Raw genomic sequence first — 115,343 nt, forward strand, 5'->3', positions numbered from 1 at the left:
GGAATTCTTGCACATTATGATGATGCAGGAAAATTATCTGAATTAGGATTGGGTGCTGAATATAGCATGTTTATGTATAAAAAAATAAATTTATTTTCAAATTATTTAAAAATAAAGAGTAAATTAACTGAACAGAAAGTTGAATTTATTTCAAATTCTGAAGGAATGGAATTTGAAAATAAAAAATTAAACTTATATGCCCCTGATTTAGTGCTTGATTCAAAAGATCTTGCCAATGAAAAAGTTAATGTGAAAGCAATATCAGTTGATTTAAGCAAAGGCTGTAGCGTTTCCTTTGAGCGTCTTATATCGAATCATATTCCTTCTAAAGAAGCTTACATTGGAAGTAAAATATCATCCGATAATGGCCCCGCCATTCGCATAAGTTATGACGATCAAAAATATTTTGCAAGCCATGGTAAAAGTAAGATTGCAAAACAATATCGTGAAATGCAAAAAAAATTAGTGGGCGATGGCGAAGTAATGCAAGCCATAAAAAAAGATGAAGAAGATATAAAGTCTAAAACAAGTTCTAAATATACAATTGCTCTGAAAAAAATGAAGGACTATGCAAGAACATTAAATCCAAAAGATTTTATTAACAATTAAATTATAGGAAAATAAATATGATTTTTGAATATATAGATGACAAAAATAGAGGCAAATTAAAAGCGGGCATGAACAGAGAAGAAGTTCAAAAAATTTTTAATTCCCCAATATTTGAGTTTAAAAAGTCTCCATTTTGTGAAGTCACATCAGATGCTTTTCATGAATTAGATATCCATGCCCATTACAATCAAAAAACAAACAAACTTGAGGGTATAGAGATTTTCCAACCTAATCATCTTATTTATAAAAATGATGTTGTTTTACTGGAACGAGATTTAAAATTCCTTTTAATTGATTTAAAAAACAAAAAGATACCTTTTACTACAGATTGTCTAGGAATAGATCTTGAAAAAGGCAAGCTTGGTGTTTACGTCCCACATATAGATGAAAGTTGTCCTGAATGTGCTTGTGTGTATGTAGATTTAGAGGGAGGCTGTAGTTTAAATATACTAGATAAATAGAGATATTTATCTTTCGTAGATAATCTGTTTGGGGAGGGGGATTCTATCCCCCTTATTCACTCCGCAAGTTTTTTAGCAATACCAACAACAAGTTGTACGCCATACCCCGCGCCATTTTTCTTTGGATAGCCAATGGATAAATTATCGTTAGCAACGCCTGCAATATCTATGTGGGCAAAGGGGATGTCATTTACAAATTCGTTAAGAAATGCGGCGCCCACCATACTTCCTGCCGAACCTCTTGTGTTTCCAATATTTGTAAGATCGGCAATATTCCCCTTGGTATCTTCAACAACTTCTTCCCAAACGGGCAAAGGATAAGCTCTTTCCCCTGTCGCCTCAGCTGCAGAAATAATGATATTTTCCAATTCTTTATCAAATGCGAAAACACCGGCACCAATATGCCCAAAAGTTGTTACCATAGCACCTGTAAGGGTAGAAAATTCGACAATGTAATCGGGTTTTAAGTCTTTGGCGGCGTAATGAAGAGCATCGCTTAAAACAACGCGCCCTTCGGCATCGGTATTTAAAACTTCAATGGTTTTACCAGAGTAGGTTGTGATGACATCGCCAACGCGATAGGCATGGGCATCGATCATATTTTCGCACAGAGCGCCAATAGCAAAAACGCGGACGGGGAGTTTGAGTTTTGCAATAGCAAGAAAAGAACTTAAGGTAACTGCTGAGCCTGACATGTCATACTTCATTCCTTCTTGATGCGTGGAAGGAGATTTAATGGAGTAACCACCTGTATCCATTGTAAGACCTTTGCCTACAAAGGCTATGGTTTTTTTATAGTTTTTTGGTGTGTATTCTAGCACAACAAATTGAGGCTCTTGAGCACTGCCGCTGGCGACGGCGAGCATGGCATTAAAACCTTTTTCGCGTAATTTTTGGGCGCCCCACACTTCTGATTTTATGTTCAATTTTGCAGCTTGCTCTATAATATGTTCAGCTACATATTTGGGTGTTCCTACATTAGGGGGGGCGTCTTGAAGGAGCCGACATAAATTTATGGAATCTTCAATATGCTTTGTTTCGTTAAGAGCATCGCTGCAGCCAGCAAGGGAGGAGACAAAAGTTAAGTTGATGGGGGTTTCCAATTCGGCCAACGATTCTGGATTTGTATTTGAATTTGGGTACTTATACACACCCATTGCGAAACCGAGGCGTGCTTGTACAATTTGTTCTTTCGTTGCTAAAAGAGTTGAGCAAGAGTAAAAAGCCACAGAAGTCGATTTTGTTGCGAGAGAGACTTCTGCTGATTTTATGCCAACTTGTCTTGCTCTTGCAGGGAAATAAGTCTGTTTTTTTCCTGCACCTATGAGTATGATCCTTTTTGCAATTTTTTGGTTAGCTGCAATAGAGCTTGTTGTTTGTAGCCATTTTGCTTCGAAATCGGCAAAGGAAACAAGATTAGAAATGGTTCCGCCAAATTCGGAATCTAATTTTTGTAATTCAGAGGACTTAATTTTGCCCTTTTCGAGATCGAGTTCATCTACTACAATAACGGCTATATCAGCATTAAGGTTTGTGCTTGAATTTTGATGTGAGAAGTTGATGGGCTTCAGTTTAGGGAGAGACATATTAATTTCCTTTTAAATAAAGTTAAAAAATATACATATCAAAAAAATATAATGCGTTAATTACGTATTTTACGCAAGGAATTTGCATGAGACTTTTCTCTTTTTATTTTTGGCTATTTCAATTTCCATTATGGACTTTTCTTATTTTTTTAGTCTGGTTTACTCCTTGGGTTTTTTTGTTATATTCGGGAATACTGATTTATTTTCCATATAAAGAAGATGGCACTTCGCGATATCTTCGCGTTACAGGACCCGTAACTGGTACTTTATTAAACAATTGGGCGAGTTCTAAGGACATTCCTCGCAGTTGCCAAGTGGCCTTGGTAGCATCAGAGGATGCTCGTTTTTATGATCACAATGGTGTTGATTTTCAAAGTTTACGAAAAAATCTTTCCGAAAATAAAAAAAGTCGTAAAATTAAACGTGGTGGTAGTACTATAACTCAACAGCTTGTAAAAAATGCTTTTTTATCCAGAAACAAAAATTACATAAGGAAAACAAGAGAAGTTTTAGGGGCTTTAGCTCTTGATGCCATTATGACAAAAGAAAAACAAATTGAATGGTATTTTAATGTTGTTGAATTTGGTCCTAATTTATATGGTATTGAAGAGGCTTCTCAGAGATATTTTAAGGTAAATACTAAAAAATTAACCCCTGCACAATGTGTGGCACTTGTCGCCATTTTGCCTTCACCTAAAAAATGGAATCAAAGTTTAGAAAAAAAAATATTAACCCAGTTTTTTGTGCAGAGATATAAAAAAATATCTATAAATATAGTAAATATGGGTTTATTATCTAAAAAAGATTTATTATTAGTTCAAAATATGAATTTAGGTTTTTCCTCACAAACAACTTCAACAACTCAATTGCCTACAAAACAAAAGAAAATAGTGCCTCAGGAAGCTCCTTTGGCGCCTTCAAATGAGAGTCTTGATGATGAAGAAAATGATGATGATTTTTCAGGAGAGGAAACTTTATAAATTCTAAACAATCCTTGTGCCTTCAAGCCCTTGGTATGTTTTACTTGACCAGCTTTCTAAGCTTATGTATGTAGGAACACGTTGGTGTTAGAATATTTACGCTAAAAAATGTCCTTGCCTCATGTATTCTGGCTATGGCTTTAAGAAGAGGAATCAAAATGAAAACAGGTTATATAAAGTTCTTCCTTCGTGCTTTTTCTCTGCTCTCAGTTGTTCCAGCTGTTAACTTATATGCCATAGCTTCTGGACTTGAGGATATTAAAAAAGAAGACTTGAGTCTTCAAAAAGTCCAAATGGATAAAACTTTAAAAGTCTGTTCTGATGCTGGTTTTCTTCCTTTTGAAATGAAAACCCAAAAAGGGGAGTGGATTGGTTTTGATATTGAAATGATGAAGGCATTTTCAAAATCAATTTCCGTCGATTTAAAAATGATTCAAATTAGTTTTGACGGTATTATCCCTGCTCTTATTTCTGCAAAATGTGATTTAATTGCAGCAGGAATGACGGTTACGCCTGAAAGAAAAGTTATGGTTTTATTTAGTGAACCTACTTTTACAAATGGTTTAAGTATTGCCATAAAAAATTCGGAACAAAATAAAAAAGAATTTACAGATCTTGAATCACTCGATAAGAAAAATATTAAAATTGCTGTTAAAACAGGTTACACCAGCGATATTTATCTTACTAAAAACTTAAAAAATGCTCAAATATTAAAATTTGATCAAGATGCCGATCTTGTTCTTGCTGTTATGCAAGGTAGGGCAAATGCTTTTGTTTCAGACACCACATATGTCGATCTTATGGAAAAAAGTAACAAAAATAAATTTATTATTTTACCTACAAAAGTTGTTGCTGAAAACTTTTCTGTCGCAGGAAGAAAAGACGATCACCTCCTTATGAAAAGTTTTAATAGCTTTCTAAAAGGTTGGAAAGACTCGGGTGAATATGACAAGGTTAAAAAATCCTTCTTTGTTGATCAAATTTGGCGATCGCAAGTTGTTTCAAATTAAATTAAAATGGACGAAAATTGTAATTATCAATTTAGGCCTGCTTGGTGGCTAAAAAATAAACATTTACAAACGTTATACCCTGTTTTTTTTTCAAATAAAAATAAAATAAACTTAATTAGTGAAACATTGATTTTACCTGATGGTGATACTCTTTTATTAGATTGGAGCGAGAATAAAAATCAAACGGATAAACCACTTTTAGTTTTGCTCCATGGCCTTGAAGGCTCCTCTTCTTCTCCCTATATTCAAAGATTGATGAAGCAGGCTTTGAATTTAGATTTTAGATCAGTTTGTATGCATTTTAGAGGATGTGGCGGCGTAATAAATCAACAGGTTAAATCTTATCATGCAGGAGAGACGGAAGATTTTAAATTTTTTTTAAAATATTTAGCGCAAAAAAGTAATTTTAATTTTGTATATGCTGTTGGATTTTCTTTAGGTGGAAATGTTCTTTTAAAATACTTAGGTGAAAATCCAAGCTCTACTTTTATTAAATCGGCGGTTGCCGTTTCTGTTCCTTTTGAACTAGCAGATTCCGCAGAAAGTATGAATAAAGGCGTATCAAAGCTATACCAATGGTGGTTATTGCGTTGTTTAAAAGAAAGTCTCATTGAAAAAGGAAATTTAGAAAAAATAGGAATCAGTAAAGCTGAATTATTAGGCATGAAAAATTTTTGGGAATTTGATGATAAAGTAACAGCTAAAATCAATGGATTTATTAATGTGCATGATTATTATAAAAAATCCAGTTCAAGACAATTTCTTAACAATATAACAACTCCAACACTTATAATTCATTCTTGTGATGATCCTTTTATGTCTCCGTCCTGCATTCCAAAGCCAGAGGAAATTTCAAGACAAGTGCAATTAGAACTCAATTCAAATGGGGGGCATATTGGATTTATTTCAGGCAAAATACCTTTTTTCCCTGAATATTGGCTCGAAAACAGAATTATGAAATATTTTTTAAAGTAAAATTAAAATTTTGTTTTATAAAAATTTTTTAGATATTTATGTATGAAATATCTAAAAAATAATGGCCTCTGATTTCTACTTTTAGAAGTTGACAAGCTATGTTATTGAAGTTATTTTTTTTTAAAATTTGATTAATATTTTACTTTAATCAAATTGCTATAAAAATATTTTAAATAATAAGCGGTGGGGTTACTTGCTTTGTTAATATTCATTGTAGGATTTTTTTGTGCATTCCTTCTTTTGGGTGTTATAGGAATTTTTTATCAAAACAATGATCAAGAAAAAAAAGAAAGTAAAGAGGGTGAGGTTCATAAAAAAAATGAAGCCAACCCGGATCTGCCTATTCAAAATAAAAAATCTGTTTGCGAATATGATCAGATTCAGAGTAAATTCGCTATTATCAGAGCTGATTGGACAAAAGATTTAACTGAAATTAAAAATGCTCTCAATGAATTAAGTCAATTATGTGACGAGAAAAATAAAATTGTTAAGAATTTAAAAGATAATTTGAATCAAGTGTATTTAAATATGGAAGAATCTATTCATGAATACAAAAAAACAAAAGCGGAAATTTATCAAGAAAAATATACAAATTTAGCAATTGAAAAAGACAAGATTATTGCAAAAATTCATGATATAGAGAGCGATTTATCCGAACAAAATAATTTAATTTGCAGCTACTATGAAAAAAAAGATCAACTACAAAAAAATCTTGAACATTTAAAATATCAAGAACAAGAAACAATTTTAAATATCAAATCATTAAAAAAGATTGAATATTTAGAAGCAAAAATTGCTGCCGCAAATGAACAAAAAATTGAATGTCTTGATTTTGCTAATGATAGCAGTCATAAAATAAAAGCTTCTTTAAATTCTATTCAAACTCAAGAGCAATCATTAGAAGACGAATTATTGCAGTATGGTCTAAATAAAAAATATAAAGAAAATTTTAATATGAATGTAAAAATGGAAGAGCTATGGGAAGAAAATAAAAGTTCTGATGTAGAAAACTCTCAAAATAAAATTCAAAATGAAAATTTAAAAATAAAGAAACAGGATTCGAGTACAATTAATAACCTTTTTTCATGAGGTGATAATTTATGATAACTCAGGAGGAGTTAAATATGAGAAATTATGTTGTTGTGATTGATAGATCCGGTTCTATGTCAGATTCTGTAAGTAGTTCAAACTTTATGTCACGTTGGAATTATGCTAAGGAATCTGTTCTTGCTCTTGCTAGAAAATGTACTGAATTAGATCCTGATGGGATTGATGTTTATACATTTAATAGAACATTTCAAAAGTTTTCTAATACAACTCATGAAAAAGTGGCAGAAATATTTAAAAATGTTTCTCCTAATGGTGGTACAGACTTTGTTCCTGTATTAACGGACGTGATTCAAAATCATTTTGAACATTCTGATAGACCCACATCTGTCATTGTGATTACCGATGGTGAGCCTACTGATGGGGTTCAAGGTCAGCGCAATTTAGCAAATCTTCTTGTGAATACGACAAAAAAAATGGAAAGTGACAATGAATTTGGGATCTCTTTTATTCAAATAGGAGATGACAAATCCGCCCGTGATTTTTTGAAAAAACTTGATGATGAGCTCGTTTCTGTGGGAGCGAAGTTTGATATCTGTGATACAAAAACCTGCGATGAAATGGAAAATATGTCATTAGATCAGGTTTTACTTGATATTATAAATGATTAACTTATTTTTCACCCCTTAAAGGAACAAGAAATCGAAAAATTTTTGTCCAAAATCCGACTTAAAATTTGAAACTTATTTCCGAAGAGTAAATATTGCTTTAAATCATCATATTTGAGCATAGATTTCAGTTTAGGGGTGATAAAGTTTATGATGTACAAATCTGAGACTTTTATTTCAATGCCTACAAGTGGTTGGGAAGTAAATGTAAAGCCTGTATCTCCTGGCGAAATTCTGCAAGAAGAGTTTTTAAAACCCTTTAGAATGAGTCAATCTCAATTGGCAAAAATACTAAGTTGTGACGTTAAAACAATAAATAAAATATGTAATGGACGTTCTTCTATTACTGCTCGTACGGCACTTGGGTTTGCAAAGGTTTTTGGAACTTCCCCCGAATTTTGGTTGCAGTTACAAATTGCAACAGATTTATGGGCGGAAAGAAATCGGGAAGAAAAAATCGCTTAAGTGTGAATTCATTTAAATGTCTAAGTTCAATTTGTCTTTCATCCAAATTAAATATTTTAAATAGTTATCATTTTTTAATAACTTAATATAACGAAAAATCACGTCCTGTATGAACTTGCAATTTCGTTTTAGGTGAACTACTTATATAGAGATGTATATCACCATCGTGGAGCGTGCCCAAAAATGAGGCTTCAAGTCAATCCCCATTCCTCAACCCCAATTTATGCGCAAATTGTGGAACAAATGAGAAATCAAATCCTTTCTGGCGGGATAGGAGCTGGTACGGCATTGCCCTCTGTTCGAGAAATTTCAGAAATGATCGAAGTAAATTCCCTGACAATTCAAAAAGCTCTCAAAATTCTTGAAGTTGAAAAATTTATCATCATCCGCAGGGGAGTTGGCGCCTTTGTTTCAGAAAATATTGTTTCGTTAACACAAATTCAAAAAGAAGAGCTTATTAAACCGGGTTTAACTAATGTGATAACTCATGCTCATGAACTTGGTATTAATAAACAAAGATTTCATGATTTAGTTGAGGAATGTTGGGGTGAAAAAGAACAATGATTGAAGTCAAAAATTTGGTACTTTTTGGCAAAAATGAAAGCTTAAGATTAAAAATTCCGGAGTTAAAATTTCATTCTCCAGGGATTACCGCATTAATTGGCCATAATGGCGCAGGAAAATCATCATTACTTCGTATTGCGGCAGGAATTGAAAAACCAAGTATAGGAGAGGTTTTTTTTAGCGATAAAGAAATTTATAATCACTATGAAGAGATGAAAGAAAAAATTCATCTTCTTTCCTGGGGGCTAGAACTTTATCGCAATTTAAGTGCAAATGATCATCTCAAATTATTTCGTAATGTCTGTAAAAATTGGAATTATTCTATTGAAAATGAATTATTAAAAGATTTAGCAATTCCGACTCATAAAAAAGTAGAAAGAATGTCTCGTGGAGAACAGGTTCGTTTAAGGCTTTTATTGAGTTTACCTCGTTCGCCTCGTGTCATTTTACTTGATGAAGTTACAAATGATTTAGATACGGATTCCAGGCGCGCTATTTTTAAAAAGCTTGACTCTTATTCATTTGAAACCGATGCTCAAGTTGTTGTTGCGACAAATATGATTGAAGATATTGAGCGTTATGCGACGGACATTATTTTGTTACAAAAAGGTGAAGTGATTTTACAAAGTTCTTTAGATAGTATTAAAGAGAAATATAATTCGAGTTTCGAAGAAATTGTAAGAATTTATGAGAGGAAGGAAGCTGTTGTGTGATCTCCATATTCATTTTTCTACTAAAACAATATTGGTCATTTATTTTAATTTGTATCTTAGGAACTGTTGCAGGCGTTTATTTTGGAGGTCTTTGGACATTCCTTCCTTTTATATTTCTTATTCTCTTTTTTTATGAATGGAATATCGCTCCTAGAAAAGAAAAAACTTGGTATTTTTTTGATTCGCTACCACTTTCTTTTTTCAAACGCTATTTTTTAAGAGTACTTACGCCCTTTATTTTTAGTTTTATAATTATATTTGTGCTAACTTATTTTCAAAAAGAAAATGAACACGATATAATAAAAAGTTTATCAGATGGTTTAAGGATTTCTTCACTGTTTATTTTAAGTTCTATTTTAGCTCAAAGTATGTCAGGATTTCTAGCCTGGACAATTATTTCGTATTTTGTGTGTTATCTTTTTTCAGCGGCCTCATTTTATGAAGTAGCCACTGTTATTTATTGCTTAGCTTTGAGTTATTATTATCTTTCAGGTAAAAGAGTTTCTAAGTTTAAATCAGTATATTTACCTATATTAATTTGTATATTAGTATTATCTTTGGGAAGTAGCTATAAATTAAAAGTATATGAGTATTCTTTATTTATTCCAATTCATCAGTTGCAAATTAAAGCATCGCAAAGTCTTATAGAAAATAGGGCTTTTTTAGGAAAAAATTTAGTTGTCGATTGGAATGAGGGAGCAGATCCCAATTCTGCTCCTGTAAAGGTTCTTGTTCCTTCCATTTATAATGACAAATTGTTGACTAAAATAGAATCTATTGTTTTATCTGAATCCACTTGTTCTGTAACGTGCAATCAATTGGCTGATTTGGTTTCAAACTTTCCAAAAAACTGGAATCAAGAGCGTCTTGAGAAATATTTAAATTCTAATAATGAAGTGGAGCAAACATATGCTCTTGAAATATTAGATGGCGCTTTGCAGCCCCTATTTTATAAACGTGTTATCCAGCTTGTCAAAAGTCAAAATTCAGAAGTTAGTGCGCTTGCCATTTCACTTCTCCGCAAATGGGGTGATGACAATACTTCTGCCACAACTTTTAATAACGTTTTTTGACGATTCAATTTTTTTTAATTAAAAATATAATATTATTTGATGAGGTAAAAATTTTGGGAATTCGATAAATATGTTAAAGTATTTTTCTTTTATTCTTTTAATAATAGATTTATCGATTTGTGCAAAAGAGCTTGGTATTAATATTTGTGTCAATGATATTCAGAAAATATCTCAGATATTAGTAGTGAATAATAAAATTACAGGCTCCGAAATTGATGTTCTTAATTTAGCAGTAAAAAAATTAAAAGGTAAATTAAACATTAAATTAAATATCGAATTAACTCCTTGGACACGTTGTATATATATGGCTGAAAAAGGGGAAGTGGATGTTGTTTTAAATGTTTCCTATAATGAAGAAAGAGCTCAGTATTTAGATTATCGGCCCGATGCAGATCCTTATGAAAAATATTCTTGTACATCTAAATATTTATTGACTTGCACGGGTTATGCAGTTGTTGCACTAAATTCAAATCTTTATGAATACGATGGAAATCCCAAACTTCTTCCAAATCCTGTTCGTGTTTCAAGAGGTTATTCCATAGTCTCCGAGTTACAAAAATTATCCCAAATGATTTAGAAATAAGCAAAGATGATATGCTAAATGTAAAAAAATTAGTCCGAGATGAGTTAAAAAATCCTGTTGTTTTTTCATCATCATACCTTAATATATTAAAGTACGACAAAGAATTACTCAAAAAATTAAAATTAAATAAAAAATGTTTGTTATGAAATCATATTATTTAGCTTTTTCAAAAAAGAAATCATTTCAAAATGAAGATAAGCTCATGTTATGGCGTGAAATTGGCGTAATTGCTAACAATAGACAACTCAATAGCAAAATTGAGTCAAAATATTTCATATTTAACTAAACATATAATCATATTTTTTGACGATTCAATTTTTCTTTACTCAAAAATATAATACTATGTTATGAGATATAAACCATGGGAATTTAATAAATATGTTAAAGTATCTTTTTGTTATTTTTTCAATAATTAATTTATCAATTTATGCAAAAGATCTTAATATAAGTGTTTGCGTAAATGATATTCAGCAAATTCCGCAAATATTATTAGCAAATAATAAAATAGTGGGTTCTGAAATTGACATTTTGAATTTAGCTGTAAAAAAATTAAAAGGGAAATTGAATATAAAATTTAATATTGAAATGATTCCATGGATTCGTTGCATATATATGGCTGAAAAAGGGGAAGTAGATGCTGTTTTAAATGCATCTTATAATAATGAAAGAGCTCAGTTTTTAGATTATCCACCTGATGCGAGCTCCATAGAAACTAGTCCGTGCTCATCTAAATATTTATTGACTTGTGCAGGTTATGCTGTTGTTACCTTAAATTCAGATCCTTATGAATATGATGGAAATCCAAAAAATATTCCAAAGCCTGTTCGTGCGTCAAGAGGATATTCCATAGTCGAAGAATTGCAAAAAATAATACCAAATGATTTGGAAATTGATAAAGATGATATGACAAATGTAAAAAAATTAGCTTTGAATCAGAAAGGAAGTGCTGTTGTATTTTCATCTTACTTTAATAAATTAAAACATGATAAAGAGTTGCTAAAAAAAGTAAAATTAAATAAAAAAATGTATGTTATGAAATCATATTATTTGGCTTTTTCAAAAAAGAAATCATTTCAAAATGAAGATAAGCTCATGTTATGGCGTGAAATTGGTGCTATTGCAAACGATAAAAAATTAAATAGTAAAATTGAGTCAAAATATTTAATGTTTAAGTAATTTAATGATTTTCAAGAAAAATAAAAAATAAGTCATGTCAAATTTTCATACATTTAATTTTCTATAAATATTGATAAAATATACTTATTAATATCAATATTTGGAGGATATTGTATGGAAATAATAGAAGATCCCACCGAGAGAATAAAAGAAAATATAACTCATGAAGCAGTTCATAAATCTAATGAAAAAAATATAATGCTCTATGCCATCACATCTGCTTTTTATGCGATTCTTACGGCAACTACAGGGTTATTGGCAGGATATTATTCAAATGAAGCTATGATTGAACAAATAAAAGCATCAGATCAATGGGCATATTATCAATCAAAGAGTATTAAAATGAATATTGCAGAATCAAAATTAGAAATATTGAAGTCTTTAAAATTGAAAACTGATGAAAGTACTTTACATAAAGTAGAAAATTATAAATTAGAATTAGCATCTATTTCTAGTGATGCTAAAGAAAAAGAAAGCAATTCAAAATTATTTTTAAAAAAGCATGTGCAATTTGCTAAGAGTGTTACTTTATTTCAGGTTGCAATAGGAATGACCGCATTTGCCATACTTACTAGAAAAAGAATTTTTTGGTACATTAGTATGGCATTTGCTTTTGGTGGATTGTATTTTTTTGGATTAGGTTTATTCTAAATTTTATAATTTATAATTTGATATTATTTAGGAGTTTTTCATGGAGAAAAAAAATTCCATCTCAATTGCGACAGCACAATTTGCCGCATTTGCCGGTAATTTTGGTCATAATATGAAAGAGATGGAAAGCTTACTGGAAAAAGCAAAAGCGAAAAATGCACGGCTTGTTGTTTTTCCTGAGCTGAGTCTTTCTGGATATGATGAATTTTTAGTCTCAGAAGGACGCTGCACTATTGATATTACGAGTAAGGCTCTTAATTATTTTAAAAACTCTTGTAAAAAGTATGAAATATACGCTGTTATTGGAGTTTGTTTACAAAAAAATTATGGATTTTCAAATAGCGCATTGGTTATTAATAATGAAGGTGAAATTATTGGAATTTATAATAAACACTATTTAGATAGCTATGAGAAAGAGTTATTTATTTCGGGTGATAGTGGATTTTTATTTGAAATTGAAGGTTGGAAATTTTCTCTCGCAATTTCTTCTGATGCCTTTTATCCTGAACACGCAAAAACTATGGCGAAGGGAGGTGCGGAGGTCTATCTCATCTTAGGTTCATTTATCAATGGAGGCCTGAACCACAGGCGTTCCCTTGAGTTTCCTGCGCGTGCTTTAGAAAATGAAATTTATGTAGTCGTTTCAAATTATATTGGCTCCCACGGAGACATGGACTTCTGCGGGAGGAGCTCTATTTATGCGCCAAATGGAGATCTTTTATTTGAAGCTACTGCCGATCAAAAAGAAATCATTGTTTCATTATTGGAGGAAAGAGAATTCATAAAACAAAAAGGATCTGTCCAAAACGTGGAAGAGCAAATGGAAGTGATTAAGTTCTAAAAAATATATCATAAAAATAAAAATACTATTTGTGTATTTACAATTAAATTCAAATATGTTAACTCCTAAGAAAGCTTGCAGTCTGCAAGAATTTATATAAATAAAACCATAAAATAAAATACTACAGTTTCATTTTTAATGTTTAAATTACGAGTAAAAACTAAATGAAAAATGAATTTCTTATTAAATTATTTTACTTTTTTATACTTGTGCATACCAATTCATTTGCCTTTAATATAGTAAATATCGAAAAACTAAGTGAAATATATTCTGGAAATATTGATGAACAAGCTAAAAAAATTGAAGAAATTGAAAAAAAACTAAAAAAAGCTAAAGGAATATTAATTTCAAATTTCGATCATGATGGGAGAATTCAAAGATATAAGGACAGCCAATCAGGGGTGATTTATATTGAGAGAAAATTTTCTAATTCGTCCAATCTTACCGTACTTGGAGTCGATGATAATCCTTGGAAAGAATATTTTGCATACAAATTCAGTAAAGAAATAGGACTCAACATAGTTCCTCCCACATTTATATTTCGGGATGCTGAAAATAAAGATGTTTTTTATATGCGGCAATTATATATTCAAAATGCTAGAAATTTAAAAAAATTAAGGGTAAAAATTCAAGATATAAAAGTTCAATCACCCCTGAATATATTTGATAAATTAGTAGGTTCTAAAACAAGAATGGGAAATCATTTGCTTCTTTTTCCTGATGGCTCTGTATGTACAGTAGGTCATGAATATTTATTTTCGGAATCGATTAATATTTTTGATGATAATAATGAAATAAAATCTTTTTTTTATGATATAAATATTTATAAAAAAATGAAAGCAACAAATTGGGATCGATGGTTAGAAATAAACTTCCCAAAAATTTCAAATTATGAAAAAATGAAAAAAATATTTTTAGAAAATTTAAAAAAATTAATTTTTAAAGTAGATATTATTATTGGAGAAAATGGGGAGAGTGTATTTTTTGATTCTGCACAAAAAATACACTCTAGTAATTTATCGGAAAATAAAAAAATTTTTGATGCTGATAAAATTGTAATTAAAGATCCTAATCAATGCTGTGATAGTATTGAAAAACTATATGATAGACTAAAAAAAGAGAATAGTGTAACAAGATCTTCAATTGAAAAATTCTTATCCCAGATGACGGGCTCTTTCTTAACTGAAATGGGAAATGCAAACCTTATTTATCATCATAAAGATGATAATTCTCAAATTGAATATCTAGAAAAAAAGTTTTTTTCAAATGATCGTTATGAAAATTTAGAAAAAGCAAGACGAGAATATTTTGCTTATCAGCTTGATCGTGAATTAGGATTAAATATTGTACCGCCTACGGTATATATTCAAGAAAGCACAAATAAAGATAATTATATTGTGAAGCAATTTTTTATTACAAATACCATTTCTCCTGAGGGTAAAAATGCAGACAAAAGATATCATTTGAATGGAACGCCTATTCCACTTTTTGATAAGTTACTAGGCGCGCGTGATAGACATTTTAATAACTACTTGATTTCAAGTGATGGGAATGTTGTTGCTATTGATCACGAGCACTTATTTTCTGAGGATCATCCCCGTTTTCAAAATGAAATGGAAATAAAAGCATTTTTTTATGATAAAAAAATTTATGATAGATTTCTTGAAATAAATTGGGAAGAGTGGGCTAATAAAAATTTTCCTTATGAATTTGATTATGTCGAGAAAGTAAGAAGTTTTTTGGAAAATATGCAAAAATTAAAATTGAGAATGAAGAATTTGATAGAAAAATATGGTGAGGAAGAATTTTTTAAATCTGCAGATAAAATAAGACAAAGTTCAATGACTATGAAAAAATCATTATTTATCTCCGAAAGAAATATAGCTTCTCAGGCGAGTAGTCCTAAAAAGGAAAAAAATTATCCTAAAATCAGACTCCCCCTTGCTGATTATTGTTTAAGCAAATGACGGCAATAATTTTACAAATATTGGTAGATGTGTTTTAAGGAATTCAAATTGAATTTAAAATTTCTAAAAATATTTTTTATATTACTTTATTTATCGCATCTTATTTTAGCATGTAATAAATATTCAAATATTAAAGATGATGAAAATTTTATTAATTTAAGTGCTACTGCCTCCTCTACTTGTAATCTGAGTGAAATTGATTTTAATGAAATGAATAAATTTGTAAAAGATAATATTACAGAAGAAAATTATCAAAAATACATTTTGAGACTCGATAAGTTAATTGAGTCTTTAGAGTTACAAAATTTATTAAATCGAAATTTTGATGAAATAAAATTTAATATACAAAATTATGAAGATATAGGAAATTTTTTGTCTATTATTTCAATTGTTCTTAATGAAATTAGAAGAAAATCCAAAAATATTAGTGAAATTTATGAAAATATTTATAAATTAGAGCATTTTGAAACTGAGCTTAATAAGACTCATGAATTCATATTTAATTACTTGCGTCATAGTGAAAAAATTGTCCCCTCTCTTGAAAATATTAAAGAACAAGATAAAAATATTACTCATTTTTTTATGGCGCAAGAGTATGCCAAAAAATCTATCGCAATGTTTCGGAAATATGAGTTATTTATAAATAAAATAAAGTCAAAAAATAACTCGTTAACAAGTGATCATATTCCCTTGCTATATGGAGTAGATGAAAACTCAAAAACAATTTCTTTTGTCAAAATAACTCATAATGAATCAGTAAATGAAGACATCATAAAAGTGACATTGAGTGAAAAAGAATTTCATAATTTTTATGAGTTTAAAAATTTTTTTCATGGTTTATCTCAAAAAAAATTAGCGACAGCAAATCAGATGCATACTATGGAAGAATATGAAGCGAATATTTCAAAGGCATTTGCAATTCAGGCTTTATTTCATTATCTAAATTCGGGAGAAATAGGGGAAATATCATCGACTTTGGGTAGAATATTATATGCTCATACGTATTTAAATTTAAGTCAAATAGGACTTGATCTTTTGTCTGATAGCCTTAAAATTTCAAAAATAATTAAGTTATTAAACAGCTCGGAATTTAGTTTTTCAAATATGAGTTCTCAATTTCAGTGGGGTGGCGCTTTAGGGAAAGCCATTTCAGGAATGGCATCATTATTTGGTATAGTAAATATGGGCTTTGATATTGCTGAACTTGCAAATTCTCAGAATCAATTAGAACGAGCTACATTTAGCACTCAATTATTTTTTGATACCTCAGGAGTTGCTCTTGGATTAAGTGGCTTATTTGGTGGAGCTGCTGTGTCGGCAATAACAGGGCCCCTCTCTGTTCCTTTGGCGGGATTAGGAATCGGTATCACCGCTATTGTGCAGCAGTCTGAATTAGATAATATGCAGGCATTGGAATCGGCTAAGATATTTAATAAATATGAAAATGATCATAATATAAGTCGTTTATTTTATGTTAAATTAGAAAAAAATAGTGAGAATTTTATTTCGTTTGCGAGTTTGCTTGATGAAGAATTGTCGTCGCGCGAAGTTATGAGTTCTGCTGTTATTAAAGAATTGAATTTCACTGACATAAAAAAAATTAAAATTAAATATGGATCTTCTTTTATTGCCAAAACAAATTATGCTGAATTGGCATCTGGTAAATACAATACCTGGTTCCCTGCTTTTCATCCGAATCCGAGTGCTATGGGAATAGCTGATTTTATAAATAATAAATCTTTAAATAAAAATGATTATGTTTCTCTTCGAGTAGATTTAGATATTCCTGAAAATGTGGAATTCTTAAATGAAAATGAATTTAGAACTTTTATACTCCCCATAATGCCTGAAACTTTTTATTCTTACGGCTATGATACGACTCCCCGATTTAAAGAAAATAATATGGATACGCCCGAGACCCGCGCCATCACAAAGTTACAAATGAAAAAAAAATTTCTTTTTATGTACCAGTATGATTGCATTTTAAGAGAATATGCCATTCGTTCAATCAAAAGAAGGTTTGAAAAGTTAGAAATGACTGTAAAGTTGGGTCAGGAAAGTCTTCATTTGGTAACACCTGAAATTCCAGAGTTATTTTATAATAAATTGGATTATATAATTCAAGGAAATTCTGGTGGTAAATATGTATTATCAGTTCAGAAGGGGGTGCATTATCATTTAAATGGTGTTGGAGATGAGCTTTTTTTGATTAATTTATCTGATTTAAAAATAGATATTGATAAAATAAAAATAGATAATTATCAATTTTCAATTGAGGGAGTTCATTTTACATTTGATTCTAAACAATTGCCTGGAGCTGTCTTGTTAAAAGATATTCTTGGAAATTTAATTGCCCTTGATATAAAAAATAATTTAATGCAATATATTTTTTACTATAATGAATCTAATGATATTGAATCTTTAAAAAATAGTTTAAAAAAAGTTTGTTTATCGAATAATATAAAAAAAGAGGGATATATAGAAGTTTTAAATTTTCCAAAAAAGATTTTTAATCATAAAGATAAATTTAAAGTATTGTATGATGTATTAGAAAATAAATTTGTATACCCTAATTTTTTTTCTAATAATAATTCCTATTTATTTGTTCAAAATGATGTTTATTATGAAACTGTTTCAAATGATTTAATTCAATTTATTGGTAAAATAAATAAAATTTATTATTTTATAGATAAATCATTGGGTATTGTCTTTAGTCAAAGTAATGTGGGAGAGCCAATTACAGTCATTGCTAAGTATGTTAAAAATGTATATATTTTTAAAAATAATTTAATTGTTATAGATAAAAATGGATTTATTATTTCTTTTTACTTTGGGAATGATCCTACTCTAGTTGGAATTAAAAATATATCAGAAGATATAAGTGTAATTCAAAATAAAATAAAAAGTCTAATGCGGACTTATAGTCAGCTAAATATCTATAATTTTATCTTGATTGATAACGATCAAAAAATTTCTTATTATATGCCAGAAATGAATGCAGGATTAGGTGTGATTTTGCATAAAAAAGATTTGCTTTAGTTATTTCAATATTATTTTGTTCTCATTATAATTAAAACTTCTTCTATGACTCCCCGGCTATTTCCTTTTGAGTTAATAGAGCGTTTCGCTAAAATGCGTTTTATATCCCATTTTTGATATAATTCGATAATTTTTGGTGATGAAGAATTTGAAATAATGACAGTAGCTCCTTTTTTCACCGCTTTGTCGCATGCGGAAAAAAGACGTTTTTGTTCCGTAAAAGAAAAACCTCCGCTGTTATAGGAATTAAAAGAAGATGTTGCTGAGAGTGGTTCATAAGGAGGGTCACAATAAATAAAATCTCCCGGCGCCGCCTCAGTACAAATGGATTCAAAATCTTTATTATGTAACTGTGTATTTTTTAATCTATGCGACACATTTAACAAATTTTCTTCTTCATAAAGTGCAGGGCATTTTAGTCTTTTACCAAACGGGACATTAAATTCACCTTTGGAATTTATTCTATATAGCCCGTTAAATCCTGTTTTATTTAAGAATAAGGTTCGGGCTGCTTTTTCAATGTCATCTTTAGGTATTGTTGATCTGATTTTATAATAAAACTCTTCTGAATAATTATTGGTCAGTTCTTTTAATTTTTTTATGAATTCAATGGGATGATCTCGGATGATTTTGTAGAGTAAATAGATATCTGGATTAAACTCATTGATAATACTTTGGATATTATTCTCTTCACATAAAGAAAAAAATACAGCGCCGCCTCCTAAAAAGGGTTCAATATATCGGTTAAAATGTAACGGAAAATGGGGTAATAATTGGGGTATGAGACTTGATTTCCCTCCTGCCCATTTTAATATTGGCCTTGTCCTATTTATGTAATCAAAATAAATCACTTTTTGTTGTTGCCTCCTCTTTCTTCATAAAAAAATCCTCACTAAATAGATTAGTGAGGATTTGATTTTATTAATGACTAAAACCGTAGGTCTTCAGTTTAGTTATTGGATTCAAATTCGGCATCAACAACACCATCTTTATTTTTGGAGCCATTTTGTTTGTTACTTTGGTCGCCTTCTGGATTTGGCGCTCCTTGAGCTCCTGCATTTTTGTACATTTCTTCTGCAAGTTTATGGGCTTTTGCTTCAAGGGATGCGATAGCAGCTTCAAGAGCGGCTTTATCTTCAGATTTTGTTTCCAATACGGAGCGGGCACTTGCAAGTTCCGTCTCAAGAGAAGACTTCATATCAGCGGGGATTTTTTCTCCATTTTCACGTAAGTTTTTCTCTGTTTGGAACACAATGCTGTCCAATTTATTGCGCACATCGATTGTTTCGCGACGTGTTTTGTCTTCTGCGGCATGGCGTTCTGCGTCTTCCATCATGCGTTTGATTTCAGTTTCAGAGAGACCGCCTGTATTTGAAACAGTGATCTTTTGCTCTTTACTTGTACCAAGGTCTTTCGCAGAAACATTCAAGATACCATTGGCGTCAATGTCGAAGGTCACTTCGATTTGTGGGACGCCACGAGGAGCCGAAGGAATATCTGTTAAGTTAAAACGACCCAAGCTGCGGTTGTCTCGTGCCATTTCGCGTTCACCTTGGAAAACACCAATTTCAACGCTTGTTTGGTTGTCTGCAGCAGTTGAGAAAACTTGGCTTGCGCGTTTTGGAATCGTGCTATTGCGTTCAATAAGTTTTGTGAATACGCCACCTAAAGTTTCAATGCCGAGGCTTAATGGAGTCACGTCGAGCAAGAGAACGTCTTTAACTTCACCGCCAAGAACGCCCGCTTGAACAGCAGCACCAATAGCCACGACTTCGTCAGGATTTACAGTACGGTTTGGTTCTTTTTTGAAGAATGCTTTTACTTTGTCGCCCACTAAAGGAATACGAGTTGAGCCACCAACCATAACAACTTCGTCAATTTGATCGATGGAGAGGTTTGCGTCGCTGAGAGCGGCACGGCAAGGCTCAATTGTTCTGTCGATAATATCCATGATCATTTGTTCAAACTGGGAACGCATTAAACTGACAGCAAGGTGTTTTGGACCTGTTTGATCTGCTGTTAAGTAAGGAAGATTGATGTCAACCTTGGTTTGTCCAGAAAGCTCGATTTTTGCTTTTTCAGCAGCTTCTTTAAGACGTTGCATTGCCATAGGGTCTTTTGAAACGTCCATGGAAGTTTGTTTTTTGAATTCCGCAACAAGGAAGTCGATTAAGCGTTCGTCAACGTTGTCGCCACCAAGGTGTGTGTCACCGTTTGTAGAAAGAACTTCAACAACGTTATCGCCTACTTCAAGAACGGAAACGTCAAAAGTACCCCCACCAAAATCGTATACCGCAATTTTTTGATTTGTTTTTTTGTCAAGACCATACGCAAGGGCTGCAGCTGTAGGTTCGTTGATGATGCGAAGAACTTCAAGACCTGCAATTTTACCTGCATCTTTAGTTGCTTGGCGTTGGGAGTCATTAAAATAAGCAGGAACTGTAATAACAGCCTTTGAGACAGCTTGTCCTAAATAGCTTTCAGCCGCTTCTTTCAGTTTTTGCAATACTTTTGCTGAAATTTCTTGTGGAGCCATGTCCTTGCTGCCAATTTCAAATAAGACTTTATCACCAGAGCCTTTTTTTACGATGTATGGCATTTTAGTGGATTCTTCAACGCGTTCTGAAAAATGGCTACCAATAAAGCGTTTTGCTGAGTAAATTGTATTACGAGGGTTTGTAACAGCTTGGTTGCGTGCGGAACGGCCTACAATGAACTCACCATCACGCGTATAAGCGATCACGGAAGGAGTTGTGCGCTCGCCTTCTTGGTTTGTGATTACTTTAGCTTGTCCGTTTTCCATGACCGCTACAACCGAGTTGGTTGTCCCTAAGTCGATACCAATTATTTTACTCATACGAAAACCTCCGAAATAAGGGATGAAAATCAATCGCTTTCTATTTTAAATAGTTAGAAAAAAAGAATAGTGTTTTTAGGTGCTTAAATCTATACCTAAGACACGGGATCCTTCTCTTTCCCTGCTTGCGAGGAACATAAGCACCTATTTTCTAGTGTCAACTCAGAAAAGAATAATTCTATGTTATCTGTGTCAACAATATTTAGCAAAATGGGTGGCTAGTTCAAATTAGAATGAGTTTGATTCATAATTCCTATATTAAAATAAATCGAATACTTGAATATAATATCTATAAAAATCGGATTGTTATTATAACATCTTGGACGCATTATGAACTGTAAAACAAACAGTTTTTGAAACCGCTTTTCGTTCTCAGAAAATGAAAGGGCAAAATAAAAATCATTTACAATGACATTAAATCATTGATATTATTATATTAAAAAAAAATATAAGAATTTTAGAAAAAAATAATTCAATCATGTTGCGTATCCAAAATTTGCAGGGTTTGTTAGTATCGGTTAAATGAACATACATTGGTTTTTTTTCTTGAGTGTGTATGGAGTTGCTGTGGTGTTAGATAGTCTCATCGATTTTTTTACAAATTATGGTTCTATTGCCGTGTTCGGAGTTCTTTTACTGTGCGGCTTCGGCTTGCCCATACCTGAGGATATTACGCTCGTCGCCGGTGGTGTTATTTCCTCAATGGCGTGCTCCGTCGGGGGAACTTTTATAGAAGGATTTCAGGGGTGCCAGGAAGTTCACTATATGCTTGCGGTCGCTATGGCGGGCGTCTTGTTGGGTGATAGCACTATGTTTTTTTTAGGAAGAATCTTTGGGGAAAAATTATTAAAAATAAAATTTTTTGCAAAGATCGTCACTCCTGAAAGATATCAATGGGTGCAAGATAAGTTTGCTAAATATGGTATTTGGTTAATTTTTGCGGCAAGGTTTATGCCTGGTTTACGTTCTCCCATTTTTGTAATTACAGGTATTACAAGAAAAGTATCTTATATAAAATTTCTTATGACAGATGGCATTGCGGCATTGATAAGTGTTCCTGTTTGGATATATCTGGGTTTTTGGGGCGAAAGACAACTCAGTGACCTTAATTTACTCGATCATTATGTTAAAAAAGGACAATATGGCGTATTAACTATTATTGGAATTACTATTGTTACTTTGCTAGTGATATGGTTCGCTAAAAAGAAAATTAAAGAAAAAACTGGTTTTTAATTTAAAAATGGATGATTTTATAAAATGAATTTTATGTATTTAGACTCTCAATTTTCCTTACCTAAAGCTCTTTTATTGTATTTAGGATTTTTAATTGCAATTACAATGTCTCAAGCTATTATTGCGATTGTTGCAAAAAAAAGAGGTGATGTCTCTGTGCAAACAAGACAAATGGCAACCCTCAATCCTTTGCCGCATATTGAATTAATTGGAACAGTCATATTTCCTTTTATAGCAATTTTCTTAAATTCACCCGTCATTTTTGGATGGCCAAAGCAATTTAATATTGAATCTCGCTATTTTAAGAAACCAAAACGAGATGTGAATTTGGTTTATGCTTCAGGAATTATCATTAATTTTATTATTGCTCTTATATGTATGCTTGTTCTTAAATTTATGGGACCATTTTATATTGCACCAACAGCGGATCATTCAAGCCCTGAAATTTTATCAAGAATTATTTTATCGTCTATTTGTTACTTAAATGTTGTAATTGGCGCACTTAATTTACTGCCTATACCTGGAACTCCAGGGTGGTATATTTTAATTAATAGTCTTTCTTATGATTTATCGAGAAAGTTACAAGAAAAAGCAATGCTTATTTCAATTGGATTTATGGTTCTTATTATTTCTGGACTCTTCAATTCTTATTTTTCCTTATTTATTTCTTTGTTTAATGTTCTTTAATAACGTAGGCACACTAACATAATGGCAAAAGATCTTGTTTATACAATTTATAGCCACTCCGATGCAGATGGTGGGATTGCCGCGGCCTTATTTTCAAAATTTATATATGATAAATATGCAAAATATGGGTGGAACACAGACATTCAACCTGTCAATCACGTCTCGGTACAAGGCGAGTGGAGTTTAAGAGAAATCAAATGGCCATGCGCTATTCTCGATTTTACATTACATCCTTCCTTACTCAGCAATCGCTTCTTTACCAGCAAACCTTTTCTTGAAAAGCAATTAGGCCAGGCTAAAAAAGTTCCTGATTGTTATTGGATCGATCATCATCCTACAGGTTCTAGTTTTCCTTTTTTAACAGAAAATAATTCAGCAGAATTTATTCCCAATGTGATTACAAAATGGGATACGAATGCGATTAGTACCCCTGGATTATTGCGTACGCATCATCATGAGCTTGGTTTTCCAGCAAAGTTTATAAAGGAATATGAAGAATTTATTGATTTAGCTGAAATTATTGACGGTGCTCTCTATGTGAGTTGTGAAGCCGCTCATGATTTTTCTTCTCATGCCGTAAAGTTACAAACATTATTTAGTCCAGGGCATTCTGCCATTGATAAATCCGCTTTATATAAAAAATTAGTCAGGCAAATTGCTAAAAGTGCTTCTGTTGAAAATCTTTTTGATTCTGACTTTTTATACCGCGCGATTATTAATCATGAAGAACAAAATTTTAATAAACAATTGCGTGCTTATAAAAAAGTAACGAAACTTGAGGGAAAAGTAGCCTACGCTAATTTTGTGGGTAGCCATTATTTTTCTGGTATGGGTCGCTTTTTACCTTATATGTTATTTGAAAATGCCAATTATGCATTACATATTTTTCCAGGGATGAATAAAACGAGTTATTCTTTATCATGTGGAATAAATCCTTGGTATAAACCTAAAGATTCCTCTAAACATCTGGGTAATTATTTTGCGAAAAATTTTTCTGGTGGTGGACATGCTTTTGTGGCAGGTGGGAAAGTAAATGAAGAGGAACTCGTTAAAATTGAAAAATTGCTTGAGTTTTTAAATGAGTGATCTTTTTTTAGATTTTTTTTCTAAAAAAGAAATTCCCTTTAATAAGGTTTTAAACTCAGTTATTGAGGGTGATAATCTTCTTTCTCTGCAAATTTTATCTCATTATTATTTGAATAAAATTAAACTCATTTATATTGATCCTCCCTATAATACTAAAAAGAAATTCATATATAAAGATAATTTTGGATCCCATCAAAACTGGCTTGAAATGATGCGCCCTCGATTAATATTGGCGCGCTCTTTGCTAAAAGAAGATGGTTTTATTTTCATCAGTATTGATGACAATGAATTATCTTATTTAAAATTATTAATGGATGAAATTTTTGGAGAAAGTAATTTTCGAAATTGTATTATTGTACCCCGTGGTATCAAAAATGTTCAAGCACAATTTGATTATTCAAATAGAATTGCAGTCGGCCATGAATATGTTCTTTTTTACAGCAAGAAAAAAGAATCTAAAATAAAAAAATTTGAAGTCAGTAAGCCCGAGCAAATAGAAGGAAAGTGGAATAATCACTGGCGCGGCACCGATAGACCCAATTTAAGATATGAATTGCTTGGATTGACTCCTAAAATAGGTCAATGGCGTTGGTCAAAACAAAGAAGTCTCCAAGCAATAAATAACTATAATTCTTTAATACAAGAAATGCTTAATAAAAAAATAAATATTGAAAATAAGATTATTTTGCAAACAGAAATTGATCAGTGGTATAGTGATAAATTATCTTTTGGAAAAAAAATTGATTTATTAAGAATGGGTAAATCAGGTAAACCTGAGCATTATGTTCCCAAAAAAAATACTCGTTTGGGCAGTGATGTTTGGTTAGACATTGGCGCATCGGGATCGCATGATCTTAAAAAGCAAATTGATAATTGCCATTTTGATATGCCAAAACCTGTCGCTTTAATTAAAAGAATGATTGAACTTGTTACGAAATACAATTCTAATGACATTGTGCTCGATTTTTTTGCTGGATCGGGGACGACCGCCCAGGCGGTATGTGAATTAAACTCATATGATTCAGGTAATAGAAGTTTTATTTTAATGCAAACTCCAGATAAAATTAAATTTAAAAATAACGAATATTCGACAATTTCAAATTTGGCATACCAACGCATTAAAAATTTTTTAAAAAATCAAAAGATGGATATAGAAGTAAAGTATTTAATTCAATCCATTCCAAATGAAATAAATTCCTCTTCTACAGGTGGTGGTGGCGCTTTTTTAGTTTCTCCAAAACCTTCCATTATAAAATCCATCTGAGTTCCTGTGAGCAAAAATTTAGAAGCTTTTGCTGCTTCAGGAGTGGGCTGTGGTGGTGGCGTCGGAGGAGTTTGTTTTGTTTTTGCCTCTTGTGCTTCTTTTTCAATTTTATCTAATAGAGCTTTTGATTTTATATAATTTTTGGGGGATTTTTCTACAGATTTTTTTGCATAGGAGATCGCATTTACTCTATCTCCTAATTTTGAATAAGCTAAAGCAATATTATAAAGTAACAGATATTCTTTTTCAGGAAGATCTAAAACTTTTATAGCATTCTTGTATAAACTGACCCCTTCAGTGTATTTTCCTGCTTTAACAAGCAAAACCCCTTTATTATTAAAGAAACTAGCCAGTTCAGTTCCTTTCTGCAAAGTTGCAAATAATTTTTTACTTTCTTCCGTTTTTCCTTGTGTCGCCAAGGCTCTTCCAAGACCATATGTCGCACGATCATCTGTAGGATTTAATTTTAAAACACTTTTAAAATTCTCTTCCGCTTTATCTGCTTCTCCGCTACCTAAATTCATTTCGCCCATGACAAGGAGGCGTTCCACATTATGAGGACTCAATAACTTTGCTTTTTCTAATGCCTTCATAGCTTCTTCAAAGCGATTTGTTTTTATATAAACTTTTGAAATAAGATTTAGAGCGGGAATATGATTGACGTCTATTTTTAATATTTTATTTAAAAAATCTTCAGCCTTGGTTGTGTCATTGGCTCTAAGTAACAATTCGGCATATAAAGTTAAAAAGCGAAGTGAATTGGGTTCTTTTTTTAATCTTGGGAGTAAAATTTCTTCGGCATGTTTAAAGTTTTTTTCAATTAATGAGTTTTTAAAGTCAACTTGAAAATTTCTATCACTTTCTGGATTTTTTTGTTGTTCTTCAAGTTCTTCTAAGCGCTTTATAAAATCTTTTTCGGCAACGGGTTTCGTTATCGTTTCAAAAAAATGAAACTCAGAAATAATAGCTTTATCTTCTTTTCCAATACTTCCAACTAAAGGAACACAAAAACAATCTCGAATCCTTTTTTCTTTATGCATTTTAATATATTGAACTAAGGCAATTCCTGAAAAAACAGGCATTCTGACATCAACAAAGACCACATCATAGGGTTCAGGGTTACTTTCCATTTCTTTTAATGCTTCATCAGCTCCAGGGAAGCATTTATATTTTTTTTTGCCTATTTTTTGTAGTATTTTATCCATTTGTTTAAGGACGTCGGGATCATCGTCAACAACAATTATGTTATTGAATATAGATTGTGTCATTTTCCCCCCTACATACTGTTACAGATTTTATCATAGCTTTTCGATACACCAATATGTCAGTTAATTGCTACCACTCTCTGATTGGATGAGAGGTATGAAAGCAGAATGTCTTCTCAAAACTCATTAGAAAAGAAGTTAGATAGATATTATGATGATATTATTGATAAAATCATGGAGCTTATCGAAACTCAAAAAAATGTATTGGGTGAACAAAAAGAACTGAGAAAAGATGTTGCTAAATTAAAGGAACATTTGCTTGAAGCCAAAACCGCCATTGAACAAGTTGAAGCTAAGATATCAAATTTGAATCGAGGTTCCCCCAGCGGAGTCTATCCCGGCAGCTCGGTGCGGACTTCCTATTCCTCAAGCCATACGCCTGCAATTCCTCATATTCAACCCAACACAACCACTGTAACTTCTGTGCCTGCTGCAGGTCAGGTTCCAGCAGCAGCAACGACAACGTCTGCAGCAGCACCCAAGAGTTTAAAGGATTACCTCGCTCAAGAAGTTGCTATTTTTGATGTTAAAGTTTTAAATGCATTTATAAAATCTACAAAAGAAATAGTGAAAACAAATACTAAAAATGACCCCACATTTTTAAAACCAATGATAGAAGCGGGAATAAATTTGCCCATTGTGATTGCTGGAAGAATGAATCTTTCTCGTGATAAAGGTAAAGGATCAATGGCTTTTTGTATGGAAAAGGAATCGGGAGCCGCCATAACTCGTGCTGTCTTTATGTTACCAGAGGATGCTAAGGTAACGGAGAGCGATATCAAAGATGTCACCAGCGAGATTTGCAATCAAATTTGTGGGAAGTCGAAATTAGCTCTTAAAAATGATGGATACAGTTTCGAAATTGGTTTGCCTGAAATTCATCAAGGTAAACCTAAAGAATTATTTGCTGTTTTAGGTAGGCCTAAAGTCGCTCTTTTTTTTGAATATATGAAAAAACCATTTTATGTTTTATTTTGGGGTTGAGTGTTTTTTTTTATTTATTGAAAAATTATATGACATAAAAAATATAGGTTTTAAATAATGAAATTTAAAACCTATATTTAACAAGAATAAATAATAAAATAATATTAGCCAAGTAAACGAAGAGCAAGAGCAGGAATTTGGTTTGATTGAGACAGTACGGAAACACCAGATTGTTTTAATATATTTGATTGTGCCAGTTTTGCTGTTTCTTCTGCAAAGTCGGTATCACGAATACGGCTATTTGTTGCCGCATTATTTTCTGCTTGAATGCTTAATTGGGTAATCGTGGAATTGAGACGACTTTGAATTGCACCCATTGTAGAACGGAAGGAGGATACTTTTGTAATAGCGTCATCAATCACGCTAATTGATTTTTGTGAATTTTCTTTAGTTATAACGCTTGATTTATCGTCTTCTTCGGATGTGCCTAAATTGAGTCCGTCTTCATCTACAGAGGCATCGACGCTACTAAAGTCAATACGAATGACGTTTGTTGGATTGATATTATCTTGACTATCTGCCGATTCAAAATAGTTTTTACCAACTTGAATTTCAAGCGGGAAAGGGTTGGAACGTTTCTTAATTTCATCATCGATATTATCTTGATTTCCAACAAGAAGAAGTGTTCCGTTAAATTCAGTGGTTTTTGATATACGATTAATTTCATCTTTAAGTTGGCTAAATTCCTTATTTAAGAAGCCTCTTTCTGTGTTACCAATGGTATCACTTGCACCTTGAATGGAAAGTTCGCGTAGCCTAGTTAATATGTTTCCTATTTCGCTTAAGCCACCTTCTGCCGTTTGAATTAAGGAAACACCATCGTTTGCGTTACGACGTGCCATGACAATTCCACGATAATCCGCTCTTAATTTTTCGCTAATAGCAAGACCTGCAGCATCATCAGAGGCTTTATTAATACGAAAACCTGAGCTCAATTTCTCCATTGAGAGATTGTTCATGTCATTACTTGTTGTTAAGTTACGTTGTGCATTTAATGATTGAACGTTGGTTGCTATGCGAAAACCCATGAGTTAGTGCCTCCCTTAATTCGTGTACTGTTGCCCTGCCTTGGCTTGAAAAAATTTAAATTTTTTCAATTTGCAGATTGCAATTTTTTTGACAGTGTCAAATTTGCAATAACATAATCGTGACACTGCAAATTCTCTTTAGAATTTTTTTTGATGATCATGAGGGAGAAGGTTAATTTCGAATATTTATAAAATGATTTTTATTGGAATTTTAATTTTAATTTTGTAAATTATTAAATTTTTAATGAAGTCTTTTTTTTGCTTCTAAAAATTCAATCTTGAATTTCTCTACTAATTTGGCACAAGTTAAAATGTCTTTAATTTCTGAAACAATTTGACCCACTTCAAGCTCTCCTTCTTGTAAATTTCCATGCAGCATTCCTTCCTTGGCTCTGCCTTTGCCAAGAAGTTCTTCCAGTTCTTCTTTATTCGCGCAACGTTCTTCGGCAAGGGCAACTGTTTTGGCAAATTCATTTTCAAGCAAACGAACGGGAACAAGTTTTTTCATTCTAAGAAATGTAGAATTAAAACGAGCCTGGCACATGGCATGTTTAAAATTGATATGCGCCGAACTCTCTATAGTTGAGGCAAAGGCAGTTCCAATTTGAACACCTTCAGCTCCTAGGGCAAGAGCCGCTAAAATAGCTTGTCCTGATCCAATCCCTCCTGCCGCAATAACAGGAATCGAAAGAAGATTTTGCATTTGCTGGAGCAGTACAAGAGTTGTAATTTCATCGCGGCCATTGTGACCGCCAGCTTCAAATCCTTCTACGACGACAGCATCTACACCGGCATCTTGGCATTTTAAGGCAAACTCGGGCGTGCTGACGACATGAACGACGATGCATCCTTCTTTTTTTAATAAAGGAGTCCATTTTTTAGGAGAACCGGCACTGGTAAAAAATATACGAATCCCTTCATTCAGAGCCACATGAATTTGTTCTTCCGTTTTTTCGTAAAGTAACGGGATATTTACTCCAATTGATTTTTGAGTCAAGTTCTTCGCTTTTTTTATTTGTTCCTTTAATATCTCGGGATACATGCTACCTGCGCCTAATAAACCGAGACATCCTGAATTAGCAGCAGCAGCAGCTAATTTTCCACCACTGACCCAAACCATTCCTGCTTGGACAATGGGGTTTTCAATTTCAAATAATTTTAAAATTCTACTTTCTGGCCATTTTAAACTTTGTGGGTTCATATTATCTCCAGATTAATTATTATTTTCTTTTTTATTTTCAGATTTTATTGATGTGTTATCGAATTCAGGCGATTTTAATTTTTCGTTTTTGCGACGAGTGACTTCATTATCAATATTTGTTGGTGAAGTTGCGAAGAGAGGTTCGGGGGGAAGTTTTACACCACAGCCTGTTATAAATGTCATTATTAATATTAAAATGGAAATAAATTGCATATCTATTTTTTCTTTTTATTTTTCATAAAATCAGCAATCTTTTTTTTATGCTCATCTTTTAAGAAATATTTATTAAATGTTTGAATGTCATATTCCTCAAGTTCTTGAAAATTATGAAAGGATTGTCGATCGAGTAAATCATCTCGCACTGATTTAGGGCAATCGGAAATTTGATTCACCCAATCCTCTATAGCATTCATACAAGCTTTTTTATTTTGAAATTCTTTATCCACTAATCCCATATAAAGCATTTGTGATAAATCGAGTTTCATTTTACCAAGAATTAATGCAGAAACTTTTTTAGGATTTAACTGCGGACAAAGCTCTGATAAACGTAGTGATCCTCCCCATCCGGGGGGAATTCCAAATTTTGTTTGGGTAAAATGAAAATCACAATTTTTGCCAATACTCCAACGAAAATCAGTAGCAAGAGCAATTTCAACGCCCCCTCCATAAGAAGGCCCTGCTAAAACCGAGAGCGAAGGAATTTTAAAATTATGTAGAAGTTGGCAAAAGGCGCGGATAGACGGCCCGTAGTGATGGCAAACCTCAGCAGGATTTTTTTGTAGCTCAATAAGATTACCACCACTTGAAAATATACCTTCGACATCGGATTGGAGCACAATCAAATGGCAGTTTTGATCAATCAAAAACTTTTCAAATAAGCTTTCATTGCTTTCTTTCGCAACGCAAATGCTTTGCATAATGGACGCCATTCTCAGGCTAATCGCATTGCGCGTTGAGGGACTACTTAACGTAACATAGCAAATTTTATTTTTAGCAATAATAGAAAAGTCTTCACCATCAACAAGTTTTGTCATTAATTTAATCCTGAATTAAATTTTTTATTAATTTCTGCTTCAATGGGATCTGATTTTGGAAGCGCAGCAAAAGGGTCATTTTTAACCCCTAGTTTTCCGTCCGAAATAGCACTTTCAAATGCAGAAAGATGCTTAGAGCGTGAGCCGGCCAGTTTTAGCTCTTTATCCATGTCTGTTTTCTCAACACCAGTTAATTCTGTGGAAAGTTTAGCAACGGCTTTTGATTTTTGACGGGCATTGCGAATGGCTTCCAGATTTTTTGATGAGGAATCCACAGACAATCCTGATAAACGGTCGTTTAATTCTTTAATTTTTTGAGAACTCACGATGTCGGCAACTGTTTCTGCTTCTTCTTTATTTAGAGAATCAATTTGGGTTTGAAGCTCTAAAAGGCGTACTTTATAGCGTTCTATGCCTTGATGTTGTTCATCAATTTCCGCTTCCAGTTCCTTAACGCGTTGTTCATTTTTTTCTGCTTTATCTGCTAATTGCGTGTATGCTGCTTTGTAGCGTTCATCAGGTGTTTTCTTATAGAGTTCAATGGCTCCCGCCATTTTTTGCTGTAACTCTTCTGATTCTCTTGAAATTTTTTTAACTTCTTCTGATTTCATTTCACGAATGCGAATAAGTTCAGCAACGGCTTCACGCATTTCCTGATAGTCTTTGCTCCAATCTTCTTTGGTTTTTCGAAATTGAGAACGGATGGCGTCAGGACTCGATGTGACCATTTTATCTGTGGCTCGCTGTGTTTTGCCTTCAGCAAGTCCAAAAACACTTGAAAAAAAACGACCTAAGCTATCAAAAAAACTCATAATTTACCTCCAGAGAACAATCTTACCATGCTCAACAAATGGGCGAGTGGTTTGTGCGCCTGAAATAATACCAGCACTTCCGGATTCTGTTAAGGCAGTTAAGACTTTCTCGTGCGAAAGTCTGAGAATATTTTTAAAATTTTCATATCTTAAATATTATATTGCAGAATATTTTAATTTTCTTCTTGTGTCGCAAAGCCAATTTCAGAAGCCGTCGTAATTTCTTCCGTCTGTTCATTTAGGGAATTCAAGGCGACAGCCGCTTTTTTCTGATCATCTAAATTCATTTGTAAGGAACGTAAACTCGGGAGCTGACTGAGGCTAGAAAGCCCAAACACCTCTAAAAATTTTTGGGTTGTTTTATATTCAATGGGATTACCAACTTCTTTCCTTGTGCCCGATGCGTAAATAAGCTCTTTATCTTTTAAGGTTTGGACAATAGAGGCGCTATCAACTTGTCTTAGAGCGTTTATCTGTGCTCGTGTAACGGGTTGTCTGTAGGCAATAATAGCCAGAGTTTCTAAAGCATTTTTACTTAAAGAACGTGCTTTTCCTGCATATTGTTTTTTTATTAAAGGCAAATATTCATTTTTTGTTTTAATCTGATATTTGTTGCCATTTTCAAATATTTCAAAGGCTCTGTCTTCATATTCAAAGGCAAGAGCCCGCAGCGCCATGCGCACATCGGAAAGGGAGACTTCTCCCCCGATCCAATTTCTGATTTCTCCAGCTTCTAAAGGAGAATCTGCAACAAATAATATAGCTTCAACTTTCGATTTTAATAAATCAAATACGGATTTATTTGTTGAAGCGAGTGACTCATTATGATTTTGATCAGCGTGGGATCTGTCTTCTTCCATATCATCCTAACAATCAATTAAACAGCTTCTTTGGCTTTGTTGCGTTCTCTTTTATGTATTTTTTTTTCGGGTTGTTCACTTATAACTTGTGCTTCAATAATATTGCGATCTGAAATTCTTTTTTGTGCGTCACAAATCAGAGTTTGAGCAATATTTTTTCTGAAATTTTTGAAAGATTCAATGCTTGTTGGTGCATTGTGAACAACGACAGAATTGACATATTTTACAATGGGAACAATATTTTTCCCATTATTATGCTCAACCAGCATACTTATGATTTCTTTTTGAACATCAGGAGTGGCTACGTCTTCGGGTTGTCCCTCCATAATTTTATTAACAAGTTTAGAAATATTTTTCTCAATTTCAGTCCCTGTTTTATGACCTACATCATTCATTTTACCTAATAAAAATTGCATTTCTTCTTTAGAAAAAGAACGTGCTGTATCTACGGCTTTGCGTGCAAGTCCGAACATCGCTTTGGGATTTAAATTTTCTTGGTTCTTTTTTAAAGTATCCACAATTTTAACGGAGTTGATGTTTTTAATGTTATTAATAAAGGAACTTAATTTGCTTTCCATTGTGCTCTTCCTTGTATATTGAAATAGTCAATTTAACGTACACTTTCTCGCTAAAGAGTTGCTATTATTCTGAGAAACTAAAACCTCTATGCTTTCTCATACACCCAAAAAAAAGATTCTTCAAATGGTAACTTCTATGATTTCATTTATTTAACTTAAAACATTTGCCTTTGACTCCATTCTGGAAATCTTTTGCAGAAACTGCTTTTTTCCCAGGAAGCTGCATTTCAAGGATTTCTAAAATTTCATTGTCACCACAACATACACATAGGGCATTTTGTGTAAATAATATTTCTCCCTTTTCTAAATGAAATGAATTGGGGCTGACTTGAGTGGCGATGATTTTGAGATCGACAATATCACCATTTAAGCTAAAGCTTGATTTCGTTCCAGGCCATCCTGCGAAAGCGCGGACTTTATTATGAAGAGCGAGAGCGGGAAGAGAAAAATTTAATATTCCTTCTTCGGGCTTTATTTTGTCTGCTTTTGTGGCTTTTGAGTGATCTTGTTCCACAATTTGCTGTGGGTTTAAAAAGTATTTGGGAAGACTTTTAACAAGTAAATGAGCTCCTTTTTCAAACAAGACATTTAACAAATCGGGAGCTTTTATTTCATGATTTAGGTCAAATTTTTCTTGAGCCACAAGGGGGCCTGCATCCATGGCAGCCACGGATAAAAGAAGTGAAACTCCTGTAATGCTGTCTCCGTTTTCAAGGCATCTTTGCACAGGGGCTGCTCCGCGGTACAAAGGTAACAGACTGGGGTGAATATTGAGAGTTCCATATTTTGGAATACTTAAAAAATCTTTTGGTAAATAGTTTCCATAGGCCGCAGTGATGCAAAGATCGGGTTGTAAGATTTTTAAATCATTGATAAACTCCTGATCTTTTGCTGTTTGTGGCGTAAGTACGGGAATCCCATGTGAAAGTGCTAATTCATGAACGGGGGAAGGGGTCTCGCTTCCGTTTCGGGTGGAGCGTGCCGGAGGTTGACTGACAACGAGTACAATTTTTAATTGACTTTCATGCTCTAATAAGATTTTTAATGCAAGTGCAGCAACATGAGGTGTGCCTAAAAATACTACTTTTTTCCGGTTATCAGATTGCAGAAAGACCATTATTTTAAACCCTTTGTCAAAGCGAAGTTCTGTGCCTTCACGAAAACTTTATAAAACCTGAACATATCCGAATTGGATATTTTGCAAAAGGTTTGCTGCCAAAATTAAACTTTAATCATGTTCAAAGTGCTTTGCAAGAAATTCCTCAGGAATATTAAGCTCTTTTTCGACCATATGGCGCCAAAAAAGGCGGTTGTAATATTCTTTATGCGGTACATTTAAATCAGGAGCGCCTTTAAAAGGGAAGGGTTTTCCTTTTAAAAAGGGAGTGTTGGTATCTCCTTGAACGCAGAACAGAATATCTACATCAAGGGATCGTGGCATCCACCGTCTTTCTCGTGGATGGCCTATGATGTTCTCAATTTTTTTAATATTTTCATATAGTTCTGCAGGATTTAAACGGCTTTCTGCTTCACAGACAAAATTGACATAATTTTCATGATCATTTGTATTGAACTCAGGGTGCTTAAGTGGAGTCGTTTCACTCCAGACACTTTGCTTTGTAATACAAATGTATTCTTCTAGTAATATTAATGATTTATTCAGATTTTGATGCCGATTCCCCACGTTTGAGCCAAAGGCAAGGAGATATTTGTATAATTTTTGATTTGTTAGCATTTAAAGTGATTTTCAGGCATTAAAAAAGGCGCATAAAAATGCGCCTTTTTGTATAAAAATACGAAATTACTTTACGTAAACCGTAGCAGCTAACTGAGTACGGCCTTTAGTACGGCGACGTTTGATAACGTTGCGACCATTTTTAGTAGCCATACGAGCACGAAAACCGTGCTTGCGTTTACGAACTTTATTACTAGGTTGAAATGTTCTTTTACTCATGGTGAAAATCCTCTCAAATCACAGGAACCCTGTAGCTAGCATAAGCCTAAAGATAGCGCAAGCAGAAATTATAAAAATTATGACTTGATAAAATAACTCCTGTTTTTAGTTGGTTGCAAGATTTTAAGGCTTAAATCTCCCTCATCATCTGGGTGGTGTTGCTAAAGCTGGGGCTTGATGAGCGAACTTCATCAAAAATAAACAATGTTTTTAGGTTCATTTTTGATGATTTTGAGTTGATTAAAATGTTGGGTCTCATTTTAATAAAAAAAAATTATTATGATTAAATTAAATTTTTAAATTTTAACTTTATTATTTTAATTTATTAAATTAATAAAAAATAGATTACCAATATTTATAATTATTTTTTTGTATAAAATAATTGACAATTTAATTTTATTTATATATTTATAATTAAATAAATACATTTATTTCAAGTAAAAATATGGATAAAGGAGTTATAATGTCATTTAAAAAAAATTTATTCCGGTTTTTTTTAATTTATTTTTTAATTTCATCGCGCTTTTTATTTGCTAATGAAGTTTATGTTTATTGTGCTGATAAAAAGGAAAATTGGCAATGGCTTAAAAATAATAATGAATATGTAAAAGTAGAAGGAGATTGGGGAGAAAAATTAATGAATTATTCATCATATTTTTATTATTTTATTCCGAAAGGAGGTTTAAATGAAATAAATATATTGAAACAAATGTGCCTGAAAAATTTTGGTAACGATTTTATATATCCTCAGCCTGGATATTTTAATTCCAGTTATTGGTCGGTTTTTGCTTATAATTCTAATGAAATTTATGTGGGACATATTACGCATTTTATAATTTGGCCAACATCTCGTAATGTACTTCTTATGAATATGGGTGATTAAAATGAACAATATTTTTTTAAAATTAATTTTATTATCAATGATAATTTTCAATAAAGAAATACAAGCTGAATATGCCTATGTTTTTTGTTCTGATGAACAAAAAAATTGGCATTGGTTAAATAATAAGAATTATACAGTAAATGGTTTATGGAGTATTCGTAGTGGCAGTTTATTTTCACATTATTATTTTAAAATTGAGGGAGGTTTTAATAAAATTTACGAATTAAAAATGGATTGTATGAAACAATTTGGAGATAAATTTAAAAATGCCCAGCCTTCAGATTATTATTCAAGGTATTGGTCTGTATTTATGGATGAAGCAGGTATAATGGCATCGGGTCATAAGTCTATATTTTTTAAAAATAAATGAAATGAGGTGTGATTATGAGAATTATTTATAGTTTAATTTCATTTATTATTATTATTTTTGTTAATCCCGTCTTTTGTTTAAGTGAAACATATGTTTTCTGTGCGGATAAGAAAAGAAATTGGAAATGGTTAAATACAAAAAATAATAAAATTAGTGGTGAGTGGGGGATTTTTAGTACAAATTCGAAATATGGTCATTATTATTTTATTCCAGAAGATGGTATTCATAAAATCAGAGAACTTAAAATGGCTTGTATAAATGAATTTGGACAGGAATTTATCTATCCGCAACCTTCGGATTCCTACGCAAGATATTGGGCTGTGTTTGCAATAGATAAAAGTCATTTGATACCAGGTCATTATACTCTTTTTAGTTATAATTCTAATTAAAAATTTTGATTATATTTTATTAAATATCTTCTTTAAAAAGGATCTTTTCTTTTGTTAGCAAATTCATGTTTGCTTTGACATCGTTGCCTTAAATGGCATAGCTTTTCCTATGGTGGATTCATATCACGCTTTGTTTAGGAAGAGAGAACGATTACTATGGTTTTTAAGAAAAGAGAGAGCTCAAGCTCCAAGTCGAAACATTCTCCAAAGGCAGAAAAGCCTGATAAAAGAAGTTCTTCAAAGTCTGATAGATATGCGGGTACTGCTAGACCTCAAAGAGATGAGAGAGCTGAGCGTCCAGAAAGATCAACAAGGCCAGAAAGATCAACAAGGCCAGAAAGATCAACAAGGCCAGAAAGATCATCAAGGCCAGAAAGATCATCAAGGCCAGAAAGATCAACAAGGCCAGAAAGATCATCAAGGCCAGAAAGATCATCAAGGCCAGAAAGATCAACAAGGCCAGAAAGATCATCAAGGCCAGAAAGATCAACAAGGCCAGAAAGATCAGAGTTTAGAGATTCTTCTCAGGAAAGAGCACAAAGGCCAGAAAAAAAAGATTTTGCGCCTGCAAAATTTAGAAAAGCACCTCCTAAAGAACTTTTCATTTGGGGAAGAAGAACGGTTGAAGCTTTTCTTGCGAATTTACACCAAGCAGGAAATGCTGATGGCTCTAAATATGCACTGCATATTATTGTAGACAAAGCTCATAAAGCACCTTCTCAATTAAAGCCCTCAGTCGAGTCTGCGCAATTATTAGGAATTAAAATTGTTCCTCACGATTCTGCTGAAGAGACATGGCCTTTGGCAGATGCATCTGAAGACTTAAATCATCAACGCGTTTGCCTTAAAATTCCTGAATATCCTGTGCAAAATATTGTGGAAGCCATCAATGTTGTGAAAGCAGCTAATGAAAACGCGGCGCATGGTTGCGTGGGAGTTGTTCTTGATCAAGTTCAAGACCCTCGTAATTTTGGTGCTATCATCCGCAGTGCCGCCTTTTTTGGATTAAAATTTGTTATTTACGCTACAGATAGACAAGCAGACATCTCCTCTTTGGTATTAAAAACCTCGGCGGGTGGGGCTTTTTCGCTCTCATTAATTCCTACTGTGAACATCAATCGCGCTTTACAGCAATTGAAAGAGGCGGGTTGCTGGGTTGTGGGTACAGCTCTGACGGAAACTGCGGTATCATTGAAGGAATTGCCTAAAGATAGAACATGGGTTGCCGTATTGGGTAATGAAGGTAAAGGCTTGCGTCCTGAAATTATGAAAAACTGTGACTATGTTGCCAAGGTACCTGGTGGTCAGGGAACGGTTGATTCCCTTAATGTCAGTGTTGCGGCTGGTGTATTATTTCACTCTCTTACGTAATATAAGGTTTTTGTATGAGACTGGTCTCTCATTTAAATGTACAACAAAACCCGTTTTATATTCCTGACAGCTTTATGAGTACGTTTCCTATCGAAACGATTTCTTTAGATTTTGATCCTTTTTCGACATATTTACCAAATAAAAGTATGTCTATTTTTGGATTAAAAACAGGAATTGCTTATTCCTTGAACGAGCCTTTGCCTAAGACGTTTACTGTGAAATCCTATCACAGTAACGTTATTGTCAAGGCGTCTGACAGCTGTCCTCAGGCCGATGCCCAATACGTTGCTGCTTCTAATCCAAAATTATCTCAAATTCTTCAAGGTAAAAAACATTTAGGACTGCAAACGGCGGATTGTCTTGCGGTGTCGTTTGTTTTTGAAGAGAAAGAACACTATTTGGGAGCACTAAGTCATGCGGGTTGGCGCGGCTTTACTTCAGGTATTTTGCAAAATACGCTTGAAGTGTTAAAGCAAGAAGCTCTTGCTGTAGGAATATCTTCAGAGCATCTTTTATCAGGTTTAAAAGTTCATATTTCTCCTGCTATTTTTGGTGTGAGTTATGAAGCAGGTGAGGATACTCAGAAAGCTTTGCAAAAGCATGGTGAAATTTTATTTTTGAAGTACCCCAAAATGAATTATTATTCCGAGTGCTATCAGAGCCTTATTGATATTTATCAAGATGCAAAACTGTCTTCTGTGGTCGAAAATCATCTTTTGCAAAATCAGCAGTCCTGCTACTTGCCGCATAAAATTTTTCCAGACTTACAGCTTTTGGCCGCTGTCGAGTTTGTTGCTTCTGGGGTTTTGCATGAAAATATTGAGATTTTAAGGGAAAATACATATAATCATCCCACTCTTTTTAGTTTTCGTGAGGCAACTCATAAAAAAACGAACAGAAGTTTGCGGCAGTGGACACACCTTTGTTTTCCTTCCACAGAGGATTGAATGAAGTGTCTTCCCTTCGTTTTTTAAGTGGGGATTGGTGTTATTTTGCCTTGCTCCGCTTCATAGAACCGTGTTAGCCCTGTAGCATTTATAGGGCGCTTGATATCAGTATGGGTGAGCCCCAGTAGGAGATGAAAAGCAAATGAATGAAGTTTCTCAGGTAGCATATCGTTATGCGGCTCTTTTCTATGGAATTATTGCAGCATATTTTTGGTATATTTTTTATTCTTTATGGGGTTTTCTTGGAAAAAACTATTTTCCACAAGACGTTTCCAGTGTATTAAGTATCCAGAACAGTCACTTTCACACAGTTAACATTATTGTGGCAACAGTTTTAACTCTTGCTGTGACGGTCGTACTGGTTCTCAATCGTAAGCTCAAAGATTTTATTGTCGACGTTGGCGATGAGCTTTCCCGTGTTGCTTGGCCAACACTCAAAGAAGCTCAAAAAACCACTGCAATTGTGATAGCTCTTGTAATCGTTTCTTCCATTGTCTTGTTTTTTGCAGATACTGTATTTTTAAGAGTTATTAATCTTATTATGAACACAGCGGCGTAATAAAAATATTAATTATCATTCAAGGAACATGAAAAAATGGCAGATCCCAAAGTAAATGAAATTGATTCTTCTGTAAAACCCACTTCTTTCACTCATGAAAGATTCAAGTGGTATGCTGTGTTGACGCAATCAGGCATGGAAAAAAAAGCCAAAGCAACACTAGAAGAACGTATTAAAAAATTAAAAATGACTGATTATTTTGGACAAATTCTAATTCCAACAATGACAGTAGAACGCATTGATGAAGGCGGAAAAAAGAAAAAAGTTGAGCAAAAAATGATGCCTGGCTATCTGTTTGTTCAGATGGATCCAGAACATAAACCGACTTTTGGTTGTGTTAAGGATACACCTAAAATTTCTTCCTTTATTGGTTCAGCGGCAAATCAGGATCCCAAGCCTGTGCCTGACGAAGAAATCAGTCGTATTTTCAACCGTGCTGCGGAAGCAACGAAGGCTGCTCCCGCTAAGCCTTTGACAGCATTTGAAAAAGGTGAAAAAGTTAAGGTTATTGACGGTCCTTTTACAAACTTTGTGGGTGATATCGATGAAGTGAAAGCGGATAAAATGAAGCTTCGCTTGCTCATTTCCGTATTTGGTCGCGCTACGCCCGTTGAGCTTGAATTCAGTAAGGTGGAAAAGCTCAGAGATGGTGAGTAAAGTTTAAAAATCATCTTACGATATAAGTAACAGTCTCGTCACGTAATTAAAGAGAGCTACAATTGCTCTCTTTTTTTATATAAGTCTAATAAACGATCTTAAAATTTCGATATAGACTTATTATTAGAGGATGCTTTTATGGGATTAGATGAAAATAATGCTTCTGAGCAAAGAAATGCGGAACGTTTTAAAAGTAGTATTCCGGTCTTAATTCAAAAAAAAGGGTTAAGTGGAACATGTGAATGTACATTATTAAATATTTCTACAAACGGATTTTCAGTAAGAATAGAAAATGGTAAATTAAATATAAATGTAGGTGATGATTTTTTTTTAATAATAGATCCTAAATTATTTGATATAGAAGAATTAAATAAAATAAAAATAAACTCAATTTGTAAAAGAATAGAGTCAAATATGATTGTTGTAGGCGCAGAATTTACACATAATGTTAGAATTGTTAATGAAATGATAAAGCTTATATCGAACTATTTTGAAAAAATCAATGAAAATGATTATTGATTTTTTCATGAAATTAGTTGGAGATTTTTTTAATTATGTCTAACATACTTGAATTATCTACTGATCTTTCCTTTCTAATCATAGATGAGAGTGAGTCATTTCGTGATATTATGTCAAGTGGAATCAGAAGTCTTGGGTTTAAAAATGTAAATCAAGCTTCTTCAGCAATAGTTGCGCTTCAATTATTAAAATCAAAACCTATTCAATTTGTTATTTGTGAACTAGAAATGCCAGATTTTAATGGAATTGAATTGTTAAAAGAAATTCGAGATTCCTCTGATATCAATAGAACTGCTTTTTTAATGATTAGTAAAGATGCTAAAAGAGAAGACATTTCATTGCTTGGGGAATATGAAATTGATGGGTATTTAAAAAAACCATTTTCATTTCAGGCATTGGCGCAAAAAATACCAAACTGCATGCAAAATTATAATAATCCCAATACAGCAGAAAAATTATTTCAGGAAGCAAAATTATTTTTAAATAAGGGTGAATTAGTTGGGGCACTTGCAAAATTTGAAACGCTTTTAAGAAAATCTCCCAATTCCTGTCGCGCCCGAGTGGGGATGGCCATTTGTTATCGAAAAATGAAAAACAATCCCAAAGCAGAGTCATTATGCAAGCAAGCCATAGAAAAAAATGAATTTTTTGTGCAGTCATTTGATGAAATTGGTCGTATATATATGTCAATGAACAGAGTTCAAGATGCTGTTCATTTTTTTAAAAAAGCTGTTTCTTTAAGTCCCAATAATCCATTAAGGTTTGAAAGAATAGCAAATTTGCTTATTGAGCATGAAAGATTTAAAGAAGCAGAATCTTTTTTAGAAGAAGCCATTGGTGGTGGTGTGGTTTACATAAATATATATGAGCAATATGGAAAAACGTTATTCTACCAAAAAAAATTAGAAAAAGCAGCATTATATTTTGAAAAATCACTTAGACATGATCCAAATAATAGAAGTATTATAAATTTAATGGGAATATGCTTGAAAGATTTAAATAGGTATGAAGACGCATTAAAATATTATAATATGGCAATAAAAGCTTTTCCAACCGATGCAAAAGTGCTATTCAATAAAGGACTTTGTTACTTTGAAATGAAAAACTACGAAAAAGCAAAAAAAATGTTTGAATATATTTTAAAGTTAGATCCAGATAATCAAAAATCAATTAAAAAACTAGAAGAAATTGCAAATTTAATTCGTAAGTAAATACGATAATCATATATTGGGTTGACAATAATTCTTGAATTTGAGAATTTTCTAGGGTCTACTTATTTATTTAATTGTTCTGAACTTAAAAATGGAGATTGCTGATATGATGAAATGGTGGGGTTGGGGAGATCCGCAAAAAACATTTCCCATGGACGATAAACCTAATTTATGGAACTGGATTGGTAATAAACTTCATATTAAAGAAAATAAAAAAATATCAGAACCTGTGTTAAGGTCACAGGTCATCATTTCTCAGGCAAATATTAATGAAGATTTTTTACAAGAAATTTCAAATCAATTAGAAAAAAATCAAATTTTTATTACCGATGAGGAAAGACTTCTTCATTCCTATGGAAAATCTTATGCCGATTTATTTTATGTGAGAAAAGGAATTGTAAAAAAATCACCTGATATTGTGATATATCCAAAATCCCATGAAGAAGTCGAAGTGATTATGAAATTGGCTCATGCTCATAATGTGTGCGTGATTCCTTTTGGTGGTGGTACCAATATTGTAGGAGGCGTCGATCCCCGTGATCAAACTGTCACTTCAAAAGGGGCTCGCAGCATTGTTTCTTTAGATATGAAATTCATGAATAAAGTGATGTCATTTGATCCCCAATCTCAGACTGCCGTGATACAGGGCGGGGCTTTGGGACCCGATTTGGAAATGCAATTGGGTGAAAAAGGTTGGTCGTTAGGGCATTATCCCGATTCTTTCGAATATTCGACTTTAGGAGGTTGGCTTGCCACGCGCTCTGCGGGAATGCAATCCGATGCCTATGGAAAAATTGAAGACATGCTTGTTTCGTTAAAAATGGTGACTCCGACAGGAACTGTTGTGACGAGAACAACTCCGGCATCAAGTGCAGGCCCCGATTTAAACCGATTTATCGTTGGCTCTGAAGGAATACTTGGTGTTATTACAGAAGCGACCATGCGCATTCATAGGGCTCCTGAGGTGAAAGATTATAAAGGATTCTTATTTCCTTCCTTTGAAAAGGGTGTGGAAGCCATACGCGAATGCATCGATAAAAATTGGATTCCGAGCATGATTCGTCTGCAAGATGCTGGAGAGACACAACTGGCTTTAAATATGAAATCTCCTAAAAAAGGACTGGAAGCCATCATTCAAAAGCAAATCAAAAGATTTCTTATGGCGACAGGATATCAGAAGCCTTGCATTATGATCGTCGGATTTGAAGGGGATTTTAAAAATACCCAAACGATAGGTCAAGAAGCTGTTAAAATACTAAAGAAACACAGAGGATTTTCATTAGGAAAAAGTGTTGGAAAAACATGGTCAAAAGATAAATTTAATGTTCCTTATTTGCGCGACTATATGATGGATTATGCCGTTATGGTGGATGTTGCCGAAACAGCGGCTGTGTGGTCTAAATTATTAACTGTTTATAATAAAACAATTGAAGAAGTCACAAGTCGTTTTCAAGACGAAGGTGATGGGGCTGGGTATATTGGTTGTCATATTTCGCATACCTATAAAACAGGTGCTTGCCTTTATTTTACATATGGCGCAAAACAAACCGTTGGTAAGGAAATGGAACAATATTATAGTTACAAAAAATTAATCACAGATACCTTTTTGAAAAATGGTGCTACTTTAACTCATCATCATGCCGTTGGTTATGAGCATTCTCCTTGGATGGAAACGGAGGTTTCCGCAACAGGATTGAGAGCTTTAAAGGCTGTCAAAGATGCCTTAGATCCTAAAAATATTTGTAATCCAGGAAAAGTTCTGCCTGTTGAAGATGAAATGCGTTTAGGTGTGTTTGGAATTGACGCCCCTGAAGTTGTTCACCAAAGCAAGGCTCGAGCTAAGAAGAGAAGTGGGCAAGTGAGTCGCAATTTGAACGAAAATACGATTGGTTAATCCTGGAATAGCAATAATATCACCTTTCATAAGTGCGTTGTAACCTTGTTCCGCTACTTGTTCCGCGCTCATTCCTGTTGGTTTCGAATTCTTAATACTCTTTTTATTTGAAATTTTATGTCTTCCTACATTTGAGCGCATTCTAAATTCAGTTTGTGTGATTCCAGGACATAGTGCTGTTACTTTTATTCCATATTTTTTATTTTCAAATGCTAGCGAATTGGAAAATGACAGTAAAAAAGATTTGCACGCTCCGTAGACAGATTGAAAAGGAACAGGCGCAAAGGAATAAACTGATCCCACGTTTAAAATATATCCCGATTTTTTAGTTTGCATCATGGGAAGAACAAGTTTCGTTAAAGCTAATGTAGTGTTAATTTGGACTTGGATCATGTCTATTTCGCTGTTTAAATCTGTTTCTTCAAAGGAACCATGAATTCCAAAACCAGCATTGTTAACTAAAGCATTAATTTCTAAGTTTTCATGAATTAAAAAATCTTTAATAATTTGAATGGAATTTGATTTTGTAAGATCAACGGCACAAACATAAACTTGTGAGTTATATTTTGCTAAAAGAATTGATTTTATTTCTTGTAGTCGTTGGTTGTCCCGAGCTACAGTTACAATATCATATCCCTTGCTCGCAAAGTGATAAGATAGGGCTTGTCCGATACCACTTGAAGCTCCTGTAATGAGCGCTATCGGTTTTCTGGTTGTGTTAAAAGTCTTTGGTGCCTTGTTGATGAGTTTGGATAATATCATTGCGATTTATCACTCCTGCGCGTCTTGAATGAAAGTATTTATCTTCCTGGCTCTTAATTTCTTTAGCAATCTGCGTGACAATTTGTGAGCAACCCTCACGGCCAGAAAGTGCCGTCTTAGGAGTAACAATATTCATGGAAATATAAAAGTTTGAATTTTTTAAGGGATAGTTTGAGTAGGTTTCTTGCTTATCTCCTCTAACGTATATGCAAAGAACGCGGCACTCAGGAACGCTTTGAATAATTTTACCCACGCCATAGGTCATTTTCGAGGGGTCAAACCGTCCGCTGCGACTTCTCTTTCCTTCTGGAAAAATGGTGATAATTTCTCCTTTTAAGAGCAGTCTTTTGCAAATATTAAGAATTTCATTGTGGTGCGTTGGTGAGGCATCCCTGTGGATAAAAATACATTTGGTTAGAAAAGCAATCATTCGGTAGCGTCTTTTTTTGCCAAAAAAGTCGCCAGCAGGTAGATTCCATGAGAAGTATTTATAGTTAAATTGGTACCAATAATTAGGAGCGAGTGCCCATATAATAAGGCAAGAATCTATGAATGTGAGGTGATTGGCGCAAATAATGAGAGGGGATGGCTCTCGAATGATTTCTTGGAATTTCTTTCTAATTAATTTAGCATTTTCAATACGATATCTCAGTATGTATTTGAAAATAAATATAATAGAATAGCAAAATGGTATGAGCAGCAGAAAACTGATGACTTTTTGCAAAAGCAGTCTTTCCTCGGTGTATTTTACAAAAACCGAGGTTTTTTTGGACGAGGTGTCTTCTAAATTGATAAGGTCGGTCGAAACTTGCGAATGATCTTGATCCTGCATATTTGTATTCCCTCCCGTTAGCCTCAATTATGATATTTGAATCCCAAATCTGAGTAAATGATCCTATTCAAAAAAGAAGATTTAAATAATTAAGAGAAAAGATAAAAAATTAAAATATTAATGTTTTAATAGATTACCAAATAATATCATTGATTTGATGCTATTTAAATTTGTTCGAAAAGTGCTTGCTCTCATAATAACTATATGTTTTTTGTTATTTATGCTTCAATTGTTAAGGATTGAAAATTTGAAGTATTTTTCTTATTGAAGAGGTTGTAAGTGGCTAATAATAAAAATATAATAGTAAATATTTCGTCTTATTTTGTTTTTTCATCAATTTTTGTAAGTTGTGTATCCATAAATGAGAATAGCAAAGAGACGCATCAAAATAAACAGACTTTTTGTCTTGATATGAGTCTCAATAATCCTCAAAAATATCCTGTTTGCTCTGATAAATCTTTGGAAAATCAAATATGTGCCCTAACTTTGTCACAATTAAAACCAACTCAATTTAATTTTGGCAAAGAATATGTTGAACAAATGTATGAAAGATTTAAGCCTAGTATTGAAAATACGCAGCAGTTTTTATGCTCCAAGCCCGTGAGTATCGTGATTGGGCCTAAAGTATTACCCGGATTTTTTCTTACTGATGGTCATCATCGCATGAAAATGATTGAGCAGTTTGAAAATGAAAGCGGCAATCAGTTCACGATTCTAGTACAAGTAGCTCAAAACTTCAAAAAAAGCTCTCCAGATATGAATAAAACAGAGTTTTGGAATGTCATGCTAAGTAACAATGATGTTTATTTAAAAGATAATGGGGTTGTAAAAACAACGGAAGAACTTCCTGTTAGTTTGCAACACTTAACTAATGATCCTTACCGCTCCTTAACAGCTTTTATTGCAGATGATAGGAGTAAATTTTGCTTTGATAAATCCTTACCATCTTACGGAAATTTTGCAGAATTTTATTGGGGAGATTATTTTCGCAGTTTTGCTAATTTAGAAGAGTACAATGACTATTCTGATTATAAATTATATAAAAATAAAATCCTTTATTTTAATAATCAAAAAACAGGTAAAAGAGAAAATATTTGTAAATTGCAACAAGCAGAAAATTTACCAGGCTATACTGATAAAGATAATGAGCCTTCGTTGGTTCTCGATTATTTATATCAAGAACCTATGCCAAAAAACTTTAGGACAACAAATGATTACTTTAAAATAAATGGAATAAATAAAAAAGGATTAAAAAATTTAAATGCTTCCGGAAGTGCTCAATTTTCACAAGAGGGTTTAGAATGGATTATAAATAATACTTCTAAAAATCTCATTGTTATCGATTTAAGACAAGAATCACATGGTTTTATAAATGGCAATCCGGTGAGTTGGCTTGCTCCCTTGAATTGGGCAAATATTGATAAATCTAAAAATAATATTATTATTGATGAATCTGTTCGTTTAAAAGAATTAAATTTTCAAAAAGTAATAGAATTACCTTTGTCTCAAAACTATAAAGATGGTACTTTAGAGCAAGAAAACTTTATCAGATTTGATATCAATACAGTCTTACGAGAAGATGAAGTTGCTCAAAAATTGAGTGTGGGTTATAGGCGCTTTACGGTACGCGATCGTTTAAAACCTTCTGATGAAGAAGTGGAATCCTTTCTTAAATTTTATAAAACTTTAAATTCGGATACATGGCTTCATTTTCATTGCAAAGCAGGAAAAGGAAGAACAACAACTTTTTTAGCAATGTACGATATGTTAAAAAATGCAGATACTGTTTCTTTAGAAGATATTATTCATAGGCATGCTTCGGTGGAACCTCATACCGATCTTTTTTCAATTCAAAAAGAATATAAAAAAGATCTCTTAATTGAAAGAAAAGAGTTTTTAATCAATTTTCACAAATACGCGAAAGCTTTAAAAAAAGGATATAAGGGGTCTTGGAAAAGTTGGATAACATTAAATAGTTAAAATGAAATCATGAATTAAATGATTTCATTTTTTTTGATGCTAAGTGCTTTCATTTGAGGAAGGCACCATTGTTTTAAACCTGGAATATGAACTTCATTCCAATATTTATCCCATTGAATTTCGTTGGGGCGATAAGAGAACTCTTCTTCAAGAATATTGTACTTTAATAAATTTTCCGATTTAAATGTGTAATTATAATCATAAATAAAAGGTTTGTAAACTTTCATTATCGTGTCAATTGTTTTTGCCTTTCTTTTAATTGAGATTATAATGCTTTCAATTCCAGATTTAGCAAGAAATTTTGCTGAACTTTTATCGAGTCGTATTTTGTCAAATACAAATGTGACAGTTTTTTCTGCTTTTGTAATGCTCGATCCTGATAAAATATGTGTAGGAGTTATAAATTTTGGTTTGGGGTTAGGTAATAATAAATTCGATAATTTTTTATTTTGTGATTTTTTAAAATAATTAAATATATATTCAGTTGCAGAAGCAACAGAAAGCGGATTTATTGAAGAAGTAGAGCTTTGATAAACTTTCGAATGTTTATTAATTAACAATGCGGAGGCTGCGATAGTCAAAGCCTTTGCAACGTAATCAACAGGTATAATATCTAAATTATGGTTTGGTTTTGCCACAATGAGACGGTATCTTGTGCTTAGCATTTGAATAAAAGGGGCTGTTCCATTAAAGTCTTCATTCCAGCCAGGAAAAGGATATTTTTCAGCAGATTCCACAATACTGGGACGAAATAGGCACAATCTTTGACTTGGTATTTTGTTACTTAAAATACCTTCGCCAAGCGCTTTCGTATAAGTATAAGTATTGGGCCAGCCCAACCGTTCTGCTCTTATGGAACCAAGCTGAGTTAATTCTTTATCAGAAGCGTTGCGGGAACGTGCTGCTAAAGATTCTTGTAAAGCCCAACTGTATTCTTCTTCGGGAGAAAAATGAGTTCCATTCGGTGAAGAGGAGGAAACAATGGTTTCAGGAACGATACCATCTGCTACTCCAGCAACGTAACAGGTCGAAATATGCAATAGCTTTGCTTGTTTTGTATTCAAAATAAAATCAGCAATTTTTAAAGTGCTTCCCGTATTTGTTTTTAAAATTTGATCGAGTGGCGCGTTAAATCTTAAATCGGCAGCAAAGTTAACAACCAAATCGAGTTCTTCGGCTAATTGGGATTCTATTTTGTTACTTAGTCCTAATTTTTCACTACAAATATTTCCAGAAATAATTTCCAACTTTTTAATTTGTGAATAGTCATTTCCATATTTGTTATGAAGTTTTTTAAATACAGGGCACTGGGCATACAATTCTTCAAATCGTGTGTTTGCATTTTTTCCTTTGCTAGGTCGAATAAGCACATATGCTTTTTTAATATTTGGCAAATATTCTAAAAGCATGGAGAGCCAGACCTTGCTAATAAATCCGCTCCCTCCAATAATTAAAATTGTTTTACCTTCAAAGATACGATGAATGGAGAGATCAGATATTGTCATATGGTACCCTTTCCTGTACTCTTTTTCCTGTCAAAACAACTTAATTTAATCAAATAATTTTATTTAAAGCTTTTCTCCTTAAAATTTTACAATGTTGTAATGTTCAAGGTTGTCATATCGGAATTAGACTTTCAAGCAAATCTTCATCCTAATTAAAATTGCCAGCTTCCTCCCACGTTGACATAAGGTACCAGCCAGCGGCGCTGAGGAACACTCGCGTCTGCGTTACCTGATTGAGTAGTAGAGACTGAACTTGTTGAGAAATCAAGTCCTAAGCTCCCTAACAAAGCAAAACGTCCTGAAGACGTGCCCGATGAAGACTCATAAGATCCGTTGGCTGCAATGCGGATTCCAAAATTTTGTTCCGTTTTTTGTAAAGAAACATTGTTATAGTTAAAGGAAATATTATTTTGAACATAAAAGGGTTCTAAATGTGCGTAAGCGCGAATGGGGGCGGCTAATCCTGTTTGTTGGCTGCTCCAGTTTGCAAGTTCAAGATCGGCGGGCAAAGAAAATTGGTAAGTCGGGTATTTTTGAGAAATTCTATAAAAATAACTTGTATTGTCTGAAAAGGTACCATGATTAGGTGTTCCATTTGCAATATCAATTTGATCGTTGGTGTTTGAGTTTCCAGCAAAGTAACCAGAAAACGAAATTCCTTGTGAATAAATAGGAGTAATTGATTGGGAGTAATTCACACTTGTCGTAAAACCTTGGTTGCTAATTGTGATGCCATTATTGTTGAAGTTTATTCTACGGTAGCCAATTTGAGCATTCATGAATATTTTCTGTTCGAGATCTCTTAATATTTGGAATCCTCCAAAGACATCGAGTACATATAAAGTTCCGCTATTCCAATTGGGATCCATATATTGTCTTAGTGGAGCATAGGCCATCCCAAAAACGTCGCCACCAATGACCAAACCTTTAGTTAATCCTAAAATACAATTATCGTAGTTGCAAAAGATCTCAGCTTCTTCAGGAAATGCAGAAGGAGAGAGTCTTTGCGCGGACAAAGATTTTCCTGCTGTGTTCATAAAGGGACTAATTCCTTCGGAATAATCTTGTGCCGGAGTGTAAACAGGGCGTTGGTCATTTTGGGCATAGGATGACAGAGGGAATGAGGAGATTAGGAGTGCAAAGTTAAAGTAATTTGAAAATTGAAAACGTTTCATTTTTTCCTCTTAGAGCAAGTTAACATTAAATAAATAATATAATTTGTGATGTATGAGTTATCTCACGACACACCTGAACAAAATTGTTATACATATAATTTTTGTTTCTAACAATTATTCAATCAGATTTTATGCATTATTTTTTAAATTAAAACTAATTTTAATATCAATCTTCTTATTTGATAATATGATAAGAGTGTGGCAGAATTAACTTAAAGTCTTACTGCGCTTAATATGGAGGTTATTATTGAGTATGCTTTTTACAATTGACAATTTTATTTTACTTAATCTCCCGTCAGATATACTTGTCTATGTCATTGTTTCCTATTGGATTGTGGCAGGAGTTCTTATTCAAACATTATTTTTTACAATTGATAAATTTATGCCTGTTGGCTATTTTAGTCATACCATAGAAACTTCAATGACCAGAAGATTATTTTATTTTATAGCAGGTGGTGCCATTTTACCCATGTTTATTGCAATTATACCTGCCGTATTTATTCTATCAATCATTGGAAATTTTCTGCAGGATAAAGTAAACAGGAAAAACTTATGAAAATTGAAAATGAAATAAAAGAAAATAAGTGGTATTTTAATATAAATGAATTTTTAGCAAGTTGTAAAAAATCAACTTCACAAACATTTGAAAATTTAAAAGAGTTATTAAAATATCTTGATATACCTGAAACGCGCATCCAAGCGAGGTGCGCCTTAACTGAATTATATCATTATTTTTCAGATTTAGATCCTGAGCATGATGCCATTTCGAATTACCATTTCTCTATAGATAAATTAATTACTGATGGGAATGAGGCGAGCCCAAATACGTTACTTTTGTTGCAATTGCCGAGCATATTCACTCCCGAAGATTGGTCGTTCACTTTTTTTGAAGGATTAGCGCGTTATCCGGAATCTGAATTTCATCATAGAACTTTAGCAGAATTAGGGTGTGGCAATGGCTGGATAAGTATTGCTCTTGCTAAAAAAACCTCTCCTCAACAAATATATGGACTTGATATCAATCCTAAAGCTATTATCTGTGCAAGAATTAATTTATATTTAAATGCATTGGATAATAAAGGACAACCTTATATTGATTATGAGGGTAAATCTATACTTGATCGAGTCCAATTTTATCAATCTGATTTGCTCGAGTATTGCTTGATAAATAAAATAAAATTAGACAAAGTCATTGGATGTATACCGCAAGTATTAGCTCCCGATTCCGATCTTGTATTTGATATTATTCCTGAAAATGTTACGGATGAAGCGCTTTATGCGTTAAGTAACTATTGCTCAAAACAAGGTTACATTGAAGATCAATTTGGTTTGGGCTTAATTGCAAGAGCTGTTGAAGAGTCATTAGAAACAATGAAATCTTCGGGAAAAATCATATTGAATTTAGGTGGTCGTCCCGGTAAAGCGGTATTAGATCGTTTATTTACACGCCGTGGATTTAAAGTGACAGGCGTTTGGCAAACAAAAATTGAGCAAGCAGGAGATACAGAAATTGCGCCCCTCGTAGAAATTGAAAAAAATTCACCTTTTCGCTTTGAATTTTATATGGGCGCCAATTCATCTGAATCCATTTCGGCCAGAACGGCATATGCTTTTGTAAAAAATGGGGGGCGAATTTTTCATTCTTTGCAAGTTGTTGAAGCAGAAATGCGTGATAATCATAAAATGAAAAAACTTTTAAGGCTTCTCAAAAAGTCAGAGTATGCCGATGCCCGAAGTGGTCTCGATTTAACATATCAAGATCGCCCTTTAGTTGAAGAAAAAATATCATTTTTATCTAGATTATCAGATAAATTAAGTTCGAATCATCCTGTGGATTATGAAGATATCAGAGGAGAAAACTCCTTTAGAAGAAATATTGCAGAATACTTTCGGGCATATTGGCGCGTTCCCATTACGGCTAAAAGTGTTTTAATTGTGCCTTCTCGTGTGGCTGCAATAAAAAATATATTTTCAATTTATAATACAAAAAAAGCTATTGTAGATAAAGAATTATGTAAAGATTTGCCCCATATTTGGTTGCAAAATGATATGGATTTAAAATCTGAAAAAATATCCGTATTAGAGGCACCAAAGCAAACTGAGTTGGTTTGTAAATTAATTGCAACATTAGAGCCTGATCTGGTTGTTTGTTCATTAAATGAATTTGAAATAAGAGGACAAGACTCTATTCTCAGACTCATTGAAATTACCGAAAAATATGGGACAAGACTTATCATTGATTTTAGTAATGTTTTTGATTTGTCGAGCTCTCCAAAATTAAATGGAATATTTGAATATATTTCAGAGCAACCATTACCATCTCATGTTGCTCTTATGTGTGGATTGATTAATAATAGAATATATTCTGATCTTGAAGTTACGTTTTTACTGAGTGAGAATGAATCTTTTATCAATGCCTTTTGTTATGCGGCTGAGCTGACTTACAGTCGCACATCAGTAATTTTACAAGAATATTACAATACTATTTTATTCGATTTATTAAGTTTCCATGTTAAAAATAACAAGCGAGGTTTGTCACAAAATTTACGACTTCCTACTTTGGAAAGTTTGCCTTTTCAAGATAAGTTTCCTGAATTTTCATCTCATTGTAAAAAATCCTTTACCCACCCCGCCATTCAAAATTCTCATCATGATATCGATAGTAAAACAGTGCGCTTAGATTATGGTGAAAATTGTTTTCCTACCCCTAACTTTTTAAAAGCATCTATTGTAGAGAGTTTTGTGAGGCAAAATATTTCATCATCAGAAATTAATTTAGAAGAAGAAATATCAATTTGTCTAAAAAATAGGTTTGGGTTTCAAGTCGAAAATAAAAGTCATATTTTAGTAGCAAATGGCGTTTCATCACTTTTTGCAAATATTTGTGAATATTGTGCAATAAATAATTATACTATTTTATTTCCAACCGGAAATTATGGTTTTTTTGAAGCAACGGCCTTATTTTATGGGACGCCTCTTCTTTCTCTAAAAACAAATTCAGAAAATAGTTTTAAAATATCTGCCGAACAATTAAGTGATATTTTAACAAGAGAATCAAAAAATGTATGGGTATTTTTTAACTCTCCTATTGTAAATCCTACGGGAGCGAAATACACATTAAAAGAAGTAACAGAAATTTTTAAAGTAGTTGAAAAAAACAATGCGACAATTATTTTGGATACAATATTTTCTGAATTAGATTTTAATAAAAATTTTAATTTAATAAATATTTATGACATTATTAAAAATAAAACTCCAAAGTTAAAATTTTTAGTGCTTGGAGGATTGTCTAAAGAATTATCGGCTGGTGGATTAAGAATTGGATTTGGATATTCAGATCATATTCAAATCCAGTCTGCCATGAAATGGGGAGTTCAATATCATTTACCCTCTACAATGCGTTATGCTACTCGTAAGATATTTGCGATGATTAATAGTCAAGAAAAAGAAATTTTAAATCATTACACGGAACAAAGTCATTTTTTAAAAATGCGAGCCGAAAAATTATGCCATGTATTATCAACTCACGGTTGGGAGCCTCTAGAATCGCAAGGAGGGCTCTTTGTTGTTGCAGCGCCAACAAAAATAGTAGGCAAAAAAATTCAATTTTTAAAATCGAACGAAGAAATTACAATGTTAATAACAAATAATAATGTGCATGAAGCATTGTTTAATAAAACGAAATTACTGATCAATGGATGCGAATGGACAGGAATTCCTGGATACTGTCGATTTGTACTTTCAGTAACAAATGAAGATTTTGAACGTGCCATCGATAAATTAAAGACATTTTGGAGCGCTTTAATGAGGGAGGATTAATGTCAAATAAAGGCTCATTAGAAGTTTCCATAGATTCTGTTTTACATGAAAATCGAAAATTCCATCCCAATAAAGAATTTGCTAAAAATTATATCCTTAAAGATTTAAATGTTTATAAAAAATTATATCAAAGCTCTATTAAAAATCCCAAAGCATTTTGGGAAAAAATGGCAATACAGAATATCGTTTTTTTTAAAAAATGGCGTACTGTTTTTAAATGGAAAGATTATAAGGCAGAATGGTTTACCGGTGGCACTTTAAATGTTTCTTTCAATTGTATAGATAGACATTTAATTACAGAGCGAAAAAACAAAGCAGCTCTCATTTGGGAAGGCGAGCCTGGAGAGACGAGAACAATAACATATCAACAACTTTATTCTGAAGTTTCTCGTTGTGCGAACATGTTAAAAAGTTTGGGATTAAAGGCAGGAGACAAAGCCGCTATTTATATGCCCCTTATTCCCGAAGCTGTCATAGCGATGCTTGCTTGTGCGCGTATTGGTGTCGTGCACACAGTTGTCTTTGGCGGATTTAGCAGCAACTCTTTGCGTGATCGTATTCAAGATTCAAATTGCAAGCTACTTATTACCGCAGATGGTGGTTTTCGCAAAGGAACATCAGTAAAAATGAAAGATATGGCCGATGAGGCTTGTAAAGAAACTCCTACGATAAAAAATGTTGTTGTCGTAAAAAGGACGGGTGAAAAAGTAAATATGAAGCTAGGCAGAGATGTCTGGTGGCACGAATTAATTGTGAATGAATCAAATCAATGTGAAGCTATTCCTCTTCCTTCGGAGCATCCTTTATTTATATTATATACAAGTGGGACAACAGGAAAGCCTAAGGGATTATTGCATACAACGGCGGGCTATCTTCTGGGCACGACAGTAACAACAAAATATTTATTTGATATTAAAGATACAGATATATATTGGTGCACTGCTGATGTGGGATGGATTACGGGACATAGTTACGTTGTTTATGGACTTTTAAGCAATGGTGCTACTGTATTTATGTATGAAGGAGCTCCGACATATCCCGAAGCCGACAGATTTTGGAAAATGATTGCTGCTCATCGCATCACAATTCTTTACACAGCACCAACTGCGATCCGTTCCTTTATTCGATTAGGTAACGAAGGGCCTTTAAAACATGATTTGTCGAGCTTAAGGTTACTGGGCACAGTAGGAGAACCTATAAATCCAGAGGCTTGGATTTGGTATCATGAAGTTATAGGCAAGAAAAAATGTCCTATTATCGACACGTGGTGGCAAACGGAAACAGGTGCCATTATGATTTCTCCTTTTCCTGGAATCACTTCTACTAAGCCAGGGAGTGCTACGCTACCTTTTTTCGGAGTGGAGCCTGCTATTTTAAATAAAGATGGGACTCCTGCTAAAGGAACAAAGGGAGGGTATTTATGTATCAAAAAACCTTGGCCTCATATGGCAAGAACAATTTATGGTGATCATGAGCGTTTTAAAAAAACATATTGGAAAGAAATTGATGGTGTTTACTTTACTGGTGATGGCGCTCATCAGGATCGAGATGGATATTATTGGATAATGGGTCGTGTTGATGATGTGATTAATGTTAGTGGTCACAGATTAGGTACCATGGAAATAGAAAGTGCTGCTGTGCAACATCCCAGTATTGCAGAGTGTGCCGTTGTGGGAAGACCCGATCCGATTCGGGGTCAAGGAATTGTTGCATTTGTTACTTTAAAAAAATCGGTTGCTGTAAATGAAGGATTAAAAGATGATATATCAAAATTTATAACACATGAAATTGGAAACTTAGCGCGTCCTGACGAAATTCGTTTTACAGAAGCTCTTCCAAAAACTAGAAGTGGAAAAATTATGCGACGCTTGCTGCGTGAACTTGCAACGACAGGAACTATCAAAGGAGATACAACCACTCTCGAGGATTTTTCTGTTCTTGAAAAATTGAGAGAAAAAGATGAGGAATAAATTTAAATCTTAAAATTGAGAACAAATCTCGTATTTTCAGAATTATCATCATATTCAATGGTGCCCTCATGAAGCTCCATTAATTTTTTGCATATGCTCAGGCCTACGCCTATTCCTTTATCTCGATTTTTAGTTGTTTGGAATGGTTTCATTAAAAAAGGAATAATTTCTTTTTTAATTCCATTTCCACTGTCAGTAAAAGAGATTTGAATATTATTTTCTTCTTTTATGACATCAATTTTAATCCATTTGTCTTCAGATTCTTTTTCATCTAGAGCTTCAAATGAATTTTTAATAATATTTATAAAAACTTGAATAAGATATTCTGGAAAACATGGAATTTCAATATCTTTATCGCAAGTTATAAAGCATTTAATATTGTTTAATTTAATATAATCTTCAAGTAAATACATAGAGTTTTCTAATATAAAAAATAAATTAGCATTCTCTTTCTTTAAGTTTCTATTGTTGGGGTATGCTAATGTTTTTATACTCTTAATTATTTTAGAAATAATTCCGGAGTATTTATATATTTTATCTGAAATATTTAAAGCTTTTATTTTAAGTTCATTATTTGGATTTGTAGTCAAATCCTCTTCGAGGTATTTTTTTAATATAAAAGATGATGTTGATATAAAAGCAATGTGATTATTAATATTATGAATGATTCCGGCTGATAATTCAGATAGCATAGCCATTTGTTCACTATGAAAAATTTCATTATCTTTTATCGAATTAATATCAGAATAAAGTTCTTTATTTTTGAGAAATTTTTTTGTAGCACCTAAAATATCACCAACATTAAATGGTTTATTAAAAAGAGCATCCACTCCCATGGCATAGGCTTCTTCCAATGACATTTCAGAATAACCACTCATAAAAACAATAATAGGATAATAGTTATCCATATTTTTAAGGTCATTAATGAATTCAATTCCATCTAAAATAGGCATTTTCATGTCGGTAATAACAACATCGGGAGTGCTATTTTGACAAATATTTAGAGCTTCTTTACCATTTGCCGCTGTTAATGTCTCAAAGCCTTCTTTCTTATAGCGGTATGATAAAAATTCGCATACTAAGGGCTCGTCGTCCACTATGAGAACTGATGGCATAACTGAACTCCAGGTTAATAAATTTATAAAGAAATTATATTTCTAATACTTCTTCGGTTTATATTTCTAATCGTGTAGCAAAAATTAATTTCTTAAAGGTTTTTTATTATTGGCACGAAAATATTAATCTAAAATATCTTGGAAAAAGGTATGAAAATGGAAGATTTTATTTTTATTAATAATATGTTAAAATTTTGTCAAGAGTATAAATATATTTTATTGATTTTTTCCTTAGCAATTTTAGCGCTGTTCATTGTTATTAAAAACAAAAAAAGAAAAAAAACTATTCAAAATCAAGAGCTTAGTTTTGATGATGAAATTAAAAGTCGAGATTTGCTATATGAAACATTTGATTGTATTTGGGAAACAGATAAATTTATGAATTTAAAATATATAAGTCCTAGTATTTATCAAAAATTGGGATTATCTAAATCTAATTTTAAAATAACAAAATTGGATGATATTTTTGCGCGAGGAACTCCTGAAGAACTAAAAATACAATTACGAGCTATGATGAGTCGTCAAAAATCATTTAAAAACCTCGAGATTGTTTCTCAAACTTCAAATGGAGAATATAAATGGTTCAAGGCAAATGCCATAGCAAAATATAATGAAAATGAAATATTTGAAGGTTTTGTGGGCGCCTTATTAGATGAAACAAATGTAAAAAGAAAACAAAATGAAGAGTATATTAGTAATAATTTAAAAAGTTTATCACGTATCTCTGGTTCTATAGCGCATGAAATTAATAATCCACTTGCATATATATTATTAAGTATTGATTCTCTTACAAGCCATGCTGAAAAAATGGATGATCGAAATCGATCGATAATTATTGAACATCTGACTGAGATGAAAAAGAAAAGCTTAAAGATATCAAAAATAGTAACAAAACTTCAAGGTGTTTCTTTGCATGGCTCTGAGGCTAAAAGAGTTAAATGTAAGCTTTCAGAAATTATTGATATGGCAATTCGCTATTGTGAATATGAATTGAGTACTCTTAAAATTAAATATAATGTTGAAATCGAAAATAGTGAAAAATATGTTCTAGTTAAAAAAGAAGAAATATATAAAGCTCTTGTAAATCTTATTCATAATTCTATTGAAGCAACTGAAAAAATTGATGCCCCTTGGATTCATATTGATCTAAAAAATGATATTGACGGAAATGTCATATTATCTATCATGGACAATGGTGAAGGTATTCCCTTTGAAAAACGAGCTAGTATTTTTGAACCATTTTATACGAGTCATGATTTTAAAAATATTGGCTTGGGTTTAACTCAATCATTTCATTTTGTTGAAAGAAGTGGAGGGGCTCTCAGCCTCGATTTGAATGCCAAACACACTAAGTTTTCCATGAGTTTTAAAGCACTAGAAAATTAAAATGATTATATTTATAAAATTTTGTTTGACAGCTCTTAAGGGCTCAATTATAGTCACTTTGTTACTTTTAGTTTGTCCCCTAAACAAAGGTGTATTGCAATGAGAGCAGCATGTGTCCGTTTAAAGAAGATGTGTGATTTTATATCATTTCCGTTATCTTTTTCTTCTCTTCACTCTGTTCTTTCAAATCGCAATTCTAATAATAATTACAATAATAATTAATCCCAATTAAATTTAAAATTGAATAATTTATAAAATTTCATGTTACTTAATGGTATTTATTTTAAACAATTTCCATTGAGTCCTGCTTTTTCACTGTCACAATCATCTATTTGAGGTGTTTTTATGTCTTTGTGTGTTTTATCGTGCGAAAAAAGTCCTATTTCTGCAGTGGAATTAAAAACTGCTGAAAAACAAATTCACTTCGTAAAATCTTTTTTTCCAGAAGTTTTATCGCAAGAGTTAAATCTTTCTAAAGTATCTTCGCCTTTATTTGTGGAATCGGGAATTGGGCTCAATGATGATCTCAATGGTGTGGAAAAACCGGTTACTTTTATTATTCCTCAGTATCATGCAGATAAAAAAATTGAAATTGTCCAATCTCTTGCAAAATGGAAAAGAATGATGCTCGGTATTTATGATTTTAGGTTGGGCGAAGGCTTGTATACAGATATGCGTGCTATTCGTCCCTTCGATAAAATTGATGCCACACATTCAGCCTATGTCGATCAATGGGATTGGGAATTGAGCATTTCAAAAGAACAAAGAACACTAGATTTCTTAAAGGAAACTGTTGAGAAAATTTATTCTGCATTAAAAGTAACAGAAAAAAAACTCTCAGAAATGTATGCTCAATTTGAAACTGTTCTTCCTGAAAAAATCACATTTATTCATTCTGAAGAACTTTTGGAACTTTATCCTCATCTTACACCTCAGGAAAGAGAAATTGAAATATGTAGAAAACAGGGTGCCGTATTTTTAATTGGTATTGGAGGTGACTTACAAGATGGAAAACCGCATGATGGAAGGGCTCCTGATTATGATGATTGGACAACGCCTACACATGATAAATTTAAAGGATTAAATGGGGATATTCTTGTTTGGAATGCTAAACTCGCATCGGCATTTGAGCTGTCATCCATGGGAATTCGTGTTGATGAAGATGCTTTAAGAAGACAATTGGAACTTAAGGGGCAATGTCATCGCAGTGAATTGCTTTTTCATTCAAAACTTCTTAAAGGGGAACTCCCTTATTCTATTGGAGGAGGAATTGGTCAATCGCGCCTTGCTATGTTTTTGCTAAGAAAAAGGCATATTTCTCAGGTACAAGCGTCTGTTTTTTAAGCAGATGAAAAATAATATTTAATGTAAAAATAAAATTATTTCTTTAAAATTGTTCATTGATTAGATTTATATTTGAATATATCAATTATAAATAAACAATTTCAAAAATAATTGAAGTTGTGCTAATTTGATTATATTAAAGAGAAGATCATGAACAATATCCAGCTGAAAAGACAGCTTTTAAAATATCGGGATTCCTTAGAAGGTTTTACGCCAAAAAACTCCTCCCTATTTTATAAGCATAATGTTTCAACGACAATTAACTTAACAATTGATGATAATGAAAATGTCGATATTTCTAAAAATGACTCACCAATCAATCGTCATTTGCGTTGGATCTCGAAAGAGTTTGAACAAATATTTATTGCTAAAAAATTTGATTTAAATAGCTATCTATTAATTGAAAAAAAATTAAATTCAAATCTATTTCAAAAGCTTGAAAAATTGACTTATATTTCTGAAAGCTATGAAAGAAAATTTGGAAACTCGTGTCTTTACTTATTGGGACCTTTTTTGTCCTGGCAAAGCAACTGTAATAAAACCAATGCCCCTATTTTTAAAATACCTGTTTATTTAAATAAAAATAGTAAAGATCAATATCATCTTTATTTTCATAAAGAGACTATTACTTTTAATGAAGTATTACTGCATTATCTCGAGTATTTTTTTAATATTAAATTTGATAGTGATAAAGAGTTTCACTCTGTAAATTATGCTTTTCATTATTTTACTGAAATATTAAGAAATCATGGTATATTTTTTCAATATCTAAACTATAAATATGAGTTTAAAGATGATTATGTTGATAATCAGTTTTTGATTTATGATTTTATGAATATTGATATTTTGGAAAATGAAAACCTATCTCTTTATAAAGATTATAATGAAATAGTTAAATTAAATGATGCTAGTAATATATTGCATGATTTGCTTAAAAAGGAGGATTTAAATCATGTTGAAAAAAATGAAAATAGAGCAGTATACCCAGATACGAAAGATGAATTAAAATATTTTATTTATAAAAATGAATTAAGGAATATTCTTGACATTGCAAAAAATGAAAGATCTGTAGTTCTATCGTTGCCCATTGGAGTTCAAAAAAATGATATTTTATGTGATATTATTTTAAATGCAGTTATTCAAAATAAAAAGGTTCTTTTTGTTTCAGAAAATAAAAATTACTTGGATTCACTATATCAGAAAATGTTAATGCATTCATTAAATAAAAATATTATTATAGTTAATGATAATCAATTAAATAAAGATGAAATATTTTCTGATATTTTAAAATTTAATGATGAAAAAAGTAATTATAATTTGGATGATGATTTTTTAAAAGTTATTTATGATAATGAAAAAATAAAAATTAATATAAATAATTTTTATAGCATGACGCAAGAAAAGCATTTGAAAAGTGGCTTAAAAAATGTTGAAATTATTCACAAAGCACTCAATGTAAAAAAAGAGCTATCTGATGAAAATATTTTCAAAAAATTTGGCCATATTGAGTGGGAAAAATTGTCTCAGATTTTAGCTGAAATTGATGGTATACAATATTTTTATAGTAGGTTGGATAACAGTCTTGATAGTCCTTGGATTTATAAGCACACAGAAACGACTAAAACAAAAGAATTATTTAATGTTTTATTAGAAATTAAAAATAATATTACTCAATTAAATTGTGAAAAAAAATATCTTAATTATAAAATATCTCAATTTCAACCTTTCAATGATTCTCTCGATTATCTCAATGAATATGCTGTTTTTATCAATAGAAATAATTTAGATCTTGAGATTTCATATGACTATAAAGAAATTTGGGAAAAAAATATTTCATGGCCCTCTGATTTAATAAATTATTCTAATCAAATAAAATTGCTTATTTTAGAAATGGATTTAAATAAAAAAGGTTATTTAGCGATAAAGCTGAATACAGATCCTACACTTGTATTAGAACTTGAAAAATATTTTTCACTGCCCCATAATTTTACTAAGTTTTTTTCAAAAAAATATTGGTCAATGTGTATGATGGTAAAAAATATCTGCCCTACCTGGGATGGTTCCCTGCAGCCGTTTATTCAATTTCAAAACTACTTAAATGCATTTGAAAAGCTATCATCTTTGGTTGCAGACATATCAGCAAAAAGTATTAATGATCCTTCAAATCCTAATCATGTAATCGAAATAGCTAATAAAATTCAAATCGATTTAGAAAAAATATTTCAAATTTTTTATGACGCTTCAATGATCCTAATACCAAATCACTTTAACGAAGCGACAAATTCCTATTATAGCTATAAAAATGTAATGCAAATTATTAGAAATATAGCCGACACGGTAAAAAATAGGGAAGAATGTGATTTCAAAATAGATGAATATTGGAATAGACTGAATAACTTCATTGATATAAACCGACTTAAAATATCTCATGTAGAGAAAAAAATAGCATTAATAGGTGTTTTAATAGATAGAATTGATGATATCGATTTTATCCATCAATATAATAATATTATAAATAAAATAAAAGACAAATTTGATATTATAAATTTGGATCTGAATATAATAGAGTCTTTGTCTCATCATCAAGGAAAGTGGAAAGATATTGTTTTTTCTTCCGTCATTGTAGGATGGTTTGGTGAAATTATTGCTGATTATCCCTCGATTAGAAATTTTGGAAAAATGCTATTTTCATATTATGATAATGAAATTATAAAAAATTATGCATATTATAATAGAAATAAATATATTTATTGTCAAAATGAAATATCAAAAAATTATCCTGATTTAACTGACAATAAAATTTTTAAAGAATTGTCAAATCAATTTTTAAATTATTTTTCTATAGGTAATCCAAATCATTTTAATGATGATGAATTTACATTGTTTCAAAAAATTATGCCTCTGTGGATGATGACTCCCCATTCTGCAAGTCGCTTTCTACCTTTGAAACAGGAATTATTCGATCTTGTTATATTCGATAATTTTCCCATTCATAGTATGAATAAGGCCATCCCTTTAATTTATAGGGCACAACAGATTTTTATTATTAAGGAAGCTCATCACTCTTCAATTTCTTCAAGTAAGGATGATAATTCGAGAAGTTCAGATAATATTGATAAAATAATTTTTAAAAATTCACTCCAATATGAATTTAAAAATACATCATGTCATCTCAATGAAGCTCTTTTAGCATTTTATAATGTGGCTCTATGTAAGGGTGATCTTTATTTTGCTCAGAGACCTATGGTTTTTTTATCGGAAAGTCAAATTCAATATATACAAATAAATACAGATTGGAAAAATAAAACTGAAGTTATTGGAAATCATTTTTTAAATCTGATGGAATCAAATCCTCATCAATCATTTGCTATTGTTACTATATCAATTGAACAATCTCTTAAGTATAATGATTATTTGACTCGTGTTATTCAAATTAATGAATTTATCCCATGGTCAATTCAGGGGTTTACTTATGTGAATCAACAAAATCCTCATGTAAAAATTTGTATCCAAGATATTGAAAATATGACTTTTGAACAGTTTGATAATGTTATTTTTATCATAGATTCTCATGATTCATTGTTGATAAAGTCAAAATTATTTGAAAATGATAATATCAATTTTTTTATTGCGAAAATAATATCTATTGTGAAAGATAAGTTTTATATTTTCTCATCCTTTCCATTAAATGATTTTGATACCAGTGAAAAGGCCTATGTCGATAATTATTATATGTGCCTATTGGGGCGTTTATTAAAATATTCTAAAGTGTTGAGTGAAGATAATATTGATGCCGCTTTTTCCATACTGAAATCTTTTAAAGGTAATAATAAATTATTTTCTAATAAAAAAGTGAATGAATTTTCGAATTATGTCAAATTAGAACTTGAAAACCTTGGCTATAAGGTTTCCGAATCTATTGGTTTTCATCATGTCTGCATCGATCTGGCAATACATCATCCTTTTAAGAAAAATCAGTATATTTTAGGAATTATCTGTGATGAAGGATTCCTATCATCAAACGAAAAGTTATCCGATACCACATTAGACATTCAGGTATTGACGAAATTAGGCTGGAATATTGAGAAGCTTTATTCCATCGATTGGCTAAAAGACCCTTTAGCAGAGTTGAATAATATTCATCTTATTCTTCAAAAAATCATGCAAATAGAAAGAGGAAATATTGTTGAGTATAATGAATTAAATGCTATAATTTAAATGGAAATTTTATGATATTTATAATGTATTTAAAGTAAGTACATGCTAAAATAAATTCGGTTCTGTAGCTCATTTTGAAATCTGATTTAAAAGGTGACTCAAAAATGCTCAAACACAATATTCCTAGCGGAAAAATAGAAGACAAATGGCAAAATCATGTATTTGATAGCAAATTGGTCAATCCTGCAAATCGCAAAAAGTTTTCCGTTATTGTCGTTGGAACAGGATTAGCAGGTGCATCTGCAGCATCATCGCTGGCGGAAGCAGAATATAAAGTAACTGCATTTTGTTTGCAGGACACTCCCCGACGAGCGCACTCCATTGCTGCTCAGGGCGGAATAAATGCAGCTAAAAATTATAAAAATGATGGCGATTCCACTTATCGTTTTTTTTACGATACCGTGAAAGGAGGCGATTATCGTGCCCGTGAAGCCGGTGTCTACCGTTTGGCAGAATTATCCTCAAAAGTTATTGATCACTGTGTGGCGACAGGTGTTCCGTTTGCGAGAGAATACGGAGGCCTTTTAGATAATAGATCCTTTGGTGGAACCCAGGTCGAAAGAACTTTTTATGCAAAAGGCCAAACAGGTCAGCAACTTCTTCTGGGTGCTTATCAAAGTATGATGCGTCAAGTTGCTGAAAAAAATATTAATATGCTGACACGTCGTGAAATGCTCGATCTCGTTGTCATTGATGGAAAAGCACGAGGAATTATTGTTCGTAATTTGGTCAGCGGAGAAATTGAAGCTCATCATGCCGATGCGGTTATTATCGCTACAGGTGGTTATGCCAATTTATTTTATCTTTCTACAAATGCTAAACCATCTAATGCTACTGCCATTTGGCGTGCCTATAAACGGGGTGCTTATTTTGCAAACCCCTGTTTTACACAAATTCATCCCACTTGTATTCCTGTATCTGGCGATCATCAATCTAAATTAACATTAATGTCAGAATCATTGAGAAATGATGGAAGAATTTGGATTCCTAAAAAAGCGAGCGAGGAGAGAAATATAAATGAAATTCAGGAATCGGAGCGCGATTATTTTTTAGAGCGCATTTATCCGAGTTTCGGTAATTTAGTGCCACGTGATGTTGCCTCACGAGCGGTAAAAAAAATATGTGATGATGGTTTTGGTGTGGGTGGGGCGGGATTATCTGTTTACTTAGATTTTAAAGATAAAATAAAGGAACGTGGTAAAAATTATTTAGAAGAAAAATATGGCAATTTATTTCAAATGTATGAAAAAATTGTTGGTGATGATCCTTATCAGAAACCCATGCGTATATATCCTGCTATTCACTACACCATGGGTGGTCTTTGGGTTGACTATAATTTAATGTCCTCAGTTCCCGGATTATTTGTATTAGGAGAAGCAAATTTCAGTGAGCACGGCGCTAACCGCTTAGGCGCGAATGCTCTTCTTCAAGGACTGGTCGATGGTTACTTTATTTTACCCGTTACATTAGGAAATTATTTTGCCAATTCCAATTTAAAAAAGATTCATAAAGAGCAGGAAGAGTTTCAAGAGGGTATTCAGAATACTCAGTTAAATATAAATAATCTTGTGAATATAAAAGGAAATCAACTTGCCGACGAAATACATGAAAAAATTGGTAAAGTAATGTGGAATTGTTGCTCTATGTCGCGCAATAAACAAAAACTAGAAGATGCTTTAAAGTTGATTCCAAGAATAAAAGATGAATTTTGGAATGATCTTAAAATTCCATCCGATGCGAACACCATAAATCAGGAATTGGAAAAAGCAGGTCGTCTAGGCGATTACATTGAGCTTGCTGAATTAATGTGCCACGATGCCCTTGCACGAGAAGAATCTTGTGGCAGTCATTTTCGGGAAGAATTTCAAACAAAAAATGGCGATCCCATGCGCGACGACAATAATTTTTGTCATATTGCTGCTTGGAAATATAATGGGATTAAAGAAAATCCTGAGCGCATAGTTGAAAAATTAGAATTTGAATATTGTAAACCTAGTTCGAGAGATTATAGATAAGCATGTTTCACAAAAAATAAAAATTATCATAATGATAAAAAATTATAAATAGATTAATTGTAAATTTTTCATCCAATTAATAAAAAAATTAAAAATATTTTTATTTTAAGAATAAATTTTATTGTTATGAATTAAAAATGTATATCAATGAGAGAATAAATATAGAATTAATAGTACTCTCCAATTTGAGTCAAAGGGTTCTATAGGTGGTTCAAGAGGACGTTCATGGGACTGAACTACCATTGGATTTTTAATTTTTTTTATATTATAGATTTTATTATTTACTTTTTTCTGCTTATATTTTAAGTATTATATTGTTTTTATTTAAATGTATTATAGAAAAATTAAAAGCGGAATTTAAATTCAAAGCAGTTATAATACCCTAATTCAATAAATCCCATTTTTTTATATAAATAAACCGCTTCTGGAGAAGATGCTGTTAAGCACATATGATCCGTTTGACGTTTTTTAGCATAGCTCAATAAATATTTCATTAGTTTATTTGCATGACCTTGTTTGCGATGTGCTTCATGAGTGATCACATCAAAAATCCCGCAATAATTATCTGCGAAAAATAGAGAGGCGATGCAAACAGCTTTTCCATCTTTGCTTAAATAAAAAAAGCGAAAGGGCTGATGCTCTCCAAGTCCAATTTCATGAAAAACTTTTAAATAATAATCGCGGACAAAAGGATCGTAGGCTTCAAGAACATCAATAAATTTTAAAATACCTTCTTTATCAATTACTTCAAAAATTGACTGTAGATTTGATTCATAAATATTTTCATTAAATTGATTTAATTCTATACACATTCCCGTTTCATTGGCTTCTTTAATAAATCCCATTTCAATTAATTGTGATTCCTTGACACAAGAAATTGTGTTTGGTCCCAGCCATAGGGCAAAAGGGTTGGGTGACAAAGTATCTATTATATTTTGTATCTTTTCTTGATAAGTTTCTTTATTGAGTTCTTTTATCCATGCGATATTGAACATGGAGGTTTTATATGGTGATTGAATTAATGTAAAATTATTTAATTTAATCACTTTACAATTGTTCAGTCGATTTGGAATATATGCAAATTTTTTTTGAATCGTATTTTCACATCCCGCTATAAATTTTCTCATGAAGAACGTCCTATATTTATCCCGCCTTGTTACTTTCATTCAAGTAAATATCAAAATATCTGGAGAGATGTCAATTAAAAGTAGGACTAGCGTTATTGTTACAGGAATTACAGGCTGTCTAGGATCGCAACTCGCGAAGCAATTTATTTTTAAAGGATATAGATTTGCTGGATTTGGTTCTTCCAAAAATAAAATACTACAATTGCAAGATGAATTTCGTAATAAAGGAGTATTATTGGTTATTGAAGTTTGTGATAATCAGGCTGTGTCACTATGGTTTTTTGATGTCATTAGACAAAATAAAAATAATTTTCCATATATTGTGATTCATGCAGTAAGTAAAATAGACGAACGAACATGCATAGCAGATTATCCCATAGAAATATTCAAAGATATTATTAGTGAACAGCTTCTACTTTAATTGAATTTTGAAATTTGCAGATCGAATTTTTTTAATACTATTATTCAATTATGACTCTATTTAAATTACTTTTAATTACGCCTCTTGGAGCATATTTTAATATGTAATAAGGATTGAAATTATAGGAGTCAAAGCTAGGAATGTTTATTTGATAGTCTAATGCAATATCTTCGATGATATCAATATGAGTGAGTTTTTGATTATTTTCATTATATAAAGATATTATTGTTTCTTTTTGAACTCCTTTTAAAATAGCACCTTGAATTCTTTGCGCGGGGCAATTTATTTCTTGAAAAGTGATGTTTCTTTTAAAAGAGGTCCCAACCCCGCATAAAATTTTTAATTCTTTATTTTCATTTAATTCATAGAATAGAATGCCACCATTATTTAATATATCTATATATTCAAATCCATTTCCTTTAGAAATATTATCGAGAGCAATATAGTTTGGTTTTTTTTGAGTTATGGGTCTACAGTATTTTTCATCTCTTTCAAATATATTTTCGAAACTGTTGTCTATTTCAGAGTGATTCGCAAAAGGAATTCCATGAAAATGATTCATAAGAAATAATCTATTCCACCAGAAATAAAAGGGGGAGGAGGTTTTTTCGTCTAATTGAATATTTTGCCATCTCGAGATGCAGGAATAATCGTGTGACAATATACTCTTTCCCAGGCTCCAGTAGTTTTCAATAAAAATGTCCTGACCAAAAATAATATGTACTTCTCCTGAGTTTGTTTGAAAAAATCCGGAATTTTCTTCATTTTCTGTAACTAGAATAAGTCTTTGGTTTTTTACAATCATTTCACTTATCGTCGGCCATTTGGTATATTCAATCCATTTTTGAGGGTTGAAGGTGTATTTACTTAAATTTTTTATCTTATTTAATGCGCTATTTAATTTGTCGCGTTTTGTGTGATCTTCTAAAAAAATTGTTATTATTTCGTGAGGGTTTCTATCTAAAAAGGGTATAATTATTTTATTCATAAGGTCTATAATGGTTCCGCCATTACTTAATTTACACACCTTATGGCACAAATTAATGGTGTCATTATATTCATAGAGATCAAGCATGAGACCTCGGACGCCCATATTTAATTGCCTTTGAATAGTGGTACCAAATTGGTTTGAAAATACCGTATCATATGAGTAGGAGTTATGTGATACAAGCCATGTGTGCTCATTAAAACTTTTGTTATAATTAGAAATGTAATCGTATTTTCCTGTAAACTTTTTTTTTATTTGCGCATGAGCGCAGTTATTATTTTGAAAAATCCAAATGAATAAAATAATATTTGATATAAATTTAAATTTTTTCATTTTTAAATTTCCTGACTGATTATTAGATTTTGAGAGTTATAAAAGATTTTTAGTAAAAATGACAATAGCTTTTTTTTCTTGAAAAATCAAGAATTAGAGTTAGAGAATTATAAGATTACTTTTTATGAAATTTATTTATTTTTATAACTAAGTTTATTGAATTGAAAAAAAAATGGTCTTCCATTGATATTTCAAAGAAGACCATTTTTTATGATTATTCTTTATTATTATCTTCAGGAAGTTTTGAAGGCTTTTTAAGTATTTTAAAGCGATCAAGTACTGTCGATAGTTTAGGAAGATTCTCTTGAATATTGTTTGCTACTGATTCCTTAGCGGCATGAGCTGCTGATTGAACGGCATCTTGTACTAAGGAAACCATAATATCGAAGAGTCCAGGACGTTTGGGTGATGTTGCTGTTTTTTGTGTTGTGCGATCTCTGCGTTTCTCGTTTGCGGCTTTTGCAGCAAGGCGTGCGGCATCGATAGCATCTTTGGCGCGTTCATCCCTACGTACAAATTTGTCGGAACCGGCGCGATTCATGCTGCTGTCAAACTGAGGCCTGTTACCTTGTTGATAGGCATTTTTACGCGGCTCGAATGGTTTTTGAGAAAAAGAAGCTGTCGAATGAGTTTTGCTTGTCGCATCTTTCGCAAAAGCAGCGTTTTCTTCTTTGTTTTCGCTTTCGGGACGAGGATAAAGCTTTGCCGAAAAAGCAGATGCTCCGGCTGCTTGAGGTGGTGCCACGCGCGTTGTGTTGCTGCTTTCCAGTTCATACTTCTTCGTTGTTTTTGGTTCCACTTTTACTTCAATTTTCGACTCAACTTTAGGTTGAACGATTTCTTCTTTTGTTTCTTCGACAACTTCGTCGTATACGACGCCAATTCGTTTGACTTTTCCACTTGGTTCTAGGGGATATTCGGAAATATCTTTTAAATTAAAATAATTTTTATCGGGAGTGGCAATATGGATTTTAAATCCTAAAGTATTTTCAATTGCTTTGATATTGAAGCCATAATCTTCACAAATAAAAGAAACAGCAATAGGATTTTTCGCGCCTTCAATTCTTGCAATACGCTTCATAAATGTTTCTGCAACATCAGGTAAATCGAAGTTATATATGCAATTGAGTTCTCGAATTCCTAAGGAATTGGCAATGGCATCGTTTGTAACAATGACATTGACTTCTCCGGAACGTATCGATTTTGCTAGTGAAACTTTTTTTTGCGGACTGAGCTGTGATGTTATGAGCTCGACTTTAATACCGTTGCCATGAAGTTTGAAAGCAATCCATTCGGCAACTGCTTTTGTATTAGCAAAAATAGCGGCACAGTTAGGTTTATGGGTTTTTAAATGACCTAATAAAACCTGGAATTTTTGTGTTGCTTGCAAAGAGTGTGCAAATTGCTTTGGATTTCTTTCTTTAATTTGGCTAGGAAGAGTGCTTATATACTCAGGATCTTCGAGAAATTTAAATGAAAACTCTCGTACATAAGGAGAGTTTTCATTTGATGTTATAATTTTTTGAGTTCTATCTTGGGAGAGCTCAGCAAGGGTTTGTTCTAAGTCAGCAATAATCTCTTCGTTGGTAAAGCTTTGTGCTTCCATGGCAAAACAAAGGCCAATGTTCTTGGATTTGATCGATTTGCTTTGCAATGCCGCATTCATACTTTTAGGAGTAGCAACAAGGACATCAATGCTCTGTGAAGTTACAGTGGCGTTGTCTTCGGCTTGAGAATTCTCATTTAGCTTAGCTACGGAAATGCCTAAGCTGTTAAAAATAGCTTGGCTCGCTAGATAAACTTCATCGGCTTTTTTCTGTGAAGGGCTTATAAAAAGCACAGAAGGGCATTGCGCTGTACCTTTAGGAAGGCTTTCAGAAAGAATTTTTGATGCGGCCGTTACAGTTCCAATGAGGAATCCTTCCACTTCTTTGGGCTTGAGAAGCAATACATCCGATCCGCGAAGAGTGGCGGGAAGTGCCTTTTGGAGAGTCTCATTAGGTTCTAAAAAACCCGCTTTTTTTACGGCTTCGATAATACTATCGCTCGCAATGAGATTTTCAAATGTTATGTTTTTTGTCTTTTTTTCCATTTCATTTGGCACGACATATTGAGGTGCAGGAATGGTATCTAAGGTTAAAATGAGGGGTTTAAACTTTGAGGAAAGTTGTTGTTTTGTTACTTTTTCTTCAAGTTTGTGTATCACTTTTTCAGGTGCCACTTCATTTTTTTGAACGAGTGATTCTTTTTGTGCCTGAACTTCAACCGCTTTTGGGGGGAAACTAGGGCTTATATCAGGAAACAAGGTTTCCTGTGGAAGCATTTCCACAGATTTTTTGGAGCTGGAAGCTGTCTTTTTCATTGTTTGAGGCTTAATTGCTTCTGCTTTTGTCACTTTTTCTTTTTTAGCAGCCACTTCTTTTGTTTTTTTAGGTGCTGCCTTTGTAGGGGATTTGGTCTCTTTCAAAGACTTAGTACTTTCTTGTTTTTTCGTTTTTGGCGCAGGGGCATCAGCCTTTGTGGAGGCTTTTTTAGACCTTATTGCAGAAGGTTTTGCCTTACTTGTTTTGTCTGTTTTCTCGGAAACTTCTTTTTTTTTGGTCATGCGTGTCATTTAATAAACCCACTTGGTGAAACGAACTTGAGAAATCTTCATTGCTGTGCAATACCTTTCTATCTTGAGTAAGGCATACAGCCTTTTCTATCCTGAGGATACTAAGATGATTTCAACTCTTCTGACAACTCTTTTAATCATAGATGCCTTAGTTTTGATAGTCCTAATTATTGTGCTTCAGCAAGGTAACGAAGGTGGACTTGGCGGAGCCTTTGGTGGAGGTAACACAACAGGCTTTTTTGGTGCAACCGGTGGCGTCAAACTTATTGTGAGAGCAACCTGGATGTGTGGACTTTTGTTTTTTATATTGGCCATCTCCTTGTCCTGGGTCAAAACTCACAACAAATATGACCTAAAAAATCAGCTTGAAAAAAACTTAACGGCTCCTGTCGTACCTTTGACCAATTCTGTGCCTTCGACAGCAGCTCCTGGGCTTCCGGGCACAACGGCTCCCGTAGTGCTTCCTAAAGCGGTAGAGCAACAGGCACCTGCTGCTCCAGTTCAGCCAGTGCCCACAGCAACTCCCGCTCCTGTAAAACCCTAATTTTTTATTAGGGTTTTTCTTTTAAGATTTCATATATTTTTTTAATAATAACATATTGAGTCTCTTGATAATCAAGGGACTCAATATGTTTATTTTATTTTTTAATTAAAAGTTATTGAACACTGGTAGTACAGTATTTTTTCATATCATCTATAGATATATCTAGTTTCTTTATCAGATCGACCCCTTCCAGTTTTTTTTGAACGACATAGGAAATCCAGCAGTGCGTATAACTTGTGGGATGGGGTGAGTTCCAAAAAATAGCAAATTTATTTATTTTGCCATCTGGTGTTTGGCAACTATTTTTTAAAGCAAAATCGTTCGCGCTTTTATCACTGCTTAAAATGAGTTTAGAGGCTTTTAAATATCCTGCTTTGTAACAATAATTTTGAATAAATTTATTGTCACTTCCTTCTATAGGATATTTTGAGTTCAATAATGAAAAACCATAGTCAAAATTTTCATTTGTATACAAATTTTTTCCAGATAATAATAAATCAAAATTTGATCCTAAATCAAGATAAGTGATATCAATTTCATCATCTAAATTTCTCTTTAGTTTTTTAATTCCAGTATCAAGATATTTATTATAATTTTGAATAACATTTGATATTTTTGAGGCAAATTCGGCGCGATCGGGCATGTCCGAGTTGTGTTTATTATAAAACATATCCATAACTAGGGGGGTTTTACCAAAGTCAGGTAAGTTTAGCACTAAAAAGTGATAAGCTCCTCGCTGTTGCAAAATTTCAATTTGATCGATAATATTATCTACCGCCCTTTTTGAAACTGTATTTGAGCCACCAATACTGTCAGGATAATCAAAAAAATCTTCAGTAAATTGTTCTGTTGTTAAGGTAGATATGTAATCATTTGCGCCAATCCAAATAATATATAGAGTATCCTTAGGGCGGGTTATATTATACGTTTTTGTTTGATAAGAATTAGCGGTTAAATAATTATTAATATAATTATTAATATAATCTTTTGAGCTTCCTGTTACGATATTTCTACCAGAAGATAAAATGTAATCCGTATAATCTTTGACATAAAAATTATTAGATCCTTCTGTTTTTGCACCACCATAGGAGAAATTTAATATGGGAATATTTGTTAATTTATTTAAATAGTCATTCCAAATAAATCCGTCAGAAAATCGTCCAAACCAGAAAGGAAAGTAAGGCATAACCTTTGTCCAGCGTTTTAAATTTCCTGTATCAGACAAGCTATCTCCAAAAACAACAATTTGTTTAATTGCGGATTTATTGTTGTCATCTTTTACGAATCGAATGGGATATTCAAATCCATCATAATTTGAGCGTGAAGCCTTTATGTCATAAAGTTTAAAGGTGGGTTTTGTTCTCCAAATAACAGTCCCTACTTCAATAGCATGATTGCATTTTTGCACGACTTCTTTTTGGTTGAGACGCAATTCGAGGAAAAATCCATCCTCAATAAAACCGCTGAGTTTGGTGTATTTTTGAGAGTCGTCATCAATTGCCCAATAAAAATTAGAACTTGCACCTGGAAAAATTGTACTCGGTCTCATTAATGAAGGATTTTTACTGTCTTTTCCTTGATTTGAGTCATAGTAATAACATGAAATATAATAATCAGCTGCTTGTGAAGATGTGAATGAAAGTAAGAAGAATATAAAAACAACTGCATTTAAGAATATTAAAAAGGTCTTTTTTTTCATAAGTAACCCCACTTATATTACATATCGTCAAAACATACTATTAATTAAATTTAAGCAATATTTATGCCATTGCTTTTATTTAGCATAAATGTTTGATAATTAAGGGGTTAAATTGAATAAAGAAAAGATAAAATAATTTAGAATTCACCTTTTAAAAGATGATCACTAGGTATCTACAATACCTAGTTTAAGCTAGTGTGATGATTTTATGATTACAGATTTATTTCGTAACGTACTAAGAGGTTTTTAGCAAAATCACGCACTGCTTTTGAGGAGTCATTTTGCGCAGCATACTCTATTTCCTCTTTAATTCCTGTTAGAGATAAATTTTTAAGTGATTGCATTCTTAATGTTTCTGAAGGATGTGAGTGTAATATTTTTTTTTCAATACTTATAATATCTTGATTGGGTTTGCGATAAGACAAGGCTTCTAAAGCAGAGAGTATAACAGTTTCGGAGGAATCCTTTTCTATAAAGGATGTATTATACTCCTGTTTATTTTGATTGTATAATGAATATTCACTTATGCCTTTTAATTTATATTGAATGAGGCAATTTAAAAATTCAGTGGATGAGTAATTTTCTTCGCTAGAAAAGCGAAAAGGTGTTTCTTCTGTGTTAATTATAGTTTTGCGTAAACAAATTAATGCAGGAGAAACATTGCATGGATATCACGATTTCTAAATATTGGCAAAGATTTAAAGACAAATTATTTCCGGAACCAGAGATTTATCTTGGTAATCCTACAGAAAGCCATCTTGAGCTGATGCTGATTTTGGATACAATTAAGATTGCTGATTTTTTTAATGATTACGCTTCCTGTCCTGGAAGAGGTCGTCCATCTTTGGATAGAGAATGTTTTGCAAAAGCATTTATTGCAAAATCAGTATTAAATTTACCAACTACAGTTTCATTAATTGATCGATTAAAAGTAGATATTGTTTTGAGAAGAATTTGTGGTTTTATTAACAAAAATAAACTCCCTTGCGAAGCCTCATTTAGCAATGCTTTTAAGGAGTTTTCTAAAACAAAATTGGCTGAAAAAATACATGAAGTAATAATAAAAAAATATCATAAGGGAGTTCTGGTTCACCATATTTCCAGGGATTCAACCGCCATTGAAGTGAGAGAAAAGCCAGAGAAAAAAGAAGCAAAAATTGAATTAAAGAAACGGGCAAGAGGGCGGCCTCGCAAAGGTGAATTCATTCTAAAAAAGGAACCTTCAATTTTAGAAAAGCAAAAAAATAAAAATTTAAATGAAATGCTTTTGGAGTTACCTGTAAATTGCAATATTGGATCTAAAAAAAATTCTAAAGGCTATAGTTATTCATGGATTGGCTATAAATTGCATATCGATACAGGGGATTATGGAATTCCAATAAGCTGTTTATTAACTTCAGCCTCGGTTCATGACAACAATGTTTCTTTACCACTTGAAATGATCACTGGTAATAGAATATCGAGCTTATATACCCTTATGGATTCAGCATATGATTCTAGCATAATAAAAGAAGATATTATTGCGAGAGGAAAAGTTCATGTTATTGAGCATAATCCTCGCAGAGGAGAAAAAATTGAATTCGACCCTCCAAAATCTGAACGCTATAAGTTTAGAGCAGGAGCAGAAAGAACAAATGCGCTTCTAAAAGATAGTTACGGTGGAAATTCAATAATGGTAAAAAGCCCATCTAAAGTAATGTGCCATTTAATGTTTGGTATTATTTGTATTTCAGCGATGCAAATAGCAAGAGCCATAATTTAAATTGATCAAATAAACTCTAAAATACAGATTACTCTTTTAAGAAATTTAGAGGAGTAAATTTATTTGCAATAAATAAGGAACTATTTATAAAAATACATTTATCAAATTTCTTTCAATTTATTTTGCATTATATTTGAACAAAAAAATATTTTTATTCAATTTTGCTAGGGGCATTTTTAGGAATTTTTAAATTGCCTCGAATACTAAAAATATTTCCTGTGTAGCGATAACCCTTAAAGGAAGCGAGACTTGTTGACCATTCTTTTCTTTCTAAAAAGCCACGCCAAAATCTCCATGATGGTAAATAGGCGTATACAAATACTCTTAAATCACCATTTAAAGCTTCAAGATTTGTTGTTCCAACAAGTTGTAATTTTATGGAAGGATGATCTGCAAATGCAACAAGAGCTCCTGCAGAAATTTGTGTATTAGCAGAAATTAGAAGCAGGCGTCCCGTGACTCCTGTTCCTGCTACGGCGACATCAACAGCAGCTGAAGCATAGGCATCAATTCCTGCATAATGCTGCAAATATGTTTGGAGCTCTAAAGGAACTATTTCTATTCCCCATTTCATAACATTATTTCCCCGAATTCCCGCTGCTAAACGCACTGGAATGGGTCCAATTGAAAATCTAGTGTTTGCTTCATATTGAATAGGTGTGTTGAATAATGTTTTCTCATCTTTATATCCAAGTTTTCCTATATTTTGATTGAAAGCAAATAGCGTTTTGCCAAGAACATTTGCCGTTACGACTATTTTTCCATTTTCAGCACTAGGTGAATTAGCTATGGCATTGGCATCGGCAATGTTACCTTCCCACACTCTCCTAAAATAGCTCCGTTTAAACCTGCTTGCGCCTTGCTAAAAACTCCTGACGTTCCTGCAGAAATATGATATCCTGCATATCCGGCAATAAAGAATTTTGATTTTTGTTCGTTTTCAAATGACCAATTTTTTTCTTTTTGAAAGTTTTTTAATTACGGTTTTTTAATGATGGGTCTAGGGACATCAAATGCTTTTACAGTTGTGATAAAATCATCGAATTTTGCAGTGTCACCATATCTTATAAGATCTGTGTAACTTGGAATTGCGGATTGATAAACATGGTAAGCATCTTCAATTTTCTTTTTCCACTCTTCATATGTTAGCATTTTATTAGCTGGGTCGTTAATCAATCCATTTTGAATAGCTTCTTCTTGGTTTTCCAAAAGTTTGGAACAGATATCAAGAGTGCTCAAATTATAACTTCCATCAGGATCTTTTAAAGAATATCCCCATTGGTTTAGAGAATACTCCATGGAATTAATTTGATTAAAAAAATCAACAGCTCTTACTTGATAATTTTTCCCTGTTCTATCTGTTAAATGTACTAATTCGTTAGGTAACAACGATCGTCCTATATCGGGATCCTTCATGGGAAAAGAAATAAATGGAATAGGCTGTTTTCTATGCTCAATAAAATCATCTGAGCATGTTCCTGCATATGAATTTATCGATAATAATGTTATCAAAGTAGAAAAATAAAAAACAATGGATTTCAAAAATTTAAAAATTTTCATTTTTTATATTCCTCATAAATTTTTCCTAGTTGAGATTCAATAAACTCCAATTTTGAATCAGGTAGGTCTTTTAAATTTTCAGTATTAATAGATTTCAAGATTGCAAACTTATTACATTCAGAATTGTCATTATAGTTATTTTTTTTGCAATTTAAATTTATATTACTATTTACCAGTTGAAAATAATTGGCAACGAATTCAGATTTAGGAATATCCAGTGAATTTAAAAAAATAAAATGCTCCTCTGATGCCTGGCATAATAAATTTATTCTGTCGATGGATGATTTTAAATATTGCTTATCTATCTGACTTTTATTTATTTCATCTAGCTCATTTTTACAATCAATTCTAATTTTATCCAGTAATTTCTTCGCGGAAAAATATTGAAAATTTAAAGAATATTCATTCATTTTATTTTCATTTTTTATAATAATCAATAGTGATTCATTAGTTATTTTTGAAGCCTGTAAAATTTCCTTGAACTCTTCCAATGTTCTCTCTAAAGGAATTATGGCATTTTTAATTTGATATTTTAATTTATTAAAAATGATATAAATTATTTATTCAATATATAATTTATAAAAAATCAAACAAATAAAAATTTTAATTGATGAATATTTTTTGGCCATATATTTGTATGATTTTTCGGAGGTTGATATGTTTTTTTATACCCAATAAAGAATATAAAAAATGTGTTATTATTCTTTTCGACTTACAAAATAAATCTTTACTACCTTCTCATCTGTTTGATCTATGGAACTTACAACGAGAAAATTCAATTATTCAAACATGCGATAAAATTAATGCAGTTCATGGTAAATTATCTATATAATTTGCAGATATGTTTGAAAATAGACATTGGGAAACCAAAAGTTTTTACAGATCGCAACGTTTTATAACAAGATGGGATGAATTGTAGTGTGTTCGTTAATTCTATTCTTCATAACCAATAATTTTCAATTTCCAACCATTTAACTTTACATTTTCTTTTTTATCATAATTTGTAATTTTAATAGACCAATCTCCACCTGATTTTTCACCATAAAAAGCATTTGTCAAATAAGATCCTAGATTATTGTTGTCGTTTTCTTTGTAATGATTAAGTTTATATTTCATATTTTTAATTTTTTTTTCATTCTTTTTAAGTTTGATAAAGGAATTTCCGGGATATAAAATTATACTGTTAGTCATTTCGGGTGATTGAATTTCAATTGCTAAACTATCGGCTCTTGGAGCATCAATATAAGGGATCACATAAACAGCTTCAATGATGATATTTTTAAGCGAATTAATTTTATGGATTAAACTTTCACCAGGAGAAATTTTTTTTAATTTTTTTAAAGATTCTGATTTGTATAAATATTCTATGGACGGTTTATCATTAAAAGTAGATTTGTAGTTTTCAGCAATTTCAATAGCTTTTGAGGCATCAATCAGGCCAAATCCATAAAAATTATGAAAATAAAAACCCGCTTTATTCTTAATCCATTCTGTATTCCAAGGTTTTATAAAGTCAGGATGAAAAATATTAAGCTTTGCAAGAATTTTAATACAACTCGGCAAAGGATCGGGTAAAATTTTTGCATTATTAGCTGTTTTGGCTAAAATATATTTTATGTCTCGTGAGCTTAAATTAGGATTTGCTTGCAGCAGAAGGGCGATAATTCCGCTCACAGTTGGTGCTGCGGCAGAGGTTCCCTGAAACTCAGTGGTATAACTATTTTTAGAATATTCTGAAGATAAATTCTCATCAAATTCAGTTATAGATGGATTAAATTTTCTTCCAAATATTTTCGTAGTTAATAGCCTTGGAGCGTCAGCATGTTCTTCTTGAGCTAATCTAAATATACCATCACTTTTTAAAGTACTGCTATCGCCTCCGCCAATACCAGTTATCCATAAATTTGAACCTATACTTGAATATGAGCTCGTAATTCCGCTTGCACTTAAAGAAGCTACGATTATTTCATTTACGAATGAATTATCATAACTAAATACAGATAAGTGCGCTCGAATAGCTTTGAAAATTTCCTTGTATTGTAATAACTTCGATAAAATTTTTTCTGTCGATTTATTTTGATACAAATCAAAAAATTCATCTTTATTTTTTTCTGGCATTTTATTAGCTATTTTTAAAGCATAACTGAGATTGCAAGTGTGATTTCCAGCCGATTTTACAATAATAAAACCATTATTATTTTGCTTTTGGAAGCTATTAATTTTATTAGTTAAACGTATATTATCTTGTGGGTTATAAAAAAATGAAAATTTATTTTCTTCATCGCTTATGCTTATATTAACTATTTGTATATTTTTTGATTTTGCTAAGTCATAAGTTTTTAAGTACATATCTGTCATAGAAATTTCTCTTCGTGGTGTGATCCCCGAAAAGTGGACGGTTAAATTTCATAATTTTTTTCATACTCTAATGGTGCAAGATAATCAAGGGCAGAGTGCGCACGAATTCGATTATAAAACACCTCAATATATTCTATAATCGAAGATTTTGCTTCTTTTCTAGTAAGAAAATTGCATCGATGTACCAATTCTTTTTTTAGAGTGGAAAAAAATGTTTCTGTAATAGAATTCTCATAGCAGCTATTGCTCATGCTTTGATGAAAATGATTTAATTTTAAATATTTTCTAACTTCTTTACTTGAATATTGTGATCCTTTGTCACTATGAAAAATTATTCCATTTGGAAAATGAGATCTTTTTTTGTATGCCATGTTTAGTGAATTCAAAACAATTTCTCTTTTTAGATTATCTTGCATGCTCCAACCAATTATTGCTCTTGAAAAAGTATCCAATATTATGCACAAATAAACCCAGCCCTCTTTCGTTGGAATATAAGTAATATCGCTGGTCCAAAGTTCGTTGGGCTTATAGGAAGTAAAATCCCCTGAAATTAAATTCGGAAAATGTATCGCTTGCCTATCAACCTTTGTTGTTGTTTTAAATTTAGGTTTGCCGACCCCATTCAGATTTAGTTTCTTCATAATCTTGGATATTCGTTTTTTTCCAACTTTAATAAATGACTTTTTAAGTGTTGATAAAATTCGCCGTCTTCCATATGTACCCCTTGAAGAAGTATGTATTTTTTTTATTTCTTCTTCAAGGCTAAACTCAAATTGATGATTTTTATCTTTACACTCAAGCCATTTATAAAATCCACTTTTAGAAACGCACATTACTTTGCAAAGTAAAAGAATAGGATAATTAAGCTTCTCTAGCAATATAAACTCGTATTTTAATCGAGTTGCTTTGCAAAGAAGCTTGCCGCCTTTTTTAGGATTTCATTTTCCTTTTTTAAAAGCTCGTATTCTCGCTTTAGCTTTTTCAATTCGTCAGAGTTTTTCTTTATATTTGAATTTTCCTTTTCGCCAATAGAACGCTTCCAGCTATTCAGAGTGGGGTAGGAAACCTCAAACTCCCTAGCTATCTGAGCCATGCTTTTAGGGCTATTTTCTAAGACTTCAAGGACTTGGTTTTTAAACTCAAGAGAATATTGACTTTTAACTGATTTCTTCTTTACCATGGGACAACCCTTCTATATGAACGCCTAAGTTCATAGCATATTGTCCACTAAAAGGAATCACTTTATCGCTTCAAATTATTGGATATAATGTTAGCTGAAGCTAATTTGGCTTCAGGAGCAATTCCTTGAAATTGTGTTTGACTATTTTTTTTCGCACCAATAATCCCAGCCACATTGGTACCATGATGATTTTCATTTGTAGCTAATATATGGCTACTGACAATTTCTGGAATATCTTTTTCAGGAGAAAAGAAAAATGAAGAATTTTCTAATATATTCTCTTTCAAATCGGGATGAGAAAAATCAATTCCTGTATCTAGAATTAATACGTTAACACCTTTGCCTGTATATTTTTTTTCAAAGGGAATATTTAAATCAATTCCTTTTTTGGGAGTTGAAATTGAAAATTCGTATTCACCTGTGTTTTTTAAGTACCACTGTTCTTTAAAAATATTTTCTGATGAGTTTGAATTTTGGGATAAAGAAGTATGATTCGATCTATTTATTGAATTTATTTTCATTCCTATTAAGTCATTTGAATCAGTATTTTTTTGTCCACAACCTGTATTAATAAATGTTAAATTTATGAATAAATTAAATATAAAAAAAATTTTTAATCTATTAATTTTGTTTCCAGAGTTTTTATAAATGAAATTTATAAATTCTTTCATATTTAAGTCTCAAAAATGAATTATAATGAACTTATAAATCTGATCGGAATTTTGAAGTGGCTATGGTGGGAAATGTTTACTTAGTGTACTTTTGAAATTTTAAAATTCAAATTTTGCAGAATCAAACCATTTCAATTAATCCTGCAGCGCCCATACCCGTCCCGATGCACATTGTTACGATGCCGTATTTTAATTTATGGCGTTTCATGCCATGAACAAGGGTTGCAGCACGTATTGCCCCTGTAGCACCAAGAGGATGTCCTAAAGCAATGGCGCCACCGAGCGGATTTACTTTTGCGGGATCAAGACCAAGATCATTAATTACAGCAAGACTTTGAGCTGCAAAAGCTTCATTTAATTCAAACCAATCGATGTTACTTTGCTTAATGCCAGCTTGTTTTAAGACTTTTGGAATTGCTTCTTTAGGACCAATTCCCATAATTTCTGGTGGGACACCCGCAACAGCAAAACTTACGAAACGTGCTAAGGGAACAAGGTTGTATTTTTTAATTGCTTTTTCACTTGCTAATAAAATAGCTGCGGCGCCATCACTCATTTGAGAACTGTTACCTGCTGTAACGCTACCGCGTGCTGCAAAAACAGGTTTTAATTTGGCAAGAGCTTCGGCAGTGCTTTCGGCGCGTGGGCCTTCATCATTGGAAATCACTTTATTATTTGTAATGATTTCTCCAATTTTTCCGGGAGCGGCATCTGTTATTGTATAAGGTAAAATTTCCGATTTAAATTCGCCATTCTTAATGGCTTCACAAGCTCTTCTATGGCTTTCGAGTGCAAAAGCATCTTGAGCTTCTCTTGTTATTTTCCATTTGTCAGCTACTTTTTCAGCTGTAGTACCCATTCCAAAAGCAATACCTATATTTTCATTTGTAAAAAAAGCAGGGTTCATAACAACTTTATGACCCATCATTGGTATGAGGCTCATGCTTTCTGTTCCCGATGCTACCATGACTTCGGCTTCACCTAGTTTAATGCGATCGGCAGCCATGGCGACTGCTTGAATTCCAGAGGAGCAAAAGCGATTTACTGTCATACCGGGTACAGAGTGTGGATAGCCGGCAAGTAATAAGGAAATGCGCGCCACGTTCATGCCTTGTTCTGCCTCGGGCATGGCGCAGCCCGTAATTACATCCCCAATTTCGTGGGGGTCAAGTCCGGGAGCCTGAAGTAACAAACCTTTTAAGCAGTGAGCAAGAAGATCGTCAGGGCGTGTTACTTTGAATACGCCGCGAGGAGCCTTTCCTACAGGAGTTCTTACGGCAGCGCAAATATAAGCATCTTGAATTTGTTTTGACATTTCAAAAACTCCTTATTTAATTTCTTAATGGTTTTCCGTTTTTCAACATGAACTCGATACGCTGTTGCGTTTTTTCTGTTTTTAGTAACTCAATAAAGTAACGATATTCAAGTTCAAGAAGCCACTCATCTGTTACCATATGTCCTTGCTCAATTTCGCCTCCTCCTAAAATAGTGGCGACACGTTTACCAATTTCAAAATCATGTTCTGAAATAAATCCACCCACATGCATATTGACAAGTGCGGCTTTAAAAGTCGCAATGCCTCCTTTTCCGGTAACAATAATATCTTTGGATTTGAGAGGAGGACGATATCCCGACTCAGATAGAGCTCGTGCTTCCGATGTGGCCACATAAAGAAGTTCGTTAGGATTAAAAACAATAATGTCAGATTGCCTTAAGTAGCCCAGTTCTTTTGCATCTTCGGCGCTGCGAGAAACTTTGGCCATAGCAATGTTTTCAAAATATCTTTGAAGGAAAGGAAATATATTTCCTCCCTTTGCTTCGCGGCAGGCTCTTAAGGTAAATTCTTTACATCCTCCTCCAGCGGGAAGAAGTCCAACGCCCACTTCAACAAGCCCCATATAAGTCTCAAGTGCGGCAACAGCTTTTGAACAATGCATAACAAATTCACATCCGCCTCCGAGAGCAAGTCCTTGAACAGCAGCTACTGTGGGCACGAGGGAGTGCTTAAGTGCCATGGATGCTTCTTGAAAGCGTTTCACCATGGATTCGAGAATTGTAAAATTGTTACTTTGTAATGCTTGAGTTACTTGCATTAAGTTTGCGCCCGCACTAAAAGGCGGTTCGGTTTGCCAAAGTACCAAACCTTTAAAGTTACGTTCCGCTACTTTTACGGATTCAATAACGCCATCTAAAACATCTGAGCCAATGGCATGCATTTTGCTTTTGAAAGAGAGAATCGCAATGTCACGATCAGCGCTCCATAAACGCACTCCTTCATTTTCAAAAACCGTTTCCCCATAAGAATATTTTTCACCTAAAACTTTTTCAGGGTAGGGTTGTCTTAAGTAAACAGGAAGCTTTCTTCGGGGTTCATTTGTTTTTTTAGCAGGGGCATAACTTCCGTCGGCAAAATGTACGGCAACGCGATTGCTGTCCGTAACCCATGTTGGTAGAGGCGTTTTCGTAATAGCCTTACCTGCGGAAATGTCATTTTGAATGGCTTCGGTTATAAATTTCCAACCCGATGCTTGCCACGTTTCAAAAGGCCCCATAGACCAGCCATATCCCCAGCGGATAGCAAGATCAAGATCGCGCGCATTATCCGAAATATCCTCAAGTTGTACAGCACAATAGTGGAAAAGATCGCGAAAAGTAGCCCATAAAAATTGTCCTTGAGGATGGTCAGATTTAATTAATTGCTTAAATTTTTCTGTGGGGTCTTTAATTTTTAAAATTGCAGCAATATCAGGTTCGGCTTCTTGTTTACTTAGTCGATAATTTTGCATGTGCAAATCGAGAACATGAATTTCTTTACCCGATTTTTTATAAACTCCCGCTCCTGCTTTTTGTCCAACAGCGCCTTTAGAAATAAGTGCTTGAATCCAATTAGGTACTTTAAAAATAGATTGCCAAGGATCATTTGGAAGAGTGTCGCTCATGGTTTTAATAACGTGAGCTAAGGTATCAATACCTACGACATCAAGAGTGCGGTAGGTTGCACTTTTAGCGCGTCCAATGGAAGTTCCTGTGAGAGCATCGACAGTATCAAAACCTAAATTAAATTTTTCAGTATGATGCATTGTTGCAAGCATAGAAAAAACACCAATGCGATTGGCAATAAAATTAGGAGTGTCTTTTGCACGAATCACGCCTTTACCTAATGTTGTTGTTAAAAATTCTTCAAGTTGATCGAGAATTTTTGAGTCTGTTTCTTTATGTGGAATGATTTCAACTAGAGTCATATAACGTGGCGGATTAAAAAAGTGAATACCACAAAAATTCTTTCGCATATGCGAAGGCAATACTTCTGCTAAAGAATAAATGGATAAACCAGAAGTATTTGTTGCAAAAATGGCATGTTTCGCAATTTTTGGACATACTTTTGCATAGAGATCTTTTTTCCAATCCATTCGTTCACTAATAGCTTCGATAATTAAGTCACAATTTTCAAGTTGATTTAAATCATGATCATAATTAGCAGGAGTAACATAATGTATTTTAGATTTTACAGAAAAAGGGGTGGGTTCTAGTTTTTGTAAAAATGCTAATGATTTTTGTACAACTCCATTTGGGTCTCCTTCTTTTGCAGTCAGATCAAATAAGACGACTTCAACATTCGCATTCGCTAAATGTGCTGCAATTTGTGAACCCATAACACCAGAACCTAAAACCGCTACTTTTCGAACTAAAAAACTATTTTCATTTGTCATTTTTAACCCCGAATTTAAAATGAAACTGAGATATACGACTTTCTAGGTTGCGCTGGAGTGTAAACTTTTAATTGAGTTTTGACAACCTAACAAGATTCCATTGCTTTTTAAATTAATGAGCAGATGTTAGAATTCCTATATTAATTTATTTAATTGGGGGTGATAATGGGTATTTTAAAATTTAATTCATCGTCTAATATTTTCTTAACTGTTTTGGGAAGTGGATTAGGAAATGTTGTTGAATGGTATAGTTTTTTAGCTTATGCCTATTTAACTCCTGTACTATCAAAGCTTTTTTTTCCGGATGTAGCTGAAAAACAAAGCATTATTTATATGTTTTTAATATTTGCAATTGGATTTTTAGCGCGCCCTGTAGGAGCTGTATTTTTTGGTTACTTAGGTGATAAAATTGGAAGGCGCAAAACATTAGTTTGGTCACAAACACTAATGGCAATTCCGAGTTTACTTATTTGTTTTATACCTACTCACGAACAAATTGGATTTTATGCTGCCATTATTTTGTCCATTTTAAGATTTATACAGGGATTTTCAATTGCAGGAGAATATACAACATCATTGTGTTACATCGCAGAAGTAAGTCCTAAAAAAAGGAGGGGTTTGTATGTCAGTACGGTTCCTTCAAGTACGGCTATAGGTATTTTAATTAGTTCCTTTATCACTTTAGGTATTATACATTATTTTGAAGAAAATAATGCTCTTTATACATATGGTTGGAGAGTCAGTTTCTTTATTGGGTTTTTATTAAATGTGGTTGTTATTCTAATTAGATTATTTTTAAAAGAAAGTTCTGTTTATACAGAAAAGAAAAAAGAATTAGGAAAAATAAATTTTAAAAAGTTTATGTCGTTAGTTTTCAAAAAAGATGTCTTAAAAAAAGTGGGAATAGTTGTTCTATTAGTTATAGGATATTCGTATTTTTATCAATTAATATACATTTGGAATCCTTCTTATTTAGAAACATATTTAAAGAAAACAAGTGAATTTTCATTATCTATTAATGGATTTGCAATGATTATTTTTGCTCTATGTATTTTATTGGGAGGATTTCTTTCTGATTATTTTGGTAGAAAAAAAATCATAATGATAACGAGTGTTCTCATTACAATTTCTTTTGCTCCTTTATTCTATTTTTTTTCACAGGGAATTGATGATAATTATATTTATTTATATTTGATTCTACTTTCCATTTTATTTGGGATTTATGTTGGCTCATCAAGTACAATGTTTTCGGAAATTTTTGATACAAAAATTCGCGCCAAAGCTTTGTCCTTAGCCTATAATATTCCCTATGCCATAGTCGGTGGATTAACGCCAGCCATGCTCTCATCAGTGTTGTTACATGGAGCTTATTATTATGTTATTTGTATTACTGTGGTCGTCATGTTTATTGCATTCTTAGCGTCTTTTTTTGCGAAAGAAACATATAAAAATTCAATGTAGTCATTCTTTGAGTTTTTTTTAGATTTTTATTCATTTAAATAATTAAATATTTTATTTTGTATTTTAGATCTTAAATGTTCAGGAACAATACCTATTTTTTTTATAAAAACGTCTTTTTGAACAGTTAAAATTTGATCACATATGATAAATGATTCACAAAAAAGTCCCACAGATTTTGATTCTTCGATAGAAACGACAGAATAGCTTTCTCTGAAATTCGTAGAGATTGGCAAAATTGTGGGGGCATGAAAGGCGTCTAAAAAACTTTGTCCTGTAATAATAATACAATAGTTAAAATCAAAATTTTCTTCTGACATTTGTATTTCAGTCTGAGATTCCATGTCCATGTCAAGATTCATTTTCCAAATTTCCCATTGTTTCATAAGATTCTCCCTTTCTATAAATAATTTATTTTTTATAATTTTTTGGAAATACTCGAGAATAAATATTTAACAAATTAAAAAATCTCTGTCATTAAATTTTTAAAATGTCTTTTAACTAGACATGTTGAATGGGAAGTTGATATAAACGTTCAACTTTTACAACGCCTGGCCAGGTATTTTCAATATCCATAATAAAAATATCTGAAGGGCTAATGTAATGGTTACCAAGTTTTGCTTTTATAAGCATATTTTGCTCAGGAATAAATACATTTAGAAATAAAGGCGTTTCACCTTGATTCTTTTTTAAGATATTCTCAAGTAATTTAAAATTATTAAATTCTTTTAAGAAACTTTCATCTGTATTTAATACAATTCGTTTAACGAGTTCAATCCGTTTATTCGATACGCGATCAAAACTTTGTACCACACCTTTTACACTGCCTTCTTCTATTCCTTTTTTAATTTTGCATTCTAAAATAAGAGCTTCACCCATTTTTATAGGTGTTGTTAGGGCAGAATATTGTTTACTAAATAATGTAACTTCCAGTTCTCCAAATCCATCTTCTATTTTTAGGACAAGAAAAGCATTGCCCTCTTTATTTTTCTTTTCCATAACCATGGTAACAATGCCCGCAATTTTAATTGTCTTGCGTTTATAATCGGGAATATTGTCTGGTTCAATGTATAGTGGTGCTTGATCGAGTGAAATTTCTGTTATTTCTTTTAAGTCTTCTCTTAAGAGATCGGCAGGATGTCCTGACATATAAAAACCCAAGGTTACAAATTCATGGCTTAATTGTTCTTGAAAATTCCATGGTTTTGTTTCTTTAACTTGGATAGCAATCAAATGATTTAATATTCGCTTAGCACACTGTTCTGTTCTGACTTGTGTTGGTAATGCTAAGGGACAAAATTCAAATTTATTTTTTGTGGCTTGTGGAGAATTTGAAGTTAATTTTTGCTTTTTTGCTTCAGCTACTTTTGTTTGCGGTGTTTCAAAAATACCAAAAATATCATAGCCTGTATTTTCCTCACGTTCTGTTTCCTTTGCGATGGTGCGTAACCAAGAGTCTGAATTTGCTAAAAGTTCAGCGCGATTGGTTGCCATGGCATCAAAAGCTCCTGCCTTGATGAGACTTTCCATGACTTTCTTATTAAGTTTGCGTGCATCAAGGCGTGCTATAAATTCGGGAACTGTGGCAAAAGATCCCCCTTTTTCTCGTTCTTGCACGATCATTTGAATGATGCCAGAACCAAGTCCTTTAATAGCCCCGAGGCCGAATTGGATAATTTTTTCTCCAGGAATGCTGAATTCAAAGCGCGAGTGATTGACGCAGGGTGGTCGAATTTTGATTTTCATACGCTTGCAATCGCGTACATACCCGACAATTTTATCGGTGTTATCCAAGTCACAGGTCATTATGGCGGTCATAAATTCTGTGGGATAATACGTTTTAAGCCATGCTGTTTGATATGTTACCCAACCATATGCAGCCGTGTGACTTTTATTAAATCCATATTCTGCGAACATGGCCATAAGGTCGAAAAGTTCCGCCGATTTTTGTGGGTCATGTTTATTTTCGGTGGCGCCAGAAACAAATCGGCTTTTTTGCTTTTCCATTTCATTTTTGTCTTTTTTACCCATGGCGCGACGCAATAAGTCCGCTTCTCCCAAGCTATAATTTGCAAGCACGGCAGCAATTTTTTGCACTTGTTCTTGGTAAACAATAACCCCGTAAGTATCGCCTAAAATCGGTTCCAGTTCGGGAAAGGGGTACTCAACTTGGGTTTCGCCGTGTTTGCGCTTCACGAAATCTTCCACCATGCCTGAGCCTAAGGGACCGGGGCGAAAAAGGGCGAGAACAGCAATAATATCTGTAAAACAAGTGGGTTTTAAATCTGCAATGAGTTTGCGCATACCAGTGGACTCAAGCTGGAAAATGCCTGTCACATGAGCTGTGGAAATCATTTCGTAGACTTTTTTGTCTTCCAGTTCGATGCGTTCGATATCAAGATCGGGATCTTTTTGTTTATGAATGAGTTTTACAGCATTATCAATAACAGTAAGAGTCTTTAGTCCTAAAAAGTCAAATTTAATAAGTCCAATTTTCTCAGCATATTTATTTTCAAATTGAGTTAAAAGTTGCCCTTCTGTTTCCAGTAAAGGGCAACGTTCGTCTAGGGCGCGATCGGAAATAATCACACCTGCCGCATGAATGCCCAATGAGCTCAAAGTTCCTTCGACTTCTAAAGCGCCTTCCCATAAGTTGCGCGCTCGTTCATCGGATTCTATTCGTTCCCTTATTTTTTCTTCTTCTTTTATAGCTTGTTCAAGGGTAATTCCAGGTGATTCGGGAATAAGTTTGGCGAATTCATTACTGTCATGAAAAGACCAGCCATTGATACGTGCCAAATTTTTCAAAGCATTTTTAGCCATCATTCGGCCAAAAGTCACAATTTGTGAAACCGCTCGGTTGCCATATTTTTGATAAACATAGTTTAGGACATCACCGCGTCTGTCTTGGCAAAAGTCGGTATCAATATCCGGCATAGAAATACGTTCCGGATTTAAAAAACGCTCAAATAGCAAATTAAAACGAATGGGGTCTATATTTGTAATACGTAACGCATAAGTAACAAGACTTCCAGCGGCCGATCCACGACCAGGTCCTACGGGAATATTATTTATTTTAGCCCAATTGATAAAGTCTTGGACAATTAAAAAGTATCCTGAAAATTTCATTTTTAAAATTACAGATAGTTCATATTCTAGGCGCTTTTTATATTCTTCCCAAACATCATCATTAAATTTTTCACCCATCCAAGAGGAAACAGCGGTTTTTCGAGCTTCAAGTCCTTCCCAAGAAAGACGCACAAGACAGTCATCTGAAGTTTCATTTTCACGTTGTCGGTAATCGGGCATGAAAACGCTTTTAGTATCTATTTTTACATGACATCTCTCGGCAATTATTTTTGTATTTAATAATGCTTTGGGGTATTTAGAAAACTTTTCTATCATTTCTTCTTTAGTTGTCAAATGGAATTCAATTTCGTTTGGTATTCCTTTGACTTCAGATTTTTGTAATTTATTTTTGATTGCAAGAAGAGACATATGTGTTTCTTTATCTTTTTTATAAAGATAATGCACATCAGCTGTAGCAACGGTTTCTAAATTTAATTTTTCAGCTACGAGTGAAAGTTGTTTGATTAAGTTTTTTTGCTCTGGAATTCCGTTATCAATAAGTTCTACAAAAACATTATTTGAACCAAAAACATCCGATAGGTTTTTTAAATATAAAATTGAATTTTCGTCGTTATTATTTAATACTAGGCGGGATAATTCACCTTTTATGCAGCTTGTTAAACAAATAATTCCTGCGGAGTGTTTATTTAGTTCTTCCCATGTTACGTTTGTAGAATCGGTAAAAAGGGCATTTTTTCCAGAGGTATTTGCAATTGTGCAGAGTTTAATGAGATTTGAATAACCAAGCTCATTTTCTGCTAATAATATTAAATGTCCTACTTGTTTTTTATCTTCAAGATATAAAGGCTCTACATTTATTTCATAGCCAATGATGCCATTGATCTTTTCTGCTTGGCAGGCAAGATAAAATTCAAGAACACCGTGCATCCCATCGTGATCCGTAAGAGCCGCCGCTGTATAGCCTTGTTTGCTCAGCTCTTTAACGAGTTTTTTGACTTTGATGGAGCCATCGAGGAGAGAGTACTCAGAGTGAATGTGGAGGTGGACAAACTCTTCTATTTGCTGCACGTGTTCTGTTCTCTTATGTTGTAGAGTCAGCCACCCATTGAAGGAGAATCATCGGAAGATTTTTGATTTGCAATGCGCTGGCGGACTTCATTGTAGCATTTGTCATAAGCTATGCACCAAGCATGGCTGTATGGTTCTTCTCCGCTTTTCTTATTAACAATTTTTTCAACTGCTTCAATAATGCGGTCGTCTTCAATACGGAAACGATGAATAGCACGAGCGATGCAGTTTTGCACTTTCATGTCATCACTAAAAAAGTCGAGGCTATCTAATTTCCAAATGGCTTTCAGCACTTTTTCAGCGAGCGAATCGGCACGTTCGGGCTCATCACCTAAAATGACGCGCTTTGATTTCGCTAAGCGAATTTTGACTTCATCCACAAGACTTTCATAGCTTTTTCCAGATGATTTTGCGATTTGACTTTGTTGTTGCACAAGGCGTTCTGCTTCACGAGAAAGACGGTCTTCGGTGCGGGAGTCATCTTCAAGAACATTGGTGATTTGTTCAATGACTTTTTCTTCAATACGTTCTTCGGTATCATAGTCAAGTTCGATATGACCAGAACATTTAAGAACTTTAAATACACGCTCTGCGAGACGTTCGAGTTGTTCTGATGAGAGTTTCATCGTTCGATACCCTTTCATTAATTTAAATTGTAATAATTAATCCTAAACCCTTAAAAGGGGTTAATTCAAATATTATAGTTAACCAATCTCACACTTGCGTCAATCAGATTTCTTTAGGGTGTCGAAGTTTTTCGCCTGTAAACGTTCTAAAGATGCTTGTGCTTGCTTACTTTCTGCTGCAAAAGTCTTGTCATCACTACTCAGTTCTATAAATCTTTTATAATAAAAGGCTGCTTTTTGAGGGTCGTTATTTGAATAAACTTTTCCAAGCAAGAACAGGGTTTCGGGATAGTCAGGTTCTGCTGAGTAGGCTTTTTCCAGTTTGCCACGAGCCTGATTAGTATTGTTTGTTTTTAAATCACATTTTGCTGAATCGGTGAGTGTCGGAGCTAAAAAAGGTCTTAACTTTAAGACAAGATCAAATATTTTTTGTGCTTTGGCACAATCATTTTGACCCGCATAGGCATTTCCTAAAACATTTAATAAAAGAATTTTTTCGGTTTCTGCTGTTGTTTGGTCGCGACTGACAATTTTGAAGTCTGATTTTTCAAAATCTTGCATTTCGCGAATGGCTTTCGCATAACGCTCTTTTTTTACGTCAATGCTTGTCATAATGAGCATAAGCTGAAGATCTTGGGGGTTTTTATCGTAGTTTTTTTTAATTAATTTTTCTGCAAGATCGTATTCACCCGTTCTCAAATAGACCCAACTTAGTGATTTCATAGTACGCAAGTCATCGGGAGAGAGACTTAAGGCATGTTGATATGCTTTTATGGAGTCTTTTTCTAAACCTACTCCGCGATTGGCTTCACCTAAAAAGTAAAATAATTCACTGTCCTTAGGATAGGAAGCGGAAACTTCATTTAAGTAGGCAAGAGCTTCTTTGTAGCGGTTCATTTTGACAAGGACGAGACCTAAATTTCTTTTTGCTGTCGTAGAGTGTGGCTCATCTTTTAAAGCCAGCCGATATTGCTCAGCAGACTTTGAGAAATCCCCCTTTTCTGCAAATTTATTTCCAGAAATTAAATAGTTAATACTATTTGATGAGGTTGTGGTGGTACTGCAACTATAAAAAGCAAAAAGAGCGGTTGATAATGTTAATAATTTGAAAATATGATTTTTTTTCATTCCTTGAGTCCTTTGCGCCAAATTTCTATTTTTGTCTTTCCATACTGGCGTTCGTCTTCTTTTAGCCAACCCTCAGAATTGCATTGTAGTTGAATTTTTCTATTTGTGGGCATTTCGAAAATGACAGTGCAATTTTCGTTGCAAATATTTGATTTTTCAATTTCTTCAAGGGCTTGAGCGTACCATTCTGATCGGTAAGGGGGATCGGCAAAAATGATGTCGACTTTCGAATTCAGAGTATTTGAACTGAGAAATTTTGAGACATCACTTTTTATCAAAATGTAGTCGTTTTCATTAATTTTTAAGTTGTCGAGATTCAATTGAATGTTTTTTGCAACATCAAAATTTTGCTCTACAAAAATTGCTTTTTTAGCACCGCGACTGAGTGATTCAATACCTAATGATCCACTTCCTGCAAAGAGATCGAGAACGACGGTGTCAGCAATATCACCTGAAATGATGTTAAAAATGCTTTCTTTGACGCGATCAGATGTGGGGCGTGTCAGATCATTTCCGGGAAGAGATTGTAAAAGTCTTCGTTTGTATTGTCCTGCGATAACTCTCATATTTAAAACCTTAAGATTCTTCACTTTGAAGCGCTTGACTGAGCTTTTCAAAAAATTTGTTGTGAGTATGGGTATCAAACTTATATTCATCAATTTGTCGAACGGGCACAATGCCGCGGATTGATGAAATAATGGCACATCCCATTACAGAAGCTATATTTGTACGGTTTAACTCATTCCAGTCAAACACTATTTTTGCTTTTTCCAACCCCGTGATCAGTCTTGTTAGAGTGATACCTGCTAGGCAATTGCCTTGAAAGGCATGGCTCATGACTTTGAAATTTTCATCAAACCAAATAAAGTTTGCTGTTGTTGATTCCGTAATTACATTCTTAGAATTATAAAATAAAGCATCATCAAAACTATTTTTCTTAGCATTTTCTAATGAGATTAAATTGTATAAATAAGAGCAACTTTTAATATTTACCAATGCAGGAGCACGTAAATCAGGCATGCATTTCAACTTTATTCCTATTAAATAATTTTCTTGCGAAGGTCCTGCTACATTTCTACAAATAATAATAACATTAGATTTTGGAAGGATTTGTTGATCTTTTTTAATTGAAAGATCAAAAGAATTACCTCCTGAAATTATAATTCTTAATTGAGTTTTTTTGTTAATAAATCCAGATTTTTTTATGTTTTCATTTACTGTATTTTGTGCCCATTCCAATAACAATTCTTTATTTGGTGATTTTATAAAAGCTTCTTGACAACTAAACAGCATGCGTTCGAAATGATAATCCCAACTGACGATTTTGCCATTTTTTACGAGCAATGTTTCAAAAATAGAATGTCCAAATAAAAAACCTCTATCAGATAGAGGAATTTTTGCTTCAAGAAGACTGCACATTTCGCCATTAATATTTGCTATTCCTGAATATTGTGAATCCATGTTGATCTCTCCTCCAACAATGAGCAGTGTTCTTTATAGAAAAAAAATATAAAAATTTCATTAATTAAAGAATATTTTTTGAAAATTAAGATATTTGAGGATTATTGCCTGAAAGAATGCTATTGAAATAAGTAAACGAAAATTTAATATTTTTTAATTCTTTTGCAATCGAGTGACGAGTTCACTGAGTTTTGAAGCAAGTTGGCTTAAACCTTTTGCGGCATCTTGGAGTTGAGAAGCTCCCGAAGAGCTTTGCGAAGCAGATTCGGAGACATTTTTAATAGAAATAGAAATTCCCTCAACTGCTTTGCTTGATTCTGAGACAACCCGTGACACTTCATTTGTAGTCGCCGCTTGTTCTTCTATGGCCGAAGCGATGGTGACTGTAATTGTATTTATTTCTTCTACGGCTTTAGAAATATCTTCAATGGCAGAGACAGCATTAGAAGTGCTTTGCTGAATGGTTCCTATTTTTGCAGAAATATCTTCAGTTGCTTTAGCTGTTTGCTTTGCAAGTTCTTTGACTTCATTTGCCACAACGGCAAATCCTCTTCCCGCATCACCGGCTCTTGCTGCTTCAATTGTGGCATTTAATGCCAATAAGTTTGTTTGTTGTGCAATGGAGCTAATTGTTTTTATGACTGTTCCAATTTCTTTGCTCTCCACTCCTAATTGTGTCACCAATGCATTTGTTTCTTTAGCGCGCTTCATACTTTGTTTAGTTTTATCTGAACCTGAAGTGGTATTTTTTGATATTTCTTTTATAGAAGCTGCCATTTCTTCGGTATTTGTAGCTACAGATTGAACGCCTTTTGAAACCTCTTCGGAAGCAGCAGATGCGCTGATTGATTGCTGTGTTGTTTTCTTTGCATTGTCAGCTAATTGTGACGCTGTTACGGCAAGTTCTTCTGATGCTGCTCCTAATTGAAATGCGGTATCACCTAGGGTTTTTATAAGTTCTAATGATTCTTTCTTTTCCTTCGTAATTTCTGTTGCGTATTTGACCACTTTAAATACTTTACCATCAAGATCAAAGACGGGATTATAGGAGGCTTGAAGCCACACTTCTCTATTTCCTTTCGCAAATCTTTGGTATTGTCCCATTATAAATTGACCATTATTTAATTTATTCCAAAAATCGCGGTATTCTGGATTACTTGTATATGCAGGATCGCAAAACATGGAATGATGTTTTCCTTTTATTTCATCTATTCTATATCCCATTGTGCTTAGAAAATTATTGTTGGCATCAGCAATAGTACCATCTAAATTAAAGTTAATGACGGCTTGAGTTTTTGATAAAGCATTTAATTCTTGATCCTTTAATTTTTGTTTACTTACATCGGAAGCATATTTAATAATTTTATACGGTCTGCCATTTAAATCAAAGATGGGGTTATAAGACGCAGAAATATATATTTCTTTGCCGCCTTTTCCTATGCGTTTGTATTCTCCTGCATCGAACTCACCACAATTTAATTTTTCCCAAAAGAGACGATATTCACTTGAATTTGTATAGCTTGATTCGCAAAATATTCGATGATGTTTTCCTTTTACTTCATCAAGAGAGTATCCCATAACATTTAAAAAATTATCATTTGCACTATGAATAATACCATCTAAACCAAATTCAATAATAGCTTGGGTTTTATTAATTGCTGCTATTTGAGCTAATAACTCTCTTACTTGATCTTCTGTAAGATTTGAGTCTACTGCTTCTTTGATCTTAAAGTCGCTATTGAGAGTCGAATTTAATTTTAATTTTTTTGATTCGTCCAAAATAAACTCCCTAAATATAATACTTTTAAGTTAATTTGATCTGATAGAGGTTATTTCGGGTTAATATTAATTACTGTTAGCTTAAATGAATGGGATTTACGGAGTCAAAATTATTTATATTGGAGGATAAAATTTTCATCGCAACAAGAAAAAGAATTAAATAATCTATTTTGTTTTTAAAATTTGGAAATGAAATTTTTGTTAAGAAATGATTTAAAACACCTCGCGTATTTTTTATACATAGGAGAAACCCACTTTTCAAAAAGTGGTAGCCTTGTGACCTTTTTTTAGGCTTCCCTCAATCGTACTATGCCGGAGGGCGTGCACACCAAAAAGCCGTTGGCTTCCTATTACAATCATTGTAGGTTCTGCCATATTATCAAACAAAAACTACGCGAGGCTAGAGTAAGTATGCTAAGAAAAGTTCGAGGCGTCAAGTGTCATTTTCAATTTTGAGTGTTCATTTTTGGTCATAAAATAAAAAGTGTTTATATTTTTATCAAAGTGAATAAAGTTTTTGCACTTTAAACCGAAATATATCAATGCCTAAGCGTTAAAAAATGTTCTTAGGAGGTTAAGTGCTTGAAGAAACTGAACTCAATTTCGATCATTTTGAAAATCTCAATGTTGTCAAACGATTAAAACAAATCATGGGAAATTGGTGGAATATTCAATTAAATTTTACCGATAAAAATGGTTATTTAAGAGGCGTTCCACAAGGAAAATTTTTTAATCCTACAAATCCAATTTGTAAATTAATAACAGAAAATAATGAAACATTTAAGGATTGTGTCAATATTGCAAGAAATACAACCATAAAATCTGAAGAAGTTGGTGAACAGCTTTTATCAACCTGTCATGCGGGATTTAGTACCATATCTCTTCCTTTAAAAATAGACGATGAATATATTGGATGTATATTTGCAGATGGCTTTTTAATTGAAGAAACCGTAGATGATCAAAAAGAAAAACTACGTTTTTATTTAAGAAAATCCTTTCATAAAGAAGGAATAACAATAGAAGATTATATTGATTCTTTGCCAATATTATCTATGAAAGAAGTAAAATATTTAGAGGAATTATTACAAGTAATTATTGATGAAATTTTATTATTAAGAAAATCTATTATAGAAAATAGAGATGATTTTAATACGATATCTTCAAGTATTAAAAAAGATTGGAATTTTGAAAATATTGTAGGCAAAAGTTCTGCTATGCAAGAAGTTTTTAAATTACTTACTAAAATTAGTGACAGTGAAGCGACCATATTAATTACAGGGGAAAATGGTACTGGTAAAGAAGGAATTGCTAAAGCAATTCATATAAATTCAAAAAGAAAAACTAAAAATTTTATTATTCAAAATTGTGGTGCTCTCAATGATAATTTATTGGAGACTGAATTGTTTGGTCACGTGAAAGGTGCGTTTACAAATGCAATCAAGGATAAAAAAGGTTTATTTGAGTTAGCTGATAAAGGAACACTTTTTTTAGATGAAATTGGAGACACATCACCCTCAATGCAAGTTAAATTATTGAGAATATTACAGGAAGGAACTTTTATACCAGTAGGCGGTGTTGAGCAAAAACAGGTCGATGTGCGTATCCTTGCTGCTACAAATAAAAACTTAGAACTCATGGTTCAAAATGGAACATTTAGAGAAGATTTATATTACCGTTTAAACGTAATTAATGTTAAACTTCCTCCTCTTAAAGAGAGGGTTGAAGATATCCCACTTTTAATCAAAAGATTCTTAGAAAATTATTCTAAACATAATAATGTAAAAAATAAAAAAATAAGTCCATCCTGTTTGTATCTTATGGAAAAATACAAATGGCCGGGAAACGTGAGAGAACTTGAAAATGAAGTGGAAAGACTTTGTGTTTTATCTGGAGATGATATAGAAATTAATGAAGATCTTTTGTCTGAAAGAATATCTCAAAAAAGTCCAAAAAATGATGAATTTTCTCATATCAATAAACAAGGTAATTTAAAAGATGCTATTGAAGATTTAGAAAAAGAGATGATTTTAACACGATTGGATTTAGAAAAATGGAACAAAAGTAAAGCATCATTAAAATTAGGCATAAGTCGTGCTAGCTTAATTATGAAATGTGAAAAATACAATTTGGAAAGAAAAAATAGCCATAATAAAGATGAATAGTTAAATTAATTCATTGTCAAGAATATTTTTAATAGCTATGATTTCTTTAGTATTTAAATTAAATCTTTTTTCGCAGTTGATTTCAAATATATAAGCTTCTTTTTCAGCTTGATAGGCTCCAAATCCTAAATCTTTATAATCTTCAAATTGTATAACTGGAAAAATTGATTTTATTAAATTTTGAGTATAATAAAACAAATTATAAGTATAATTTAAAAATTCAATTTTTAAAAATGATTGATTGCCGTGAATTTCAATTTCATGAGCAAGAGTTGAGCCTAAAATTCCCCAACTTGAATAAGCCATTTCACCAATGAAAACTTCTTTTTCATTTAAAAAAGGATTTCCCGATGTCAAACCACGAAAAGGTAGATTCTCTCGATAAACAGGATAAGCTACGTTTTCAGAGCTTTCAATTGAGAATAAAGCCATCGCAATATCTATTCCTTTTTGTTGTCCGTCAGGCTGTCTATTAGGGAAAATAACAGGGATTTGTTTCATTTTATTTTGAGAATTACGATAAATCTTAATTTCCTGGGAATGCATAAAAAGACAATAAAATAATGATATTATGAATGCAATAGGTATGGATACAATTAAAATATTGATATCGTTAAATAAATTTTTTAATTTTTGAATCTTCTTCTTCATTTTTAATTTTCTCTGGATAAATTAAAGCGAGCGCGCAGGCTCAGACCCTATTTGGTAAGAAAGATCTGTGCCAAATTTTTTTAATTAATAAATATCAATAATTTATATGGAATTACTGCTTTTTTAATATCTGTGGAAGATTAAAACTGTAAAGTTTATAAGCATTATTGAATAACATTGTAAAAACTTTATACAGGTTATTTTCTATATCATTGAGGTTATGAGCGTATTAATGAAAAAAAACATTATAAATTACCTTCTCATTTGTTTTTCAATATTTTTGTCTAAGGAATCGAAGGCGTCTGAAAACCAAAGTATAATTAATATGTTGGATGAAACAATGATATTATTTGAAAACAATGAGAATAATTTCAATCAAGAAAAAATAGAAAAAAACTTGTCAGATATTAAGGAATTTATTCAGATTGACTTCAAAATAGGAAATCATTTAGCGCCAATTGATATTTATTTGTTTCTCAATGGTATTGTTAATGATGATATTTATGCCCTGCAATCACTTTTATCTCAAAATGAAAATCAACAGCTACCAATCCATATTTCTAAACATATAAATTACTCAAGCGCAAAAAAATTAGCTTTTGCACTAAAAGAAAATAGGATTTCATTAAAAACAAAGGTTAATGTAAAGATAAATAAAGAAAATAAGAGTTGTGAATTATATATCAATGGACATAATTTTAAAAATAAACTTTCATTTGAAACTCCAGCTGGTATCCCTATTTATACTGCAGTTTATTGTCTCAATAATACCTACCAAGTCCAAAAAATTCATCCTTCAGAAAGTCAAACTAATTTAAATGTCGTCTTTAATGAATTTGTGGAGCGTAAAAATAAACCCGATTTTTTACCTAATCCGCTGAAATCTCAATATGATCTTCCCATAAAATCAAATGGTAATGAAGAATTGAATAAAAATGAAATTAAAAATGAGGAATTAGCAGAGCGAAATATCAAATTTGTAACAGGTGTTGGTGTTTTAAAAGATTTTGGAACTTTAAAAAACTATAAATTAAGAAATTTAAATTTTCCTGAAGGAACTTTATTTTATTCGACTTCATCATTTCAGTATAAATACTTTTTATTACAATTTGATTACGCTAGAATTAAATTTCAAGAAAATCTTGAAATATCATACCAAAATTCACTGAGTAACCAAAATAATAAAATTCAAAGTTCCATTATGGGGGGTGGCGTCTTTATAAGACCAGGGATGGGGTTACGTTCAGAAATTTTTTCATTTTCTGACAGTTTTGCTTTAGAGGGAGGCATTCTTGTTAACTCATTATTTTTAAATGGTGAATATCATAGTTTTAATCAAGCAGCGTTAGGATTACAATCTCATTTAGGGCTTGCTTGTTACCTTGGTTCCGGCTTTCTTTTTAAACTTCAATTGGGGACAAGCTATTTATTTGGGAAGTTACAAGGATTGCAGGTCGATTCTCAGGTTCTTTTAGGTTACTCATTTTAAAGGATTATTTGGTTTTTTTATGATTTATCTTGACTTCAATTTGCTGACCTTTTAAATCATTAGTATGCGGAGGTGGCGGAATTGGTAGACGCGCTCGTTTCAGGTGCGAGTGATCGCAAGATCTTTGGAGTTCGAGTCTCCTCCTCCGCACCATTTTTATTAATTTAAAAAAATCTCCTATTTAAGATTTTTCATAATTAAATTTAATTTAAAATAATATTCTTTTAAATAAAGGTTATCTTAAAGGGTAATTAAATGAGTCGTAAAGTAATTATAATGGTTATGGGAATTTTTGGTGTTGTCAGTTGCGGTTTGCCGGAAAAAAAAGTTGATCAAGAGAAATTAGTTGATCAAGAAAAATTAGTCTTTTTAGAGTCAACACAAAAAGGTTCGGTTGATCCTATATTTATTCCTTATGTAAACGATATTAAAATGACTTTACAAAAATATGGTGTTTACCCTGAAAAATTACACAAAATTGATTTTGTCAGTATTTCTTTTGGAGTTGCTCCTAAACCTAAAAATAATAGTGATAAAGTGAGTTCGGCTGGAATTTGTTATTATCAAGTAACTAACCAAGGAAATAAATATTGGATTTCCATAAGAGACGCTGTCATTGATACTTCTGTTTGGAATAAAAGTACTGAAGAAGTTAGAAAAATCGTTGTCGCTCATGAAATTGCTCATTGCGCTTGGCATCTGCCTCATAAAGATCAAGAAAATAAAATTATGAGTCCGATTGTAGATGAAGTTCCAGAAATGGAATGGGATATTTTAGCTGAAGATATTAATAACTCAACAATCGAAGATTATTTAAAAATAAAATAAATTAATTTTCCGGAAAATTCTTCATCCAGCCCATTTCTTTAAAATAATAATTTTGTAATTTATCAAGTTCACCATTAGATTTTATTTGATTGAAAAATTCATTAAATTGGTTCCTTAATTCTGTGTCACTTTTACGAAATAAGAAGGCCATACCATCTTCTTGATTTTCAGGTAATTTTTCTTTACCAAGAAGTTCAAATTTACTTATATTTCTTTTTACAGCAACAGAAAGATAGACGCTGTCATCAATATAAATATCAGCTTTATCAGATATAATTGCTTGAATTGGTCCGGAATTGGTTTCGTATTCTGAAATTCGAGCATTTTTAAAAACATTTTTTACATATGTCGATGATAAAGTGCCTTGTTGAACAGCGATACGAACATTTTTTTGATTTATTTTTTCGAAAGAATCAAACATTTTAGAACTTCTGGCATGGATAAGTCCATCAAATCCAGAGAAATAAGTAGGTTCAGAAAAGTTCACTATTTTTTTTCGTTCTTCAGAAATTCCTACTGCAGAAGCCACAATATCACAGCTTTTACTTGCGATTAATGAGGGTATAAGCCCATCAAATTTCTGATCTATAAATTTTACTTTTCGTGAGCTTTTTTTAGCAAATTCCTTAATTAAAGCAATGTCGTAGCCATCCCAATTTCCAGAGGCAGTTCTCATTTCAAAAGGAATAAATCCCGCTTCAGAGCAAACTTTAATTTCCTTATAGTTTTTTGCGAAAGTTGAATTTGAATGCAGTAAAAACAAAACAAAGAGACATGCTTTTTTTAATGACATAATTAAGCCTTAATTAAGTTAAAAGTAAAAATCTATAATATATATTTTTATTAGATATTTATTTTATGTAATTTCTATTAGACAATAAGCAAGATTTTAAAATTTAGATATTGCTCATTACCCTCTTTTTTTCATATTTTATTTTCTTTATATTTGTCAAATAACTATTGTTATATTTGTTTTGGTAATCTATATTTCAATGTATTTAAATTAAAATAGCATACCAAAAAAATCGTTTTTTATTCCAAGGTTTTTTATATTTTAATTAAAAATAAATTATAAAATAGAAGCCCATTCAAATCTTGGAACAAGTTTAGAGGTGCTTTATACCTAATAAGGTTTTCTCATCGCAACTTGGGTTTACCATCCTTCCCAAAAATATTTTAAAACTTTCTTACAGTTATTCTTTCCCTATTTTAATAAATTTTTTAATGTATACCTTTTGGAGGGCATTTCTTTAGTGCATCTGCTCAGTATCTTTTTATTAATGAGGTAAATTATGACAATTCGTTCTCAAGGCCGTAGTGCTTCTCAGCCTCGTCCCATAAAAATCACACCTAAATACTTAAAAAATCCTACCGGTTCAGTTCTTATTGAGTATGGCGATACAAAAGTTCTTTGCTCTGCAAGTGTAGAAGAAACGGTTCCAAATTGGATGCGTGGCACAAGAGGACAAGGTTGGGTTACAGCGGAATATTCACTGCTTCCGGGATCTACCGTCGATCGTACGCGCCGTGAAAGGCAGCATTTGTCAGGTCGTACTCAGGAAATTCAGAGGCTTATTGGCCGTTCTTTGCGTTCCGTTGTCGACATGAAATTGTTGGGTGAGCGCACAATTATTGTTGATTGCGATGTTATTCAAGCCGATGGTGGTACGCGTACAGCTTCTGTAACGGGCGGTTATGTTGCTTTGAAATTGGCAATTGAGTCTCTTATCAAACAAAATAAGATCAGAACAAATCCATTGAGAGATGCGGTAGCGGCAGTTTCCTTGGGTCTATTTGAAGATCAAATTTTTGTCGATCTTGATTATCAAGAAGATTTAAAAGCAGATGTGGATCTTAATGTGGTTATGACAGCAAGCGGTCAGCTTCTTGAAGTTCAAGGTACTGCAGAAAAACGCCCCTACACAAGGGAGCAATTAAATAAAATGCTTGATTTAGCTTCAAGTGCTTTAAATGAAGTTTTTGATGAACAAAATGCAGCTCTTGCTTGAGGTTAACAATGAATCGCACCATTGAAATCACACCAGAAACATTCTTGATTGAAAGCCTTACTCAAGCTTTTGGACAAGCGACTTTCCCTTCTCCTTTAAAGGTTTCATTTCAAACAGAAAATTTTATTGAAGATGGCAAAGATCGCGTTTTGGTAGATATTTCCTTGGAAGGATTATTAAAAGCGTCACGTCCTAATAGTGGCCATATTTTGTTTCAGCCCTCTACGTTTGAATTGGCGGGGCCGCGTGAAAAAATTTTTTGGAATCCCGACTCCTTAAAAGTGGCTATTGTTACCTGCGGTGGATTGGCTCCTGGACTCAATAATGTTGTGCAAAATCTTGTTACTTTTTTATCAGATCGTTATCGAGTGAAGCATATTTATGGGGTTCCCTATGGCTATCAAGGCTTTACCCACGATCCTTTAACCAAACGTTTTGCTTTTGGTTGGAGAAGATTAGACTCTCTTTCTGTACAAAATATTGATTTTGAAGGGGGGAGTGTTTTAGGCACGGGACGCGGTCATTCCAATCCTATTTCTATCGTCGATGCGTTGATGCTAAGAGATATTAATATTTTATTTACTATTGGTGGTGATGGCACGCTTGCAGGTGCCAATGCTATTCATCAAGAAATCAAACGTCGTAAGGTTCCTATTTCTTTAATTGGAATTCCTAAAACAATTGATAATGATGTACTTTGGGTGAGTAAAACATTTGGATTTGAATCCGCTGTGGGTAAAGCTGTGGAAGCCCTCAGATGTGCTCAAACAGAAGCGCGTTCAGCATATCACGGTATTGGACTGGTAAAAATTATGGGACGTAACAGTGGGTCGTTAACAGCCACAGCTGCTGTCGCTATGAATGATATCGATTTTGTTTTGGTGCCTGAAGTACCCCTTCGTTTGGAAGGTCAAAATGGCCTTTTAAATGCCATTGTGCGTAAAGTTCTGGACAAAGGTTACATTACCATTGCTGTGGCCGAAGGTGCTGGACAAGATCTTTTTCCTCCATCAGAAATAGAGAAAGATGCGAGTGGAAATGAAAAATTAAAAGATATTGGAAAATATCTGCAAAAATTAATTACAGATGAATTTAAAGCACGTAATATTGAAACAACTTTAAAATATATCGATCCCAGTTATATGTTACGTTCTCAAACGACTTCGGCAGATGATTCCGTATTTTGTGCCAAACTGGGTCAAAATGCTGTGCACGCCGCTATGGCTGGTAAAACCGGTTGCATGATAGGATACGCTCATGAACGCTTTACACATGTTCCCTTATCTGCTGTGTCTATGGGTAAGAAACGTCTTGATGTGAATGAGCCTTTATGGCTCTCCGTGTTGGCAGCAACAGGGCAGCCTTCTTACTGGGGATAGATATTACAAAGCGTTTGCGAAGGGAGTCATTTTTTTAAATGGTTGCCAAATCAAAAACGCTAAAAAGTTATTTTTTAAAAGTTTTATTGCTCTCTTCTTTAATCCCTTTTTTTGTTTCTATTTCGCTTCTTTGGAATTTTATTTCCAATTCAAATGAAAAAATAAATTTAGCAAATAATCAATTAAAAAAAACCTATGATTTAGAAATTATAGATTCCTTCCATAAAATTCAAGGCGCAATGACTGTTTTAGCTCAATCTGAAGAGTTAAAAAATTATTTTGATTCCACAATTGATAGTGAAAGAAAAAATTTAGAAGAACTTAATAAAGTCATTCTTATTTTGCAAAATACTTTACCTTATGCAAATGCAAAATGGTCGATTATAAATTCAAGAGGCAAAGAAATTGCAAATCTTCCTAAAACTAATTTAAATACGAGAATTCTTAAAGATATTGAAAAAGATAGGGGAGTTGTTTTTATATCTAAAAATAATCAAATTCAATTTACAACTCCTATTTCTTACAAATTAACAGCAGATTTAAAAAGTTTTAAAAAAAATTTAGGCTATATTATGCTTTCATTACCAGTTATGGAAGTTCAAAAAGTGTTTCCTAATTTAATTGAGTTTATTTCAATATCGAAAGATTTAGATATTAAAAATTTTCATACAAAATTAAAAATAGAATATCAAGCTGAAAGTAATTTATATTTTTTATATATGTATATCTTTATTTCATTCATATTTATAGTTTTAGCTACGATATGGAGTTTGAAAATATTTCAGAAAAATATTGTAGATAAAATTCTTTCTCTTAGGTTTCGTGTGCGCAATGAAATGGAGTTTTTAGAAAAACATGAGTTAAGAAATGAGCTGGATTCTTTATCACAAACATTTGATTTGTATTTAAGATATACATTTTTTTTACAGAAAGAAATTTTTAAGAGTTCTCAACTAGCAGCTGCGGGCAATGTGGCACATATGATTGCTCATGATGTGCGTAAACCATTTTCAAAACTGCAATTTTTTATGGCTGAAATTAAAAGATCAAAAGAATTAAAAGATATTTTTCAAACGGTCACAGAATTTGAACCTTCTTTTAAAAGTTCTGTAGAATATGTCGAGCATCTGCTTAACGAAGTTATGGATGCTCGTGTTACCATGTTAAATATTGAGCAAAGTGTTTCATTTGAAAAAATTATAATGAAATCATTTCAAAACTTATCAGCCATGCCCGCTCATTGTTATGTTGCAATAAATTACGATTTAGAAATGGGATTCAGTTTGCAAGTAGATGAGATTAGAGTCACAAGAATAATTATTAATCTTATTTCAAACGCTCTTGAAGCAATGAATTATCAAGGTAAAATTTGGATTAATTCCAAAAAATTTGAATTGAATGATAAATTATTTTTAAAAGTTACAATTGGAAATAATAATTCCTATATCCCTTTAGAATACCTTGATCATATTTTCGAGCCTTTTTTTACCCTCAAAAAAGAAAAAGGAACAGGTTTAGGTTTATCTATTGCTCAAAAAATAGTAAATTTACATGGCGGTAGTATTCAATGCCATTCAAATAAAGAAACAGGTGTTGAATTTATATTCACATTGCCAGCAAAAAAGGAAGAGATGAGCAGCATGAATCAATTCCTACCCGAGGTTATTAAAGGAACTAAAATTAATTTAACAGATGATAATCAAGTGTTTTTGGATAATAATAAATACTTAGTTGTTGTTGATGATGATCCTTTAATTTGCCGCACTTGGAAAAGGCATTTAGCTGACGAGAATTTAATTTATTTTTTAAGCCCTGAAGAGTTTTTTAATTATTATGAAATTCATACAGATTTTATAGGTCATATTCTTTTTATTGTCTCCGATTTTTATTTTGGTAAGGATTCAAAGTATAACTTTTATGATTTTATAAAAAATTTAAGAAAAATTTATTCAGGAAAAGTCTTTCTTTCAAGTGATATCAAGCTTAATGAAGAGCCTGACTTAAAAAATTTTGATATCATCATTATTGAAAAAAGAGTTTACACTATTTCAGAATTAACCCAACTGAGTAGAAACTCTCTTGACTAATGAAGCAGAGAATAAATGAGAGAGTTTAAAAATTAAAACAATATAGAATTTTAATTGGCATTGCCCGTAATTGATAATTCATTCACCCAAATTTCAGGTGCAATTCCTGATGGTGTGACTTCTTCTTTATCATCAATATAGCAAATATCTTTAAGGAGGGTTAGAAAATCACCTGCTACTGTTGCGGATTCAATGCTTTCTTTATGACCTTGATTCAATATAAAACCATCAAAGGGCAAAGAAAAAGATCCTTGTAAAGCGTTCACGCCTGCATGTAAAGCTTTCACCGCTTCAATATAAATCACATTTGACTCGTTATTTTTATTTTGCTTTTGTGATACAGATTGTGGCGCTTGCACATGAAAAAAATGTGGAGAAATTGTAACTTTAGCTCCAATATTGGCATGTCCTGTTGATATGGTATTGAATTTTTTTGCTGTAAAACTACTGTGTAAAAATGTTTTTAAATTTCCATTTTTAATAATTTCAATATTCTGAGTTCGAGTTCCTTCCTCATCAAAGTGCTGCTTTGCAGGATTTTTTTCATGTAAAGGAGAGTCTTTTAATGAAAATAAAGGAGAAGCGATATCTGAGCCGAGAGAATCTTCACTGGATAGGCTTTTTTTATCTAATATGTTTTGTGCATTGATAAAGTTAGAAAAGGCTCCCAGAAGATCTAAAAAAGCATCTGGAGAAAATATGACTTTGTATTTTCCCGATTTGATATTTTTGTAATTCAAATGGCTTTTTGTTTTTTCAATTGCTTTATTAAAACACTCTTCCACGTTGAGTTTATCAAATCCATTTGTCATGGAAAATTCCCCGACCTCTCGAGGTATTTTCCCTTCTTCTTGAGCCAGAGGATAAAAGTAACAATAGGAAATATTTTTATCTTCTCTTTTAAAGGCACCTAAGCTGTTAAAATAAAATCGCGTTGTAATAGAGTCTGCTATTTTATTATATGGAACACTTTTAAATAAAGGAGAATTTTCAAGAATTTTAGATTCTCCAAGAATACATTTTGCAACAAGATCATTCATTTTTGTAAGATTTAAATTATCATGTAGAATTTGGAAGTTTTCCTTTTCATTTGTGCAGTGCTCACTGAAGTCATAAATACTTTCTAAGGAGCCAAACTCAGATGAAGAATGGGCAAGTTTGAGGGCATCGGTCAATCCTTTCGGAGTGAGATCGGATGTGCTTGTGACGCCCACTTGATTTTTATGATTCCAAACGCGAATTATTAAAGAAGATTTGTTTGATGAATTTAATCCAAATGGTTTTTTGTTTTTTGAACTGGCGGTGCTTTCTTCTTTTGAAAAACCATAGACATCATATTTATTTATACCAAGTTGTTTAGCGTTAATTTGAATTTCAGAGTTTAATTTTTCGATATTTAATGTCATACGAGGCAAATCCTTTATTATATTTAGCGACCACCAACAGTAATGGAATCTACTTTAATATGGGGTTGTCCTACTGTCACATATATACTACCACTTATAGAACCACAGAATCCTGCGGAAATGTCTAAATCATTTCCAGACATAGATATTTTTTTCATCACATCGGGAGCTTGGCCAATTAAAGTGGCTCCCTTGACAGGCTTAGTTACTTTACCGTTTTCAATCATCCAGGCCTCTTGAACAGAAAAATTAAAATCACCTGTTCCATTGACACTGCCACCACCTAAACTTTTGCAGTAAATTCCTTTGTCAATACTGCTCAGCAACTCTTCTTTTGAATAATTTCCAGGTGCAATATAGGTATTTCTCATGCGGCTTGCTGGTGCGTAGGTGTAATTTTGGCGACGTCCACTGCCTGTACGAGGGTGACCTGTTAGAAGGTTTCCCATTTTATCGCATAAAAAGTTTCTTAAAATACCATTTTCAATAAGCAGAGTTTTTTGTCCAGGCATGCCCTCATCATCCATGTCCAGTGATCCGAAGCCATTCTCCCAAAATCCTTCGTCCCAAGCTGTTAAATTTTCGTGAGCAATGAGTTCCCCTTTTTTATCGCGAAAAGGGGTGGAATTTCCTTGTACTGCTGTGGTTTCAAGAAGGTGTCCACAGGCTTCGTGAAATATGACTCCTCCAAACTGATTTGCTAAGACAACAGGATAATTTCCTGATGACACAAATTCGGCATGCAGCATATGACCTGCGGTTTCTGCTAAGTCTTGAGAAAGAAAATCTAAATCGAGATTTCGGAAAAAATGTGGAGAGGAAGCCTCGCCTTTTCGATTGTGTGCCGAAGTTCTGTGGTTCCCATCGACGCACATGACTTGAGCTGAAATACTTTGGTGCAGTCGAATATCTCGTGCAAATATCCCATCGCTTGATGCCACAAGGACTTCTTGCCAATCGCGGAATCCATTTGTGGTGACACTTTGCAAATGTTTTGTCTTTGATTTTTGTTTTTCATTGCACTGCAAAAGAGTTTCACACAGTTCTTTTACTGTGCTTACTGAGGAGAGCCAGTTATTTTTTCTTTTAATAAGTCCATAATCTCTAAGAGGCTCTAAATTGACTTCTGTTAAAATGCGATTTCCAGGGATTTTTAAAGAATGGATATCGAGCGCTTTTTCAAGAATATTTTTTAAACCTTGAAAACTTAAATCATTTGTAGAAACGTAACAGTCTTCTTTTCCCTTAAAAACGCGGACACCTGCTCCCAATGAGAGGCTAGGGTTAATCGCTGTTACTTTTCCATTTTCAACCAAACTGCTTAAATAATTCCTGCGTTGGACAAAAAACTCAATAAAATCGGCTCCTGCGGCGCGGCCTAAACCCAGTAAAAGAGATAAGGGCGTTTTCCATGATTCATCAAAAGTGTCTTGAGACATAAAAAATGGAGTTCTGGAAATATGATCAACTGAAAAAGGATTTAACATGAACTTCCTCGTAAATTATAATGAATATTTTATTCTGGTAAAAAAAGTTCTTTTTTGTATTTTTCAAGAATTTCGTCGTATCTTCCAGAGGATTTTAAAATCTCCGCTGAATTGTTCAGGCGTTGGATAATATCTTTAGGTGCATTTTTGGTAATGGCAAGATAAAAAGTAACCTGCATAGGAGCGTATCCTTTTTTTAACATGAGGGCATCAAGTCCTAAAGCTTTGGTTGATTTCATTAAGGATGATTCAGATGCATAGAGCGCATCAACTTTATTCTCAAATAACATTTTTGTGCATTGATTTAAAGTAGGAACGGGATACAAATTTTCGAAACCCTGATTAATTAAATATTTGTTTAATACGGAGTCGAGCCAGACACAAACATGATCTAGGTTTTTAACTTCATCTATATTTGTTGATTTTTTCTTTGAGGACTTTAAAGAATAAAAGGATGTTTCAATAGTTAAAATATTTAAAATATTATAATATTTACGTGTGTTATTTTCATTTAACACAGCAATTGTAGCGAAAATATTATTAGGATTCTCTCCACATGAGTCCATTTTTTTATAAATATTAGGATAAAGTTCAATATGAATTTTTGCATTTAACTCAGATAATTTAAAAATCTCATGAGCAATTTCAAAATGAAATTTGCTTGGTGACGGTGGTGTCAATAACGTAATATTATTTTTTTTGGCATATGAATTATTTGGCAAAATAAGAGCTATGCAACCAAAAATGATCAATTTGGACATATAAGCTCTGAAATTTTGCCACTTCATAAAATCGAGCTTTGTAAAATGAGAACTCACTTTTTCCTCGACGGTGATATGTATGTAAAGGACAATAATTTATATTTTTGTTGTTTGAATATGAATTTCTTTAAGTTGTCTTTCCGAAACATTGCTAGGTGCTTTCATTAAAAGATCCATTGCTTTTTGATTTAACGGAAAGGCAATCACTTCTCTAATATTAGGTTCGTTTAGCAATAGCATGACCATTCTATCAATTCCGGGAGCAATGCCTCCGTGTGGCGGTGCACCAAAAGCAAAGGCGTTCCACAAGGCACCGAATTTTGCTTCGACAACGGATTCGGAATACCCCGCAATTTCAAATGCTTTTTTCATAATATCCCGCCGGTGATTGCGAATGGCACCCGAGGAAAGTTCTGTGCCGTTGCATACCAAGTCGTATTGATGAGCTAAAATATCCAAAGGATTTTTATTTTTAAGTGATTCCATTCCACCCTGAGGCATTGAAAAAGGGTTGTGTGAAAAATCAATTTTTTGTTCTTCTTCATTAAATTCATACATAGGGAAGTCAACAATCCAAGCAAAAGCCCAAGAATCATTATTTTTAAGATTGAGTTTTTCAGCAAAATAATTTCTGACTTTTCCACCTGCAACCTGAGTTTTTAGTTTTTCTGAACCGACAATAAAGACCACAGCATCGTGGGGTTCAAGCTTGAGTTGATTGCCAAGACCTTTCTTTTCCGAATCACTTAATTGTTTTGCAATTGAGCCTTTCCATTCCCCGTCCTTAACAGCAAGCCAAGGTAGGCCTCCTAAACCGCATTCTTTGGCATAGGCGTCGGCCTCATCGAAGAACTTTCTGCTTTGTGCGGCTGCCTGCGGAATGACTATGGCTCTTAATATTCCTTTTTTCTCAAGAACGGATTTGAAAACCGCAAATTGAGTATGTGCAAGGGTTTCTTCCACATTTTGCATTTCAAGGGAAAAGCGTAAATCAGGTTTATCAATACCGTATTTATCCATAGCTTCATGCCATGGAATGCAAGGAAACTTGCGATTATTTTTTACATATTTTGCATCATAATGATTTAAAGGTAATATATTGCGTTCTGAAAATTGCTTGTTTTCAAATAAACCGATCATGAGATTTTCGATGACATTAAAAACATCATCTTGTGTTACGAAACTCATTTCAACATCGAGCTGATAAAATTCACCGGGAGCTCTGTCGGCGCGCGGATCTTCATCGCGAAAACAAGGGGCAATTTGGAAATATTTGTCAAAACCAGAACACATTAAAAGTTGTTTAAACTGTTGTGGTGCTTGAGGAAGTGCGTAAAAATGCCCCGGATGTAAGCGACTGGGAACTAAGAAATCCCGTGCTCCTTCAGGAGAACTGCTTGTTAAAATAGGGGTTGTGAATTCATTAAAGCCGAGAGAAATCATTTTTTCTCTAATGTAACGAATCACGTTACAACGGAATAAAATATTTCTATGCATTTTTTCCGTACGAAGGTCGAGAAAACGGTAAGTAAGGCGGGTGTCTTCGCTTTCTTGTTTGGGGTTATGTCCAACAGGAAAGGGTAAAATTTCTGAAGGAGATTCTATGTGAAAAGCAGACGCATTGACTTCAATTTCACCTGTAGAAAGTTTTGCATTGATGGCACCTTCACGCTTTACAACTTTTCCTAATATTTGAATGACAGACTCTTGGCGAACTGTACTGGCTTCAGCAAAAAAAGGCATATGAGGGTGAATGACAACTTGGGTAATACCATAGTGATCACGAACATCAATAAAGATGAGTCCTCCTAAGTCTCGTTTTGAATGAACCCAACCCATAAGAGTCACATTTTGATTGAGGTGCGTTGTATTGAGTTCGGAGCAATTATGAGAACGTAGAGTCTGCATTTTCAAATACCTTTCAAGGAATATACCTAATACTTAATTGGCATAACACAACTCATCCAAGCGGTATAGCAAGGAAGTTGCAATAGAAAATTAATGTATATTATCCATTTTTCCAAATTTTTTCGATGAGAGTTTTCTCTTGGCGGCTAAGTTGATCCCATATCAAATAAATGAGATCGGGGCGATTTTTAGCTGTTATTTTAAGTTGTTCTTTTCTTTTATGGCTGGCAATTTTTTTATGATCTCCAGAAAAAAGAATTTCAGGCACTTTCATATTATTGAAAATTTCAGGGTGTGTGTAAGGTGGGGCTTCCAAGAGTCCATCTTCAAAACTATCTTGAGCTGAGCTTTCAGTGTTACCTAAGACTCCGGGGACAAAGCGCGAAACGCTGTCTATAAGGCACATTGCAGGAAGTTCGCCTCCTGAAAGTACAAAATCCCCAATGCTGATATGCATGTGAGCATATTTTTGGGTGAAGCGGTGATCAAATCCCGCATAGCGACCGCATAACAAAATAATATGTTTTTTTTGTGCTAGTTCTTTCGCATGAGTAGATTGAAAGACTTTTCCAGCGGGGGATAAATTCACCACAAAGCTGTTTTCTTGAAGAACAGATTGCAATGCTTTTTCGGCGATATCGGGGCGTAACACCATGCCATCACCGCCACCAATAGGATGATTGTCCACATTTTTGCGAGGGTTATCGGCGAATTCTCTAAGAAATACCGTATCAAGTTGAATGATATTATTTTTTAGAGCGCGGGCAATGACACCTTCGCTTTTGATGGTGTTAAACATTTCGGGGAAGAGAGTTAAAGCCGTAAAACGGAGATGAGAGTTCACTTGCTATCATCCTCAAAGAACTCAGGAACATAAATAATATCAATGCGCTCTTCATTTTCATTTATCTGTTTTATGAAAAAATCAATAAAAGGAAATAAAAATATCTTGTTAGAATTAGGAACAGAAATTTCTAAATTATCTTGAGCGCCATAAGAACTGACACCCTGAATGGTACCAATAAAACCTTTGTCCTCAGAATAAACTTTATATCCTACGAGATTTCCCACCAAATATTCATCTTCATTAAGTGGGATTTGATCTTTGTGAACATAAATTTTATTGTTGTATAAGGGTTCAATATGATTGCGGTTCTCAAAGCCATCTAAAACAATTGCCAAGGCATTGCCACTTAAGTAGGTTTTGAGAACTTTTTTTTCAATAAAACCTTCGGGGGTTTCAATAAGGAGACTCTTGTAGCCATCCCATTCTGTTCTTTTGTCTTCTGTCTTCAAAAAAAATGCGCCCTTCAAACCGTGAGGGCGACCAACTTGGGCAAACTGTATATAGCCACAGTTTCGCAGCTTTTTTTCTTCATCTCGATCAAATTTTTTAGTCATGCTTCTGGGTCTTTTAAAAATGCGCTAAGTGCTGATTCCATATCAGGCTGTGTTATGTATCCCAGTTCTACAAAGATTTGTCCAATAGGTCTCATGTTTTTTTGCTGAATTTCGAGGAGATGGGTCACATCTTCACTGGTGAGCATTTGAAGTGAAACCGCAATTTCTCCGAAGGGTTTGTTCAATTCTGATTGTTTATTCAGTATGATAAAGATTTGCTCTACAGTGAGTTTCCCCTCATTTAAGGCAATACGGCCAATGGGGAGCCAGGTCTGCTTTTGAATATCTAATGCCGTCATCACTTGACCTGGTGTGACATATCCCTTTTTTACAAGATAGGATCCAAACAACTGCATAAGAACCTCTCAAACGCCTTTGCGGTTTCAAATTTCGGCAAAATATTCTTCGGAATTATGTCGACATAATTATAAAGAAGATTAGTCTTTAGGAAGGAATTGTGTCAAATGCTCTCACCCTATATAAAACTTAATGATAACTGTGTCTTATGTGCGAAGCTGAGGAACGCTCAAAACGATCCCGACTTCCTTTTTGATGGAGGGCACAATGTTCTTGTTTTTAAAAGCCCTTTTGCAGAGAAGTGGCCCGGTGCTTTAATGCCCATTTTTAAACGGCATATTTATGAACACTCGGACATTAGAAATTCAGACTTGCCCGATACGTTGCACACTTTAGTCTGTCTGGAAAAAGCAATACGTAAAGTAACGGATTGTAAAAGAATAAATTTGGTAAAATTTGCTAACGTAGCGCATCACTTGCACTGGCATATTATCCCAAGGTATCCTAACGAAAATTATTCAAAAAAATGTTCTTGGGAATTAAATGATTATTCTAAAAAACAACTTTACAGTTGGGTTGAGGGAAGTTTTTTTGAGCCTAATAATCCTATTTATCAAAATATTGTTCAAGAATCACTGTTTGAAATTAAAAACAGAGGATCATCTTATTTTGGTTGCGCTTTATTTTTAAGACCCAGCGATGAAAAATTAAGAAAGGAATACTTTCAACTAAATATTGATATTATTTTAAAAATGGCAAGAGAAAACCCAAAAGATTGGGAATGTCTTTTAATGAAAAGAAATTATTTTGATTATGCTTGGGATTTCATTGGTGGAAATTGTGAAATTAATGAATTTCCAGAGCAGGCTATGATCCGAGAAGTATCGGAAGAAGTTGGTTGGAAAATTTTAAAATACAAAGAAGTAACAAGGCAGTGGCGCATGGGCTCTATAAAAGGAATTGTTTACTTTGCTATCCCTGAAGAACCCCAATTTATGGAGAATGATCCTCCACGCATTCATTGTGAAGAAGTAAATACTGTAAAATATTTTAATTTGGTTGAAATATTAAACGATTTATCTTTGCCAGATAGTGTTCGGGGGCGTATCTCTGCATTTTTAAATGAAAAAAGTGATTTTACAAGTGCTGATGGTTAAAGAAATTTTCTTTTAGCGCAACAATATGTTGCATGAATTTTTTATAAGAAATTTTCTTCTACCGCAACGATATGTTGCATACTATTATCTTCAATTATTTTCTTATAATGTTAGTTATTTCCATAATATGTTTTCTACTAAGGAGCGTGTTATGGAAGAAATTTTTACCGCTTTAATGTTAGCTCGGCTACAATTTGCATTAACTATAATGTTTCATTATCTTTTTCCACCCTTGTCTATTGGTTTAGGACTTATACTAGTCATAACAGAAGGAGTTTATTTAAAAACGAAAAATCCTCTTTACGAAAAGATAACGAAATTTTGGGTTAAAATATTTGCGGCAAACTTTGCTATGGGCGTTGCTTCGGGCATTGTGATGGAGTTTCAATTTGGTACAAATTGGGCGACTTATTCCCGATTTGTCGGGGATATTTTTGGATCTGCTTTAGCTGCAGAAGGCATTTTCGCTTTTTTTCTGGAATCGGGTTTTCTTGCCATTCTTGTGTTTGGTTGGGATCGCGTTTCACCAAAAATGCATTTTTTTTCAACCTTAATGGTTTGTTTGGGTTCTA

The 115,343-nt window shown here is 32.8% G+C and carries 100 protein-coding genes, 1 tRNA gene, 1 other RNA gene and 1 pseudogene (1 of these 103 only partly in view); 53 read left to right on the top strand and 50 right to left on the bottom strand.

Annotated features, from left to right (window positions below; genetic code table 11):
- Positions 1–609: pseudogene (locus AXG55_RS02355) on the top strand (hypothetical protein); the annotation flags it as partial.
- A 17-nt stretch (positions 610–626) separates the two neighbouring features.
- Positions 627–1,070 carry an outer membrane protein assembly factor BamE gene (locus tag AXG55_RS02360; RefSeq protein ID WP_148696538.1) on the top strand — a complete coding sequence of 148 codons (444 nt, stop codon included), beginning with the start codon at positions 627–629 and terminating at the stop codon, positions 1,068–1,070.
- Between the two features lie 56 nt (positions 1,071–1,126).
- Here AXG55_RS02360 and AXG55_RS02365 read toward each other — a convergent pair whose 3' ends face one another.
- Entirely contained in the window at positions 1,127–2,656 is a 1,530-nt protein-coding gene (locus AXG55_RS02365; RefSeq protein ID WP_148696539.1) for a leucyl aminopeptidase family protein, read from the bottom strand.
- A gap of 86 nt (positions 2,657–2,742) precedes the next feature.
- On the opposite strand from AXG55_RS02365, the gene AXG55_RS02370 reads away from it, so the two are divergent.
- The 15 genes from AXG55_RS02370 (at position 2,743) to AXG55_RS02440 (ending at position 18,408) form a co-directional block, all read left to right on the top strand.
- On the top strand, positions 2,743–3,636 hold the full coding sequence (locus AXG55_RS02370) for a biosynthetic peptidoglycan transglycosylase (RefSeq protein WP_148696540.1): 894 nt from the start codon (positions 2,743–2,745) through the stop codon (positions 3,634–3,636).
- A gap of 158 nt (positions 3,637–3,794) precedes the next feature.
- Positions 3,795–4,646 carry a transporter substrate-binding domain-containing protein gene (locus AXG55_RS02375; protein WP_233231318.1) on the top strand — a complete coding sequence of 284 codons (852 nt, stop codon included), beginning with the start codon at positions 3,795–3,797 and terminating at the stop codon, positions 4,644–4,646.
- A 6-nt stretch (positions 4,647–4,652) separates the two neighbouring features.
- On the top strand, positions 4,653–5,621 hold the full coding sequence (locus AXG55_RS02380) for a hydrolase (RefSeq protein WP_148696542.1): 969 nt from the start codon (positions 4,653–4,655) through the stop codon (positions 5,619–5,621).
- A gap of 198 nt (positions 5,622–5,819) precedes the next feature.
- Positions 5,820–6,710, top strand: coding sequence for a hypothetical protein (locus AXG55_RS02385; protein ID WP_148696543.1), 891 nt, complete (start codon positions 5,820–5,822; stop codon positions 6,708–6,710).
- Positions 6,711–6,745: 35 nt separating this feature from the next.
- Entirely contained in the window at positions 6,746–7,339 is a 594-nt protein-coding gene (locus AXG55_RS02390; RefSeq protein ID WP_233231319.1) for a VWA domain-containing protein, read from the top strand.
- Positions 7,340–7,486: 147 nt separating this feature from the next.
- Positions 7,487–7,801 (top strand): HigA family addiction module antitoxin, encoded by a 315-nt coding sequence (locus AXG55_RS02395; RefSeq protein WP_233231320.1) that lies wholly within the window; start codon positions 7,487–7,489, stop codon positions 7,799–7,801.
- Between the two features lie 183 nt (positions 7,802–7,984).
- Positions 7,985–8,365, top strand: a complete 381-nt coding sequence (locus tag AXG55_RS02400; RefSeq protein WP_148696545.1) for a GntR family transcriptional regulator — start codon at positions 7,985–7,987, stop codon at positions 8,363–8,365.
- The gene (locus AXG55_RS02405; protein WP_148696546.1) at positions 8,362–9,078 is read left to right on the top strand and encodes an ATP-binding cassette domain-containing protein; all 717 of its coding nucleotides are present in this window, start codon (positions 8,362–8,364) and stop codon (positions 9,076–9,078) included. The genes AXG55_RS02400 and AXG55_RS02405 overlap by 4 nt, the downstream gene beginning before the upstream one ends.
- Positions 9,075–10,151 (top strand): hypothetical protein, encoded by a 1,077-nt coding sequence (locus AXG55_RS02410; RefSeq protein ID WP_148696547.1) that lies wholly within the window; start codon positions 9,075–9,077, stop codon positions 10,149–10,151. The genes AXG55_RS02405 and AXG55_RS02410 overlap by 4 nt, the downstream gene beginning before the upstream one ends.
- Positions 10,152–10,221: 70 nt before the next feature.
- Complete coding sequence (locus AXG55_RS02415; RefSeq protein ID WP_148696548.1) at positions 10,222–10,728, top strand: transporter substrate-binding domain-containing protein; 507 nt, start codon at positions 10,222–10,224, stop codon at positions 10,726–10,728.
- A gap of 384 nt (positions 10,729–11,112) precedes the next feature.
- Entirely contained in the window at positions 11,113–11,910 is a 798-nt protein-coding gene (locus AXG55_RS02420) for a transporter substrate-binding domain-containing protein (protein ID WP_148696549.1), read from the top strand.
- 114 nt (positions 11,911–12,024) lie between these two features.
- On the top strand, positions 12,025–12,561 hold the full coding sequence (locus AXG55_RS02425) for a DUF4337 domain-containing protein (RefSeq protein ID WP_148696550.1): 537 nt from the start codon (positions 12,025–12,027) through the stop codon (positions 12,559–12,561).
- Positions 12,562–12,601: 40 nt separating this feature from the next.
- Positions 12,602–13,402 carry a carbon-nitrogen hydrolase family protein gene (locus tag AXG55_RS02430; RefSeq protein WP_148696551.1) on the top strand — a complete coding sequence of 267 codons (801 nt, stop codon included), beginning with the start codon at positions 12,602–12,604 and terminating at the stop codon, positions 13,400–13,402.
- A gap of 164 nt (positions 13,403–13,566) precedes the next feature.
- Positions 13,567–15,369, top strand: coding sequence for a hypothetical protein (locus tag AXG55_RS02435; protein WP_148696552.1), 1,803 nt, complete (start codon positions 13,567–13,569; stop codon positions 15,367–15,369).
- A 48-nt stretch (positions 15,370–15,417) separates the two neighbouring features.
- Entirely contained in the window at positions 15,418–18,408 is a 2,991-nt protein-coding gene (locus tag AXG55_RS02440) for a TcdA/TcdB pore-forming domain-containing protein (RefSeq protein WP_233231321.1), read from the top strand.
- Between the two features lie 11 nt (positions 18,409–18,419).
- Here AXG55_RS02440 and AXG55_RS02445 read toward each other — a convergent pair whose 3' ends face one another.
- Together AXG55_RS02445 and dnaK are read right to left on the bottom strand one after the other, a co-directional pair.
- A complete protein-coding gene (locus AXG55_RS02445) occupies positions 18,420–19,259 on the bottom strand; it encodes a DNA adenine methylase (protein ID WP_148696554.1) in 840 nt (279 codons plus the stop codon).
- Between the two features lie 98 nt (positions 19,260–19,357).
- Positions 19,358–21,265, bottom strand: a complete 1,908-nt coding sequence (dnaK, locus tag AXG55_RS02450; protein WP_148698793.1) for a molecular chaperone DnaK — start codon at positions 21,263–21,265, stop codon at positions 19,358–19,360.
- A gap of 567 nt (positions 21,266–21,832) precedes the next feature.
- Here dnaK and AXG55_RS02455 point away from each other — a divergent pair.
- From AXG55_RS02455 to AXG55_RS02470, 4 genes are read left to right on the top strand one after another with little or no spacing between them, the layout of a single operon-like run.
- A complete protein-coding gene (locus AXG55_RS02455; protein WP_233231322.1) occupies positions 21,833–22,498 on the top strand; it encodes a DedA family protein in 666 nt (221 codons plus the stop codon).
- A gap of 24 nt (positions 22,499–22,522) precedes the next feature.
- On the top strand, positions 22,523–23,185 hold the full coding sequence (locus tag AXG55_RS02460; protein WP_148696556.1) for a site-2 protease family protein: 663 nt from the start codon (positions 22,523–22,525) through the stop codon (positions 23,183–23,185).
- Positions 23,186–23,206: 21 nt separating this feature from the next.
- Entirely contained in the window at positions 23,207–24,271 is a 1,065-nt protein-coding gene (locus AXG55_RS02465; RefSeq protein ID WP_148696557.1) for a hypothetical protein, read from the top strand.
- The gene (locus tag AXG55_RS02470; RefSeq protein ID WP_148696558.1) at positions 24,264–25,535 is read left to right on the top strand and encodes a site-specific DNA-methyltransferase; all 1,272 of its coding nucleotides are present in this window, start codon (positions 24,264–24,266) and stop codon (positions 25,533–25,535) included. The genes AXG55_RS02465 and AXG55_RS02470 overlap by 8 nt, the downstream gene beginning before the upstream one ends.
- Here AXG55_RS02470 and AXG55_RS02475 read toward each other — a convergent pair.
- On the bottom strand, positions 25,442–26,803 hold the full coding sequence (locus AXG55_RS02475) for a response regulator (RefSeq protein ID WP_148696559.1): 1,362 nt from the start codon (positions 26,801–26,803) through the stop codon (positions 25,442–25,444). The two genes, AXG55_RS02470 and AXG55_RS02475, sit on opposite strands and share 94 nt — an antisense overlap.
- Positions 26,804–26,908: 105 nt before the next feature.
- Here AXG55_RS02475 and AXG55_RS02480 point away from each other — a divergent pair, with 105 nt between their 5' ends.
- Entirely contained in the window at positions 26,909–27,784 is an 876-nt protein-coding gene (locus AXG55_RS02480) for a chemotaxis protein CheX (RefSeq protein WP_148696560.1), read from the top strand.
- A 104-nt stretch (positions 27,785–27,888) separates the two neighbouring features.
- Here the strand turns inward: AXG55_RS02480 and AXG55_RS02485 are convergent, their stop codons facing one another.
- From AXG55_RS02485 to rpmH, 10 genes are all read right to left on the bottom strand, one after another.
- Complete coding sequence (locus AXG55_RS02485; RefSeq protein WP_148696561.1) at positions 27,889–28,812, bottom strand: flagellin N-terminal helical domain-containing protein; 924 nt, start codon at positions 28,810–28,812, stop codon at positions 27,889–27,891.
- 241 nt (positions 28,813–29,053) lie between these two features.
- A complete protein-coding gene (locus AXG55_RS02490) occupies positions 29,054–30,013 on the bottom strand; it encodes an NAD(P)H-dependent flavin oxidoreductase (RefSeq protein WP_148696562.1) in 960 nt (319 codons plus the stop codon).
- A 12-nt stretch (positions 30,014–30,025) separates the two neighbouring features.
- Entirely contained in the window at positions 30,026–30,226 is a 201-nt protein-coding gene (locus AXG55_RS02495) for a hypothetical protein (RefSeq protein ID WP_148696563.1), read from the bottom strand.
- A 2-nt stretch (positions 30,227–30,228) separates the two neighbouring features.
- On the bottom strand, positions 30,229–31,047 hold the full coding sequence (locus AXG55_RS02500) for an enoyl-CoA hydratase/isomerase family protein (protein WP_148696564.1): 819 nt from the start codon (positions 31,045–31,047) through the stop codon (positions 30,229–30,231).
- On the bottom strand, positions 31,047–31,859 hold the full coding sequence (locus AXG55_RS02505; RefSeq protein WP_148696565.1) for a PspA/IM30 family protein: 813 nt from the start codon (positions 31,857–31,859) through the stop codon (positions 31,047–31,049). Before AXG55_RS02505 ends, AXG55_RS02500 begins: the two co-directional genes overlap by 1 nt.
- Before the next feature lie 173 nt (positions 31,860–32,032).
- Positions 32,033–32,719 carry an SMC-Scp complex subunit ScpB gene (gene scpB / locus AXG55_RS02510; protein ID WP_148696566.1) on the bottom strand — a complete coding sequence of 229 codons (687 nt, stop codon included), beginning with the start codon at positions 32,717–32,719 and terminating at the stop codon, positions 32,033–32,035.
- A gap of 17 nt (positions 32,720–32,736) precedes the next feature.
- A complete protein-coding gene (locus AXG55_RS02515) occupies positions 32,737–33,297 on the bottom strand; it encodes a hypothetical protein (protein WP_148696567.1) in 561 nt (186 codons plus the stop codon).
- A 142-nt stretch (positions 33,298–33,439) separates the two neighbouring features.
- A complete protein-coding gene (fmt, locus tag AXG55_RS02520) occupies positions 33,440–34,414 on the bottom strand; it encodes a methionyl-tRNA formyltransferase (protein ID WP_148696568.1) in 975 nt (324 codons plus the stop codon).
- Positions 34,415–34,525: 111 nt separating this feature from the next.
- On the bottom strand, positions 34,526–35,032 hold the full coding sequence (folK, locus tag AXG55_RS02525) for a 2-amino-4-hydroxy-6-hydroxymethyldihydropteridine diphosphokinase (RefSeq protein ID WP_148696569.1): 507 nt from the start codon (positions 35,030–35,032) through the stop codon (positions 34,526–34,528).
- A 66-nt stretch (positions 35,033–35,098) separates the two neighbouring features.
- Complete coding sequence (gene rpmH, locus AXG55_RS02530; protein WP_148696570.1) at positions 35,099–35,251, bottom strand: 50S ribosomal protein L34; 153 nt, start codon at positions 35,249–35,251, stop codon at positions 35,099–35,101.
- 463 nt (positions 35,252–35,714) lie between these two features.
- Here rpmH and AXG55_RS02535 point away from each other — a divergent pair, with 463 nt between their 5' ends.
- The 10 genes from AXG55_RS02535 to AXG55_RS02580 all read left to right on the top strand — a co-directional run bounded on the left by AXG55_RS02535 (position 35,715) and on the right by AXG55_RS02580 (position 44,051).
- Positions 35,715–36,134: a hypothetical protein gene (locus AXG55_RS02535; protein ID WP_148696571.1), complete on the top strand. Its 420-nt coding sequence runs from the start codon at positions 35,715–35,717 to the stop codon at positions 36,132–36,134.
- A gap of 1 nt (position 36,135) precedes the next feature.
- On the top strand, positions 36,136–36,504 hold the full coding sequence (locus AXG55_RS02540) for a hypothetical protein (RefSeq protein WP_148696572.1): 369 nt from the start codon (positions 36,136–36,138) through the stop codon (positions 36,502–36,504).
- A 14-nt stretch (positions 36,505–36,518) separates the two neighbouring features.
- Positions 36,519–36,893, top strand: coding sequence for a hypothetical protein (locus AXG55_RS02545; RefSeq protein WP_148696573.1), 375 nt, complete (start codon positions 36,519–36,521; stop codon positions 36,891–36,893).
- A gap of 156 nt (positions 36,894–37,049) precedes the next feature.
- On the top strand, positions 37,050–38,264 hold the full coding sequence (gene rlmB, locus AXG55_RS02550) for a 23S rRNA (guanosine(2251)-2'-O)-methyltransferase RlmB (protein WP_148696574.1): 1,215 nt from the start codon (positions 37,050–37,052) through the stop codon (positions 38,262–38,264).
- 14 nt (positions 38,265–38,278) lie between these two features.
- Positions 38,279–39,211, top strand: coding sequence for a laccase domain-containing protein (locus AXG55_RS02555; protein WP_148696575.1), 933 nt, complete (start codon positions 38,279–38,281; stop codon positions 39,209–39,211).
- Positions 39,212–39,353: 142 nt separating this feature from the next.
- The gene (gene secE / locus AXG55_RS02560) at positions 39,354–39,770 is read left to right on the top strand and encodes a preprotein translocase subunit SecE (RefSeq protein ID WP_148696576.1); all 417 of its coding nucleotides are present in this window, start codon (positions 39,354–39,356) and stop codon (positions 39,768–39,770) included.
- Between the two features lie 36 nt (positions 39,771–39,806).
- On the top strand, positions 39,807–40,427 hold the full coding sequence (nusG, locus tag AXG55_RS02565; RefSeq protein ID WP_148696577.1) for a transcription termination/antitermination protein NusG: 621 nt from the start codon (positions 39,807–39,809) through the stop codon (positions 40,425–40,427).
- Between the two features lie 138 nt (positions 40,428–40,565).
- On the top strand, positions 40,566–40,946 hold the full coding sequence (locus tag AXG55_RS02570; protein WP_148696578.1) for a PilZ domain-containing protein: 381 nt from the start codon (positions 40,566–40,568) through the stop codon (positions 40,944–40,946).
- 35 nt (positions 40,947–40,981) lie between these two features.
- On the top strand, positions 40,982–42,157 hold the full coding sequence (locus AXG55_RS02575; protein WP_148696579.1) for a tetratricopeptide repeat protein: 1,176 nt from the start codon (positions 40,982–40,984) through the stop codon (positions 42,155–42,157).
- A 106-nt stretch (positions 42,158–42,263) separates the two neighbouring features.
- Positions 42,264–44,051 (top strand): FAD-binding oxidoreductase, encoded by a 1,788-nt coding sequence (locus tag AXG55_RS02580; RefSeq protein ID WP_233231323.1) that lies wholly within the window; start codon positions 42,264–42,266, stop codon positions 44,049–44,051.
- Here AXG55_RS02580 and AXG55_RS02585 read toward each other — a convergent pair.
- Positions 43,941–44,813 (bottom strand): SDR family NAD(P)-dependent oxidoreductase, encoded by an 873-nt coding sequence (locus AXG55_RS02585; RefSeq protein ID WP_148696581.1) that lies wholly within the window; start codon positions 44,811–44,813, stop codon positions 43,941–43,943. The two genes, AXG55_RS02580 and AXG55_RS02585, sit on opposite strands and share 111 nt — an antisense overlap.
- Positions 44,770–45,645, bottom strand: coding sequence for a lysophospholipid acyltransferase family protein (locus AXG55_RS02590; RefSeq protein WP_148696582.1), 876 nt, complete (start codon positions 45,643–45,645; stop codon positions 44,770–44,772). The genes AXG55_RS02585 and AXG55_RS02590 overlap by 44 nt, the downstream gene beginning before the upstream one ends.
- 279 nt (positions 45,646–45,924) lie before the next feature.
- Here AXG55_RS02590 and AXG55_RS02595 point away from each other — a divergent pair, with 279 nt between their 5' ends.
- A complete protein-coding gene (locus AXG55_RS02595) occupies positions 45,925–47,625 on the top strand; it encodes a ParB-like protein (protein WP_148696583.1) in 1,701 nt (566 codons plus the stop codon).
- Between the two features lie 14 nt (positions 47,626–47,639).
- Here the strand turns inward: AXG55_RS02595 and AXG55_RS02600 are convergent, their stop codons facing one another.
- Together AXG55_RS02600 and AXG55_RS02605 are read right to left on the bottom strand one after the other, a co-directional pair.
- The gene (locus tag AXG55_RS02600) at positions 47,640–49,130 is read right to left on the bottom strand and encodes an SDR family oxidoreductase (protein WP_148696584.1); all 1,491 of its coding nucleotides are present in this window, start codon (positions 49,128–49,130) and stop codon (positions 47,640–47,642) included.
- Between the two features lie 152 nt (positions 49,131–49,282).
- Positions 49,283–50,305: a hypothetical protein gene (locus AXG55_RS02605; RefSeq protein WP_148696585.1), complete on the bottom strand. Its 1,023-nt coding sequence runs from the start codon at positions 50,303–50,305 to the stop codon at positions 49,283–49,285.
- A gap of 247 nt (positions 50,306–50,552) precedes the next feature.
- On the opposite strand from AXG55_RS02605, the gene AXG55_RS02610 reads away from it, so the two are divergent.
- The 3 genes from AXG55_RS02610 to acs are packed head-to-tail and all read left to right on the top strand — an operon-like array spanning position 50,553 to position 56,094.
- Positions 50,553–50,861 carry a hypothetical protein gene (locus AXG55_RS02610; protein ID WP_233231324.1) on the top strand — a complete coding sequence of 103 codons (309 nt, stop codon included), beginning with the start codon at positions 50,553–50,555 and terminating at the stop codon, positions 50,859–50,861.
- Positions 50,858–54,124, top strand: a complete 3,267-nt coding sequence (locus AXG55_RS02615; protein WP_148696587.1) for an aminotransferase class I/II-fold pyridoxal phosphate-dependent enzyme — start codon at positions 50,858–50,860, stop codon at positions 54,122–54,124. Before AXG55_RS02610 ends, AXG55_RS02615 begins: the two co-directional genes overlap by 4 nt.
- A complete protein-coding gene (gene acs, locus AXG55_RS02620) occupies positions 54,124–56,094 on the top strand; it encodes an acetate--CoA ligase (protein ID WP_148696588.1) in 1,971 nt (656 codons plus the stop codon). The genes AXG55_RS02615 and acs overlap by 1 nt, the downstream gene beginning before the upstream one ends.
- Before the next feature lie 2 nt (positions 56,095–56,096).
- On the opposite strand, the gene AXG55_RS02625 is transcribed toward acs, so the two are convergent.
- Positions 56,097–57,209 carry a hybrid sensor histidine kinase/response regulator gene (locus AXG55_RS02625; protein WP_148696589.1) on the bottom strand — a complete coding sequence of 371 codons (1,113 nt, stop codon included), beginning with the start codon at positions 57,207–57,209 and terminating at the stop codon, positions 56,097–56,099.
- A 150-nt stretch (positions 57,210–57,359) separates the two neighbouring features.
- On the opposite strand from AXG55_RS02625, the gene AXG55_RS02630 reads away from it, so the two are divergent.
- From AXG55_RS02630 to AXG55_RS02645, 4 genes are all read left to right on the top strand, one after another.
- Positions 57,360–58,595 (top strand): PAS domain-containing sensor histidine kinase, encoded by a 1,236-nt coding sequence (locus AXG55_RS02630; protein WP_148696590.1) that lies wholly within the window; start codon positions 57,360–57,362, stop codon positions 58,593–58,595.
- 345 nt (positions 58,596–58,940) lie between these two features.
- Positions 58,941–59,939: an aspartate--ammonia ligase gene (gene asnA / locus AXG55_RS02635; protein WP_148696591.1), complete on the top strand. Its 999-nt coding sequence runs from the start codon at positions 58,941–58,943 to the stop codon at positions 59,937–59,939.
- Between the two features lie 150 nt (positions 59,940–60,089).
- Positions 60,090–64,157, top strand: a complete 4,068-nt coding sequence (locus AXG55_RS02640; RefSeq protein WP_148696592.1) for a DUF4011 domain-containing protein — start codon at positions 60,090–60,092, stop codon at positions 64,155–64,157.
- Between the two features lie 104 nt (positions 64,158–64,261).
- Entirely contained in the window at positions 64,262–66,172 is a 1,911-nt protein-coding gene (locus tag AXG55_RS02645; RefSeq protein ID WP_148696593.1) for a fumarate reductase/succinate dehydrogenase flavoprotein subunit, read from the top strand.
- Positions 66,173–66,516: 344 nt separating this feature from the next.
- Here AXG55_RS02645 and AXG55_RS02650 read toward each other — a convergent pair whose 3' ends face one another.
- Positions 66,517–67,299 carry a GNAT family N-acetyltransferase gene (locus AXG55_RS02650; protein WP_233231325.1) on the bottom strand — a complete coding sequence of 261 codons (783 nt, stop codon included), beginning with the start codon at positions 67,297–67,299 and terminating at the stop codon, positions 66,517–66,519.
- On the opposite strand from AXG55_RS02650, the gene AXG55_RS02655 reads away from it, so the two are divergent.
- Entirely contained in the window at positions 67,298–67,720 is a 423-nt protein-coding gene (locus AXG55_RS02655) for an SDR family oxidoreductase (protein WP_233231326.1), read from the top strand. The genes AXG55_RS02650 and AXG55_RS02655 overlap by 2 nt on opposite strands.
- A gap of 40 nt (positions 67,721–67,760) precedes the next feature.
- Here AXG55_RS02655 and AXG55_RS02660 read toward each other — a convergent pair whose 3' ends face one another.
- On the bottom strand, positions 67,761–69,041 hold the full coding sequence (locus AXG55_RS02660) for a phosphoinositide-specific phospholipase C-related protein (RefSeq protein WP_148696596.1): 1,281 nt from the start codon (positions 69,039–69,041) through the stop codon (positions 67,761–67,763).
- A gap of 214 nt (positions 69,042–69,255) precedes the next feature.
- Complete coding sequence (locus AXG55_RS02665; RefSeq protein ID WP_148696597.1) at positions 69,256–71,655, bottom strand: DEAD/DEAH box helicase; 2,400 nt, start codon at positions 71,653–71,655, stop codon at positions 69,256–69,258.
- Positions 71,656–71,761: 106 nt separating this feature from the next.
- On the opposite strand from AXG55_RS02665, the gene secG reads away from it, so the two are divergent.
- Positions 71,762–72,199 carry a preprotein translocase subunit SecG gene (gene secG, locus AXG55_RS02670; protein WP_148696598.1) on the top strand — a complete coding sequence of 146 codons (438 nt, stop codon included), beginning with the start codon at positions 71,762–71,764 and terminating at the stop codon, positions 72,197–72,199.
- A 112-nt stretch (positions 72,200–72,311) separates the two neighbouring features.
- On the opposite strand, the gene AXG55_RS02675 is transcribed toward secG, so the two are convergent.
- Entirely contained in the window at positions 72,312–73,898 is a 1,587-nt protein-coding gene (locus AXG55_RS02675; RefSeq protein ID WP_148696599.1) for an SGNH/GDSL hydrolase family protein, read from the bottom strand.
- A 212-nt stretch (positions 73,899–74,110) separates the two neighbouring features.
- Positions 74,111–74,323 carry a hypothetical protein gene (locus AXG55_RS02680; protein ID WP_148696600.1) on the bottom strand — a complete coding sequence of 71 codons (213 nt, stop codon included), beginning with the start codon at positions 74,321–74,323 and terminating at the stop codon, positions 74,111–74,113.
- Between the two features lie 239 nt (positions 74,324–74,562).
- Here AXG55_RS02680 and AXG55_RS02685 point away from each other — a divergent pair, with 239 nt between their 5' ends.
- Positions 74,563–75,660 carry a transposase gene (locus AXG55_RS02685; protein ID WP_233231089.1) on the top strand — a complete coding sequence of 366 codons (1,098 nt, stop codon included), beginning with the start codon at positions 74,563–74,565 and terminating at the stop codon, positions 75,658–75,660.
- A gap of 151 nt (positions 75,661–75,811) precedes the next feature.
- Here AXG55_RS02685 and AXG55_RS02690 read toward each other — a convergent pair whose 3' ends face one another.
- From AXG55_RS02690 to AXG55_RS02730, 9 genes are all read right to left on the bottom strand, one after another.
- Complete coding sequence (locus AXG55_RS02690; protein WP_148696601.1) at positions 75,812–76,483, bottom strand: hypothetical protein; 672 nt, start codon at positions 76,481–76,483, stop codon at positions 75,812–75,814.
- Positions 76,484–76,638: 155 nt separating this feature from the next.
- Positions 76,639–77,220: a hypothetical protein gene (locus AXG55_RS02695; RefSeq protein ID WP_148696602.1), complete on the bottom strand. Its 582-nt coding sequence runs from the start codon at positions 77,218–77,220 to the stop codon at positions 76,639–76,641.
- Positions 77,217–77,711, bottom strand: coding sequence for a hypothetical protein (locus tag AXG55_RS02700; RefSeq protein WP_148696603.1), 495 nt, complete (start codon positions 77,709–77,711; stop codon positions 77,217–77,219). Before AXG55_RS02700 ends, AXG55_RS02695 begins: the two co-directional genes overlap by 4 nt.
- Before the next feature lie 442 nt (positions 77,712–78,153).
- Positions 78,154–79,578: a S8 family serine peptidase gene (locus AXG55_RS02705; protein WP_148696604.1), complete on the bottom strand. Its 1,425-nt coding sequence runs from the start codon at positions 79,576–79,578 to the stop codon at positions 78,154–78,156.
- A 41-nt stretch (positions 79,579–79,619) separates the two neighbouring features.
- Positions 79,620–80,456: an IS3 family transposase gene (locus AXG55_RS02710; RefSeq protein WP_148696237.1), complete on the bottom strand. Its 837-nt coding sequence runs from the start codon at positions 80,454–80,456 to the stop codon at positions 79,620–79,622.
- 14 nt (positions 80,457–80,470) lie between these two features.
- Positions 80,471–80,758: a transposase gene (locus tag AXG55_RS02715; protein WP_148696238.1), complete on the bottom strand. Its 288-nt coding sequence runs from the start codon at positions 80,756–80,758 to the stop codon at positions 80,471–80,473.
- A gap of 62 nt (positions 80,759–80,820) precedes the next feature.
- The gene (locus AXG55_RS02720) at positions 80,821–81,429 is read right to left on the bottom strand and encodes a S8 family serine peptidase (protein WP_148696605.1); all 609 of its coding nucleotides are present in this window, start codon (positions 81,427–81,429) and stop codon (positions 80,821–80,823) included.
- Between the two features lie 121 nt (positions 81,430–81,550).
- The gene (locus tag AXG55_RS02725) at positions 81,551–82,744 is read right to left on the bottom strand and encodes an acetyl-CoA C-acyltransferase (protein ID WP_148696606.1); all 1,194 of its coding nucleotides are present in this window, start codon (positions 82,742–82,744) and stop codon (positions 81,551–81,553) included.
- 16 nt (positions 82,745–82,760) lie between these two features.
- A complete protein-coding gene (locus AXG55_RS02730; protein ID WP_148696607.1) occupies positions 82,761–85,139 on the bottom strand; it encodes a 3-hydroxyacyl-CoA dehydrogenase/enoyl-CoA hydratase family protein in 2,379 nt (792 codons plus the stop codon).
- A gap of 165 nt (positions 85,140–85,304) precedes the next feature.
- On the opposite strand from AXG55_RS02730, the gene AXG55_RS02735 reads away from it, so the two are divergent.
- Positions 85,305–86,600 carry an MFS transporter gene (locus AXG55_RS02735; RefSeq protein ID WP_148696608.1) on the top strand — a complete coding sequence of 432 codons (1,296 nt, stop codon included), beginning with the start codon at positions 85,305–85,307 and terminating at the stop codon, positions 86,598–86,600.
- Positions 86,601–86,626: 26 nt separating this feature from the next.
- Here the strand turns inward: AXG55_RS02735 and AXG55_RS02740 are convergent, their stop codons facing one another.
- From AXG55_RS02740 to ssrS, 8 genes are all read right to left on the bottom strand, one after another.
- Positions 86,627–86,983 carry a type II toxin-antitoxin system PemK/MazF family toxin gene (locus AXG55_RS02740; RefSeq protein WP_148696609.1) on the bottom strand — a complete coding sequence of 119 codons (357 nt, stop codon included), beginning with the start codon at positions 86,981–86,983 and terminating at the stop codon, positions 86,627–86,629.
- A gap of 115 nt (positions 86,984–87,098) precedes the next feature.
- Positions 87,099–90,755: a DNA polymerase III subunit alpha gene (gene dnaE / locus AXG55_RS02745; protein WP_233231327.1), complete on the bottom strand. Its 3,657-nt coding sequence runs from the start codon at positions 90,753–90,755 to the stop codon at positions 87,099–87,101.
- 26 nt (positions 90,756–90,781) lie between these two features.
- Positions 90,782–91,381, bottom strand: coding sequence for a DUF507 family protein (locus tag AXG55_RS02750; RefSeq protein ID WP_233231328.1), 600 nt, complete (start codon positions 91,379–91,381; stop codon positions 90,782–90,784).
- A 99-nt stretch (positions 91,382–91,480) separates the two neighbouring features.
- Positions 91,481–92,509, bottom strand: coding sequence for a tetratricopeptide repeat protein (locus AXG55_RS02755; RefSeq protein WP_148696612.1), 1,029 nt, complete (start codon positions 92,507–92,509; stop codon positions 91,481–91,483).
- Entirely contained in the window at positions 92,506–93,075 is a 570-nt protein-coding gene (rsmD, locus tag AXG55_RS02760; protein WP_233231329.1) for a 16S rRNA (guanine(966)-N(2))-methyltransferase RsmD, read from the bottom strand. The genes AXG55_RS02755 and rsmD overlap by 4 nt, the downstream gene beginning before the upstream one ends.
- A gap of 10 nt (positions 93,076–93,085) precedes the next feature.
- On the bottom strand, positions 93,086–93,970 hold the full coding sequence (locus tag AXG55_RS02765) for an aminotransferase class IV (RefSeq protein WP_148696614.1): 885 nt from the start codon (positions 93,968–93,970) through the stop codon (positions 93,086–93,088).
- Between the two features lie 153 nt (positions 93,971–94,123).
- Positions 94,124–95,749: a methyl-accepting chemotaxis protein gene (locus AXG55_RS02770; RefSeq protein WP_148696615.1), complete on the bottom strand. Its 1,626-nt coding sequence runs from the start codon at positions 95,747–95,749 to the stop codon at positions 94,124–94,126.
- Between the two features lie 215 nt (positions 95,750–95,964).
- Positions 95,965–96,154, bottom strand: a non-coding RNA gene (ssrS, locus tag AXG55_RS02775) — 6S RNA.
- A gap of 173 nt (positions 96,155–96,327) precedes the next feature.
- Here ssrS and AXG55_RS02780 point away from each other — a divergent pair.
- Positions 96,328–97,911 (top strand): sigma 54-interacting transcriptional regulator, encoded by a 1,584-nt coding sequence (locus AXG55_RS02780; protein WP_148696616.1) that lies wholly within the window; start codon positions 96,328–96,330, stop codon positions 97,909–97,911.
- On the opposite strand, the gene AXG55_RS02785 is transcribed toward AXG55_RS02780, so the two are convergent.
- Positions 97,912–98,562, bottom strand: coding sequence for a hypothetical protein (locus AXG55_RS02785; protein WP_148696617.1), 651 nt, complete (start codon positions 98,560–98,562; stop codon positions 97,912–97,914).
- 232 nt (positions 98,563–98,794) lie between these two features.
- Between AXG55_RS02785 and AXG55_RS02790 the strand changes: the two genes are divergently transcribed.
- The 3 genes from AXG55_RS02790 (at position 98,795) to AXG55_RS02800 (ending at position 100,879) form a co-directional block, all read left to right on the top strand.
- The gene (locus AXG55_RS02790; RefSeq protein ID WP_148696618.1) at positions 98,795–100,051 is read left to right on the top strand and encodes a hypothetical protein; all 1,257 of its coding nucleotides are present in this window, start codon (positions 98,795–98,797) and stop codon (positions 100,049–100,051) included.
- A gap of 66 nt (positions 100,052–100,117) precedes the next feature.
- Positions 100,118–100,204 (top strand) — tRNA-Leu (locus AXG55_RS02795).
- Positions 100,205–100,306: 102 nt separating this feature from the next.
- Positions 100,307–100,879 (top strand): hypothetical protein, encoded by a 573-nt coding sequence (locus tag AXG55_RS02800; RefSeq protein ID WP_148696619.1) that lies wholly within the window; start codon positions 100,307–100,309, stop codon positions 100,877–100,879.
- Between the two features lies 1 nt (position 100,880).
- Here AXG55_RS02800 and AXG55_RS02805 read toward each other — a convergent pair whose 3' ends face one another.
- Positions 100,881–101,672 carry an ABC transporter substrate-binding protein gene (locus AXG55_RS02805; RefSeq protein WP_148696620.1) on the bottom strand — a complete coding sequence of 264 codons (792 nt, stop codon included), beginning with the start codon at positions 101,670–101,672 and terminating at the stop codon, positions 100,881–100,883.
- A gap of 499 nt (positions 101,673–102,171) precedes the next feature.
- On the opposite strand from AXG55_RS02805, the gene rph reads away from it, so the two are divergent.
- From rph to AXG55_RS02820, 3 genes are read left to right on the top strand one after another with little or no spacing between them, the layout of a single operon-like run.
- Positions 102,172–102,888 carry a ribonuclease PH gene (gene rph / locus AXG55_RS02810; RefSeq protein ID WP_148696621.1) on the top strand — a complete coding sequence of 239 codons (717 nt, stop codon included), beginning with the start codon at positions 102,172–102,174 and terminating at the stop codon, positions 102,886–102,888.
- Positions 102,889–102,896: 8 nt separating this feature from the next.
- Positions 102,897–104,267, top strand: a complete 1,371-nt coding sequence (locus AXG55_RS02815; RefSeq protein ID WP_148696622.1) for an ATP-dependent 6-phosphofructokinase — start codon at positions 102,897–102,899, stop codon at positions 104,265–104,267.
- Positions 104,268–104,305: 38 nt separating this feature from the next.
- Complete coding sequence (locus AXG55_RS02820) at positions 104,306–106,354, top strand: ATP-binding protein (RefSeq protein ID WP_148696623.1); 2,049 nt, start codon at positions 104,306–104,308, stop codon at positions 106,352–106,354.
- Positions 106,355–106,404: 50 nt separating this feature from the next.
- Here the strand turns inward: AXG55_RS02820 and AXG55_RS02825 are convergent, their stop codons facing one another.
- The 7 genes from AXG55_RS02825 to AXG55_RS02855 form a co-directional block, all read right to left on the bottom strand.
- Entirely contained in the window at positions 106,405–107,760 is a 1,356-nt protein-coding gene (locus tag AXG55_RS02825) for a TldD/PmbA family protein (protein WP_148696624.1), read from the bottom strand.
- A gap of 23 nt (positions 107,761–107,783) precedes the next feature.
- Positions 107,784–109,247, bottom strand: a complete 1,464-nt coding sequence (locus tag AXG55_RS02830; protein ID WP_148696625.1) for a TldD/PmbA family protein — start codon at positions 109,245–109,247, stop codon at positions 107,784–107,786.
- Positions 109,248–109,276: 29 nt separating this feature from the next.
- Positions 109,277–110,065, bottom strand: coding sequence for a type 2 periplasmic-binding domain-containing protein (locus tag AXG55_RS02835; protein WP_148696626.1), 789 nt, complete (start codon positions 110,063–110,065; stop codon positions 109,277–109,279).
- A 39-nt stretch (positions 110,066–110,104) separates the two neighbouring features.
- The gene (gene aspS / locus AXG55_RS02840) at positions 110,105–111,916 is read right to left on the bottom strand and encodes an aspartate--tRNA ligase (RefSeq protein ID WP_148696627.1); all 1,812 of its coding nucleotides are present in this window, start codon (positions 111,914–111,916) and stop codon (positions 110,105–110,107) included.
- 100 nt (positions 111,917–112,016) lie between these two features.
- Positions 112,017–112,760, bottom strand: coding sequence for a tRNA (guanosine(37)-N1)-methyltransferase TrmD (gene trmD / locus AXG55_RS02845; RefSeq protein WP_233231330.1), 744 nt, complete (start codon positions 112,758–112,760; stop codon positions 112,017–112,019).
- The gene (gene rimM, locus AXG55_RS02850; protein ID WP_148696628.1) at positions 112,757–113,317 is read right to left on the bottom strand and encodes a ribosome maturation factor RimM; all 561 of its coding nucleotides are present in this window, start codon (positions 113,315–113,317) and stop codon (positions 112,757–112,759) included. Before rimM ends, trmD begins: the two co-directional genes overlap by 4 nt.
- A complete protein-coding gene (locus AXG55_RS02855; RefSeq protein ID WP_148696629.1) occupies positions 113,314–113,673 on the bottom strand; it encodes a cyclic di-GMP-binding domain-containing protein, MshE-related in 360 nt (119 codons plus the stop codon). The genes rimM and AXG55_RS02855 overlap by 4 nt, the downstream gene beginning before the upstream one ends.
- Before the next feature lie 108 nt (positions 113,674–113,781).
- On the opposite strand from AXG55_RS02855, the gene AXG55_RS02860 reads away from it, so the two are divergent.
- Both AXG55_RS02860 and AXG55_RS02865 read left to right on the top strand, forming a co-directional pair.
- Positions 113,782–114,771 carry an NUDIX domain-containing protein gene (locus tag AXG55_RS02860; RefSeq protein ID WP_148696630.1) on the top strand — a complete coding sequence of 330 codons (990 nt, stop codon included), beginning with the start codon at positions 113,782–113,784 and terminating at the stop codon, positions 114,769–114,771.
- A 151-nt stretch (positions 114,772–114,922) separates the two neighbouring features.
- On the top strand, positions 114,923–115,343 hold the start of the coding sequence (locus AXG55_RS02865) for a cytochrome ubiquinol oxidase subunit I (protein ID WP_233231331.1). 929 nt of this gene lie beyond the right edge of the window; 421 of the gene's 1,350 nt are visible here — the first part of the coding sequence; the start codon lies at positions 114,923–114,925; the stop codon falls past the right edge of the window.

The organism is Silvanigrella aquatica (genome assembly GCF_001907975.1).
Classification (GTDB): Bacteria; Bdellovibrionota_B; Oligoflexia; order Silvanigrellales; family Silvanigrellaceae; genus Silvanigrella; species Silvanigrella aquatica.

Bases quoted from the DNA above. Each gene is read 5' to 3' on its own strand.
- AXG55_RS02435 (WP_148696552.1), top strand. From the start codon at position 13,567: ATGAAAAATGAATTTCTTATTAAATTATTTTACTTTTTTATACTTGTG.
- AXG55_RS02685 (WP_233231089.1), top strand. From the start codon at position 74,563: ATGGATATCACGATTTCTAAATATTGGCAAAGATTTAAAGACAAATTA.
- AXG55_RS02535 (WP_148696571.1), top strand. From the start codon at position 35,715: ATGTCATTTAAAAAAAATTTATTCCGGTTTTTTTTAATTTATTTTTTA.
- rimM (WP_148696628.1), bottom strand. From the start codon at position 113,317: ATGACTAAAAAATTTGATCGAGATGAAGAAAAAAAGCTGCGAAACTGT.
- AXG55_RS02755 (WP_148696612.1), bottom strand. From the start codon at position 92,509: ATGAAAAAAAATCATATTTTCAAATTATTAACATTATCAACCGCTCTT.
- AXG55_RS02660 (WP_148696596.1), bottom strand. From the start codon at position 69,041: ATGAAAAAATTTAAATTTATATCAAATATTATTTTATTCATTTGGATT.
- AXG55_RS02475 (WP_148696559.1), bottom strand. From the start codon at position 26,803: ATGACACAATCTATATTCAATAACATAATTGTTGTTGACGATGATCCC.
- scpB (WP_148696566.1), bottom strand. From the start codon at position 32,719: ATGGAAGAAGACAGATCCCACGCTGATCAAAATCATAATGAGTCACTC.
- AXG55_RS02790 (WP_148696618.1), top strand. From the start codon at position 98,795: ATGAAAAAAAACATTATAAATTACCTTCTCATTTGTTTTTCAATATTT.
- AXG55_RS02575 (WP_148696579.1), top strand. From the start codon at position 40,982: ATGTCTAACATACTTGAATTATCTACTGATCTTTCCTTTCTAATCATA.
- AXG55_RS02600 (WP_148696584.1), bottom strand. From the start codon at position 49,130: ATGACAATATCTGATCTCTCCATTCATCGTATCTTTGAAGGTAAAACA.
- AXG55_RS02800 (WP_148696619.1), top strand. From the start codon at position 100,307: ATGAGTCGTAAAGTAATTATAATGGTTATGGGAATTTTTGGTGTTGTC.
- AXG55_RS02505 (WP_148696565.1), bottom strand. From the start codon at position 31,859: ATGAGTTTTTTTGATAGCTTAGGTCGTTTTTTTTCAAGTGTTTTTGGA.
- AXG55_RS02750 (WP_233231328.1), bottom strand. From the start codon at position 91,381: ATGAAACTCTCATCAGAACAACTCGAACGTCTCGCAGAGCGTGTATTT.
- AXG55_RS02650 (WP_233231325.1), bottom strand. From the start codon at position 67,299: ATGAGAAAATTTATAGCGGGATGTGAAAATACGATTCAAAAAAAATTT.
- AXG55_RS02415 (WP_148696548.1), top strand. From the start codon at position 10,222: ATGTTAAAGTATTTTTCTTTTATTCTTTTAATAATAGATTTATCGATT.
- dnaK (WP_148698793.1), bottom strand. From the start codon at position 21,265: ATGAGTAAAATAATTGGTATCGACTTAGGGACAACCAACTCGGTTGTA.
- AXG55_RS02360 (WP_148696538.1), top strand. From the start codon at position 627: ATGATTTTTGAATATATAGATGACAAAAATAGAGGCAAATTAAAAGCG.
- AXG55_RS02590 (WP_148696582.1), bottom strand. From the start codon at position 45,645: ATGCAGGATCAAGATCATTCGCAAGTTTCGACCGACCTTATCAATTTA.
- AXG55_RS02705 (WP_148696604.1), bottom strand. From the start codon at position 79,578: ATGACAGATATGTACTTAAAAACTTATGACTTAGCAAAATCAAAAAAT.
- AXG55_RS02730 (WP_148696607.1), bottom strand. From the start codon at position 85,139: ATGACAAATGAAAATAGTTTTTTAGTTCGAAAAGTAGCGGTTTTAGGT.
- AXG55_RS02365 (WP_148696539.1), bottom strand. From the start codon at position 2,656: ATGTCTCTCCCTAAACTGAAGCCCATCAACTTCTCACATCAAAATTCA.
- AXG55_RS02390 (WP_233231319.1), top strand. From the start codon at position 6,746: ATGAGAAATTATGTTGTTGTGATTGATAGATCCGGTTCTATGTCAGAT.
- AXG55_RS02640 (WP_148696592.1), top strand. From the start codon at position 60,090: ATGAACAATATCCAGCTGAAAAGACAGCTTTTAAAATATCGGGATTCC.
- asnA (WP_148696591.1), top strand. From the start codon at position 58,941: ATGTCTTTGTGTGTTTTATCGTGCGAAAAAAGTCCTATTTCTGCAGTG.
- AXG55_RS02500 (WP_148696564.1), bottom strand. From the start codon at position 31,047: ATGACAAAACTTGTTGATGGTGAAGACTTTTCTATTATTGCTAAAAAT.
- AXG55_RS02715 (WP_148696238.1), bottom strand. From the start codon at position 80,758: ATGGTAAAGAAGAAATCAGTTAAAAGTCAATATTCTCTTGAGTTTAAA.
- AXG55_RS02645 (WP_148696593.1), top strand. From the start codon at position 64,262: ATGCTCAAACACAATATTCCTAGCGGAAAAATAGAAGACAAATGGCAA.
- AXG55_RS02470 (WP_148696558.1), top strand. From the start codon at position 24,264: ATGAGTGATCTTTTTTTAGATTTTTTTTCTAAAAAAGAAATTCCCTTT.
- AXG55_RS02855 (WP_148696629.1), bottom strand. From the start codon at position 113,673: ATGCAGTTGTTTGGATCCTATCTTGTAAAAAAGGGATATGTCACACCA.
- AXG55_RS02380 (WP_148696542.1), top strand. From the start codon at position 4,653: ATGGACGAAAATTGTAATTATCAATTTAGGCCTGCTTGGTGGCTAAAA.
- AXG55_RS02555 (WP_148696575.1), top strand. From the start codon at position 38,279: ATGAGACTGGTCTCTCATTTAAATGTACAACAAAACCCGTTTTATATT.
- AXG55_RS02830 (WP_148696625.1), bottom strand. From the start codon at position 109,247: ATGTTAAATCCTTTTTCAGTTGATCATATTTCCAGAACTCCATTTTTT.
- AXG55_RS02735 (WP_148696608.1), top strand. From the start codon at position 85,305: ATGGGTATTTTAAAATTTAATTCATCGTCTAATATTTTCTTAACTGTT.
- rph (WP_148696621.1), top strand. From the start codon at position 102,172: ATGACAATTCGTTCTCAAGGCCGTAGTGCTTCTCAGCCTCGTCCCATA.
- AXG55_RS02490 (WP_148696562.1), bottom strand. From the start codon at position 30,013: ATGAACCCACAAAGTTTAAAATGGCCAGAAAGTAGAATTTTAAAATTA.
- AXG55_RS02860 (WP_148696630.1), top strand. From the start codon at position 113,782: ATGCTCTCACCCTATATAAAACTTAATGATAACTGTGTCTTATGTGCG.
- AXG55_RS02585 (WP_148696581.1), bottom strand. From the start codon at position 44,813: ATGATATTATCCAAACTCATCAACAAGGCACCAAAGACTTTTAACACA.
- AXG55_RS02460 (WP_148696556.1), top strand. From the start codon at position 22,523: ATGAATTTTATGTATTTAGACTCTCAATTTTCCTTACCTAAAGCTCTT.
- secG (WP_148696598.1), top strand. From the start codon at position 71,762: ATGATTTCAACTCTTCTGACAACTCTTTTAATCATAGATGCCTTAGTT.
- AXG55_RS02570 (WP_148696578.1), top strand. From the start codon at position 40,566: ATGGGATTAGATGAAAATAATGCTTCTGAGCAAAGAAATGCGGAACGT.
- AXG55_RS02495 (WP_148696563.1), bottom strand. From the start codon at position 30,226: ATGCAATTTATTTCCATTTTAATATTAATAATGACATTTATAACAGGC.
- AXG55_RS02375 (WP_233231318.1), top strand. From the start codon at position 3,795: ATGAAAACAGGTTATATAAAGTTCTTCCTTCGTGCTTTTTCTCTGCTC.
- AXG55_RS02485 (WP_148696561.1), bottom strand. From the start codon at position 28,812: ATGGGTTTTCGCATAGCAACCAACGTTCAATCATTAAATGCACAACGT.
- AXG55_RS02370 (WP_148696540.1), top strand. From the start codon at position 2,743: ATGAGACTTTTCTCTTTTTATTTTTGGCTATTTCAATTTCCATTATGG.
- rlmB (WP_148696574.1), top strand. From the start codon at position 37,050: ATGGTTTTTAAGAAAAGAGAGAGCTCAAGCTCCAAGTCGAAACATTCT.
- AXG55_RS02725 (WP_148696606.1), bottom strand. From the start codon at position 82,744: ATGTCAAAACAAATTCAAGATGCTTATATTTGCGCTGCCGTAAGAACT.
- AXG55_RS02430 (WP_148696551.1), top strand. From the start codon at position 12,602: ATGGAGAAAAAAAATTCCATCTCAATTGCGACAGCACAATTTGCCGCA.
- nusG (WP_148696577.1), top strand. From the start codon at position 39,807: ATGGCAGATCCCAAAGTAAATGAAATTGATTCTTCTGTAAAACCCACT.
- AXG55_RS02740 (WP_148696609.1), bottom strand. From the start codon at position 86,983: ATGAAACAATGGGAAATTTGGAAAATGAATCTTGACATGGACATGGAA.
- folK (WP_148696569.1), bottom strand. From the start codon at position 35,032: ATGCTAACAAATCAAAAATTATACAAATATCTCCTTGCCTTTGGCTCA.
- AXG55_RS02625 (WP_148696589.1), bottom strand. From the start codon at position 57,209: ATGCCATCAGTTCTCATAGTGGACGACGAGCCCTTAGTATGCGAATTT.
- AXG55_RS02805 (WP_148696620.1), bottom strand. From the start codon at position 101,672: ATGTCATTAAAAAAAGCATGTCTCTTTGTTTTGTTTTTACTGCATTCA.
- AXG55_RS02420 (WP_148696549.1), top strand. From the start codon at position 11,113: ATGTTAAAGTATCTTTTTGTTATTTTTTCAATAATTAATTTATCAATT.
- AXG55_RS02695 (WP_148696602.1), bottom strand. From the start codon at position 77,220: ATGAAAATTTTTAAATTTTTGAAATCCATTGTTTTTTATTTTTCTACT.
- AXG55_RS02665 (WP_148696597.1), bottom strand. From the start codon at position 71,655: ATGACACGCATGACCAAAAAAAAAGAAGTTTCCGAGAAAACAGACAAA.
- AXG55_RS02615 (WP_148696587.1), top strand. From the start codon at position 50,858: ATGAAAATTGAAAATGAAATAAAAGAAAATAAGTGGTATTTTAATATA.
- AXG55_RS02825 (WP_148696624.1), bottom strand. From the start codon at position 107,760: ATGACATTAAATATCGAAAAATTAAACTCTGAAATTCAAATTAACGCT.
- AXG55_RS02580 (WP_233231323.1), top strand. From the start codon at position 42,264: ATGATGAAATGGTGGGGTTGGGGAGATCCGCAAAAAACATTTCCCATG.
- AXG55_RS02515 (WP_148696567.1), bottom strand. From the start codon at position 33,297: ATGGAAAGCAAATTAAGTTCCTTTATTAATAACATTAAAAACATCAAC.
- AXG55_RS02815 (WP_148696622.1), top strand. From the start codon at position 102,897: ATGAATCGCACCATTGAAATCACACCAGAAACATTCTTGATTGAAAGC.
- rsmD (WP_233231329.1), bottom strand. From the start codon at position 93,075: ATGAGAGTTATCGCAGGACAATACAAACGAAGACTTTTACAATCTCTT.
- AXG55_RS02480 (WP_148696560.1), top strand. From the start codon at position 26,909: ATGTCTTCTCAAAACTCATTAGAAAAGAAGTTAGATAGATATTATGAT.
- aspS (WP_148696627.1), bottom strand. From the start codon at position 111,916: ATGCAGACTCTACGTTCTCATAATTGCTCCGAACTCAATACAACGCAC.
- AXG55_RS02395 (WP_233231320.1), top strand. From the start codon at position 7,487: ATGATGTACAAATCTGAGACTTTTATTTCAATGCCTACAAGTGGTTGG.
- AXG55_RS02820 (WP_148696623.1), top strand. From the start codon at position 104,306: ATGGTTGCCAAATCAAAAACGCTAAAAAGTTATTTTTTAAAAGTTTTA.
- acs (WP_148696588.1), top strand. From the start codon at position 54,124: ATGTCAAATAAAGGCTCATTAGAAGTTTCCATAGATTCTGTTTTACAT.
- AXG55_RS02785 (WP_148696617.1), bottom strand. From the start codon at position 98,562: ATGAAGAAGAAGATTCAAAAATTAAAAAATTTATTTAACGATATCAAT.
- AXG55_RS02400 (WP_148696545.1), top strand. From the start codon at position 7,985: ATGAGGCTTCAAGTCAATCCCCATTCCTCAACCCCAATTTATGCGCAA.
- AXG55_RS02465 (WP_148696557.1), top strand. From the start codon at position 23,207: ATGGCAAAAGATCTTGTTTATACAATTTATAGCCACTCCGATGCAGAT.
- AXG55_RS02630 (WP_148696590.1), top strand. From the start codon at position 57,360: ATGAAAATGGAAGATTTTATTTTTATTAATAATATGTTAAAATTTTGT.
- AXG55_RS02655 (WP_233231326.1), top strand. From the start codon at position 67,298: ATGAAGAACGTCCTATATTTATCCCGCCTTGTTACTTTCATTCAAGTA.
- AXG55_RS02720 (WP_148696605.1), bottom strand. From the start codon at position 81,429: ATGAAAGAATTTATAAATTTCATTTATAAAAACTCTGGAAACAAAATT.
- AXG55_RS02605 (WP_148696585.1), bottom strand. From the start codon at position 50,305: ATGAAACGTTTTCAATTTTCAAATTACTTTAACTTTGCACTCCTAATC.
- AXG55_RS02540 (WP_148696572.1), top strand. From the start codon at position 36,136: ATGAACAATATTTTTTTAAAATTAATTTTATTATCAATGATAATTTTC.
- secE (WP_148696576.1), top strand. From the start codon at position 39,354: ATGAATGAAGTTTCTCAGGTAGCATATCGTTATGCGGCTCTTTTCTAT.
- AXG55_RS02545 (WP_148696573.1), top strand. From the start codon at position 36,519: ATGAGAATTATTTATAGTTTAATTTCATTTATTATTATTATTTTTGTT.
- fmt (WP_148696568.1), bottom strand. From the start codon at position 34,414: ATGGTCTTTCTGCAATCTGATAACCGGAAAAAAGTAGTATTTTTAGGC.
- AXG55_RS02405 (WP_148696546.1), top strand. From the start codon at position 8,362: ATGATTGAAGTCAAAAATTTGGTACTTTTTGGCAAAAATGAAAGCTTA.
- rpmH (WP_148696570.1), bottom strand. From the start codon at position 35,251: ATGAGTAAAAGAACATTTCAACCTAGTAATAAAGTTCGTAAACGCAAG.
- AXG55_RS02675 (WP_148696599.1), bottom strand. From the start codon at position 73,898: ATGAAAAAAAAGACCTTTTTAATATTCTTAAATGCAGTTGTTTTTATA.
- AXG55_RS02425 (WP_148696550.1), top strand. From the start codon at position 12,025: ATGGAAATAATAGAAGATCCCACCGAGAGAATAAAAGAAAATATAACT.
- AXG55_RS02765 (WP_148696614.1), bottom strand. From the start codon at position 93,970: ATGGATTCACAATATTCAGGAATAGCAAATATTAATGGCGAAATGTGC.